We start from the raw sequence: 112,317 nt of genomic DNA on the forward strand, positions 1-112,317 counted from the left end.
TACTCGCCGAGGAGGTCGAAGGCCTCCTTCATCCGGTCCAGCGCGACGCGCACGTCCTTGGCGGCGCCGGACTCGGCACCCTCGCGGCCGCCCCAGGCGACGTACGTGGTGGCGCCCAGCTCGACGGCCAGGTCGATGTTGCGGATCGTCTTGCGGAGCGCGTAACGGCGCACGTCACGGTCGTTCGCGGTGAACGCGCCGTCCTTGAAGACCGGGTGCGTGAAGAGGTTGGTCGTGGCCATCGGCACCTTCATGCCGGTGGTGTCGAGCGCCTGGCGGAAGCGCTTGATGATCGCCTCGCGCTCGGTGTCGGTGGACCCGAACGGGATCAGGTCGTCGTCGTGGAAGGTCACACCGTACGCGCCGAGCTCGGCCAGGCGCTGGACGGTCTCGACCGGGTCCAGGGCCGGCCGGGTGGCGTCACCGAAGGGGTCCCTGCCCTGCCAGCCGACGGTCCACAGACCGAAGGTGAACCTGTCCTCAGGGGTGGGCTGGTAGCTCATGCCGCGGCTCCTTGCTCGCTCCGACTATTTCGTCATGGCACTTTACAAATTAGTATGCGAACGCATCTCTGGGAAGACGGGTGTGACAAGACCGGCGGTTTCGGTCGGGAAACGGGAACCCCGAGACCTGTCAGGGATGCGCAGAGCCCCAGAAACAGCGTGGGCCCACGACGGGCCCGGCGCGAGCCGCAGAAACGGAGAGCCCGATGTCAGCAGCCGAGGGACCCCTTGTCGTCGGCGTGGACAGCTCCACGCAGTCCACCAAGGCCCTGGTCGTGGACACCGCCACCGGGCAGATCGTGGCGAGCGGCCAGGCGCCGCACACCGTCACGTCCGGCGCCGGGCGCGAGAGCGACCCCGAGCAGTGGTGGAGCGCCCTGTGCGAGGCGCTGCGCCAGTGCGGAGACGCCGCCCACGAGGCCGCGGCCGTGTCGATCGGCGGCCAGCAGCACGGGCTCGTCACGCTCGACGCGCAGGGCAGGCCGGTGCGCCCCGCGATGCTGTGGAACGACGTGCGGTCGGCGCCGCAGGCCCAGCGGCTGATCGAGGAGCTGGGCGGGCCCAAGGTGTGGGCCGACCGTTTCGGCAGCGTGCCGGGGGCGTCCTTCACGGTCACCAAGTGGGCGTGGCTCGCCGAGCACGAGCCGGAGGCGGTCCGCGCCACGGCCGCCGTCCGTCTGCCGCACGACTACCTCACCGAGCGCCTGACCGGAACCGGCACCACCGACCGCGGCGACGCCTCGGGCACGGGCTGGTGGTCGTCGGCCGGCGAGTCGTACGACGAGGAGATCCTCGGCCGCGTCGGTCTCGACCCGGCCCTGCTGCCCACCGTCGTACGCCCCGGAGAGGTCGCCGGAACCGTGCGCGGCGGTGACCTGCCCTTCGCCAAGGGCACGCTGGTCGCCCCGGGCACCGGCGACAACGCGGCAGCCGCCCTCGGCCTCGGCCTGCGTCCCGGCACACCCGTGCTCAGCCTGGGCACGTCCGGCACCGTGTACGCGGTGTCGCAGCGGCGGCCCGCCGACCCGTCCGGCACCGTGGCGGGCTTCGCCGACGCCCGCGGCGACTGGCTGCCCCTGGCCTGCACCCTCAACTGCACCCTCGCCGTCGACCGGGTGGCCGCGCTGCTCGGCATCGACCGGCAGGCCGTGGAGCCCGGCGGCAGCGTCACGCTCCTGCCCTACCTGGACGGCGAGCGCACGCCGAACCTGCCGAACGCCTCCGGCCTGCTGCACGGGCTGCGCCACGACACGACGCCCGGCCAGCTCCTGCAGGCGGCGTACGACGGTGCGGTGCACTCGCTGCTCGGCGCCCTCGAGCTGGTGCTGGACGAGGACGCGGACCCGACCGCTCCGCTGCTGCTCATCGGCGGCGGCGCCCGCGGCACGGCCTGGCAGCAGACCGTACGGCGGCTGTCCGGCCGGGCGGTGCAGATCCCAGAGGCCAAGGAGCTGGTCGCGCTGGGTGCGGCCGCGCAGGCCGCCGGGCTTCTCACCGGCGAGGACCCGGCTGCTGTCGCACGGCGCTGGGGCACCGCACAGGGCCCTGTCCTGGAGCCGGTGGAACGCGACGAGGCGGCACTCGGCAGAATCTCCGGAGTGCTGTCCGACGCCGCCGCGCTGCTGGACAGGCGCCCGGACGCATCCTGAACCCGGACTGCGCGCCCGGCTCCCGGGCGCGCACCGCCCAACCCCGGATGCGAACCGACGAGGACTGAGGGAGGCATGACCGCACCGCTGCACGACGCCCGCCGGGGCACGCCCGACACCCAGCAGGGCATGCGCCGCCGCAACCTGTCCCGCGTGATGCACACCGTCGCCGCGGACGGGCCGCTGTCGCGCGCCGCGGTCGCCTCCCGGATCGGCCTGACACGCGCCGCGGTGTCGACGCTGGTCGACGAGCTGATCCGGGCGGGGCTGCTCGACGAGCTGGGACCCGAGCGCCCCGGCCGGGTGGGACGGGGCCGCCCAGGCTCGGCGCTCGCGGTGAGCGGCCGCGGCCCGGCCGGCATCGGCGCCGAGGTGGGCGTCGACCACCTCGCGGTGTGTGCGGTCGATCTGCGCGGCGAGGTACGCGCGCGTGCCGTGCACTGGAGCGACAACCGCGGCCGGGCCCCGAAACCGGTGACCGAGGAGCTGGTCGCGCTCGTGGATCAGGTGGCCGGCGAAGCGCAGAAGGCCGGCCTGCGCCCCGCGGGGCTGGCGGTCGCCGTCCCCGGTCTGGTGGAGCGCGGCACCGGGATGGTCGTCCGCGCACCGAACCTCGACTGGCGCGACACCGACCTCAGGCAGCTCCTCGCCGGGGACCTGCCCGTGACGGTGGACAACGAGGCGAACTTCGGCGCCCTGGCGGAACTGTGGCTCGGCGACGCCACACCGCCCGACTTCGTACACGTGTCCGCGGAGATCGGCATCGGCGCGGCGGTGGTCGTCGACGGCCGCCTGCTGCGCGGCACCCGCGGGTTCGCCGGCGAGCTCGGCCACGTCCCGGTACGCCCCGAGGGCCCGAAGTGCCGGTGCGGCGGACGTGGTTGTCTCGAGCAGTACGCGGGCGTGGAGGCCGTGCTGCGGGCAGCGGGCCTCGGCCCGGGCGAAGGCCGCGTCGGGCTGCTCGCCGACCGCGCCGCCGAGGGCGACAAGGACGTACGGCGGGCCCTGCGCGGCGCCGGCACGGCGCTCGGCATCGCACTCACCGGTGCCGTCAATCTCCTCGACCCGCACACCGTGGTCCTGGGCGGGGCGCTGTCCCGGCTCGCACCCTGGCTACTCCCCGCGCTGGAACGCGAGCTCGGGAGCCGCACCGCGCGCCTGGCCTGCGGCGTCGCCGTATCCCGCCTCGGCCCGGAGGGCCCTCTGCTCGGCGCGGCACACTCGGTCGTACGGGCCGTGCTGGACGATCCGGCGATGGTGGCCAACGGGGTGTGAGGGGCAGGCGCTCACGGCCCGCCCATGGCTCATGAACCCGCGGCTCATAGCAACGGAGCAGGCGACAGCTGTGGTCGCCTGTGCGTAAGTCGCGTAAGTCGATCAGGCCGGGGCCAGCCGCGGGTACTACGGATGGCGTGCCCCGGCCCGCTCACGGATTGAGGTGGCTGACGATCTCCGCCGTCGCCGAGAGGCCCTCGTGGATGGTCGGCGCCATGCTCGTGCTCGCGAGATAGAACCCGAGCAGTATGCACACCAAGGCGTGCGAGACCTTCAGGGAGCCGTTACGCATGAACACCACTGCCAGGATGAGCAGCAGCAGCACCGCAGAAATTGAAACAGCCATCGCCCCGGTCTCCTCCGCCACGTCGACACCCGTGGCCTTCGGCCGCAAGTGTGGCGTAGCGGAGGGACGGTCCCGGTGACTGGCGTGTCCCCCGAAAGTGTTTTGACTCGCTGTGATGGCAATGCCCCGAAGGGGGAACCGAACTGAGGGCCGTTCACCTACGCCTTGCCGTGAGCGTCCAGGAACACCTCGAGCCCTGCCAGGTCGTCCGTGTTCACGTGGTCGACGTCGGCGGCGAGCAGCTCGCTCCACACCGCGTCGCGTGCGGGCCCTGCCACGTCGGGAGTGGCCCAGAAGCGCACGCGCTGCCCGCGCGCGTGGGCGGCCGAGACGATGCCGTGGAGCTTGTCGCGCTCGGCCGCGGGGAATGGGCCGACTCCCTGCCAGGTGAAGTTGTTGGTCCAGTTGTCGCTGATCAGCGGGATGGAAGAGGCGGGCGCCGACGATCCGAGGTCGGCCAGCCGGCCGTCGTAGAACGCGCGGCGCACCTGCTGCGCCTCCATCGGGGCGCGCGCACCCCGGTCTCCGGAGATCACCGCGGTGACCGCCCTCTGATGCACTGTGCCGTGCGCGTACGTGGTGAAGATCTGCCGGTAGCGCTGCAGGTGCCGGTCGAGTTCGAGGTACGTCGAGGCGCCCTCGGTCTTGATGTCGATGAGGAGTTGCAGGGGCGTGCGGTAACCGCCGTACACGGAGCCCTGATTGGCCCGGATGCGGGCCAGCAGCGGGTCCAGGTACAGCGATTCGAGCGTGCGGGACGGGTCGAGGTCCACGGGGTCGTGCGCGACGAGCAGCTGGTCTCCGACGAGGTAGATGTCGGCCTCCACGCTCGTGAAACGGTGGTCCAGCGCGTCGAACAGGGGCCGGGGGTGCTCGTAGTCGTTGTGCGCGTGGGCGCGCAGGAGCGGTCGCGGCCCGCGCTGCCGCTCGCTCGCCCCGGCGTACGCAGCGGGGGCGACGACGCTGCCCGCGAGGGCGGCGCCGAAGGTGGTGAGGGCTCTGCGACGGGTGGTAAGGGCCATGCTCAGCCTCCCGGGAAGTGCCGTATGGGACACCGGCGAGTATGGGGGCCCGGGATGTTCAACTGGTGGGGTTCATGGAGGGAGTTGGCTGGACCGCCGCCCTGTGTTCACTTCGCGGCGGAACCGCACCTCGCGTTCACCCGGCGACCACGGCGGGCGGCAAGGTGCGGGCAGGCCGAGGCGGCGGCCACCGGGTCGGCGGCCGCCGCCGGAGTTCGGCTGAGGCCGGAGTGCGGAGCGTCAGGGCACCTGAAGGACTCGGGCGTTGACGGTCGCCGGCAGCGTGGTCACCCGCCTCACCAAGGAGGCTTAAAACCGGGTTCAGTCGGCGTCGCCGGAGTGGGGCAGGGCCTCCCCCTGGGCGATTTCGATGCCTGTGTGCAGATCGGTGGCCGCGTCGATCGCCGCGGCCGCCGACAGGGCCACACAGAGCATCAGGAGGCAGGCCAGGGCGCGAGTGAGCAGGCGGCCGGCCCGGGTCGAGGGTGGGGCGGCGTTGAGCAGGGCGGTGACGCGGCGTGGGACGGGGCCTGCGGTGGCCGTGAGTGACATGCGGGGGCGCGGGGCGGGGCCCGCGGTGTGGGCGGCGAGTGCTGCGCGTCCGATGGCGCGGGCGGTGAGGGCGCGGTCGCCCGTCACTGCGGCAGCGGATTCGTCGGCCCAGCGTTCGAGGGCGTAGGAGAGCGGTGCGCGCAGGCCGCGGAGCACAGGGTGGAGGGCGAGGGCGAACTCGGTGGCCGCGAGGAAGAGGTGGTGGCGGCCGGTGAGATGGGCGCGCTCGTGGGCGAAGAGCACCTCGCGTTCCCGGGCGCTGAGGGCGCGCAGCATTCCGGTTGTCACCACGATGCGGCCCGGCCGCCCGGGCAGGGCGTAGGCGTCGGGTTGGTCGTCGTGCCGTACGGACAAATCTCCGGCGGTTGCCGGGCTCGTGAACTGCCTGTGGGCGGCGCGTAGTTCGCGTACGTGACGGCTGGTGCGGCGCAGCACCAGGGCGCCGAGGGCCCCCAGCGCGAGGGCGGCCAGGATCGCGGCCGGTGCGGTCACGGGCCAGTCGCCGCCAAGCAGAGGCGGGGAGAGGTGGCCGAGCGCAGCGACGAACGGCAGGTGCAGGGCGCCGGAGAGGGCGAGCAGGCCCAGTGCCGCCGTGCTGGAGACGGCGAGGGTGAGGGCGAGTGCGGTCAGCATCCAGACGGCCGTCCGGTGCGGCAGGTGCTCGGCGCCACGCCGGGCGGCGGGCACGGCGAGCAGGGGGACGAGCAGCGGGATCCACACGGCGTAGATCACGGGGTACCTCCGGGGTCCGCCGGGCCGCCGTCGAGCAGAGCCCGCAGCAGCTGCTCGTCCTCGGGGCTCAGGTCGGACACGAAGCGGGCGAGGACGGTGCCGCGGTCCTCGTCCTTGTCGAGTTCCGCGTGCATCCGGCGGGCGGTGAGACCTGGCGAGTCCTGAACGGGGGCGTAGGCGTAGCCGCGGCCCGAGCGGGCGCGGGTGACCGCGCCCTTGCCATGCAGGCGGGTCAGGATCGTGGTCACGGTGGTGCGGGCCAGGCCGCCGCCGAGCGCCCGCTGGACGGCGCCGGGCGTGAGCGGACCGTCGGCGGCCCACAGCGCGGCCAGGACGCTCGCCTCCAGCTCGCCCGCCGGGCGGCGGTCCATCCGCCCATCGGCCGACCGATCTGTGTGCCCCTCGGGCATGGGAACGCTCCTCGACTCTTCTTCGTCTACAGTGCAGTAGACCGTCTACGTGACTGTAGTCGCTCAGTGCGGGCGCGTGCCCGCCATCTGGTCCTCGTCCCAGTATGAGAGGGGTCACCGCCATGTCCGCTGCCCAGTTCGCCGTCGCGCAGGCGGTGAACGTCCTGGACGCGGGATCACTGCTGTCCGCCTTCGGGGCGCTCGGCATCGCCGTCGTGCTCTTCGCCGAGACGGGTCTGCTGGTGGGGTTCTTCCTGCCCGGCGACTCCCTGCTGTTCACGGCCGGGTTGCTGTGCGCGGGCGGCACCCACGGGTCCGTGCACCTCGCGCTTCCCCAGGTGCTGGCCGCCGCGGTGGCGGGTGCACTCGTCGGGGCGCAGACCGGGTACTGGATCGGGCGGCGCGGCGGCCGTGCGCTGCTGGCCCACAGCCGGGCGAGACGCCTGCACGAGGGGGCGGCGCGGGCCGAGGGACTGCTGGCCCGGTACGGGCACGCGAAGGCAGTGGTCCTGGCCCGCTTCGTCCCCGTCGTCCGCACCGTCCTCAATCCGCTCGCCGGAGCGCTCGACGTCCCGGTTCGGGTCTTCACGGTGTGGCAGGTGACCGGCGGGCTGGTGTGGACGGTCGGCCTGGTGCTGGCGGGCTACGCACTGGGCTCATCGGTACCGAACGTCGACCGCTATCTGCTGCCGCTGGTCGCGCTCGTGGTGCTCGTCTCCCTGATCCCGCTCGCACTCGAGGTGCGGCGCTCGCGTGCCCGCCGCGCCTCGGAAGGGAGGGCGTCGTGACCGTCCTCGCCTTCGGCGGTGCGTCAGTCGACGGCGCCCTCTACTCCTGGGTCACCGGCCTCGCCCGGCACACCCCGCACCCCGTGAACACCGTGATCGCCGCCTGGTCCGACTACGGCCTCGCCCTGTTCGCCGTGCTGATGGTCGCCGCCTGGTGGCGGGCAAGGCGCGCGGGTGGGGTCCCGAGGAGCGCGGGCGAGCCCTTGATGGTCCGGGCGCTCGCGGCACCCGTGGTCGTCGTGGTCTGCTATGCCGTCAACTCACTGGTCAAATCGGTCTTCGACGAGCAGCGGCCCTGCCGGACGCTGCACACCGTGACCGTCGCGGCGTGCCCGGCGGTCGGCGACTGGTCGTTCCCCAGCAACCATGCGGTGATCGCGGCGGCCGCCGCCGTCGCGCTGGTGCTCGCCGACCGCCGCCTCGGCCTGGTCGCGGCGCCGACCGCCGTGCTGATGGGCGTTTCCCGGGTCTGGATCGGAGTGCACTATCCGCATGACGTGGCCGTGGGCCTGGCGCTCGGGGCGGCCCTCGCCTGGGTCCTCACGCTGCTCGCGGACCGGGCCGCCCCGCTCGTGGACCGGGTGGCGGCCACGCGACTGCGTCCTTTGGTGACGGCCTCGTGACGGGAGCGACGGTGGCCAGGTGGGTGGGACGCGGGCCGCTGCTGCTCGTCTCGTCCTGTGTACTGCTGTTCGCCGCCCTCGCGGCCGTGGTGTGCATACGCCATGGTGCGCCACTGTCAGGTGACCAGGCTGCCCACTCCTGGGCCCTCGGGCACGAGCCGCCGATCGTCGTGGCGTTGGCGCGCGGCATCACCGACACGGGAACGGGGGTCTGGCCCTATCTGTTTGCCGTGGCGGCCGGGGCGATCGCTGGGCGTACCACCCGAGAACGGCTGCGGGCCGTTGCGGCTGCCTTTCCTGGCCACGGGCAGCTGGTCCGCACCGGCCTGATGGAACTGTTCGCGCGTGCCCGCCCGGCCCGCACCGACTGGGCGGCGCACGCCTCCGGTTTCGCCTTCCCCTCTGGCCACTCCACGACCTCGGCACTGGTCGCCGGACTGCTGTGCTGGGCGGCGACCCGCCGCGCGGGACCGGCCCTCGCCCGTACGGCATGCGCGCTCGCCGTGTACTGGGCGGCCGCCGTCGGACTGACCCGGGTGTATCTCGGCGTGCACTGGGCCAGCGACGTCGCCGGCGGCTGGCTGTTCGGCGCCGGCTGGCTGGGGCTGTGCCTGTGTGCCGTGGCCCGGTGGCTGCCCGGGGAGTTCAGCGGACGTACGGCAACACCCACGCAACGCACCGAGCGCATGGCGCGTGCGACACATGGCGCAGGCACAGCTCCAGAGACGATGGAGGACCATGAGCCACAAGATCCTGGTCGTCGAGGACGATCACGCCCTGCGTGACGTGCTGCTGCGCGGCCTGCGTGACGAGGGCTTCGCCACGGTGCCCGCCGCGGACGGTGCCACCGCGCTGCGGCTGTCCGGCGGCGCGGTCACCGCGGCCGTGCACCATCTGCGACACCCTGCCGAACAACGCCCGTGACGACGTATCCGCCGCCCCCGGCACGACCGCGGTCCTACCCACACTGCACCGCATCGCCGAACAGGTGGGCGTCCCCGACCACGTGACCGTCGCCATCGGCAGCGAGGACGGGCATCTGGAGGCCGGAGTCCAGGCGGCCCTCCTCGAACGCATCGTCAGCCCGCTGATGACCAACGCCCTGCGATACGCCCGGTCGCGCGTCACCCTTCGTACGGGCCGCGAACCCGGCGGCGTACGGGGCGTACGGATCGACATCACGGACGACGGCCCCGGCGTGCCGCCGGCGTTCGCCGGGCAGCTCTTCCAGCCCGGCAGGCGGGCCGACCCGGACGACGGACACGGCGGAGCGGGCCTGGGGCTGCCGCTGGCGCGACGCCTGGCCCGCTCCGTCGGCGGTGAGGTGTCCTACGATCCCGGACACTCCCCCGGCGCGAGATTCGTGATCACCCTGCCCGCTGGATGACGCAGCCCTCGGTGTCAGGACCGCGGCAGGAACGCCGACCAGGTGGTGCCCGGGAGGCGGTGTGGGGTCCAGCCGCGGGTATAGCGCGGGCGGCGGGTGCTGCGGCGGATGAGGAGGGCGTCCGCATGCCGGCCCAGGGTCTGTGGCGAACCGCACCCTGCGTCATACGCCGGGGCCAGCGCGAACGTGCCTGCGACCAGGCACGGCGGGTGGACACCGAGGCCGCGCAGATCCTTGCCCACCGTCTCGTAGAGAGCGGCGACCCGCGCGGTCTGCGCTGTGGTGTGCTGCAGGACCAGTCCCTGGCCGACGAGTTGCAAGGCGACGGCGGCGGCGATGAGGCCTCCGACCAGGGCCGGCGTGCGGGCGCTGCGTACCGCCTGGCAGGCGAGAACGGCGACCGGGAGCGACAGCAGCGCATAGGCCGGGAGGAGGAAGCGGGGAGCGGAGTACGTGATGAGCAGGAGGTAGGGGAAGGCGGTTGCGGCCGCGCAGGCGATGGGTACGGCGGCCGCCTCGCCACGTCCGCGGCGGACTTCGACGACAAGCGAGACCGCCACGAGCAGGGGCAACGCCAGCCACCACAGGCCGAGTTCGGAGTGTCCCAGATGGGCGTGGCAGGGGCGGCACAACTGCGGGCCGTCCAGACTGCGCCAGGCGTTGCCGAAGTTGAGGTGCAGGCCGATTCCGCCCTCGTTGGCGGACGACTGCTGCAGCCGCCCGCCGATGCCGCCGAAGCGTGCGTACGCCTCAGCGGTCCACTCCGCGGCGCCCGATGCCACGCCGCCGATGATCCACGGCAGCGTCCGCCGTCGGCGACGTACCAGCGCGGCGGCCGTCAGCAGTGGCAGCGCGAGCCAAACGCCGTCGGAGAAGCGGAAGAGCATGGCGGCGGCAAGGCAGCCGGCCAGCCACCAGCGGGCCCGGCGCTCGGCGGGAGCGCGCAGGAACCATCCGGCGGCGCCGACCGCGCTGAACGCCACCCACAGGTTGGGCATGGCTTGCGGTCCATTGGCCAGGGTCACCCACAGCCCGGCGAAAAGCAGTGCGGCGAGAGCCGCGGCCCGCCGCCCCGTCAGCGGACCCCACACCCGGTAGGCCGCCCAGAGCCCGATGGAGGAGAAGAGCGCGAGTACCACCCGCATCGCGGCGACGGAGCCGGTGACCGCGACGACCGGGGCTAGGAGGAGGCTGGTGCCGCGCGAGCGGGGAGCGCTGAAGTACGCGGCCGGGTGGCGGGGGTCGACCTGCGAGACGTAGACAGCCTCGTCCCAGCCGAGGGCGTGTCCGAGACGCGGGACGACGAACAGCACCTGGGCGGCGAAGTAGCCGACGGCGACCAGGGCCAGCCAGGGGGCGGGGTGGGCGGTCCAGCGTGGCGCGGGTGGGGGCGCGTTCGGTGCGATGGCGGTCATGGTGTCGGGTCCTACGCTTAAGGGCCGAGGCGGCAAGGTGGGCACGGGTACCGGCCGTCAGGGCTGCAGCACCATCGAGCCGTCCGCGTCCTCACTGCGGGGCCCGTCCGCGTCCTCACCACGGGACCCGAAGGGCGGATTCCCTGTCTCGGCGGGCCGGGGTGCGGGCACCCGGGGGTGGCCGTCGGTCGGCCGTAGCGGCGGCGTGATCTCCTGCCCGAGCAGTACTCGGCGTACCACCCGCTCGGCGGCGTGCCCGTCGTCGTAGTGGCAGAACCGCCGGCGGAACGCGGCGCGCAGCTCGGTCGTGCGCTCGTTGTCCCAGGATCCGTCGCGCAGCAGCTCGATCAGCTGGTCCTCGGTGGTGGCGACGGCGCCCGGCGTCTCGCCGGGCTTGCCGGAGAGCAGGTCGAAGGTGACACCGCGGGACCTGACGTACGTCTCCCAGTCGTCGGCGTAGGTGATGATCGGCCGGTCGAGGCAGGCGTAGTCGAACTGGATCGAGGAGTAGTCGGTGATCAGGGCGTCCGAGGCCAGGCAGAGTTCCTCGACGCTCGGGTGCCGGGAGACGTCCAGCACCACGCCCTGCTCCTGGAGTCGGGCGAGCCGCGGGTCCTGGGCGTAGAAGTAGTGCGTACGGACCATGAGGAGGAAGCCGGGGCCGAGGGCGCGTGCGACCTTCGCGAGGTCCATCGCCGCCACGTATCCGGTCTGGTAGTCACGGACGGTGGGCGCGTAGAGCAGCGCCGTCGTGCCGGGGGCTATGCCGAGCCGTTCGCGGGCCCGGGCGACGTCCTGCGACGTCGACGTGAAGTACACGTCGTTGCGCGGATAGCCGGAGTCGAGCGAGGTGAAGGCGCACGGGTAGACGCGCTCCCAGTGCTCCGTGGACAACTGGTTGGAAGACAGGCTGCAGTCCCAGCGGTCCGCGCGCTCCAGGAGCCGGCGGAAGTTCATCCCCTTCGCGGCCGCGGGAAAGCGCTGCTGGTCCAGGCCCATACGCTTGAGGGGGGTGCCGTGATGGGTCATCAGGTGTGTCTGGCCGGGCCGCTTGACGATGTCGTCGGGGAAGTTGACGTTGTTGATGAGGAACCTGGCCCGGGCCATCAGGCGCCAGTAGCGGCGGCTGCCCAGGACGACGTGGTCCATGCCCTCAGGCACCTCCCCCACCGCATCGGCCCGGACGACCCACACCCCGTTCACACCCGGCGCGATGTCCTGCGCCTTGAGGTAGATGGCGAGCGGATTGCAGGCGGGCCCCCGGCTCCAGTACGCCGTGTAGACGGCGAGGTGCTCGTCGATGGGCAGCCGCCGTTGAAGCCGGTAGTAAGCCGCCTGAAGGCGTTTTCCGACCGTACGCCTGGCCTTTTTGATCGCCTTCCGCGCCTTCACCCGCGTGTAATTGACCGCCTTGGCGCTCTGGAAAGCGGCGTACGACCCAAGGTTCAGCGCCCTGAACTTGCCTCCGAGCAGCCCGTCGGGCACCTGGAAACCGGCGGGCAGATGAGCCCTGTACATCGCCGAGGCGAGTTTGAAGTACTCCCTGCGGTCCGAGGGCAGGACACGGGAGGAGCGGGCGAGGGTGTAGAGGAAGTGGCTGACCATCCGCTGGAAGAGAACGGGCCGCAGAGCGTCCAGCTCGCGGTGGGCGTCCAGGAAGTCGAACAACCGCTGGTACTGCTCGAAGATGGTGAAGTGCTCGCGGCCGGGCGTCTTCATCGAATTGCCCTGCCTGCGTTGCCGGTATTCCACGCAGACCCGGTCCAGGCAGGCGGCGGTCCGAGCGGTGAGCATCGCCAGGTAGACGACCAGGGCGTCCTCGTACAGCCCGTCGGTGAAGGTGAGGCCACTGCCGGTGAAGAACTCCCGGCGGAACAGCCGGTTCCACACCACCGCGAAGAGGTTGAACAGCTCGGGCCGGTCTGCGGGCCGGAACACCTCGTCGCGCGACTCCTCGAGCAGCTGCGCGGTGGCGCTCGGCTGCACCATGTTCCACCAGTAGGTGCGCACGTGGTCGAACAGGAGGATGTCCGGATCACCGGACTCCGCCAGCCGCTGCTCCATGAAGTGCAGGGCGTCCGCGGTCAGGGTGTCGTCGCTGTCGAGGAAGAGCAGGTAGTCGCCCCGGGCGAGCTCGACGCCGAGATTGCGGGCGTTGCCGATGCCGCCGTTGCGGTCCAGATGGACGGCCACCACGCGCGGGTCACGGGCCGCGTACTCGTCGAGGATCGCGCCGGAGGCGTCAGGGGAGCAGTCATCGACGACGATCACCTCGAAGTCGGTGAGGCCTTGAGTCAGCACGGAGTCCAGGCATTCGCGCAGATAGCCCTGCACCTTGTAGACGGGTATCACGATGCTGAATCGCGGCTTGCCGGGGGCGCTGTTCCGGGCCATACGTGGTTCTCTCTCCAGGTGGTTTCGTTGCTTTTGCCCGCCAGAGGTACGGGGCGGGTCACTCGAAATAGCCGCGCAGCGTCTCGCGAAGGGAGGCCGCGTCGTCGGCCTCCTCGAAGTCCTCCACAAGACGCCCCGTGTACTCGCCCTCGTTCTCGTCGTCGTTATCGGGCAGGGCGTCGGTGAGATCGCTCAGAGCGTCGTCGGAGGCGTCTCCGTCGTCGTGGAGCCGGCGAACCGAGGTCATGGGGCGGCGACGGCGCTGGCCTCGAGGTTTGTCCTGGTCATGGTGTCCCCTTCGTCTGTTCACGAGCGCGTGTGTGGCACATCGACGGCAGCCGCGAACGCCCGGACGGCGCCGCACGACGGGACGCTTCAACCACGCGGTACACGCTGGTCCAACGAGGTAAGCCGTCGGCGAGATGGCGGTAAAAGCGGAGTGAGGAGCGCTGGCCGGGCACAATTCGGCGTGCCGGCCGCGGCGGTGGTGCTTGGGAATCCGCAGGACGCGGGGGCAGTGCGCCCGAGCGAAGGAGCGCGCGGCAGTCAGGATGCGTTCAGGTAACCGCTGACACGGTCGGGCCTCATGACCTACGAGATCTCTGAGACTCCCGAAGCCGCACAGGGCGGCAATGCCCCCGCCCGGCACGCACATCGCCTCCGCTGGAACAAGGTGCCCGAAGTCACCGTCTACTTCTGGATCATCAAGGTGCTGTGCACCACGGTCGGCGAGACCGCGGCCGACCTGCTCAACGAGAAGGCCAGCCTCGGCCTGACGGGTGTGTCGGTGCTGATGAGCGCCCTGCTCGCCATCGTCTTGGTCGTCCAGTGCCGTACGACCGCCTACCGCGCTGGTGTGTACTGGCTCGCTGTCGCTCTGATCGGCGTGGTCGGCACCCTGATCAGCGACAACCTCACCGACAACATGGGCGTACCGCTGGAGGACAGCACCACGGTGTTCGCGATCGTCCTCGCGGTCGTCTTCGTCGTCTGGTACCGGCGCGAGCGGACTCTGTCCATCCACAGCATCGACACCACAAGCCGCGAGTCGTTCTACTGGCTGGCGGTGCTGTTCACCTTCGCTCTCGGCACGGCAGCAGGCGACCTGGTCGCGGAACGCATGTCGCTGGGCTACTGGGTCTCCGCGCTACTGTTCGCCCTGGCCAAGGTCGCGATCAGGAGGACCACGCAGGTGGGTTGAGGCGTGCGAAGCCTTCCTGACGTTGGTAGGGGAAGTACGGGTAGGGCGCTGTCGTGCTGCTTGCCGCGTCGAGTTTTGCCATCTGGTCGGGAGTGAGTGTCCAGCCGACGGCACCGAGGTTCTGGCGAAGCTGCTCCTCGTCGCGGGCGCCGATGATGACGGAGGAGACGGTCGGGCGCTGCAGCAGCCAGTTGATGGCGATTTGCGGAATGCTTTTGCCGGTCTCCTGTGCGATCTCATCGAGGGCGTCGACCACGCGATAGAGGTGTTCGTCCTCGACTGGCGGACCGTATTCGGCAGTGTGGTGCAGTCGGCTGTCGGCCGGTAGCGGCCGACCGCGGCGGATCTTGCCGGTGAGCCGTCCCCAGCCGAGCGGACTCCAGACCATTGCCCCGAGACCCTGATCGAGCCCCAGGGGCATGAGTTCCCATTCGTAGTCGCGGCCGATGAGCGAGTAGTAGACCTGATGTGCCACGTAGCGCGGGCGGCCGTACCGCTCTGCGATCGCGAGGGACTTCATCGCCTGCCAGCCGGAGAAGTTGGAGATGCCCAGGTAGCGGACCTTTCCTGCGCGTTGGAGATCATCGAGAGTGGACAGGACTTCCTCGATCGGCGTGCCGGCGTCGAATGCATGCAACTGGAACACGTCGATGTAGTCGGTGCCGAGCCGACGCAGGGCGTTCTCGCAGGCCGTGATCAGGCGCGAACGGGAGGAACCTGCATCGCCTGGGCCATCGCCCATCGGCAGGCTGGTCTTGGTGGACACGATCACCCGGTCCCTGCGGCCGTGGATCGCCTTGCCCAGCACTTCCTCGGACGCGCCGCTGGAGTAGACGTCGGCGGAGTCGAACATCGTGATCCCGGCGTCGATGCAGATGTCCACGAGGCGGCGTGCCTGGTGGGCATCGGTGTTGCCCCAGGCGCCGAAGAGCGGTCCCTGGCCGCCGAAGGTGCCGGTGCCGAAGCTCAGTGCGGGGACCTTGAGGCCGGATGCACCCAGCCGCCTGAATTCCATGGCTGTTCCCTTCACTTTTCACCCGTCTAACTAACGGTTCTGGAGTTCCGTTAGCTTGTACTATCAACGTAGCAGGAACGAGCGACTAACGAAACTGGAGTCCCGTTATGGGGATCGAGGGTGCGGATCCGGGAACCGTCCGTCCCGGCGGACGCACGGCGCGGGTGCGGGCGGCGGTGCTGCAGGCGGCCGGGGACGCCCTGGCGGAGCAGGGCTTCGCCCACCTGGACCTCGCCGACATCGCACGCCGCGCCGAGGTGGGCAAGACGACCGTCTACCGCCGCTGGGGGACGGTGACCGGCCTGGTGGGTGATCTCCTGATCGACATGGCCGAACAGTCACTGCCACATACCGACACCGGTTCGCTGCTTGGCGACCTCAAGGCCAACGCCCGGCTCGTGCAGCGCACCCTGGCCGACCCGCGGCAGGGGGCGCTGTTCAAAGCGGTGATCGCGGCCGCCACCTGCGACGCGAAGACAGCCGAGGCCCTGCGCCGCTTCTACGACATCCGCATCAACGAGTGGGCACCCTGCGTCGAGCAGGCCATCGACCGGGGTGAGGTGCCCGAGGGCACCGACCCGCACGAGGTGATCCGTGCCGTCTCCGCCCCCCTCTACTACCGCCTGTTGACCAGCGGAGACAGCCCCGACGAAGCCGCCGCAGACCAGGCTGCCGAAGCCGCCGAGGCCGCGGCACGCGCGGGAGCGTATCTGCGCCGCAAGGCGAGCGACTAGCAGGCTGGGCCCAGACGTCGGGGGCCGGCGTGAGCGCTGGCGCAGCCACCGAGGTGAGCTGTTCGCCGACAACTCCAACCGCCTCGCGCCGCACGGCTACCCGGCCTGCACGGCTACCCGGCCTGGGCAGCGGGCGGGTAGTCCTTGAGCCGGACCGTCTCCCCTGACGCTTCGGGTGCGTTGGCGGCAATGATGTCGAGCATCTCCTGGGTTGGTGCACCCATAAAGAAGTGCTCAGCGCCTTGCCGGCCTACCTGCTGGTGTTCCGTGACGGACCCGGCAGATCGCTCAGCGATGGGGCGTGGCCATCGCCACGGTCACGAAGGTTCTGGCGGCACTGCGGCAGGACGGACTTGTGTGCGCCGTACCAGGCGTCGGGACGGTGGTCGCCTCGCCCCCAGCCGGGCGACGCGAGCAGCCCGACTGAGCCTGTCCGGCCTCACCCCGTGCGCCGCGGGAGGACACCTCGGACGAGCCGGCCCGCGCACGCATCGTGCGGACGGCGATCCGGATCGCCGACGCCGAGGGACTGGCCGCGCTGACCATGCGGCGCATCGCCACCGAGCTCGACGTGGCCACGATGTCCCTCAACCGGCACGTGCGGAACAAGGACGAGCTCATCACGCTGATGGCCGACGCCGCCGTCGCGGAAGAGCCCCTGCCCGAACTGGGCGAGGACTAGCGGGCACAGCTCGAACTCTCCACCCGGACCCAATGGAAGCTGCACCGCACCCATCGCAGCCAGCGAGCCGAGGAAGGCGCCGACCTCGCGCAGCACGGCCGCGTCCGCTTCGGAGACGCGCAGCCGATCCCGGATGGCCACACCCGCAGGCCCCGGCACCACGAAGGGTGCCGCCAGCGCCCGGACTCCGCCCACCCCTTCACCACCCCCAGCTCGACGATCCCGTCACGGCACTCAACGACCGCCACCCGCAAAGGTCACCCATTCGACCTAAGAAACTCTGTTCGCCTCCAGGGGCCCCAGGGCACGCACCGCGGAAGCAAGCCTCCAGCGCATGGCCAGACGACCAGCCCCGACCCACACCCGCTTGCCCGGCGCTCACCCGTACTCACCAACACTCACTACTCCTCAGCACACCGCCAGCAGTTCCCAACCCCTGCCGGCCCTGGGCGGCATGCGACACATCGACTGGGCACTCCGCGCCCTCGACGGACACGGACTCGACGACAACACCAGGCTCCACACCGCCATCAGCCTGTTCGGCTACGTCCGCGGCACAGCGGCCGACCTGGAGAGCGAGGAGCAGGCTGCCCGGGACACCGGCATGAGCGGCGAGGAATGGCTGGACAGCCAAGAAGGTGCGATGACCGCCCTCCTGGCCGGCGGCGCGCTCCCCGCCTTCGCCGCCGTCAGGCACCGGCCCGACGTCGACGTCAGCGTGCAGTCGCTGTTCGAGTACGGCCTGGGGTGTCTCCTCGACGGCGTGGCACTCCTCATGGCGAACAATCAGTCCGCCGGAATCGAAAGTGCTTCGTAGGTTTGGAGATCGCGTAACCGGGCGGGTCCTGACCTGGCAAGACGCTGACCACTAGCGCACTGCCCGCGGACGTTCCCCGGGTTCGGTTGCTGCCCAGGCTGCGGCGATGAGGGGGCGGTGCACATCGGCCCGTCGGATGCAGACCCCGATGGCGAGCCGACCGGGGCTGGACGGGGTGGTCACCACTCGAAGTCTGGCACGGACGCCACTGTGTTGCAGGACGAGGTCGGGGATGATGCCGGTGCCGTAGCCAAGGGCGACCAGGGTGAGCAGGGCTTCGTGACCGTCGGCTTCGGCAGCGATGTGCGGATGGATGCCCAGGTTTCGGAACCACTGGTCGGCGGCGGCGCGGACGAGCCCCTGCCGGGGCAGGACGAAGGGCTCATCGGTGGTGGAGAATTCCTCGTTTGCCGGGGCGGTGCCGGCCTGGACGAGGACGAGCGGGGTGTGCGTGATCTGCCGGGCGAGCAGCGTGGCGGGAATGCGGTCGGGGAGGGCTGCGACGGCGAGGTCGGCCTCGCCCTGGTCGAGGAGGGCAAGGGCGGATGCGGCGTCACCGGTGCGTAAGGAAAGTCGCACGCGCGGGTGTGCGGTGCGCAGCGGGGTGAGCAGGTCGGGCAGCAGGCTGTGGCATGCGGTGACGGAGGCGAACACGCGCAGGTGCCCGGTGAGTTCGTCGCCCGTTGTGTCGTCGTTGTTGTAGCGGGCCCACAGGTCCAGGGCTTCGGCCGCGTACCGGCGGAAGGCGCGGCCGTGCGTGGTCAGGGACACTCCGTGGGGGCCGCGGTCTAGGAGCCGGTGTCCGGTGGCGGCCTCGAGCCGCTGCACGGTCCGGGACAGCGTGGCGGGGCTGACGTGGCAGTCAGCCGCGGTGCGGGTGAAGCTGAGCGTCTCCGCGAGGTGGAGGAAGAGCCGGTACTGGTCGTGGTCCTGCACCTTTCACCTTCCGCAACGCCGCGGTGCGTAAGTTACCGTTGCCGCATGGCCTGTTGGGAGCCTACAAACAGGGCATGCCACGGAGCGACACGACACATCCCCGTCCAGCCTGGTACTTCCCCGAATACGCGCCGGTAGGCGTCGACTTGGGCAGCAAGGCCGCGGTCGCCGTCTACGACCGCAATCAGGGCACCGATCCCCACGCTGACGACGCGCTGCTGGACCGCCTGGGCGTCACCGAAGACACCCACTTGGTCGACCTGGCGTGCGGTACCGGCTCGCTGGTCGTCCAGGCCGCGCGGCGCGGGGCCGTCGCGCACGGCGTGGACGTCTCCGAGGAAATGCTGGCCTTCGCTCAGGCCCGGGCCGACCGGTTCGGTGTGGCGCCGCACTGGCACCGCACCGGCTTCCTCGACTACGCCCACCGCGGCCCGCTCGCCGACGTGGTCACCACCAAGTCGGCCCTGCACCAACTCCCGGACTTCTGGAAACAGCAGGCGCTTCTCAACGCGGCCGGGATGCTCCGTCCTGGCGGGGCCTTCTATTTGTGGGATGTGATCTTCAGTTTCGAGCCGGCCGGCGCGGAGACGCACCTGCGGCAATGGATCGACGCCGCAAGCCGCCCCGACGGCGAGGGTTTCACCAGGGCCGACTTCGAAGCCCATGTCCGCGACGAGTTCTCCACCTACAACTGGATCATCGAGGGCATGCTGCAGCGAGCCGGGTTCGACATCGTCTCCTGTGCCTTTCCCCGCCCCACTCATGCAGAGTTCCACTGTCGCCGCCGGTAGCCGCTCCCGCGCCCTGCATGGCGCGGGCTGTGCCGTCGCGCAGGGGTCCTGTGCGCGACGGTGCAGTCCGGCTGCGTCCGTCAGGCGATCGCACCGTCCTCAAGCCCCGGGACCACGGCGATACGACCGGTCGTGACACCGTCGGCGACGCGCTGCACGGCCTCGGCCGCGGCCGTCAACGGCACACGGTCGCTGACGAGGGGCTTGATCGCGCCCTTCGCGGCGAGTTCGGTGAGCTGCTCGTGGCAGTGGAGCACCGCCTGCGGGTCCTTCGTGTTGTACAGGCCCCAGTGCAGGCCGAGGATCGAATAGTTCTTCACGAGTGCGTGGTTGAGCGCGGGCGTCGGAATCGTGCCGCTCGTGAAGCCGACGATGATGATGCGGCCCTCGAAGGCCACGCACTTCGCGGACTGCGCGTAGGCGTTGCCGCCCACCGGGTCGTAGATCACGTCCGCGCCCCGGCCGCCGGTTGCCTCCTTGACGGCGGCGACGACGTCGTCCGTGTGCCGGTCGAGCACGAGGTCGCAGCCGAGCTCGCGGGCCACCTTCACCTTCTCCGGGCCGCCCGCGACACCGATGACAGTGGCGCCCGCCGCCTTCCCGAGCTGCACGGCCGCGCTGCCGACGCCACCCGCGGCCGCGTGCACGAGCAGCGTCTCGCCCGCCTGGATGCGGGCGCGTCGGTGCAGGCCGAACCAGCCCGTCTGGTAGCCGATGTGCAGCCCCGCCGCCTCGGCGTCGTCCAGCGCGTCGGGCGCGGGCAGCACGGCGGCCGCCTCGGCGACGGCGTACTCGGCGAAACCGCCGTACGGCAGGACGGGGTTCGCGATGACGCGGCGGCCGTCCTCGGTCTCGCCGCAGATCTCCACGCCGGGTGTGAACGGCAGCGCGGGCCGGATCTGGTACTGCCCGCGGCACAGCAGGGCGTCGGGGAAGTTGACGTTCGCGGCCCGCACCCTGAGGAGCACCTGCCCTTCCCCGGGTACCGGCTCGGCCGTCTCCTCGAGGCGCATCGCCTCCCTCGGCTCGCCGTTCTCGTGCACGTGCCATGCCTGCATGCGGGCCCTCCACGGGACTGTTCGTAGAACCGAGCTGAGAGTCGCATACTAAGCAGTTGCTTGGGTGTGTGGGAACAGTCGCGTCCGTCACGCGTCGCGTGAGGTGCGGGAACCGAGAAGGCCGCTGGCAGCACGAGCGCCGCCCGCCGCGACCTCAGCGGGTGCAAAGGGGCTGAAAAGGCCTCAGCGGCTGAACAGCTCGAACGCCACCGCGGGCTTCCCGCCGAACCGCCGGCCCGTGGCCTCGGCGTTGCCGAGGAGGAAGGTGCGGCAGTACGTCTCCGGGTCCTCGTTCGTGAGCGCCTCGATGTAGGTGCGGTGCTCGAGCAGGGAGCGTACGGACCGCTCAAGGCCCGGCGTGGCGTCCACGGCGTGGGTGGGCTGGGCGGATCCGGCGACGGCGACCCAGCGCACCCCGTTCCACGGCTCGAGGCCCTGGTCGGCGAGCTCGGGGAAGATCCAGCGGTTGCCGGCGTCGGACGCGGCGTCGAGCGTGGCGCGCCCGACGGCGACATGATCGGGCGTGTTCCAGGCGACGCCGCCCCAGGTGTCGCGGTGGTTGAGGGTGATCACCAGCTCGGGCCGGTGGCGTCTGATGGCCGCAGCGATGTCCCGGCGCAGCCGGAGCCCGTACTCGATCACGCCGTCCTTGTGGTCGAGGAACTCCACACTCGACACCCCGACGACGGCGGCACTCGCCCGCTGCTCCTGTTCTCGCAGCGGGCCGCACTCGGCGGGCTCCAACGTGTCGATGCCCGCCTCACCGCGGGTGGCCAGGACGTACGCGACCTCACGGCCGACGTCGGTCCATCCGGCGACCGCTGCCGCACAGCCGTACTCGAGATCGTCGGGGTGGGCCACGACGGCGAGGGCGCGCTGCCAGTCGGTGGGCATGGGTTCGAGCTGCGGTTCGGTGGTTGGGGCGCCCTGCGGTTCGGTGGTCGGGGCGGGCTGCGGTTCGGTAGTCGGGGCGGGCTGCGGTTCGGCCATGATCGGGAGCCTATGCGTGCGCCCTGGTCGAAGCACCCCCCGGACTCCCGGTAACATCCGCCTCCGCGCAGGCTGTACTTGCTGTACTTGGGAGGAAATCGGTGGCGCCCCAATCGGAACCCGGCGTGCTCGCCCGGATGGCCGATCTGCTCGATGAGACGCCCGCGGAGCGGGGCGGCGCCGTGTGGCGGCTGGCTGCCGCGGGACGGCAGTTGGACGCGAACGTGGTGCGTCTGGCGCCCGGGGCCGAAGTCGGCGCGCATGCCGAGCCGGATCTCGACGTCCTGCTGTACGTGGCCGCCGGCGGCGGGCAACTCGACGCCGAGGGCGAACGGCAGGCGCTGGGACCGGGGAGCGTGACGTGGTTGCCGCGCGGCACCCGCCGGGCGCTGTCGGCGGGTCCGGACGGCATGGCCTATCTCACCGTGCACCGCCGCAGGCCCGGCCTCACCATCCGCTCGGCCGCACCGGGGCGCGAGCCCGAGCCGCAGCAGGAGCCGGAGTCGCGGCCGGAGTCCGAGGCACGGCCAGAGCCCGAGCCGAAGCCGGAGGGCGGCGAGGCCACCTGCCTGCTGCACCGTGTCTGCCCCGAATGCGGGCGCCTCGCGTCGGAGCGCGACGCCCTGTACTGCAGCCGATGCGGCACCCGCCTGCCGTCGGAGTGAGCGCCCTGCCCGACGTCAGCGTTTGGAAGTGACCGCCAGCGCGTGGAAGTGACCGCCCTGTCCGACGTCAGCGCGTGGACAGGCTGGAGCGGCGCACCACGAGCTCCGGCTGGAGCACGACCCGTTTGTGCTCGTGCGGCGCCGACGCGGTCTCTGCCTCCGTCTCCTCCAGCAGGAGTTCGGCGGCGAGCGCGCCCATGGTCACCGCGGGCTGGCGCACGGAGGTGAGCGGTACGGCCGCGGCGGCCGCGAACTCGATGTCGTCGTAGCCGACGATCGCCAGATCGTCCGGCACGCTCACTCCGGCCGCGAACATGGCCTGCAGTACGCCGAGAGCGAGCAGGTCGTTGGCGCAGAACACGGCCGTCGGGCGCTCGGCGAGCCCGAGCAGCCGGGCTCCGGCATCCCGGCCCGCGGCCACGTCGAGCCGCTCGGTCGGCAGTTCGCGCAGCGCATCGGGCCCGAGACCGGCCTCGGCGAGCGCGTTGAGGGCGCCGGTCCGGCGGTCCCTGACCTGGTTCAGTCCGGGCGGCCCGCTCACATACGCGATGGAGCGGTGCCCCGCGTCGATGAGATGCCGTACGGCCAGCGCGCCGCCCACCACGTCGTCGACCGACACCGAGCACTCGGTGGTGCCCTCGGCGACCCGGTCGACGAGCACGAACGGGATGCCGTGGCGGCGGAACGTCTCGATGTTGCGCCCGGTCGCGTCGGCGGGCGTCAGCAGCACGCCGCGCACCCGCTGCTCGGCGAAGAGCGACAGATAGTCGGCCTCCTCGCCCGCGCTCTGCGCGCTGTTGCAGACCATGACGCCAAGACCGGCGTCCCGCGCGGCGCGCTCGGCGCCGCGCGCGACGTCTACGAAGAAGGGGTTGCCCATATCCAGGACGAGCAGGCCCATGATCCGGCTGCGGCCGGCCCGCAGCTGGCGGGCCGACTCGCTGCGCACGTAGCCGAGCCGGTCTATCGCGGACAGCACCCGTGCCCGGGTCTCGGATGCGACGGTGTCCGGACGGTTGATGACGTTCGAGACCGTGCCCACGGAGACTCCGGCGGCGCGGGCGACGTCCTTGATACCCACCGACTGGGCCATCAGGCTGGGACCTCCCGGGGGACGAGGAGCGGCGGGCATGCCCTCACATTACCTGCGCGAAGATTACTCGCGCCCCCGGTGAAAGCGCCGGTCATGACGGCAGCCGGAAGTCGACGACATGGAGCGGCGAGGGTGTCGTACCGCTGGACTTCTCCTGGTACATGAACGACAGGACCCCGTCCTGCGAGACCCGCATCTCGTCGATCACGACCTCGCCGAAGGCGTTCAGTCCGCTGCCGTCGTACAGGAGCTTCCAGTCGGTGTACCCGGAGGACTTGGAAGCGCCGGCGATCCGGCCGAACGGGAAGATCGCGTATGCGTTGTCGTACTTGTCGAGGATCAGCTTGGTGCGCTGGCTGGAGTTCAGCGCGACCGGGATCTCGGTCTTCTGCCAGGTGCCGGATGAGTTCTTGCGGACGTGGAAGACGCGGCCGTTGGTCGTCCGGTCGGTGACGTAGTTGGTGGTGCACTGGCCGAAGCGGCCGGGCACATAGCTGATGATCGCGTGCGGCAGGCCGGCCGAGTCGGTGAACTGGCTCTCCTGGTTCATCAGCGAGTGGTCGGGGTTGAGGGGGTCGACGACGAGTCCGGCGTCGGTGACGGCGACCTTGTCGGAGCCGCCGGTGGTGCCGACGACGGTGCCCGCGTTGTTGCGCCAGGTGCGGCCGCGGTCGTCCGAGTAGACGTAGCCGGTGTCGTGGTTGGTGATGCCGCCGCTGTTGCACATCACCGCGCCGTTCTGCTCGCGCCAGGTGAAGAAGGAGTGCAGCCGGCCGTTCTTGTCGTAGTCGATGCCGTGCAGGTACATGTTGCGGGCGGTGCTGGAGCCGTGCTCGCTGGTGTACGTGCCGGTGGAGCTGGTCCACTCGCCGAGGTTGGTCCACGAGGTGCCGTTGTACTCGGCGAGCGCGTTGCGGCCGTTGCCGGAGATGCCGACGCGGTAGCTGAGCTGGAGCCTGCCCTCGGGCGTCGAGATGAACTGCGGGTACGTGAACTGCGAGGTGAGGGCGAGTCCGTCGAGGGTGGACTGCGGTGCGCCGAAGCGGCTGGCGGTCCAGCTCAGCCCGGAGGGGTTGTCGAGGAGGCCGGCCACGGACTTGACGTAGGTGAAGCCGTCGCTGTGGGAGTCCATGTTGAGGTGCAGCCGGCCGTCGGTCTTGGAGACGCCCATGGAGATGACGTTGTGGGAGTCGTTGTAGCGGAGCGTGTGGCCGACCTTGACGGTCGACCAGGTGCTCGCGCCGAGCACGCGGCGACCGACGACGGCGTTGCGGTCGGCCGTGTACCAGGCGGCGTACTGGTAGCCCTTGTACGTGAACAGGCCGTTCTTCTGGAACGAGTTGTTGTTGACCAGGCCGTCGTAGGAGACGAAGAAGATCGCCTGGGAGTCGAGGGTGGCGTTGCCGGTCAGGGTGACCGAGGGGCCGGGATCGGCGGCGCGTGCCGTGCTAGTGACTGCCACGGTGCCCAGTCCCGAGGCGAGGGCGGTGGCCAGCAAGGTTCGTCTTCTCATGTCCGCATGCTCCTGAGGTGGGGGGCGTGTCAGGCAAGATGGAACACTTCGGTGAGGGGTTTCATGGCCTCGTCGGGCCGGGCGCCGTCCAACGATTCGAAGAACGGCGCCATCTCCGCCTGCCAGCGGGCGTTGACGTCGGTGGCCTCCATACCGGCCTGGGCGGCCGCGAAGTCCTCGGTCTCCAGATAGCCGACCAGCAGGCCGTCCTCGCGCAGGAACAGCGTGTAGTTGTGCCAGCCGGTGGCCGAGAGGGCTTCCAGCATCTCGGGCCACACGGCGGCGTGCCGCTCGCGGTACTCGTCGAGGCGGTCCGCCCGGACCTTCAGCAGAAAGCACACGCGCTGCATCAACGACCCTCCGGGTCCTAGAAGTCGGTACTGGAAGCCGGCCCTGGAAGCTGGTCCTAGAAGTTGAACTGGTCGATGTTCTTCTTGTCGAACACGGTCGGCTTGCCCAGGCTGATCACACCGTCCTTGCCGATGGTGTAGGTGCCCATGTCGCCGGCCTTGAAGGTCTCACCCTCCTTGCCGGTGATCTGCCCGGACACCAGGGCGACGGAGGTGCGGGCGGCGAGCTCGCCGAGCTTGGCCGGGTCCCACAGCTCGAACCCCTCGACGGTGCCGTTCTTGACGTACTTGCGCATGTCGTTGGGGGTGCCGAGGCCGGTCAGCTTGACCTTGCCCTTGTACTTGGAGCCGGACAGGTACTGGGCCGCGGCCTTGATGCCGACGGTGGTCGGGGAGATGATCCCCTTCAGGTTCGGGTACTCCTGGAGCAGGCCCTGGGTCTGCTGGAAGGACTGCTGGGCGTCGTCGTTGCCGTACGCCACCTTCACCAGCTTCATGTCCTTGTACTTGGGGTCCTTCAGCTCGTCCTTCATGTAGTCGATCCAGGTGTTCTGGTTCGTCGCGGTCTGCGCCGCGGACAGGATCGCTATCTCGCCCTTGTAGCCGATCTGCTCGGCGAGCAGCTGCACCTCGGTGCGGCCCAGGTCCTCGGCGCTGGCCTGCGACACGAAGGCGTTGCGGCAGTCGGCCTTGGTGTCGGAGTCGTACGTGACGACCTTGATGCCGTTCTTCATGGCCTGCTTGAGGGCGGTGCACAGGGCGCCCGGGTCCTGCGCGGAGACGGCCATCGCGTCGACCTGCTGCTGGGTGAGCGTGTTGACGTAGGAGACCTGGCCGGAGGTGTCGGTGGCGCTGCTCGGGCCGACCTCCTTGTAGCTGGAGCCGAGCTCCTTGAGGGCGGCCTCGCCGCCCTTGTCGGCGGAGGTAAAGTAGGGGTTGTTGACCTGCTTGGGCAGGAAGCCGACGGTCAGGCCCTTCTTCAGGGCCGCGTTCGGGTCGGCCTTGCCGGCGCTGGCGGTGGATCCGCCGTCGTCCTTGACGTCGTTCTTGGTGGTGCCGCCGCAGGCGGTGGCGGCCAGGGCGAGCGAGGTGACGGCGGCGAGGGCCGCACAGGTACGGCGGATCGAAGACTTGCGCATGGCGGAGGTCCTTTACGGGGTGAGCGGAGCGGTTACGAGGTCGGAGTCGAGGCGGCTCTGCGGCCCGCCCTCGCTACGGAGATCTGCCGTGTGACCCGCGGGCCGAGCACGGAGACGACGAGCAGAACGCCGGTGACGACGATCTGGGACTGCGCGGAGACGTTCACGAGGCTCATCACGTTCTGCAGCGCGCCGAGCAGGAAGACTCCCGCGATCGCGCCGCCGAGCGTGCCCTTGCCGCCGTCGAAGTCGATGCCGCCGAGCAGCACGGCCGCCACGACGGAGAGTTCGAGTCCGGTGGCGTTGTCGTAGCGGGCGCTGGCGTAGTGCAGCGCCCAGAAGATGCCGGTGAGCGAGGCCATCAGCCCGGTCACGGTGAACAGGATCAGCTTCTGCCGCTTGACGCGGATGCCCGCGAAGCGTGCGGCCTCCTCGCTGGCACCGATGGCGAACAGCGAGCGCCCGAACGGGGTGGCGTGCAGGGCGACCACGGCGATCGCCAGCAGGGCCAGGAAGGGCAGGAACGCGTACGGAATGAACGTGTCGCCGATGCGTCCGGCCGCGAAGTCCAGGTACTGCGTGGGGAAGTCGGTGACGGCGTCCGAGCCGAGCACGATCTGCGCGATGCCCCGGTAGGCGGCGAGCGTGCCGATGGTGACGGCGAGGGACGGCAGCCCGAGCCGGGTGACGAGCAGGCCGTTGACGAGGCCGCACACCGCGCCGAGCAGCAGGCACAGCGGGATGATCGTCTCGATCGACATCCCTTGGTTCCACAGCGCGCCCATCACTGCACCGGACAGACCGGCCGTGGAGGCGACCGACAGGTCGATCTCGCCGGAGACCACGAGCAGGGTCATGGGCAGGGCGATGAGCGCGATCGGCAGGGTGTTGCCGATCAGGAACGACAGGTTGAGAGCGTTCCCGAAGCCGTCGACGAAGCCGAAGGACAGCAGCAGTACGACGATGAGGAGGGCGCCGACGACCGTGTCCCAGCGGACGGCGCGCGCGAGGGGCGAGTCAGCCATGGCGGGCGTTCCTCTTCTTCAGGGCGGACGCCACCCGCAGTGCGACCACACGGTCCACGGCAATGGCGAGGATGAGCAGGATGCCGTTGATGGCGAGCACCCACACGGAGCTGACGCCGAGGGCGGGCAGCACGCTGTTGATGGAGGTCAGGAGCAGCGCGCCGAGGGCGGCTCCGTAGACGCTGCCGGAGCCGCCGGTGAAGACGACGCCGCCGACCACGACCGCGCTGACCACGGTGAGTTCGTAGCCGTTGCCCGTGCCGGAGTCCACGTTCCCGAACCGCGCCAGATACAGCGCGCCCGCGAGGCCGGCCAGGCCCCCGCAGAACGTGTACGCGGCCAGGATCCGCTTGCGGACGGGGATGCCGGCGAGCCGCGCGGCCTCCGGGTTGGAGCCGAGCGCGTACAGCTCGCGTCCGCTGCCGAAGTGCTTGAGGTAGTACGCGGTGGCGACGAGCACCGCCAGCGCGATGAGCGCCAGCCACGGCACGGCAGAGATGCCGCCGGAGCCGAAGTCGACGAATCCGCCGGGGAGATCGGCCGCGGTGATCTGCCGTGAGCCGACCCAGATCGAGTCGATGCCGCGGATGATGTAGAGCGTGCCGAGGGTGACGACGAGCGCGGGCACCTGACCGAGGCTGACGAGCAGGCCGTTGACCAGGCCGAAGACCACGCCCAGCAGCACCGCCAGGACGATCGCCACGACGGAGTTCCCGCCGCCCTGCAGATAGGTACCGGCCGCGAAGGCGCTGATGCCGAGCGTCGAGCCGACCGACAGGTCGACGTTCCGGGTGATCACGACCAGCGACTGGCCCGTGGCGACCAGCACCAGGATGGTCGCGTTCAGCAGCAGGTCCTTGATGCCCTGCTCGGACAGGAACTCGCTGTTGCCCGCCTGGGTGATGGCGATCATCACCAGGAAGACGACCAGGATGGCGAGTTCGCGCATCTTGAAGACGCGGTCGACCAGGCGGGTGCCGCTGGACTTGGGTATTTCTGCTGCGGGCGCGGGGTTGGGGGCGGTCACCGTCATGCGGCGGCCCTCCCGGTTGCTGCGGCCATCACGGATTCCTCGGTGGCTTCGGAGCGTGGGATCTCGGCGGTGAGCCTGCCCTCGTGCATCACGAGCACGCGGTCGGCCATGCCGAGGATCTCGGGCAGGTCGGAGGAGATCATCAGGACGGCTACGCCGTCGGCGGCCAGCCGGCTGAGCAGCCGGTGCACCTCGGCCTTCGTACCGACGTCGATGCCGCGGGTCGGCTCGTCCACAATCAGCACCTTGGGGTCGGTGGCGAGCCACTTGGCGAGGACGACCTTCTGCTGGTTGCCGCCGGACAGGGTGGAGACGGTGTCGGCGATGCGCGCGTACTTCACCTGGAGCTTGACCGCCCAGTCGAGGGAGCGGCTGCGCTCGGCGCCCCGGTCCATCAGGCCGGCCTTCACGGTCGTACGCAGGCCGGTGAGGCCGATGTTGCGCTCGATGGACATGTCCATCACCAGGCCCTGAGCGCGCCGGTCCTCCGGGACCAGGGCGAGCCCGGCGGCCATGGCGGTGGACGGTGCGCCGTTCGTCAGCGCCTTGCCGTCGACCTCCACCTCGCCGGCGTCCCAGCGGTCGACGCCGAAGACGGCACGGGCGACCTCGGTGCGGCCGGCGCCGACGAGTCCGGCGAGGCCGACGATCTCGCCGCGCCGCACCTCGAAGGAGACGTCGGTGAACACGCCCTCGCGGGTCAGGCGGCGCACACTCAGCGCCACCTCCCCCGCCTGCACCTCCTGCTTGGGGTACAGCTCGTCGAGATCGCGCCCGACCATCCGTCGTACGAGGTCGTCCTCGTTCATGCCGTCCAGCGGCTCGCTGGAGATCCAGGCGCCGTCCCGCAGGGTCGTGACCCGCTGGCAGATCTGGAAGATCTCCTCGAGCCGGTGCGATATGAACAGCACCGCGGCGCCCTGCTCGCGCAGGGTGCGGACGACGCCGAACAGGCGGGCCACCTCGCTGCCGGTGAGGGCGGCGGTCGGCTCGTCCATGATCAGGACACGGGCGTCGAAGGAGAGCGCCTTGGCGATCTCGACGATCTGCTGGTCGGCGATGGACAGGCCGCGCGCCGGGCGCTCGGGGTCGAGTTCCACGCCGAGGCGCTGCATCAGGGCCAGGGTCGCGGCGTTCGTGGCCTTGTGGTCGATGCGGCCGAGGGCGCGCCGGGGCTGGCGGCCCATGAAGATGTTCTCGGCGATCGACAGGTCGGGGAAGAGCGTGGGCTCCTGGTAGATGACGGCGATGCCCGCGTCCCGGGCGTCGGCCGGACCGTGGAAGACGGTGGGCTCGCCGTCCAGCAGCACCTGACCTGCGTCCGGTCGGTGCACCCCGGCGAGCGTCTTGATGAGGGTCGACTTGCCCGCGCCGTTCTCGCCGGCGAGTGCGTGCACCTCGCCGGGGAACAGTTCCAGGGACACGTCCCGCAGAGCGCGCACGGCGCCGAAGGACTTGGAGACGTCCTTGAGCGCCAGCACGGGGGCCGGATCCGTGTCGGACCGTTGGGTCATGGGGGGCTCCTCAACGACGCGGGCGGAGCGGCCTCACGACGTCGTGAAAGGTTTCAACTGGGTTGCCGGGACGTTAGGCATGCCACGTAGGTCGCGTCAATGGGTCCGTGTCGAAATTTTCGACGCCATAAGGTCACAAGGGGGTCACGGAGACCGGTCTTTGTGAGAAGGGTTGACAGCTCTTCGGGAGGCTCATAGCTTCCCTCTCTGAATCGATTCAGAATATTCAGATTGCGTCTTCCAGACCCGAAGTCACCAGGAGCCCCGAAGTGACCGAGCTCGCCGCGGTGAAGGCCGCGCTCAAGACCCAGGCCATCGAGACACCGTCGTGGGCGTACGGGAACTCAGGGACCCGCTTCAAGGTGTTCGCGCAGCCCGGGGTCCCGCGGAATCCCCGCGAGAAGCTGGACGACGCGGCGAAGGTGCACGAGTTCACCGGGGCCGCGCCGACCGTCGCCCTGCACATCCCGTGGGACAAGGTCGACGACTACGCGGCTCTTGCGAAGCACGCCGAGGAGCGCGGCCTGAAGCTGGGCGCGATCAACTCCAACACCTTCCAGGACGACGACTACAAGCTCGGCAGCATCTGCCACCCCGACGCGGCCGTGCGCCGCAAGGCCCTCGACCACCTCTTCGAGTGCGTCGACATCATGGACGCGACAGGTTCGAAGGACCTGAAGCTGTGGTTCGCCGACGGCACGAACTACCCCGGCCAGGACGACGTCCGCGAGCGCCAGGACCGCCTCGCGGAGGGCCTTGCCAAGGTCTACGAGCGGCTAGGCGACGACCAGCGGATGCTGCTCGAGTACAAGTTCTTCGAGCCGGCCTTCTACACGACGGACGTCCCGGACTGGGGCACGGCGTACGCGCACTGCCTCAAGCTCGGCCCGAAGGCGCAGGTCGTGGTCGACACCGGGCACCACGCACCGGGCACCAACATCGAGTTCATCGTCGCCACGCTGCTGCGCGAGGGGAAGCTCGGCGGCTTCGACTTCAACTCGCGCTTCTACGCGGACGACGACCTGATGGTGGGCGCCGCCGACCCGTTCCAGCTGTTCCGGATCATGTACGAGGTGGTGCGGGGCGGCGGCTTCACGCCTGATGTGGCCTTCATGCTCGACCAGTGCCACAACATCGAGGCGAAGATCCCGGCGATCATCCGGTCGGTGATGAACGTGCAGGAGGCTACGGCGAAGGCTCTGCTCGTCGATCGCGAAGCGCTCGCCGCGGCTCAGCGGGCCGGTGACGTGCTCGGTGCGAACGCCGTCCTCATGGACGCGTACAACACCGATGTCCGGCCGCTCCTCGCCGAAGTTCGCGAGGAGCTCGGCCTGGACGCCGACCCGGTCGCCGCGTATCACCGGTCCGGGTGGGCCGCGAAGATCGCCGAGGAGCGGGTGGGTGGACAGCAGGCGGGCTGGGGAGCCTGATCTTCGTCTGCCGGGTCCGACCGGCTGCAGTCTGCGGGCCGTGTCCGGCTGGTCGCGCCCACGCGGCGGAGCCGCATGATGTCGCAGCCCCGCGCCCCTAATGGGGCGCCCGAGCACCCGTACGCCCTTCGGGCGCCTGAGCCTCCGTACACACTCTTCATCTAAGGACTGAGAACACCATGGCACCCCACCCCGAAGCCGCCGCCCTCCTGGCGCGCTCTCACCGGCTCGGCGCCGATCCGCGCAACACCAACTACGCGGGTGGCAACGCCTCCGCGAAGGGCACCGACACCGATCCCGTGACCGGCGGCGACGTCGAGTTGATGTGGGTCAAGGGGTCGGGCGGTGACCTTGGAACGCTCACCGAGTCGGGCCTGGCCGTCCTGCGCCTCGACCGGCTGCGGGCGCTGCAGGACGTCTACCCGGGCGTGGAGCGCGAGGACGAGATGGTCGCCGCGTTCGACTACTGCCTGCACGGCAAGGGCGGTGCGGCGCCGTCCATCGACACCGCGATGCACGGCCTGGTGGACGCGCCGCACGTCGACCACCTCCACCCCGACTCCGGCATCGCGCTCGCGTGCGCGGCCGACGGCGAGAAGCTGACCGCCGAGTGCTTCGGCGACAGTGTGGTGTGGGTGCCGTGGCGCCGGCCCGGTTTCCAGCTGGGCCTGGACATCGCGGCGGTCAAGGAGGCCAACCCGCAGGCGATCGGCTGCATCCTCGGCGGGCACGGCATCACGGCGTGGGGCGCCACGGCCGAGGAGTGCGAGCGGAACTCGCTGCACATCATCCGCACCGCCGAGGCGTTCCTCGCCGAGCGCGGCAAGGCCGAGCCGTTCGGGCCGGTCATCGAGGGGTACGAGGCGCTGCCCGAGAGCGAGCGCCGTGAGCGGGCGGCGGCCCTCGCGCCGTACGTCCGGGCCGTCGCATCGCAGGATCGCCCGCAGGTCGGCCACTTCACCGACTCCGACGTCGTCCTCGACTTCCTCGCGAGCGCCGAGCACCCGCGCCTTGCGGCCCTCGGCACCTCCTGCCCGGACCACTTCCTGCGGACGAAGGTCAGGCCTCTGGTCCTGGACCTGCCGCCCACGGCTCCGCTGGACGAGGCGGTCGCGCGTCTGAAGGAACTGCACGCCGAGTACCGCGAGGAGTACGCGGCCTACTACGAGCGGCACGCCGAGGCCGACTCGCCCGCGATGCGCGGCGCCGACCCGGCGATCGTGCTGGTCCCGGGCGTGGGCATGTTCTCGTTCGGCAAGGACAAGCAGACGGCCCGCGTGGCCGGCGAGTTCTACGTCAACGCGATCAACGTGATGCGGGGCGCCGAGGCCGTCTCGACGTACGCGCCGATCGAGGAGTCGGAGAAGTTCCGCATCGAGTACTGGGCGCTGGAGGAGGCCAAGCTCCAGCGGATGCCGAAGCCCAAGCCGCTCGCCACGCGCGTGGCGCTGGTGACGGGGGCGGGCAGCGGTATCGGCAAGGCGATCGCGCACCGGCTGATCGCGGAGGGCGCGTGCGTGGTGGTCGCCGACCTGAACGCGGAGAACGCGGCAGCCGTGGCCGAGGAGCTGGGCGGTCCCGACAAGGCCGTCGCCGTCACCGTCGACGTGACCAGCGAGGAGCAGATCGCCGGGGCCTTCAAGGCCGCGCTGCTCGCCTTCGGCGGCGTCGACCTCGTCGTCAACAACGCCGGCATCTCCATCTCCAAGCCGCTCCTCGAGACCACGGCCAAGGACTGGGACCTCCAGCACGACATCATGGCGCGCGGTTCGTTCCTCGTCTCCCGCGAGGCGGCGCGCGTCATGCGGGACCAGGGCCTCGGCGGCGACATCGTCTACATCGCCTCCAAGAACGCCGTGTTCGCCGGGCCGAACAACATCGCCTACTCCGCGACCAAGGCCGACCAGGCCCACCAGGTGCGCCTCCTTGCGGCCGAGCTGGGCGAGCACGGCATCCGCGTCAACGGCGTCAACCCCGACGGTGTGGTGCGCGGCTCCGGCATCTTCGCCGGCGGCTGGGGTGCGCAGCGCGCGGCGACGTACGGCATCGAGGAGGAGAAGCTCGGCGAGTTCTACGCCCAGCGCACCATCCTCAAGCGCGAGGTGCTGCCGGAGCATGTCGCGAACGCGGTGTTCGCGCTGACCGGCGGGGATCTGACGCACACGACCGGGCTGCACGTTCCCGTGGACGCGGGTGTCGCGGCCGCCTTCCTCCGATGAGCGCGGGGACGGCCGGCTCGTTCGCCGCGGTCGACCTCGGCGCGTCCAGCGGACGCGTCATGGTCGGCCGCGTCGGCCCCGGCACCCTGGACCTGACGGAGGTCCACCGCTTCCCCAACCGGCCGGTGCGCATGACCGAGGGGCTGCGGTGGGACATCGTCGCCCTGTACGCGGGCGTGCTCGACGGTCTTCGGGCGGCCGGGCAGGTCGACTCGGTCGGTATCGACAGCTGGGCCGTCGACTACGGTCTGCTGGACGCGGACGGCGCGCTGCTCGGGAACCCGGTGCACTACCGCGACTCCCGTACCGAGGGCGTCGCGGAGAAGGTGTGGGCGACTGTCCCGGCGGACGAGCTGTACGCGGCGACCGGGCTTCAGTACGCGCCCTTCAACACGCTGTACCAGCTGGTGGCGGCTCGCGACAGCGCCCAACTGGCCGCTGCGGAGCGCCTGTTGCTGATTCCCGATCTGATCGCGTACTGGCTGACCGGCGAGGCGGGCACGGAGCTCACCAACGCCTCCACCACGCAGCTGATCGATCCACGCACGCGTGCCTGGTCGTACGACACCGCGGCCCGGCTCGGCATCGACCTCAGCCTCTTCGCCCCGCTCCGAAACCCCGGCGACCCGGCGGGCCACCTGCTGCCGCACGTCCTGGAGGAGACGGGGCTCACCGGCCCGGTGCCGGTGACCGCGGTCGGCTCGCACGACACCGCCTCCGCCGTCGCCGCGGTGCCCGCGACGAGCGAGCGGTTCGCCTACATCTGCACCGGCACCTGGTCGCTGGCCGGCCTGGAACTCGACGCTCCGGTGCTGAGCGAGGCGAGCCGCACGGCCAACTTCACCAACGAGCTGGGCCTCGACGGCACGGTCCGCTATCTGCGCAACATCATGGGCCTGTGGCTGCTGCAGGAGTGCCTGCGGTCGTGGGGCGACCCGGATCTGGCCGCGCTGTTGCGGGATGCGGCCGACGTGGAGCCGCTGCGGGCGGTCGTGGACGCGGGCGACGCCGCGTTCCTCGCCCCCGGCCGGATGCCGGAGCGCATCGCCGACGCCTGCCGGGCGACCGGCCAGCCGGTGCCCGCCTCCCCCGCCGAGACAACCCGCTGCATCCTCGACTCGCTCGCCCTCGCCCACCGCCGGGCGATAGCCGAGGCCCAGCAGCTCGCCGACCGGTCCGTCGACGTCGTGCACATCGTCGGCGGCGGCGCGCACAACGAGCTGCTGTGCCAGTTGACGGCCGACGCGTGCGGGCTGCCGGCGGTGGCGGGACCGGCAGAGGCCGCAGCACTCGGGAACGTGCTGGTCCAGGCGCGTGCCCGGGGCCTCGTCGGCGACCGTGCGTCGATGCGTGAGCTCCTCGCTCGTACGCAGCCGTTGCGGCGTTACGAGCCCGTGGGCGACGCTGCCGCATGGCGTGCCGCGGAGGCCAGGATCGCCGCGCGGTGACTTCCGGAACAGGAGGGGACGGCGGGAGGGTGTCGCAAGGGGCTGTCTGCCGCGACGCCCTCCCGCCGCGTAATCTGCACTCATCCGATGATCGAATACGAAGGAACACGAAGGAGCCGCGATGCGTGTCGCACTGTTCCTGACCTGTGTCAACGACACGCTCTATCCGGATACCGGCCGCGCCGTGGTGAAACTGCTGGCCAGGCTGGGAGTCGAGGTCGACTTCCCGATGGCGCAGACGTGCTGCGGGCAGGCGCACTACAACACCGGATACCGGCATGAGGCAGAGCCGCTCGCCCGGCATTTCTCCGATGTCTTCCGTGAGTACGACGCGATCGTGACGCCGTCCGGCTCGTGCGGGGCGATGGTGCGTGAGCTGTATCCGCGGATGGGTGAGCGGGCGCGGGCGGAGGGCCGCGGCGACGGGCTCGCGACCGCACTGGCGCCCGTGGTCCCCAAGACGTACGAGCTCACCGAGTTCCTGGTGGACGTGCTGAAGGTGACGGACGTCGGCGCGTACTACCCGCACAAGGTGACGTACCACCCGACCTGCCACGGCCTGCGCGGTCTCGGCCTGGGCGACCGGCCACGTCGGCTCCTTCAAGCCGTCAAGGGGCTCGAACTGGTGGAGCTGCCGGGCGCCGAGGAGTGCTGCGGCTTCGGCGGCACCTTCGCGATCAAGAACCCCGACGTCTCGGCGGCCATGGGCGCCGACAAGGTGCGCAACGCCGAATCGACGGGTGCCGAGGTGCTGTGCGCGGCCGACAACTCGTGCCTGATGCACATCGGCGGCACGATGGGACGGCTGCGTACGGCCATGCGTCCCGTCCACATCGCGGAGATCCTGGCGAGCACGGAAGAGGAGCCCCTGGCATGAGCGGGACGTTCGTGGGCATGCCCTCGTTTCCGAAAGCCGCGCACGACGCCGTGCGCAACAAGACCCTGCGCGGCAATCTGCGGCACGCGACGCACACCATCCGCGACAAGCGTGCCCGCGCCGTCACCGAACTCGACGACTGGGCGCGGCTGCGCGAGGCCGGCAAGCAGATCAAGGACCATACGCTGCGCCATCTCGACCGCTATCTCCTGCAGTTGGAGGAGGCGGTCACCGCGGCGGGCGGCATCGTCCACTGGGCGGCCGACGCCGACGAGGCCAACCGCATCGTCACCTACCTGGTGAAGGCCACCGGCGAGACCGAGGTCGTCAAGGTCAAGTCGATGGCCACCCAGGAGATCGGACTGAACGAGGCCCTCGAGGCCGAGGGCATCCACGCCTACGAGACCGACCTGGCCGAACTCATCGTGCAGCTCGGCAAGGACCGCCCCTCGCACATCCTCGTCCCCGCCATCCACCGCAACCGGGGCGAGATCCGCGACATCTTCAAGCGCGAGATGGGCGAGTGGGGCCGCCCGGCCCCCGACGGCCTCACCGACACGCCCGCCGAACTCGCCGAAGCGGCCCGCCTGCACCTGCGGGAGAAGTTCCTGCGCGCGAAGGTCGGTATCTCGGGCGCGAACTTCATGGTCGCCGAGACCGGCACCCTGGTCGTCGTCGAGTCGGAGGGCAACGGCCGCATGTGCCTGACCCTCCCCGAGACCCTGATCTCGGTCGTCGGCATCGAGAAGATCGTGCCCACCTGGCAGGACCTGGAGGTCTTCCTCCAGACACTCCCCCGCTCCTCGACGGCCGAGCGCATGAACCCGTACACGTCGATGTGGACCGGCACCACAGACGAGGACGGCCCACAGACCTTCCACCTGGTCCTGATCGACAACGGCCGCACCGACACGCTCGCCGACGAGGTCGGCCGCCAGGCGCTGCGCTGCATCCGCTGCTCGGCGTGCCTCAACGTGTGCCCGGTGTACGAGCGGGCGGGTGGCCACGCGTACGGCTCGGTGTATCCCGGCCCGATCGGCGCGATCCTGAGCCCCCAACTACGCGGCACGGAGAGCGAGATCGACGCCTCGCTGCCGTACGCCTCGTCCCTGTGCGGCGCCTGCTACGAGGTGTGCCCGGTGGCGATCGACATCCCGGAGGTGCTGGTGCATCTGCGGGAGCGCATCGTCGAGGGCGGCATGGTCACGCGTCAGGGCGCGAAGGTCGTTCTGAAGCCCGCGAAGGGGCACGCCGCCGAGCGGGCGGCGATGCGGGCGGCACGCTGGGCGTTCAGCCACCCGGGTGCGCTGCGCACGGGCCAGCGGCTGGCGTCGCGGACCCGCCGGCTCCATCCGCGGTCGCTGCCGGGCCCCGGCCAGGCATGGACCGCGAGCCGGGACATTCCGGCGGTACCGGCGGAACCGTTCCGCGACTGGTGGCAGCGCACGCACGGTGGAAAGGACGCCCGGTGAGCAGCAGCAGGGACCTGATTCTGGGCCGGGTGCGTCGCGCGCTGGCCGACGTGCCGAAGGACGACACGCCGTACGAGCAGGCCGTGGACCGCACGTATCTGCGCGAGCACGGCGACCGTACGACGGAACAGACCGTCGACCTGCTCGCCGAGAACCTGGCGGACTACCGGGCGATCGTGCACCGCACGGACGTCGGCGGCCTGCCCGCTCTGATCGCGCGGCTACTCGCCGAGCGCGGTTCGCGGACGGTGCTGGTGCCTTCCGGCCTGCCCTCGGAGTGGCTGGCCGAGGCGGCCGAGGCGACGCGTGTCCCCGACAGCGCGGCAAGCACTCCGCACGAGCTGGACGAGCTCGACAGCGTCGTCACCGGCTGCGCGGTGGCCGTAGCGGAGACCGGCACGATCGTCCTCGACGGAGGCCCCGACCAGGGCCGCCGCCGCATCACCCTGGTCCCCGACCACCACATCTGCGTCGTACGCGTCCCCGGCCAGGTCGTCTCCTCGGTCCCCCAGGCCCTGGAACGGCTGGACCCGACGCGCCCGCTCACCTGGATCTCCGGTCCGTCCGCGACCAGCGACATCGAGCTGGACCGCGTGGAGGGCGTGCACGGCCCGCGGGCACTGGAGGTCGTGCTGGTCAACGGGGAGTGACGACGCCGCCCACCGCGACGTCCCGGCAGCCGGCGGTGATGTCGCCCCGCGACCACTTCCGCGAGGGGCAGTGCGGCGCCGGCCCGCTTCGCGGTCGACGTACACGCCCTGCTAGACCCGGCAGGGTCTGTACGCAATACCGGCGCGACCGAATGTGCCACTCTGGTGTGTAGGTGCCCTACCAGTCTGGACGGCTAGTCCACCAGCGCAGGATTCGGCGCCCTCACCGTCACCGTGTGTGTCCGGCTCTAGCTGCCGATACTTACGGCATCGGACGGGAGGCAGATGGGATGTGTCCAACCCCCTCTCTCACCGCGGACCCACAGCGAGTCGCCGTGAGCGTCATCTCGGCGTGCGCCTGCCCGGTCGCTGAGCGATGCGGGGGTCCCTGACATGAGGACCCGCAGATTGAACGCCATCGCCGTCGTGACCGCGGGACTCATGGTCACAGCCCTGGCAGGCTGCGGTGGGAACGGTGAGGCGGGCGGTGACAGCCTCACGATCGGCCTGCTGCTTCCGAGCTCCGGGCGCCCTCGTTTCGATCACTTCGACAAGCCCCTGATCGAGAAGAGGCTGAAGGAACTGTGCGCCCAATGCAAGGTCGAGTACGCCAACGCCGGTGACGATGCGGCGGTCCAGCGGCGCCAGCTCGACACCATGATCACCAAAGGGGCGAGCGTCCTGATCCTTGACGTCGTCGACCCGAAGGCGCTCCGCTCCTCGGTCGAGGCGGCCCGCAAGTCGGGGATCCCGGTCGTCGCCTATGACCGGCTCGCCCAAGGCCCCATCTCGGGCTTTGTCACCTTCGACGGTGCGCAGGTCGGCAGGCTGCAGGGTGAGGCTCTGCTCAAGGCCCTCGGTGACAAGGCCGACCGCAGCCAGATCGTCATGATGAACGGCGATCCGAGCGGCCCCAACGCGGAGTGGTTCAAGAGGAGCGCACTGTCCGTCCTCCAGGGCAAGGTGAAGATCGGCAAGTCCTACGACACAGTCGACTGGCAGGCGGAGAACGCCCACGCAAACATGTCCGCCGCCATCGCATCCCTGGGCCCGGGCGGGATCGACGGCGTCCTGGCGGCCAACGACTCCATCGCCACCGGCGTCATCTCCGCGCTCAAGGCCGCCCGCCTCACACCGATGCCGCCCGTCACCGGTCAGGACGCCGACCTGGACGCTGTGCGGCGCCTCGTCAGCGGTGAGCAGTACATGACGGTCTACAAGCCGTTCAGGGACCAGGCCGGCACCGCTGCCGCCATGGCCGTGGCCCTGGGGCGCGGGGAGGACGTGGGCAGCATCGCCACAGGCACCATCGACAACGCCACCACCAAGGGCATCCCGACCGTACTGCTCACTCCCGTCTCCGTGACCGTTCGCAACATCAAGGACACCCTCGTCAAGGACGGCGTGTACACGATCGACCAGATCTGCATCCCGAAGCTCCGCTCCGCCTGTGACAAGGCCGGGCTCACCTGACGCCGGGCTCATCCACGTGAGGCCGGGCTTTGCGAAGGAGGCGGCCGATGCCGGTGCTGCTCCTGCCGACGCTGTGCGGTGTCTTTTCGCTTCCGGGCACGCCCAAGCTCCAGCTGCCTGTGGCCACTACGACGTCCCAGGGACAGGTCCTCGCCTCGGCCAGCGGTGCGTCGGACAATGCCGCGACCCACCGCACGACGAGCCGGGGGCAATGGCCGTGAACAGGCAGGGGACATCCCGGGGTGCGCGAGCCGCCAGATCGGTCGGCGCCGACGCAGTGTCCTCCGCGGCCGACAGGACCGGCGGCACGTCCTGGCGGAACATACACGTCAGCAGGTTCACCGACGCTGTCCGGCACGGACTGCACGGGAGTGAACGCGGCCCGCTCTGGGTCACCCTCGGCCTCGTCGCGCTCTGGCTCGTCTTCCAGGGCCTCGACGACAGCTTCCTCTCGCCGCGTAACCTGTCCAACCTCAGCGTGGATATCGTCGGTACCGGTCTCGTCGCCATCGGCGTCGTCTTCGTGCTGATGATCGGCGAGATCGACCTGTCGGTCGGCTCCGTCAGCGGTCTCGCGGGGGCCGTGTTCGCCGTGCTGAGCGTGAACCTCGGTATGACGGAATGGCTCGCCGTCATCCTGGCGGTGGTCACGGGAACGGCTGTGGGAGCAGTCCACGGGACCTTCTTTTCCAGGATCGGCGTGCCTGCCTTCGTCATCACCCTCGGGGGGCTTCTGGCATGGAACGGCCTGACGCTGCTCCTCCTGGGCGCAAGCGGTGCCATCAACATCAACGACGAGGGCCTGGTCGCCGCTCTGACCAGCTACTACTTCAGCGCCATCGGCGCCGCGTACGGCCTGGCGGCGCTCGGCACGACCGGCTACCTCCTGGCCTCACACCAGCTCAGCAAGCGCCGCAAGGCCGCCGGGATGCCGCACCGGCCGCTGCGTGAGATCTGGGTGCGCACCGCTGTCCTGGCGTTGGTCGCGTTCGCCGCCGCCCATGTGCTCAACCAGTTCCAGGGCCTGCCGCTCGCCCTCCTGATCTTCCTCGTCTTCCTCGCCGGCTCGGACTACGTCCTGCACCGCACGCGCTACGGACGGATGATCGTCGCGATCGGCGGCGGCGCCGAGTCTGCGCGCCGCGCCGGCATCGACGTGGTACGGGTTCGGATCTCGGCGTTCATGCTGTCGAGCACGCTGGCTGCGATCGGCGGCTTGTTCGTGGCCTCGGGGCTCACCGCGGCGAGCCCGACGACGGCTCGCGCCGCGGGCTCCGGCATGCTGCTGATCAACGCCATCGCCGCGGCCGTCATCGGCGGCACCAGCCTGTTCGGTGGCCGGGGCTCGACGTGGTCAGCTCTGCTCGGCGTGCTGGTCATCCAGTCGATCGCCTCAGGCATGGCGCTTCTGGGCGCCCAGGACGCCGTCCAATTCCTGATCACCGGTGGTGTGCTGGTCGCCGCCGTGACCGTCGACACGCTTTCCCGGCGCTCCCACGAGGCGCGCGGTCGGCCCTGAGTAATCGCCATCCGTCTGCGCCTCGGACCATGCACACCGTGCCTCCGCAGGCCTGCCGAGATGCATGCACAGCACAACGGTCCGGGTCCACTGACTTCGTTATGCTCGGACACATCGCAAAGGATCCGCAGACATGGCTCGGCAGAGACGGGATCCCATGAAGCGTTCCCCCCTCTCCCATCTGACTGTGACATTTGCGGTTACCGCAGGTCTGGCCCTCTCCGGCTGCGGCGGAGGGGATCCGCCCTCCGGCGGGTCGAAGGAGAGCATCAATGTGCTCTCCATGAACGCGCCGCAGATGCAGAATCTGAAGAAGCTCACGAAGAGGTACTTCACCGCGGAGACCGGTATCACGGTCAATTACACGCTGCTGCCGGAGAACGAAGCGCGGGCCAGGATGGACCGCGAGTTCTCGAGCCAGGCCGGGCATTACGACGTCGCCAGCGTCAGTGCGTACGAAGTGCCGATCTATTCGAAGAACGGCTGGCTCGTCCCTCTGGACTCCTACGCGAAAGCGGACGAGTCCTTCGACCAAGGCGACATCTTCCCCAATCTGATCACGGCCCTGACCGGGAGCGACGGCAAGCTCTATGCCGAGCCCTTCTACGGCGAAGGCTCCTTCACGATGTACCGGAAGGACCTGTTCAGGAAAGCCGGGCTGACCATGCCTCAGAACCCGACCTGGCAGCAGATCGCCTCGCTCGCGGCCAGGATCGACGGCACCGAGGGCGCGAAGGGCATCTGCCTGCGCGGACTGCCCGGATGGGGCCAGAATCTCGCACCGATAAACACCGTCGTCAACACCTTCGGCGGCACCTGGTACGACATGGACTGGAACGCCCGGCTCACCTCGCCGGAGTTCAAGAAGGCCGTTCAGTTCTACGTCGACCTGGTCCACAGACACGGTGAGACCGACGCCGCGCGGAGCGGCGTACTGGAAATCCTCGACGCCTTCAGGGAAGGCAAGTGCGCTATGATGTACGACGCCACGTCCCTGGCACAGTCGGTCGAGTCCGATGGCTCAGCGGTCAAGGGCAAGGTCGGCTACGTCGCGGCACCGCACGACAAGACCCAGAAAGCCGGCTGGTTGTGGACCTGGGCATGGGGAATCCAGAGCGCCAGCAAGAACCGGGACGCCGCGTGGGAGTTCATCTCCTGGGCCTCCTCCAAGGAATACCAGGAGCAGATCGGCAAGGAAGCGGGCTGGACAGCGGCGCCCGCCGGAAGCCGGGAGTCGCTCTACGCCAACCCTGACTACCAGAGGGCGGCTGCCGCCTGGTACCAGCAGGAATACACGGCGGAGAAGAACTCCGCCGACCCGAAGAACCCGGGTGTCGGCCCGCGCCCCTACACCGGAATCAGCTTCGTCGGCATCCCTGAGTTCGCCGACATCGGCACCAAGGTCTCCCAGGAGATCAGCTATGCCATCGCGGGAAGGCAATCGGTAGAAACAGCTCTGCAGAAATCGCAGAAGATCGCCCAGGCGGCAGCGGCGAAGTACCGCGCCGGCTGACGGGAGGCCGCAGACGTTGGCAGGCAGGCGGAATCACGACGCCGTGCCGGCCGGGGTCAGACGCCGGAGTTCAGGCGGCTCCTTGCCAGCCGAGTGCCGGGCCGAGCTTGATGGCGATGTCGGTGAGGATCTGCACGTAGTCGTCGTGCTCGAACGTGAACGGCAGGGCGAACGCGACCTCGTCGACCTCCCGGAACGCGGCATGGGCGTAGAGCCGCTCGGCGATCTCCGCGGACGTTCCGACGAGATCGGGCGCGAACATCATGCGCGCCGGGCCCTGGGGCGCGGCGGTGCGCGGCAGCCGCTTCTCGGCGTAGGCCTCGTACTTCGCGCGCTGCTCCGGCGTGGCGGAGTCGGTGGGGATGACGACGAGTCCCTGGGAGACGCGGGCCCGGTCGCCGTCTGGGTGGTGGGCGCGGAAGGTACGGATGTGCGACAGCTGGGTCTCGGCGAAGTCCTCGGACTCCTCCGCCTTCACGACACTGCTGGTCAGGAGGTTCATGCCGTGCTCACCGGCCCACTGGGCCGACCGGAGACTGCCGCCGCCGTACCACATACGGCGGCCCAAGCCGGCGGCGTGGGGCTGGACGCGGTCCGAGAACACCTCGAAGCCCTCGACACCGCTGAAGTCGGTGGCCGACTTGCCGCGCACGAAGTCCAGCAGCCGCTGCACACGGTCGTAGCTGAAGTCCTCGGCCTCGGCGGTGTCGGGGTAGAGCGCGTGCTTGACCTGGTCGTAGTGCATCGGCGGGCCCACGCTGACGCCCGGATTGAGGCGGCCCCCGGACAGGATGTCGACCGTCGCCAGGTCCTCGGCAAGGCGCAGCGGGTTCTCCCAGCCCAGCGGGATGACCGCTGTGCCGAGCTCGATGCGGCTGGTGCGCTGTGAGGCGGCCGCCAGGACGGCGACGGGCGAGGAGATGCCGTACTGCAGGTGACGGTGGCGCAGCCAGGCGCTGTCGAAGCCCAGCCGCTCACCCAGTTCGATGATCTCGAGCGTCGACTCGTGGCCGCGGCGAGGGCCTCGTCGAACAGCCCGATCGTCAAGAAGCCCAGCTTTCGCAATGGTTCCGAGGTCAGCGGCACGGGCTCCTCCATCGTCCGCGGCATGTTCTGCCGTACACCAGTGCTGGCCCGATTCTCCCAGGCCGTCCCCGCGGGGCCCCGCGCGGGATGCCCCAAGCACCTGTTCTATTTCATGCAATGCATGGTTATGCGTGTCGCGGTGGTGCATCTCCGGGCGCGGTCGTAGCGTCGACACAGGAGCCAAGCTGTGGAGGGGAGCCGACATGCAGAGACAGAAGCTGAGGACAGCGCTCACGGTCTGTGCCGCTGCAGCGCTCGCAGCAGTGGTACCGGCATCCACCTCCGCAGGGGCGGCGTCACCGCCGCCCGAGCCCGATCCCGTCGTCGTCGACTGCTTCTTCGACCCGCAGGTCCGCCCCGACGACTTCATCCTGGCCTGCGGCGACGGGAACAACCGGCTCGTCGATCTCCGGTGGACCTCCTGGGGACCGACGTTCGCCGAGGCCCGCGGGACCGATCTCGTGAACGACTGCCAGCCCTACTGCGCCGTGGGCAAGTTCCACGCCTACCCGGTCACCGTGAAGCTCGACCGCCCCAAGCCCTGGAAGAAGGATCCGAACCAGGAGCACTACACCCGGATGCGCCTCGTCTACAGCCACGACAAGCCTGCGCAGGCGAAGCAGGAAGAGTCGTTCAAACTCTGGGACTGACGCACGTCTGGGACTGACGCGGTACAAGGACGGGCGGTCAGGGTGAGCCCGGGGTCGAGACTGCGCGCTGTGCGGCCGCGGCACGGTGGCGGAAGACATGGCGGTACGCCTGCGGCGAGATGGTCGTGAGGCGCCCGAAGTGGTGCCGCAGGTTGGCGGCCGTGCCGAAGCCGGTGCGCCGTGCGATGTTCTCCACCGGGTCGTCCGTGGTCTCAAGGAGCTCCTGGGCCAGCCGTACCCGCTCCTGCAGGATCCACTGCAGCGGGGTGGTGCCGAGCGCCTCGCGGAAGCGGCGGGCGAAAGTGCGCTCGCTGAGATGGGCGGCGCGGGCGAGCAGGGCGACAGTCAGCGGCTCGTGCAGGCGCTCGCGTGCCCATTCCAGTACGGGGGCGAGGGTGTCGTTCTTCCGTTCGCGTGCCGGCGGTTTGGCGTACTGGGTCTGCCCTCCCTCGCGGTGCGGTGGCACGACCATGCGGCGGGCGACCTCGTTGGCGACCGCGGAGCCATGGTCGAGCCGGACCAGATGGAGGCAGAGGTCGATGACGGCGCCGGTGCCTGCCGAGGTGTAGACGGTGCCGTCCTCGATGTAGAGCGCGGTCGGGTCGTACTGGACGTCGGGGAAGCGGTGGCCGAAGTCGACGGCGTTCATCCAGTGGGTGGTCGCCCGTCGGCCCGTGAGCAGCCCGGCGGCGGCGAGCACGTAGGCGCCGCTGCACAGGGACACGATGCGCCGGCCCCGCTCGTGGGCCGTGCGGACCGCGTCCACCAGCGGCTGCGGCGGGGCCGTCTGTACGCGGCGGGAGCAGGCGGCCACGACGACGGTGTCGGCTTCCACAAGGTCGTCGAGGCTGTACGGGGTGTCCAGGCTCAGTCCGGCCGTGGTGCGCAGCGGGCCCGGTTCTGCGGCGCACAGCCGCAGGTCGTACCACGGGTCGGTGATGTCGCTGCGGTCGACGCCGAAGACCTCGTAGGGCACGGCGAGTTCGAAGGTGGGGGCGGCGTCGGTCACCGCGACGGCCACGACGTGCCGGTCGGCGCTCACGGCAGGGACGTTCATGGCAGGCGCGTTCATGGCAGGAATTTAGCGCATGTGGGCGTTTCTGCCGATGGCGGGTGGGGGCGGCGCCCGCGAGGCTGATCGGCATGCAGAACAAAACGATCAGTGCCGCGCGGGGGCGGCTCACCGCGGTCCAGGGCACCGCGCTCTACGTCGGCGCGGTGCTCGGGACCGGTGTCATCGCCCTGCCCGCGCTCGCCGCCGAGGTCGCCGGTCCGGCCTCGCTGCTGGCCTGGCTCGGCCTCGTCGTCCTCTCCGCGCCGCTTGCTGCGGCCTTCGCCGCCCTGGGGGCGCGCCATCCGGACGCTGGAGGCGTGTCGACGTACGCCCGGCTGGCGTTCGGCGAGCGGACCGCCGCAGTGGTCGGCTGGTGCTTCTACCTGGCGATACCTCCGGGCGCGACGGCCGCCGCTCTCTTCGGCGGGTCATACGTCGCCGCGGCCCTCGGCGGCGGGGCGGCGACCACGGCGGTCACGGCCGGGGCGCTGATGACCACGGTGACCATGGTGAACATGACGGGGCTACGGCTGACCGGCCGCCTGCAGTCCGTGCTCTTCGGACTGCTGGTCACCCTCCTCGCGGCCGCCGTCGTACTGTCCCTGCCGCACGCGAAGGCGGAGAACCTCCAGCCGTTCGCGCCGCACGGCTGGGCGGCCGTCGGGCCCGCCGCGGTCCTGCTGGTGTTCAGCTTCGCGGGATGGGAGGCGATCACGCATCTGGCCGGGGAGTTCCGCGACCCGGCCCGCGATCTGCCGCGTGCCACGGCCTTCGCGGTCGTGATCGTGGGCGTGCTGTATCTGGCCGTGGCGTTCGCCGTGATCGCGGTGCTCGGCAGCGGCGCTGCCCGGTCCGACGCACCGCTCGGGGACCTCATGGCCGGTGGCCTGGGCGGCGGCGCCCGTCCGCTCGCCGCTCTGGCCGCCGTGCTGCTCACCCTCGGCACCATGAACGCCTACTACGCCAGTGCCGCCAAACTCGGCGCGGCCCTCGGCCGGGACGGCGTGCTGCCCGGCTGGTTCGCGCGCGGCAGCACGGCGGGCGAGACGCCGCGCCGCAGCCTCGGCTTCATCTCCACCCTCGCCATGCTTGCCCTGCTCACGGTGACGGCGACGGGTGTGGGCGCCAGGCCGGTGGTGCTGCTTTCGACGGGGTCCTTCGTCGCGGTGTACGCGATCGGCGTGGCCGCCGCGATCCGCCTGCTGCCACGGGGCAGTGCGGGGCGCGCGGCGGCCTGGGCCGCTCTCGCCGCCGTGGCTCTGCTGCTGGCCCTGTCGGGCGTCTATCTGATCTGGCCGCTGCTGGTGACGGTCGCCGCCCTGCTGTCCCTGCGCCTGAACCGCAGCAGGCGACGCCCGCTTGTCGACGCCGGCGCCGACGTCCTGCCCTGCGCCGACGGAACGGTGGGCAGCGGTCCGCCGGAGAGCGTCAGGCCTTTTGGTAGAGATTGACGATGTTGCCGTCGGGATCACGCAGCCAGACCGATCGGCGTCCCCAAGGCTGGGTTGTCGGCGGCTTCAGGATCTCAACTCCCCGTCCCCGCAGTTCTTCGTGGCGCTCGTCGACGTCAGTGACCTCGAATTCCACGGTGAAGTTCCCGCTCGCAGCGGTGGACATCGCTCCCGGCACCATCGACTCCATTGCTCGGGCCGAGAAGAACGACAGGACGGCGCCAGGAACGGACACCGTGGCGAAGGGGTCTGCGCCCTGGACCTCTGCGTCCAGGACAGCAGCGTAGAAGGCGGCGAGTGATGGAACGTCGTCGCTGAGCAGGCAGGTGCCGGTGAAGTGTGGCTGCATCCCGGCATCGTAGGCAGGGTCCGAGAGCCTGGGCTCACCGTTCGCCGGGCTGAGCCCACGCTTCTTCCGCAAGCTGGTGACCGCGCTTCAGCGGCACGATGCCGACGACGTGCGCCGGGGGGAGCCCGTGGAGCCTGCGACTAGAGGACCGGGTGCTGCGGTTGCCGCGTATTGGCGCACAGCGCGGCAGCCGGCGTTGGGCGTCGCTTTCGGCGGCGTCCTTGCGGAACTGCGCGGCCAGGTCGGCGGCGACAGTGAGGGCTTCGGCATCGTCGCCGATCACGGCCGCGGTGGGGCGCGCGGTGGCGGTCCCACCCGTGGGTTCGGCGCTCACCCGGCGGCCGCCAGCAGGGGCGTACGCGACGGGCGGCCGCCGAGGACGACAGAGAAGCGGTCCACGACCTGCTCCAGGGCGTCGGCCGACCCCGGGGCGATGGCCAGGGAACCGTCGTCGCCGACCGTGATGTCCTTGTCGAGCGTGAACCAGCCCTGGACGATGTGCCCGGCGCCCATGGAGTTGAGCACGGGCCGCAGCGCGTAGTCGATGGCCAGGACGTGGGCCGTCGTACCGCCGGTGGCCAGCGGCAGGACGGTCTTGCCCTCCAGGGCGTACTGCGGGAGTAGGTCAAGGAGGGACTTCAGCAGGCCGGAGTAGGCGGCCTTGTAGACAGGGGTGCCGACCACCACGCCGTCCGCCTGCGCGAACAGGTTCGTGGCCTCGACGATCGCGGGGTGCTTGAAGTCGGCGCCCAGCAGCGCCTCGGCAGGCAGCGTGCGGACGTCCAGCGGGATCACCTCATGTCCCTGGGCTGTGAGCCGGGCGTCCAGGTGGCGCAGCAGGCGGGCCGTACGGGAGGTCGCGGAGGGGCTTCCGGAGACGGAGAGGATGGTGGCCATGAGGGTTTCCTTCGGGTTGAGACGTGTATGCCGACGCTGTGTGTGACCAGCCGTCAGGTAGTCACCAGCACGGACTCGCGGGCCGCATCGGACTCGCTGGCCGTATCGCGGCCGTGCAACGTGATCTGAATTCCCGTACGTCGGCGAAACGACCGGTCGATCCGGGTGATCGACATCGATGGATCGCAAGAATTCAGATGCGCCGCACTACGGCAGTGAGCGGAGGAATCGAAGAATCACGGCAACGGAATTCGACCGCGACCGGATTTCATGAAGGTGGACGACCTGCGGCCCGTACGATCGACGGCTCGGGAGGCGTCCGGCGTATGCAGCGAGTTGGAGGGTTTCCCTCAAGTCCGCTCAGGCGCGACAGCAACAGAAGGCGCTGGAAACACGCGCAAGGTCGACGTGCCGTCGCCGCGTGAGGTCCTGTCGCTTCATGTCACCGATCCAACCAGTGGGAAGTCCAGCCGGTCAAGAAGGCCTTGATGTGATTCCACATCCCGGACACGGGTTGTGCTGCGGAAATACCGTGCACCCATAGGCGGATTACCGGCGATGTCTGCCGGGCGACGAGTCGGTATTCGCGAGGTCGTGATAGCTGCCCTTGAACACGGCCGACGCCCGACCCTGTCGGCCGCTCGGCTTGCAAACTGAGGTGGGATCAGGCAGGCAGGCGCGGCACGCTCTCCACCAGACGACGGGTGTACGAATGGGCAGGAGCGCCCAGCACCTGTGCGGTGTCGCCCTGTTCGACGATGCGGCCGCTCTCGAGGACCGCGGTGTGTTCGCACAGCGAGGCGACCACCGACAGGTCGTGGGAGACCATGACGAGGGTCAGGCCGCGCTCTTCCTTCAACTCGCTCAGCAGATCGACGACTTTGACGCGGGTCGTGACGTCGAGGGCGCTGACGGGTTCGTCGGCGAGCAGGACCCGCGGGTCGCAGACGGTCGCGCGGGCGATCGCGATGCGCTGGCGCTGGCCGCCGGAGAACTCGTGCGGATAGCGCTCGGCGGCGTCGGCGGGCAGTCCGACCCGCTCCAGGGCCTCGGCCACCTTGGGCATGGCCGTCCGCCGGCTGTCGATGCCGAGGGAGCGCAGTGGTTCGGACACGATGCTGCCGACGCGCTGGCGCGGGTCGAGCGACGAGTACGGATCCTGGAAGACGCACTGCACACTGCGCCTGAATCGGCGCATCTGCTCGCGGTCGCGCAGGTTCAGCGGGTCGCCGTCGAAGCGGACGGCGCCCGAGGTGGGCCGGGCGAGCCCGAGCAGCAGCCGCAACAGGGTCGTCTTGCCGGCGCCCGACTCGCCGACGAGGGCAAGGCTGCGCCCGGCCTCGACGTCGAGGGAGATGTCCTCGACGACGGGCGAGGCGCTTCCCCGATATGCGAAGGAGGCAGCGCTCAGCTCCAGTACGGGCGTCATCGCGCGCTCCTCAGGTCCAGGGCCGATTCCAGCTGCCGCGCGCTGGCCACCAGCGCCCGGGTGTACTCCTCACGCGGGGTCCGTACGATCTCGCGCACGTCGCCCTCCTCCACGGCGCGTCCGTCCTTCATCACCAGGACGCGATCGGTGACCTTCGAGACGACCGCGAGGTCGTGGCTGACGAAGAGGACCGCCATGTCCCGTTCCCGTACGAGGGTGTCGAGCAGGTCGAGCATCTCGGACTGCACCGTGACGTCGAGCGCGGTGGTGGGCTCGTCCGCGATCAGCAGCTTCGGGTCGCAGGCCAGCGCCATGGCGAGCGCGACGCGCTGCCGCTGGCCGCCGGAGATCTCGTGCGGGAAGGCGCGGGCGATGCGGTCGGGCTCGGGCAGCCGCACCTGCTCCAGCGCTTCTGCCACAGCCCGCTTCAGCGCGGCGCCCTTCAGCCCCCGCCTCCTGGCCAGCGGTTCGGCGATCTGCTTGCCGACGCGCATCAGGGGGTCGAGTGCGGTGAGCGGCTCCTGGAAGACGATGGCGGCGTCCCGGCCGCGTACGCCCGTGAGCTGCTTCTCGCTCGCGCCCACGATCTGCGTGCCGGCGAGCTCGACGCTGCCGGTGGCCGTCATCCCCTCGGGCCGCAGGCCGAGCACGGCGAGAGTGGTGAGCGACTTGCCGGAACCGGACTCGCCGATGAGGCCGAGTCGTTCGCCGGGGGCGATGGTCAGCGCGAGCCGGTCGACGAGGGTGCGCCCGTCGGGCGCCCGGATGGTCAGTTCGCGTACGTCGAGGATGTTCACGCGCGCCTCCGCCGGGCCGCCGGGTCGAGGGTGTCGCGCAGACCGTCGGCGATCATGTTCACGCCGATGACGAGGACGACGAGCAGGATGCCGGGGGCCAGCGCGCCCGCCGGGGCCGTGGTGAAGGTGGCCTGCGCCTCCTGGAGCATGCGGCCCCACGAGGCGTTGGGCGGCGGCGCTCCGAGGCCCAGGTACGACAGACCGGCCTCGGCCAGCACCGCGAGCCCGAACTGGAGGGCGAGGTTCACCACGAGTGTCGGCCAGATGTTGGGCAGCACGTGCCCGGCCACGATCCGCGGCCACGACGTGCCCGATGTCCGGGCGGCTGTGATGTAGTCCTGCGCGAGGACCCGCTTGACCAGGATGCGCACCAGCCGCGCGACGACCGCGCTCTGCGCGAGGCCGATCGCCAGCACGGCGGAGCCCAGCGAGGCCGAGCGGGCGGCGACGATGAGCATCGCCAGCAGGAGCGTCGGGAAGGCGATCAGGATGTCGAGGAACGCGGAGAGCGTGTCGTCGAGCCAGCCCTGCGCGAACGCGGCCAGCACGCCCAGCGTGACGCCGACGGCGGCCGCGATGAGCACCGATCCCAGGCCCGCTTCGAAGGCGATCCGGGAGCCGGTCATCAGCTGGGTGAACAGATCGCGGCCGAGCTTGTCCGTGCCCAGGAGATGTTCTCCGGCAGGGCCCGTGAGCCGTCCGCCGGACGTGTCGTCGGGGGTGTACGGCAGCCACACGAGCGAGATCAGCGCGAGCAGGGCGATCAGGCCGACGAGCACGCAGCCGACGATCAGGGTGTACGAGCGCTTTGCCGACCGCTTCGGCTCCGGCGTCTGCTTTGTCTGCGCTATCAGTTCCGTCTGTGTCATCGGGCGCCTCCCGACAGCCTGCCCCGCAGCCGTGGGTCGATGATCCGCTGGACGAGGTCGGCGGCGAATCCGATGATCAGCACCGCGAACGTGGACACGAACAACACGCCCTGGATGACGGGATAGTCGTGCTGCGCGATGCCGGTCGCGAGCATGGAGCCGAGGCCGGGCAGCGCGTACACGGACTCCACGACGACCGCGCCGAGCAGCGTGGACGCCAGCTCGATGCCGAGGATGGAGATGACCGGCACCGATGCGTTGCGCAGCCCGTGCCGCCACATGGCGCGCCCGAACGACGAGCCCAGCGCGCGGGCGGTGCGCAGATAGTCGCTGTCCAGGACGTCGAGCGTGGCCGACCGCACGTAGCGGATGAGTGAGGCGCTCATCACGAGCGCGATCGTGACGACGGGCAGGACGAGGGAGCGGACGGCTTCGGCGGGCTGCGCCCAGCCGTCCGGCGGGAAGCCGCCTGCCGGGAGCCAGCCCGCGTTCAGCGCGAACACGGCGATGAGGATCATGCCGAGCCAGAACACCGGTACGGCGATGCCCAGCTGGGAGACCCCGCTGAGCAGCGCGCCGTACCAGGTGCGTCGCTTGTACGCGGCTACGAAACCGGCAGGGACGGCGATGAGGACGGCCAGCACGAACGCGGCGAGCGTGAGCGGGACCGTGACATTCAGCCGCGAGCCGACCTCGGGCGCGACCGGTAGCGAGCTGACGAACGACGTGCCGAGGTCACCGGTCGCCAGCTGCCCGATCCAGTGCGTGAACTGCTCGGGCAGCGGCTTGTCGGAGCCGATGGAGTGCCGTGCCGCCGCGATCTGCTCGGGGCTCGCGCCCACCGACGTCAGCGCGTTGGCGGGGTCGCCCGGCAGCATGCGCAGCAGCACGAACAGCACGACGCTCGCGAGCGCCAGCGACACCAGCAGGAAGGCGAGGCGGCGCAGGAGATACCGCGCCATCAGCCCTTCTTCTTGATGTCGTAGGCGAAGAACTGCGAGTTGAGGCCGTTGACCGGGTAGCCGGACAGCTTGCTGCCGGCGACGACGATCTGCGGGTACAGGTACAGCCAGTCGCTGGCCGCGTCCTCGGCGGTCTGGCGGTTGACCTTCTTCAGCAGCTCGGTCTGCTCGGCCGTGGAGGACGCCTCCTCGGCCTGCTCGACCCACTTCTGGACCTGCTTGTTGTCGTAGCCCCAGTAGAAGTCGGGGTTGCCGTACCAGACCAGGTCGCGGTCGTTGACGTGCTCCTGGAGCGTGGCCGTGAAGTCGTGGTTCTTGTAGACCTTCGTGTACCACTCGTCGGGCGTGATCGTGTTGATCTTGACGGTGATGCCGACCTTGGCGAGCTGGGACTTGATGAAGGTCGCGGCGGTCGGGTGCGGGTCGTAGTTCGGGGTGTCGAGCGTGAAGCTGAAGCCGTCCTCGTAACCGGCCTCCGCGAGCAGCTTCTTGGCCTTCGCGGTGTCGTACGCGTCGACCTTCGTGAGGTCCTCGTACCACGGGTCGGTGGGCGGCACCATGGAGCCGATGAGCTTGCCGTAGCCGCCCCAGACGGACTCGAGCAGCTTCTTGTCGTCGATGGCGGCGGAGACGGCCTGGCGGACCTTGACGTCCGTGAACGGCTTGGCCTTGTCGTTGAAGGCCAGGAGCAGCTTCGTCGTCGAGTTGCCGTCGTTGACCTTGTAGTTCTGGTTGTTCTTGAACTGATCGAGGGCGTCAGGGGACTGCTCGCTCGTGACGACGTCGACGGCGTTGGTCAGCAGCGCGTTGTTCAGCGCCGTGGCGTCCTTGTAGTAGTGGAAGACGACCTGCTTGTTGGCGGCCGCGTCACCCCAGTAACCGGAGAACCGGTCGAGGCTGAGGGCGGAGCCGCGGGTCCACTTGTTCAGCTTGTACGGGCCGGTTCCGTCCTCGGTCGTCTTGAGGTTCTTCGCCTCGGAGTTGATGATCCAGACGTAGGAGAGGTTGTAGACGAAGGAGATCGACTTCTGCGACAGCGTGACCTTCACGGTCTTCGCGTCGGGGGTGGCGACGTCCTTGATGACCTCGAGGTTGCTCTTGCGCGCGGACTGCGAGTCCTCCGCGATCACCTTCTCCAGGCTGTACTTGACGTCCTGGCTGGTGAGCGCCTTGCCGCTGTGGAACTTCACACCGTCGCGCAGGGTGAAGGTGTACGTGAGTCCGTCGCCGCTGACCTTGTAGTCCTGGGCGAGCAGCTTCTCGACCTTGCCCTCGTCCGTGAGCTTGAACAGCCCCTCGTAGACGTTGCCGTTGAGGGCCTCGGTGACGCCTTGGCCGCCGCCCGCGGTGTTGTCGAGGTTCTGCGGCTCGTAGAGGGAGCCGATGTTGACGGTGGCGTTCTTGTCGTACGTGCCGCCGGAGGCGTCGCCGGCGCTGGAGCCCCCGCCGCAGGCGGTGAGGGTCAGGGCGAGGGTGGCGGCGGTGGCGGTGCCGTACAGAGAGGTCTTCTTGATGCTCATGAAGGAACGCACGCTTTCGTACTGCGAGGAAGTGAAGAGCCTGGGTGATCAGTGCTGCGCGAGGAAGCCGTCGCGGAAGACGGGGCGCTTCTCGCCGGCCTCGACGGGCAGGTGGAAGCGGTTCTGCCGCGGCGGCATCGGACAGTTGTACTGATCGGAGAATCCGCAGGGCGGCACGAAGGCACGGTTGAAGTCGAGGAGGGCGCGGCCCTCGCCGGTGTGCGTGACGAAGAGGAAGCGTCCGGCACCGTAGGTGCTGTCACCGTTGGTGGGGTCTCCGAAGACGAGCAGCAGGGTGCCGTCGTCGTCGAAGGCGCTCAGCGTGTAATCGCGGCCGTCGACGGTGAGGGAGATATCGCCGGGCACGACGAGGTCGCGGGTGCCGCCGTTGTCCCGGATGTGCTCGAAGGCGACGCGCCGGGCGCCCGGCACCGGGGTGTAGTCGGCTTCCAGGACCCACGCCGGGTCGTACGGGAAGGCGTCGACGCGCTCGAAGTTCTCGATCGCCGGGGACTGGGCGTCCCAGAAGCGCAGGCCGTACTCGGCCTCGCCGGTGACGAGGTCGGTGCGCTCGACTGTGGTGACCGTCACGGTCTCCGGCTGTCCGGCACGGGCCGCGTCGAGGTCGGGGCGCTCACCGGCCGGGAGCCAGCGGGTCTCGACGAGGGCGAGGTTCCCGGTGGGCGAAGTGACCGAGCGCCGCCGCTCGGCGCGCCACGTCTCCCACTGCCCTGCGGGCTCGTTCTGCAGGTCGGGGGCGGCGGCAGGGGACACGATTTCACTCATTCACGTAGGCGGTCATCGGCGGTCACGCCACGACTGTCACGCTGCGTGAATTAATGCCCAAAGCATGTTCTTTATCTTTCATAAGGGCACCTAATGTCAAATTGCTGCGCGGTGAGCCGGCTCACCGCCGTCGCCATTCCTGAGCAAGCAGCTCGTACGACCGCACCCGATCGGCGTGGCCGTGCGTGATGGTGGTGATCAGCAGTTCGTCGGCGCCGGTGGCCTCCTGGAGGCGCTCCAGGTGGTCGGCGACGCGTGCAGGGGATCCGACGAACTGGGTGTCGATGCGGTCCTGGACGAGGGCCCGGTCCGCGTCGGTCCAGGCGTGGGCGCGGGCCTCTTCCGGCGTGGGGAACTCGATGGCGCCCTCGGCGGTGCGGATGCTGCGGACCCAGGGGCCGTAGCCGGTGGCGAGTTCTCGGGCGGTCTCGTCGTCCTCGGCGACGACGACGTCGGCGGAGACGCTGACGTACGGCTTGTCGAGGACGTCGGACGGCTGGAACGCGGCGCGGTAGCCCTCCACCGCTTCGAGGACCGTGGCCGGGCTGACGTGGTAGTTCGCGGCGAAGCGCAGGCCGTTGCGGCCCGCGACCTGCGCGCTCTCACCGCCGCTGCTGCCCAGGATCCAGACCTCTACGTCGGCGCCCTCGCCCGGCACTGCGCGCGCCTCGATGCCGTCGCGCGACCGGTAGGTGCCCGCCAGCAGCGCGAGGATGTCGTCGATCTGCTCGCCGTACTCCTGCGACTCGGCGCCCGGCAGCTGGAGCAGCTTGCGCTGGAGGGCGATCCGGGGTGAGCCGAGCAGGTGCTCGAAGGAGAACTTCGGCGGGATCCGCAGCCCGTTGGGGGCGCGCCCGTCGACGACCGGGGTCGTGGTCGGCAGCGGGGTGGCCGACTGCCCGGGCGGACGGCCGCCGGAGCGGCCGAGGCCCAGGTCGAGACGGCCGGGGTGCAGGGCGTCGATCAGGCCGAACTCCTCGACGGTGGACAGGGCGGTGCGGTGACCGAGTTGCACGGCCCCCGAGCCGAGCCTGATCGTCGAGGTCGCGGAGGCGGTCAGGGCCAGGACGACGGCGGGCGAGGTGCCGGCCACGCCCGGGTTGAGGTGGTGTTCGGCGAACCAGTAGCGCGCGTACCCGAACCGCTCCGTCTGCTGGGCCAGATCGATGGAGTTGCGCAGCGCCTCGGTGGCGGTGGAGCCGGACGAGATCGGGACGAGATCGAGGACCCCGAGGGGGATGCTGGACATGGTCGGGGTTCTCCTCAGTGGGCGGTAGGGAGGGAGGCGGGCTCCCGGTCCGGTTGCGGCTCGGCGAACACCGGTCCCCAGGCGAACGGCGGGTCGGGAATCTCGCGTCGCAGGACGGGGGCGACGTCGGACTGGAAGAGCTCCAGCGAGGCCCGGTGCTGGGCGTCGGTGAGCCCGCCCGCGTCCGCGTGGAGGTGCAGCACGGTGTGCCCGAACTGCTCGTGGTAGCGGTGCACCTTCTCGATCACTTGCTGAGGGCTGCCGATCAGCGCGGAGCTGCGCTCGACGAAGTCCTCCAGGGTCGGGAACACCGGCTCGACGCCGAGCCGCTTCTGGAAGGCGAGATAGCCCTCGAACACCGGCTGGTATGCGGCAATCGCCTCCTGCGAGGTTCGGGCCACATGGAGCCCCGCCGTTCCCGCGCCCACCGCGATGTCGGCCGGGTCGTGGCCGTAGTGCTCCCACCGCTCCCGGTAGTAGCGGATCAGTTCGGCGTACGGCTCGATGGGGTTGGTGACGTTCGCCGAGAAGAGCGGGTCGCCGTAGCGAGCGGCCAGGTCGACGGACTCCCGGCTCGTCGCGCTGCCGTGCCACACCCGGATGGGCTGCTGGAACGGCCGGGGCCACACCTCGGCATCGGCCAGCTCGGGGCGGAAGCGCGGCGAGGCGGTCACCTTGTCCTCGCGCCAGATGCGGCGGAACAGCTCATAGCTCTCGGCGTTGCGGTCCCACTGGTCCTCGGGTGTGACATGGAACAGCTCGCGCTGGGCTTCGCCGTTGCCCTTGCCGATGATCAACTCGAGCCGCCCGCCGGACAGATGGTCCAGGGTCGCGTAATCCTCGTACGCACGCACCGGATCGAGCAGGCTGAGCGTGGTGACGGCGGTGAACAGCCGTATGCGGGAGGTGAGCGCGGCGATATGGCTGAGCACGACCGGCGGCGAGGAGGAGATGAACGGCCGCTCGTGCCGCTCCCCCACGCCGAACCCGTCGAAGCCCAGTTCCTCGGCGAGCAGAGCGTTGTCGATCACCTCGCGGAAGCGCTCGTTGGTCGGCTTCTGGACGCCGGTCACCGGGTGCGGGGCGTGGATGATGAGGGTGATCGCGAGGAACTTCACAACGCCGCCCGCTCGCCCGGCGCGTCGGCGTCGATGGGGGTCCCCCCGCTCGAGCGAAGCCGAGAGTGGGGGAGGGCCAGGCCGAGATGGTCGCGCAGGGTCGTGCCCTCGTACTCGGTGCGGAACACGCCGCGCTCCTGCAGCAGCGGGACGACGGTGTCGGCGAAGACGTCGAGGCCGCCCGGGGTGATGTGCGGGACGAGGATGAAGCCGTCGCTGGCGTCGGCCTGCACGAAGTCGTTGATGGTCTCGGCGACCGTGGCCGGGGAGCCGATGAACGCCTGGCGGTTGCCGGTCTCGATGACCAGGTCGCGGATCGACCACTTGTTGGCGGCCGCGAGCTCCCGCCATTCGCGGGCGATGGCCAGCGGGTCGCGGTACATGCGCACCTGGGCGCGGCCGCGGGCGATGGTGTGCTCGCCGAGGTCGGGGTCGATGTCGGGAAGGGGGCCGTCCGGGTCGTACGCGGACAGGTCGCGGTTCCAGACGAACTCCAGGTGCTTGATCGCGGTGGCGCCGCTGACCTGCTGGCGGCGTACCTCACGGGCCAGCTCCGCGGCATCGGCGTCGGTGTCACCGAGGACGAAGGTCGCCGCGGGCAGGATCAGCAACTGGTCGTGGGTGCGGCCGTACTTCGCGAGGCGGCCCTTAACGTCCGCGTAGAACTCCTGGCCGGCATCGAGGGTGCTGTACCGACTGAAGATCGCGTCGGCGCCGGCCGCGGCGAATTCCCGCCCCTCGTCTGAATCGCCCGCCTGGAAGATCACCGGGCGGCCCTGCGGGCTCCGCGGGACGTTGAACTGGCCCTCGATGTCGAAGTGCTGCCCCTGGTGCACGAAGGCTCCGGCCTTCGCGTCGCGCAGGAAGATTCCGGTCCCCTGGTCGGCGATGATCTCGTCACCGTGCCAGGAGTCGAAGAGTTCGTTCGCCGTGCTGAGGAACTCCTTGGCCCTCGAGTACCGCTCCTCCTGCGGCAGGAAGCCGCCGCGGCGGAAGTTCTCGCCGGTGAACGCGTCCCACGAGGTGACGACGTTCCAGGCGGCGCGGCCGCCCGAGAGGTGGTCGAGGCTGGCGAACTGGCGGGCAACCTCGTAGGGCTCGTTGAAGGTGGAGTTGATGGTGCCGGTCAGGCCGAGGTGTTCGGTGACCGCGGCGAGGGCGGACAGGACGGTGAAGGTGTCGGGGCGACCCACCACGTCCAGGTCGTAGATCTTCCCGCCCTGTTCGCGCAGGCGCAGCCCCTCGGCGAGGAACAGGAAGTCGAACTTGGCGCGTTCGGCGGTCCGCGCGAAGTGCGCGAACGAGCTGAACTCGATGTGGCTGCCGGCCTCGGGGTCGCTCCACACGGTGGTGTTGTTGACGCCGGGGAAGTGGGCGGCCAGATGGATCTGCTTCAGCGGCTTGCTCATGGTCGTACGGTCCCTCCGGCTCAGGCGGTGGCGGCAGCGGTGGCAGCTGGGGGTGCCCCCTGCTCGAGCGAAGCCGAGAGCTTGGGGGAGTAGCGGTTGGCGGGGCGGGAGAGTCCGAGCAGCCCGCGCAGGGTGTCGGCCTCGTAGGAACGCCGGAAGGCGCCGCGGCGCTGCAGTTCGGGCACCAGGCCGCGGGTGATCGCCTCGAGGTCGTGGCCGATCACGGCGGGGCGCAGCCGGAAGCCGGTCAGTTCGGCCTGCTGCCACTGGAGGAGCAGGTCCGCGAGCTGTGCTGGCGTGCCCGTGAACACCTTCGCGTCGCTGGTGTACTCATATCCGGCGAGGCCGTCGAGGCGGTCCCGGCGGGCTGCCGCCGCTGTGGGGTCGTCGTCGAGAAACACCACGAGGTCGCCGAAGATGTGCAGGGGTTCCTCCGCGCGCCCGGCCGCGGCCTGTTCCGTGCGGATCTCGTCGACGATGGCACGGGCCTGGTCGGTGTCGTGCGGGGTGACGTACCCGATGTCGGCGGAACGGGCAACGAGTTGGAAGGGCACGGTCTGGTGCGCCAGGGCGCTGACGACCGGCTGTCCCTGCGGTGGCCGCGGGGTGATGGAGGGGCCCTTGACGCTGAAGTGCCTGCCCTCGAAGTCGATGTAGTGCAGCTTGTCGCGGTCGATGAAGCGGCCGGTGGCGACGTCCCGGATTTCGGCGTCGTCCTCCCAGCTGTCCCACAGCCGACGGACCGCCTCGACATAGTCGGCGGCCTCGTCGAAGAGTTCGGCCACCAACTCCCTTACGCCCGGGTTGTCCAGGTCCCCGATGCCGAACCGCGGGAACTCACGGCGGCCGAAGTGGGCCGCCTCGTTCTGTCGCGCCGACACCTGGATGCGCAGGCCTGCGCGACCGGTGCTGACGTAGTCGAGGGTGGCTATGGCCTTGGAGATGTGAAACGGCTCCGTGTGGGTGGCCACCACGGTCGGTATGAGTCCTATGTTGCGGGTCAGCGGGGCCACGCGGGCGGCGATGAGCACCGCGTCGAGCCGCCCGCGCACCTGGTCGGTACGGCCGTCCGGCTCCGCGAAGTGCGAGGACTGGAGCCCTAGGCCGTCCTCGAACGTCACGAAGTCGAGCAGGCCGCGCTCGGCCTCCTCGACGAGGTCGGCCCAGTACTTGGCGGTGAACAGATCCCGGGGGCGGGCCACCGGCTCGCGCCATGCGGCCGGATGCCAGCCCGCGCCGTCGAGCGCGACGGCGAGATGCAGCGGAGTGGAAGAAACGGGTGAAGAAAGTGAGGAAGCAGGCAGCGCAGAAGATGAGGACACGGGGAGGTGCCTTCCTGATCGACCGTATGAGAGAGCCGAACCTCACCGGACGGGTGGTCGGCTTCGGGACAACAGGTCAGGAGCAACAGAGCGCGCCGGCCACGCGCTGCAGGTCGATGTGGGGCCGGGAGTAGAGGCGGACACGGCGGCGCGGGGCGAGGACCATGACACGCGGGCGGGACTGGGGTGCCATGACTGTCACCTCCACCCCTCCGACTCGTGTGCTTGAGGCGCGGATGCGCCGACATCGCCCTCGGGCAGCCGGCGACCGCAAGACCGGCCGCCGACCTCGGAAACCATGTTGCCGTGACCCACAACGCTTCTGCTACGCCGCCTATTCCGCCGGCCAGAGTCGGAGGCGCCAGAGTTACTCGTGCGAGGCAGCACGGCCGCCTTCCGCGTCGGCCGGGCGGCCGCCCGGGGCACGGACCAGGAGGAAATCGGTGTGGCGGCGCAGCGTGAAGCCGATCGACTCGTAGAGCCGGATCGCCCCGGTGTTCGCGGCCGAAGCGTGGAGGAACGGGGTGTCTCCGCGTTCCCTGATGCCCGCCGCGACCGCGCGGACCAGTCGGGTGGCCAGGCCCCGGCCGCGGTGCGCCGGGTCGGTGCAGACCGCGCTGATCTCCGTCCAGCCCGGCGGGCGCAGCCGCTCGCCGGCCATGGCGATCAGCCGGCCCTCGTGCCGGATGCCGAGGTACGTGCCCAGTTCGACGGTGCGGGGCAGAAAGGGCCCCGGGTCGGTCAGGGCGATCAGCTCCAGGATCTCCGGTACGTCGGTCGGACCGAGCCGCACCGCTTCCGGTGCGGGCTCGGCACGCAGCGACGTGTCGACCAGCTGCACGCCCTTGATGGCCGCCACGAGCTCCCACCCGTCGGGCGGCGTCGTCACTCCCGGGACAGCCGTCTCGCCTCCCGGCCCCACCAGCGCGGCGAGGTCCTCCCAGGCACGGGGGTCCGCCGGATCGGCGAGGGCCGTGAACGGGGAGACGTCCGCGGGATAGCGGGCGGCGCGGCCGACGCGCTCGGCAAACCGGGCGTGCGGGCCGGTCAGCGCGGCCCAGGCCGGGTTGTCCAGGATGTGCGGCGCGCCTTGGCTCTGTGGCTGCGGCGCGTGCAGGCTGGTCGACATGGCGGTTTCGGGTCTCCGTCCGTGATCAGGAGTTGTTCTCCGGCAGACCGGGCGGGTTGACCTCCGCGGTGCTGACGGCCTCGTTGGACAAGTTCCAGGCGGCCAGCCACTTCGCGTACTGACCGTTCTTGATCAGGTAGTTGATAGCGTCCGCGACCGGCTTGGCTATTCCGCTGTCCTTCTTCGAGGTCGCCGCGATCAGGCCCTGGAGCGAGGTGCCCGCGCCGGAGAAGGTGCCCGCGCTACGCGTCGCGTTGGGCGACTTGGCGGTCTGCGTGATGTGGTACGCGACACCCGGGTTGGCGGCGAAGTAGGCGTCGATCTTCCCGCCGGTCAGCGCCAGGTAGGTGCTGTTCTTGCTCGCGAAATGCTTGACGGTGAGCTTCTTGCCCTCCTTCTTCAGCTTGGACTGCCACTCGAGGAGGATCTTCTCCTGGTTGGTGCCGTTGTCGACGGCGACGGTCTTCCCCGCGAGGTTCTCGTAGTCGCCCTCGAAGTTCCACGTGCTTTTCTTCAGCACCTCGAAGCCGAGGTTGTCCTTGCGGTAGGAGGCGAAGTCGTACTTCTTCTTGCGCTCCTCAGTGTCGGTGATGTTGGAGAACGCCACGTCGACCTTGCCGCTGTCGATGCCGACGAACATGTTCTCCCACGTCGAGTTCTTCAGCTCCGGCTGCAGGCCGAGGACCGCGGCGACCAGGCGGCCGAAGTCGGGCTCGGCGCCGGTGAGGGTCTTCTGGTCCGAGCCGACGTACGCGAGGGGCGGGAAGCCGTCGGGCAGGGCACCGACACCGATCACCAGCTTGCCGCTCTTACGGACGGAATCGGGCAGCTCGGCGCTGATCGACTTCACCTCGGAGACCTTCAACTCGGTCTGCTTGGCGGCTCCGTTGGACAGCTGGCCCACGGTGACGGTGCCCGCGGCGTCGGCCTTGGTGGTGGCGGCGTCGCTGTCGCCCCCGCAGGCGGCGAGCCCGGCGGCGAGCGTGGCGACGGCGGTGCCTGCCGTAAGGCTGCGGATGAGTCTGCTACGGAAGCGGAGGGTGCGCATGGCTGTCCTTGTTCTTGGTGTTCGGCGGTGGTGGTTTTCTGGGGGAGTCTGGAGGCGGAGGTCAGAGCACCTTGCTCAGGAACTCCCTGGTCCGCTCGTGTTTCGGGTTGTCCAGCACCTCGGACGGCGGCCCCTGCTCGACGATCCGGCCGCCGTCGAGGAAGACGATCCGGTCGGCGACCTCACGGGCGAAGCCGATCTCGTGGGTGACGATGACCAGGGTGGTGCCGCTGGTGGCCAGGTCCTTGATGACGGCCAGCACCTCGCCGACCAGTTCCGGGTCAAGCGCGGAGGTGGGTTCGTCGAAGAGGATGACCCCGGGGCGCAGCGCGAGGGCGCGGGCGATGGCCACCCGCTGCTGCTGGCCGCCGGACAACTGCCGCGGGTAGGCCGCGGTCTTGTCGCCGAGGCCGACCCGGCTGAGCAGGGAGCGCGCCAGTTCCTGGGCCTCGGGCTTGCGCAGCAGGCCTGTCGCCACGGGCGCGGCTGCCACGTTGTCCAGCACGGTCAGGTGCGGGAAGAGGTTGAAGTTCTGGAAAACGAAGCCGATCCGGCTGCGCTGCGTGAGGATCGCGCGTTCGCTCAGCTCCTTGAGCCGCTCACCGTGCCGGCGTACGCCGATCAGCTCCCCGTTCAGGCTGACGTAGCCGATCTCGGGCTTCTCCAGGTGGTTGATCACCCGGAGCAGGGTCGACTTGCCGGAGCCGGACGGTCCGAGGATCACCGTGACCTCGCCGGGCCGTACGGTCAGGTCCACGCCGTCCAGGACCCGGTGGGTGCCGTACCACTTGTGCACGTCATGGACCTCGACCGCGGCGGGGACTGCCTCGGAGGCGGTCTTGGAAGCGCGCTCGGTGGCCTTGGAAGCGCGCTCCGTCGTCTTGGAAGCGCTCTTGATCGTGTCCTCTGTGGTGCTCTTCGTGGTGGTCATATCGCCGCCTCCCTCTGGATACGGGCCCGCAGGTCGCGCACGCCGGCCCGCAGCTTCTGCAACGGAGTCGGCGGGAGGGTGCGCACTGCACCACGCGAGTAGTACCGCTCGACGTAGAACTGGATGACGGAGACGACGCTGGTGAGGATCAAGTACCAGATGGTGGCGACCAGCAGCAGCGGCACGATGTCACCCGGATAGGTGCTGCCCATCGTCTGCACCGAGCCGAACAGGTCGAGGAGCGACACGTAGAAGACCAGCGAGGTGCTCTTGATGAGGCCTATCAGCTGGTTGACATAGTTGGGCGTGATGGCCCGCAGTGCCTGCGGGAAGACGATCCGGACGAACTGGTAGCGCTTGGGCAGACCGAGCGCCGATGCCGCCTCGTGCTGGCCCTGGTCGACCGAAAGGATGCCGCCGCGGACCACCTCGGCGGCGTAGGCCGCCTCATTGAGGCTGAGACCGACGACCGCCACGACGATGTCGGTGGCGAGACGCGACTCGTCGAAGCTGAAGAAGGCGGGCCCGAACGGCACACCGATGCTCAACGTCTTGTACAGCGCACTGAAGTTGTAGAGGAACAGCAGCACGACGATCAGCGGCACCGAGCGGAACAGCCAGATGTAGACCCAGCTGACCGCCCGCAGCACCGGGCTCCTGGAGAGCCTGCCCAGGGCGAGCAGGATGCCGCCGAGCAGGCCCAGCAAGGCGCTGTACGCAGCGACTTGAAGGGTGATCAGCAGGCCGTCGACGATCACCGGGCGCACGAACCAGTACCCGAATCGGTCCCACTGGTAGAAGGGGTTGGTGACCAGCCCGTGGCCGATCTGGACGACCAGGACGAGGACGACGGCGGTGGCGATCCATCGGCCGGGGCGGCGGAGCGGAAGCACCCGTTGCGCCGAGAGCGGCCGCTGCGCGGAGTCGCGGTCGGATCGCTTGGGCCCTTCGTCGGGGGCTTCGGTCGGCTCCGGAGAACGTACGGAAACCGGCACGGCCGGGGAGGCCGGAGATGGTTCGGGGCGGGGGATCGCCTGGGCAGGGGGTGCTGAGCCGGAGGACACAGCAGAGCCTGGGGGTTCACTCATGGAGGACTCCAGCAGATTCGGACACACGGCCACGCAGGCGACGACGGCGCAGCAGAGCGGGAACAGCTCTGCGGGACGAAGCGCACTGGAGCGGGCGGAGCGGGGGTGGGTCGGAAAGAGAACGCTGCGACGGCGGCAAACGTCAGTGATGCAGCAAGCCGTCAGCCGTGACGGGATTCAGAAAAGCCGTCAGCCCTGACAGAGAACGCGACAGGAGACGCAACACAGTGCACTGTTGACCCGGAGCAGATCGACGGGACGGTTCGCGCACGTCGTGACGCGGCCGTGGCGCCGCCATGCGGCCATCCCCGGAGCTGCGTACATCGCCGTCACCGTCACCGTTCCGCCCCCGCGGGGCCTCGCGCTTACCGAAAACCAAGATCCGGTCCGGTCGTCACCTGGGGCACCCCACCGCGACGCGAGGGTTGCCGGCCAGCAAGCCAGGGCTTGTCGCTGACACTCATGACCGTTCTGCGCCGTAAGGTAGACAGCCGCTGGAAGGAATGTCAATGCGCGTCTTCCGGCTTCGTAGAGCCCCGGCGTGGTCGCCGCCCCGGGACACATCCGGCTTGGTGATCGTCCGATGCGGTAGGCGCAGCGGCACACGGCATAAATGGCCAACTCCCAAGTAAATGCCGTGATTCGAGGCTGAAACATCCCCCTCGCACCAGCCGTCCGATTCGTCATGGAATAGCACCCGCGCCCGCTGCTTGACAGGGACACGTATCTCTTGGTTTTCTTCCCGGCATGTATCCGGGACTCTTTCTGACGGCGCGGCGCCATGTCGACCTGGTTCGCCTGTCCGCCAGCCTGTGTCGACCCCGGATGGCCTGCGCCGATGCCGCGCACACGTCCATGTGACGCGCCTGACCAGACCCTTCCCGCCGCATGGCTGCCCGCGCGACTGTCCAGGAATTCTCAGTCGTGGGCCGATCATTTCCTTTTGGCCGCCGCATCGAATCATGGTGCGTAATTCGCCGGGCATTTCCAGGGTTCTTCTCTCCTTGCCGATATGTGCTGTGCGGCAGTCGATCGGGACGCGCCCGGAGCCGGCCATATTCCGACTTCCCTTCCCCAGGAGACCCGATTGTCCTCCGCCCTTCATGCCCGTTCGCGGCTGCGCACAGCGCTGGCCACCGCCTTCACCGCGGCGGTGGTCTCCGTCGCCGTGTCGGCGGCCCCCGCGAGCGCCGCCGGCTCGGTGTTCACCCCTGCGCCGCCGCACAACCCGTACACCGGCCCGGACGGCACGGCCACCATGCACGGGGACACCGGGTCCTCGGACACCACCCCGCTGCCCGGGCCGGGAACCGGCACCCTCACCTCGACCCGGGCGGCGCTGGCGTCGGCCTGCCCGACCGTGCTGGTCGGGTCCGACGGCTACCCCGTGGCGCTGTGCACGCCCATCTTCGGACAGGTCCCCACGGTCCATCTCCTCGACCCTGACGACGGCAGCTCCATTGCCGAACTCGCCCTCACCAAGGGGTCGTTGCTGGGTGGCGTGTACGCCTACATCGATCAGGACGACCGGCTGGTCGTGATCGACGGCAGCAGGTCACTGCTTCGGGTCGGCCATCACCTGGACGCGGACGGCGACTGGACCCTGACGATCGACAAGAGTCTGTCGCTGACCGCAGCGATCCCCGAGGACGACGCGGTGACCGGACTGTCCCCGGACTGGCAGGGACGCGTGTGGTTCGCGACCGGGAACGGGTTGGTGGGCACCGCCGACGACCGCACCGGCACCGTACGCACCCTGCAACTGCCCAACGGCGAGAAAGTGGCGAACAGCATCTCCACCGCGCCCCAGGGCACCCTCGTCACCACCACGCAGGCCACCTACCTGCTGACCGCGACCGCGGACGGCACCCCGCGCATCTCCTGGCGCCAGGAGTACGACCGCGGCTCCGCTCGCAAGCCGGGTCAACTCAGCTGGGGCAGCGGCTCCACGCCCACCTTCTTCGGGCCGGGTGACGGCACCGACTACGTGGCCATCGTGGACAACGCGGACAGCCAGGTGAAGCTCCAGGTGTACGAGACGGCGACCGGCCGCCGGATCTGCTCGACACCGGTGCTCCTGTCCGGTGGCGCGGGCAGCGAGAACTCCCCCATCGGCGCGGGCCGCAGCGTCTTCGTCGCCAGTACGTACGGCTACCCGTATCCGGCGGTGCCGGCCGACGCCGGGGACAGTGTGCCCGCCTCGGCGGACTTCAAGGGCGGTCTGACCCGGGTGGACGTGCGGGCCGACGGCTCCGGCTGCGATCTGGCGTGGGACAACACACTGCGGTCGGCGGCAGTGCCCAAGCTGTCCCTGGCGGACGGCAAGCTGCACACCGTCCTGCGCGATCCCCTGATTCCGGGCACGTCCGGCACCAGCCTCCTCGACCCGTACCGCTACGCCGAGATCGACCCGGACACCGGGAAGGTCACCCGCAGCTTCCAGGTCGGCGTCGGCTCCCTCTACGACTCGCTCCAGATGGCGGGTACGGCGGCGCCGGGCGGGGTCTATTACCAGGGGACGGTGACCGGCGTTCTGCGCATCACCGCCAAGTGACGGAATTCTGAGGGCCCGGCGGCTGCGCACCGCCGGGCCCTCTGCGCGGCGGTCAGAGGGCTGCGTATGTCACAGGACCTTGGAGAGGAAGGCGCGGGTGCGCTCATGCCGGGGAGCGTCCAGGACGTCCGAGGGCGGCCCCTGCTCCACCACCACTCCCCCGTCCATGAACACCACGGTGTCGGCGACCTCGCGGGCGAAGCCGATCTCATGGGTCACCACGATCATGGTGGTCCCGATGCGGGCCAAGTCCTTGATGACGTCCAGGACTTCGCCGACCAGTTCCGGGTCGAGCGCGGAGGTCGGCTCGTCGAACAGCAGCACCTTCGGTTCGAGGGCGAGCGCGCGGGCGATGGCCACGCGCTGCTGCTGCCCGCCGGACAGCTGACGCGGGTAGGCGCCCGCCTTGTCGGCGAGACCGACCCGCTCCAGCAGCCGCCCGGCCGCCGCCACGGCGTCCTTACGCGGACGTCGCAACGCTGACACCGGCGCCTCGACGAGGTTCTCCAGCACGGTGAGGTGCGGGAAGAGATTGAAGTTCTGGAAGACGAACCCGATGTGGGTGCGCTGCTTCAGCACCTCCTTCTCCTTGAGTTCGTGCAGTTTGCCGCCGGACCGGCGGTAGCCGATCAGCTCCCCGTCGATGCTGATCCAACCGCGGTTCAGCTTCTCCAGATGGTTGATGGTGCGCAGCAGCGTGGACTTCCCGGATCCGGACGGGCCGAGGATCACGGTGACCTCGCCCGCCCGGACCTGCAGGTCGACGCCGCGCAGCACCTCGAGCGGCCCGAAGCTCTTGTGAACGCCGTGCACGTCCACCATGACGTCGCTCATCGGCCGCCTCTACTTCTGCTCGGGCGGGTTGATACGCGACTCCTCGATCGCGGAGGCGCTGGTGCCCCACTTCTTGAGGATCCGGGCGTACGTGCCGTCCTTGATCAGCTGGTTGACGGCGGCCTGGAAGGCGGGGGTGAGCTTGGAGCCCTTCTTGAAGGCGAAGCCGACGTCGAGCCGGTGGAACTCGCCCAGGAAGGTGGTCCCCGCGGCGGGCTGGGCGGCCTGGTAGCGCAGGCCGTTGATGGTGGACATGATCACGTCGATCCGGCCCTGCTGGAGCGCAGTGAGGGTCGCGCCGTTCTCCGAGAAGACCTTCACGTCGTACGGCTTCTTGCCCACCTTGGCGCACACGCCCTTCTGCGCCTCGAGGGTCGCCTCGAACGTGGTGCCGGCGCCGGTGCCGATGGTCAGCCCGCACAGCTGGGTCAGTTCGGTGACCTTCGTCCCGAGCTTCGTGTTGCCCTTCTTCACGGCGAAGCCCTGGCCGTCGTTGATGTAGGTGACGAAGTCGATGGTCTTCAGGCGTTCGGTGGTGACGCCGAAGTTGCCGGTCCCGAAGTCGTACTTGCCGCTGCCGAGGGCGGGCAGGATCGTCTCGAAGGAGGCGTCCTGGCGTTCCAGCTTGACGCCGAGGACCTTGGCCACGGCGTCCGCGAGGTCGATGTCCTGGCCGGCGGGCGGCTTGCCGGTCCCGTTCGGGTAGTACGCCCCGGGCGGGAACCCGATGGAGCTGCCGACGCGCAGGGTGCCCGCCTTGCGTACGTCGGCGGGCAGCAGGGCGGCGACGGAGTCCACCTTCTGTACGGAGGCGACCGGGTTGTCGCTCGGCGCGGGTGAAGCCTTGGCGCCTGCGGGAGCGCTCGCGTCGGCTGTGCCGGAGCCGCACGCGGTCAGTGCCAGCAGGGGCAGCAGCGCGACGGAGGCGGCAGCGAGACGCAGACGGGTTCTGGTTCCTGGGAGGTTCACGGGGCCGAGGCCTTTCAGGTGCGTATGTCGGTGGAGACGTGGGTGGAGAGGTGCTTCTCGAAGGGCAGCGGGCCGATGGTTTCCGGGTCGGCGCCCGTGTCGAAGAGGGGGGTGTAGCCGGTGTCCAGATAGAGGCCGCGGGCCTCGGGCTGGCGGGGCCCGGTGGTCAGGTAGATCCGCCGGTAGCCCCGGGCGCGGGCCTCCCGCTCCAGCTCGGCCACGACCCGGCGGGCGAGGCCGCGCCGGCGGTGCGCGGAGTGCGTCCAGATCCTCTTCAGCTCGGCGGTGGTCTCGTCGTACCGGCGGAAGGCGCCGCCCGCGACCGGCTCGCCGCGCTCCAGCAGCAGGAGCAGCACGCCGCCGTGCGCCGGGGTGAACTCCCCGTCGGGGTAGCGGGCGAGCTCGGCGTGGGCGTCCTTGCCGTACCTGCTCGAGTACTCGTCGCCGAGTTCGCGCAACAGCGGCTTCACGAGAGGGTCCGACACAGGTACCTGAATAACCGTCAGCTCCGCTGAGGACGGTGGCTGTGCGACGGAGGTCATGCACGCACCGCCGCAAGGGCCCCCGGGCCCCGCGCCGCGCGCTCGGCGTCGCGCTTGGCGACCTCCTCGCGGACGATCGGGATCACGTACCGTCCGAAGTCGATGGCGTCCCCGAGCAGGTCGTAGCCGCGGGCGGAGAGGATGTCGACGCCCAGGTCGTAGTAGTCGAGGAGCGCCTGGGCGACCGTCTCCGGGGTGCCGACCAGGGCGTTGGAGTTGCCCGCGCCGCCGGTGGCGGCCGCGGTCGGCGTCCACAGTGCGCGGTCATAGCGCTCCCCCGCCTCGGCGATGGCGATCAGCCGCTGCGAGCCGGTGTTTTGCGGGGCACCGGTGCGGTGGCGCCGCTTGAGTCCCGCCTCACCCCGTTCCCTGATGGCGCCGACCGTGCGGTGGGCCTTCTCCCAGGCCAGTTCCTCGGTCGGGGCGATGATCGGCCGGAAGGCGACCTGGATGCGCGGGACGTCGGTGCGGCCCGCGGCTGCCGCGGCGGCCTTCACCTGCGCGATCTGCTCGGCGGTCTTCTCCAGGGGTTCGCCCCACAGGCAGTAGATGTCGGCCTCGGCGCCCCCGGCCGCGTACGCCGCCGGTGAGGAGCCGCCGAAGGAGACCCCGGGCCTGGGCTGCTGGACGGGGAAGACGTCGCTGACGAAGTCGTGGAAGCGGTAGTGCTCGCCCTCGTGGTCGAAGGGCTCATGGGTGGTCCAGATCTTCTTGACGATCTGGATGTACTCGCGGGTGCGGGTGTAGCGCTGGTCCTTGGTAAGGGTGTCGCCCTCGCGGCCCTGCTCGTGGTCGTTGCCGCCGGTGATGAAGTGGACGGTCAGCCGCCCCTCGCTGATCTGGTCGAGGGTGGCGAAGGTCTTGGCGGCGAAGGTGGGGTACGAGACGTTCGGCCGGTGGGCGAGCAGGATCTGCAGGGTGTCCAGACGGCTCGCGATGAACGCGGCGGCCGGCGCGGGATCCGGCGACCCGGAGCCGTACGCAAACAGCACCCGGTCCCAGCCGTGGTCCTCGTGCGCCCGGGCGAGCCGCAGCGTGTACTCCTTGTCGAATGCGGCGCCGGAGCGCGGGGTCGTCTCGGACCCGTCGTTGGTGGCGGCGATGCCGAGGAACTCCACGGGCATGGGAGATGGCCTTTCCTCAAGTCCTCAAGGGTGGTGAGCCGCACGCGGGCAGGACGAAGCAGCCCTTGTCGCGTTCATATGTGACGGTGATTCAGGAAGGCGAGATGAACGCGAGGGTGCGGCGTGAAGCAGGAGCGATGAGTGATGACGCCGGGGGCATGGGCCTCGGGCGTAAGTGGAGCGGCGGCAGCGTGCGTCCGGGCTCGCAGAACCGCCGGTACGCCTGTCAGCGCATGTGTACGGCGATGGTGCGAAGGTGGGACTCGGCCCGCGACGGGTTCACCGAGGGAGGGAAGGGCCGGTCAGACAGCCCGCTGCCGAGTCAGGCGCAACACGCTGCGGACCACACCCGACCGAAGTCGATGTGATCGCGCGTGACCAGACGCTGATCGGCATTCATGCGGTCAATTGAGCAGTACATTCTGTGTTCCGTCAACCACCGCCCGCATACCGGACGGGCGTTGACCGGTCCCCGGGCCCTGTTGACACATCCGGGCCGGTGGCACATACGATCGACGGCGGACCGGCTCCGTCTCGCGCGGAGCCTCTCCGGCCGCGTTGAGGGACGCGGCGAACGTGATGACGCCAGGCCCCGGCCGCACACCGTACGCGGGCAGTGCCGCCCGCACCGTGTCCGCGCAGTGTCCGCCTGCTCCGATGCCTGCTCTGTATCCGCGCGATGTCTGCGTACGTGTGCCACCGAATGGTCTCCCACGCCCGCAACTCCCTCTCCCGGAGAGCCCCCGATGGTCTCGCCTTCCGAAGTCACCACTACCCAGGCCGGATCCATTCCGGCCGACAAAGACCTGGTCGCCAAAGACCCGGCCGACAAGGACCTTGTCACCAAAGACCTGCCGGCCGTCAGTTCCGACCGCGACGACCTGCCGCGCATCGTGCCGCGCCGCCGTGTCGGCCGCTGGCTGGCGGCCACCGCGGCGCTTCTGGTCTTCGCGATGGTGCTGAATTCCGTCGTCCGCAACCCCGCGTTCCAATGGGGCGTGGTGGGCCGGTACTTCACCACGGCCGCCGTGCTCGACGGGCTGCTGCTGACTCTGTGGCTGACCGGCGCGGTGATGGTGCTCGGCTTTCTGCTCGGCACCCCGCTGGCAGTGATGCGGCTGTCCGGCAACCCGGTGCTACGCACGCTGAGTTGGGGCTACGTGTGGATCTTCCGCTCCACCCCGCTGCTGGTGCAGCTGCTGTTCTGGTTCAACATCGGCGCCCTCTACCCGACGCTCGGCTTGGGCATCCCCTTCGGCCCGGAGTTCGTCACCGTCAAGACGGTCAATCTGTTCGGCCCCACCCTCACCGCCGTGATCGGGCTGACACTGCACGAGGCCGCATACGCCGCCGAGGTGGTGCGCGGCGGCATCCTCTCCGTGGAATCCGGCCAGACGGAGGCCGCCCAGGCACTCGGTCTCAGCAGATCGCGCACCCTGCGCCGGATCGTCATTCCGCAGGCGATGCGGTCCATCGTGCCGACCGCCGGGAACATGCTGATCGGCACACTCAAGGGCACCAGCATCGTCAGCGTGCTGGCCGTGCACGACCTGCTGTACTCGGTGCAGCTGGTCTACAACCAGACGTACCAGGTCATCCCGCTGCTCATGGTCGCCACACTCTGGTACATAGCCGTCACCACCGTGCTCAGCGCCGGGCAGTTCTACGTCGAGCGGTACTACGCGCGCGGCAACGCCCGAGAGCTGCCGCCCACCCCGCTGCAACGGCTGCGCGGACAGCTAGCCGCCATACCTACCCGCCTGCGCGCGGCGACCGCCGCCGACGCCCGGCCCGCGACCGGCGGTGACCGGTGACCGACGCACCGGTGATCACCGCACCGACGACCACCGGACCCGCCGCCGTCCTGGCCGTCGTCGGCGCGGGCCCGCGCGCCACGGGCGTACTGGAACGCATCGCCGCCAACGCGCCCGAGCTGTGGAACGGCTCGCCCCTGCACATCCATCTGATCGACCCGCATCCACCGGGGCCCGGCAGGGTGTGGCGGCACGAGCAGTCGCCGCTGCTGCGCATGAACTCCATGGCCGAGGACGTGACCATGTTCACGGACGAGTCCTCGCTCATCGACGGTCCGGTACGGCTCGGGCCCACGCTGGCCGAGTGGGCCGCGCAGTTCTCCGGTGGGGACGTGCGTTTCGCGCCGTACGCGGAGCCCGCCGACCCGGACGTCCTGGACGAGCTGCGCGGGCTCGCCGGGAGCGACTTCGCCACCCGGCGCGCCCAAAGCGCCTACCTGGACTGGGTGTTCCGCCGGACGCTCACCGAACTCCCGCCGCACGTCACGGTCGAGTGGCACCGCACCACGGCGACCGCCGTGACGGGCCCGCCGGACGGGCCCCAGCAGCTGCACCTGGCCGACCGGGCGACGCCGCTCCCGGCCGACCTGGTCCTCCTCACGCAGGGCCATTTGGACGCCGTGCCTGAGTCCGGGCACCGCGAACTGTCCCGGTTCGCCCGCCGCCACGGGCGCTTCCACCTCCCGCCGGCGTTCTCGTCCGACGTCGAGCTGTCGGCGCTGCGGCCGGGCGAGCACGTCATCCTGCGCGGTTTCGGGCTGGCCTTCGTCGATCTGCTGGTGCTGCTGACCGAGGGACGAGGCGGCACCTACCGCACGGAGGCCGACGGCAGCCTCACGTATCTGCCGTCGGGCCGCGAGCCCGTCGTGTACGTCGGGTCGCGCCGCGGCGTCCCATACCACTCCAAGACCCGCTACCAGCTCCAGGGCCCGCGGCCGCCGCTGCCGCGCCACTTCGGGCCCGACGCGGTGGACGCCCTGCTCACCGAGGGACGGCCGCTCGACCTGCGGCGCGACGTGTGGCCGCTGATGGCCAAGGAGATCGGCTTCGCGCACTACCACGAGCTGTTCCACGCCCACCCCGAGCGCACCGCCCTGCCGTGGCCGGAGTTCCTCGCGGCCTACGACCGCCTCGACTGGTACTCCGACGAGATGACCGCACTCGTCGCGGGGGCTGTGCCCGATCCGGCGGACCGTCTGAACTTCGAGACGCTGGACCGCCCGCTGGACGGCCTGACCTTCCCGACCCCTGACGCCTTCCAGGAACACCTGCGCACCTACATCGCCCAGGACGTCGCACGCCGCGAGGATCGCGCACACAGTGCCGACCTCGGCGCGTTCCTCGCCCTGCTCTCCGTCTACGGGCAACTGCCGCGCCTGGTCGCGTCGGGACGGCTGACCGCCCGGTCCATCGCCGAAGAGCTCGACGGCTGGTGGCAGGGCTTCTTCAGCTTCCTGGCCTCCGGTCCGCCCGGCTTCCGGCTGCGCGAGCTGCTCGCCCTGTCCCGGGCGGGTGTCGTCCGCTTCCTCGGCGCAGGCCTGCGGGTCGGTACCGACGAGGACAGCGGCACCTTCACCGCATCCAGCCCCACGGTCCCCGGGCACACCGTGACGGCGACCGCGCTGATAGAGGCGTACCTTCCGGGGGCCTCCCTGGGCCGTACCGAGGACCCGCTGCTGCGGGGCCTGCACGGCGCGGGTGCCCTCAGCGAGGAGGTCATCAGCGACCCCACGCACACTCACCGTTCCGGTCTGCTGACGGTGACGACGGACGGCGCGAGCCACGTCATCGACCCGTCGCTCGGCGGCCCTCACCCCCGCCGGATCGCACTCGGCGCCCCGACGAACGTCCGCGGCGTCGCCGCCTTCGCCCGTCCCCGCACCAACGCCCCGGCGTTCCGGCAGAACGACGCCGTGGCCCGGGCCCTATTGAGGGCGCTGTCCGCGGGCCGCGGTGAGGACCACGGCCCGGTCGGCGGAGGACGGACGGCCTCGCGCCCTACCACGGGACGCGTGGGGAGCGGCCGCTGATACGGCGTGTGCCACATCAGGGACCTGGTGTTCGTCAGTGGTGGATCAGGGCTGGATCAGTGGTGGAAGAGTCTCAGGCCGGTGCGCGCGAGCGTGATCCGGTGTTCGCGGCAGGCGGCCTCGACCTCGTCCGACCTGACGGATCCACCCGGCTCGGCAATGTACTCGACGCCGTGACGGTGGGCATGGTCGACGTTGTCGCGGAACGGCAGTGCGCCGTCGGAGGCAAACGCGACGCCGGTGAGACGCCGCCTCCACTTCTCGCGCTGGTCGACGGTCAACTCCTCGGCGGGCGTGGACAGTGCCTGAGCGAGGCGCCCGGTCTCGTCCGGGGTGAGATCGCCCTCGATGAACCGGATCTGCCAGTTGATACGGTCCTGGCGCCGGATCCCCGGCCGGAAGGCGAGGCCACGGACGGCCGGGTGGCGCCGCAGCCACCAGGTGTCGACCTTGGCCCCGGCAAGACGGGTGCAGTCGACACGGGACTGCTGGCCGGCGCCGATTCCGAGCGTCATCCCGCCGCGCACATAGCAGACCGAATTGGACTGGGTGTAGCGCAGTACCGCGAGCCCCAGCATCAGATCGTCCGCGGCGGTCTGCGGCAGTGAACCGCCCACGGTGTGGCCGAGTAGGGCGGCGGAGAGTTGCACCTCGTCGCGTGCCTGGGTCAGGCGCAGACCGAAGACCTCTCGCTCCTCGAACGGTGGGGGCACGAACGTCGCGTCTGCTTCCACGACCAGGAAGCGGCCGTTCTTCTTCTTGCTGAGCGTTGCGACCGTGCCGGGCGCGTACCCGGGGGCGATGACGCCGTCGCAGACCACGCCGGCCAACAGCTCTGCGAGTTCGGTGTCGACAGGGTGCGAGAGGGCGGCAAAGTCGCCGTAGGAGGATTTCGGATCAGCATCTCGAGCACGCAGATAGGCGCTGGTCAGGTCGCCCACGCGGTCGCCGGCGAGTCCGTAGAGCTCTGCCGTGACATCGTCGACGGGTCCGGAGAGGGCCGCGCCGGCAGGTGAGACGTGCTTGAACGAGGCGGCTGCGGGCCTGCCCAGCGACTGGCTGGCCTCACGCACGAGCTGCCACCCGTTGAGCGCGTCCAGCATGTTGATGAAGGACGGTTGTCCGTGCAGCACCCGAACCGGCCATCTGCCGTGCGTCACCGGTGCGACGTGTGCCGCTGCTTGTTGAGGGTTGGTTCCGTAGCGCAGTTCCATGTCCTGGCCTCCTCAGCGGGACATCGCTGACGGAGGCGCCCAGGCGGTCGACGCTCACATCGCATCGGGGTCGGCCGCTCCCCGGTGGTGGTCCACCCTCGCCAGTCGCGGCCGGGCACAACTCTATCGGCAGTAAGGGTCTACGCCACCGGCGCGGCCCGGATCGCGGAGATGTCGAACTGCAGCCGGATCTTCTCGCTGACCATGGCCCCGCCCGCCTCCAGCCTCTGGTTGTACACCAGGCCCCAGTCGGTGCGGTCGATGGTGGTCGTACCGTCGAAACCGGCGCGTTCGAAGCCGAACGGGTCCACGACCGAGCCGAGGTAGGTGAGGTCCAGCTCGACGGGACGGGTGATGCCGCGGATGGTCAGGTCCCCGGTCATGCGGTAGCTGTCATCGCCGACGTGCACCGTGGAGGTGCTGCGGAAGGCCATCTCCGGGTGCCTGTTCGCGTCGAAGAAGTCGGGGCCGACCAGATGCGCGTCACGCTGTTCCACACCGGTGTCGACGCTGGCGACCTGGATCACCATCTCGGCTCGGGACCGGGAAGGCTGCTCACCGTCGAAGTACAGATCGCTCCGGTAGTCGGAGAATGCCCCGCGCACGGTGGTGACCATGGCATGGCGCACGGAGAAACCGATCCTGCTGTGCGGGCGGTCGATGGTCCAGTGGCCGGTCAGAGCCACGAGTGAGGGGTCCAGGACGGCGGTGGCCGTGCCGGAAGCCGCGGGAGAGGTACGGGGGCCGACAGCCGGCGAAGACTCGATAGTGGGGGCATGGCGACGGCTGAAGAAACCCATGATGACGTCGTCTCCTTCTTATGTGATCACTACCGTGCTATCACGCCCTCGCGCCCACCCTCGGTGCGGGATGGGGCCGTCGTCCGGATTCCAGGGGTCCGCCCGCAAAGATCCACAGGATCAACACGAATTCCGCTGAGGCGAATTCCTTGCTCAACGGAGTTGTCCGATCACCCCGAGAAACCTCTTCCGGAATTCGATCAACGACTTGTACTTTCATGTACACCGCATCTTTCGGCGAGTTGGCACCACGGCCGCCGACCGCTCCCCGCGCCGCGAGCCGCCGACGCGTTGATTCCGTATCTCAGAAAGCCGCCCCATGCTCGAAAGCGCCCCATCAACCCCGCAGCCCTCGCCCACTCCCGTCTCGCCTTCCATCGCCGCGAGCGCCGCGGCACGGCTTGACCGGCTTCCGGCCGGCAGATGGCATCGCCGGATCACGTTCATCGTCGGCATCGGCGCGTTCTTCGACCTCTACGAGATCTTCCTCGGCGGAGTCCTCGCCGCGGCGCTCGCCGAACCGTGGTCGCTGACCTCGACGCAGAAGTCCATGGTGATCGCCTCGGCGTTCCTGGGCATGTTCGTCGGCGCGAACGTACTGTCGGTGCTCGCGGACCGCTTCGGACGGCGCCTGATGTTCCTGGTGAACCTCGGCGGATACTCGCTGTTCTCCCTGCTGGCGGCCACCGCGCCCAACCTGGAGTGGCTGCTTGTGCTGCGCCTCCTGTCCGGGATCGGGCTGGGCGCGGAGCTGGTGCTGGTCGACACCTACCTGGCCGAGTTTCTGCCGCGCGCCGTGCGCGGCCGGTACATCGCGTACGCCTACACCTTCGGGTTCGTCGGCGTGCCGGTGGCGGCGCTGTTCGGGGCGCGGGTGGTGGCGTCCCGGGAGCTGCTGGGCATCGAGGGGTGGCGCTGGCTGCTGATCGCCGGTGCGCTGGGTGCGGCGTTCATCCAGCTGATGCGGACCCGGCTGCCCGAGTCGCCGCGCTGGCTGAGCGTGCACGGGCGGCAGGAGGAGGCGCAGTGCATCGTCACCGACATCGAGAACCGGGTGCGTGAGGAGCGGGGCGGAACCGAGCTGCCTCCGGTGCCGCTTGCCGATGAGCAGCCCGAACGCCGTATTCCGTTGCGGGAGATGTTCCGCGGGGAGTTCCGTCGGCGCACGGTGATGTGGTGGATCTTCCAGGTCCTGCAGACCGTCAGCTATTACGGGTTCGGCTCCCTGGCCCCGATCGTGCTGGCATCGAAGGGCTTCACCGTGACCACGTCGCTGGGTTACGCCGCCCTGAGCTTCCTCGGCTATCCGATCGGCTCGGCGCTGTCGATCCCGCTGATCGACCGGATCGAACGCAGGACACTGATCGTCGCTTCGGCGTTGGGGATCGGGGTGTGCGGCCTGGTGTTCGGCTTCGCCGAGTCCTCAGCGGTGATCGTCGTTGCGGGCTTCCTGCTCACCGTGTGCAGCAACGTATTCTCCAACGCCTTCCACGTCTACCAGACCGAGATCTTCCCAACAGGCCTGCGCAGCAGCGCGATCGGCATCGCGTACTCCCTGTCCCGGCTGACGTCGGTGATCCTGCCGTTCGTCGCGCTGACCGTCCTGGAGGACCTCGGCGCCGCGGCCGTGTTCACCGGCTCCGCGGTGCTGGTCGTCCTGTTGTGCCTGGACGTGGCGCTGCTGGGCCCGCGCAGCACGGGCCGCAGCCTCGATCACGTCTGATCCGCGCAGCACCCCGGGTTCGAACCCGCCGCCGACGACCCGGCCGTTGGCACGGGACTCACCCCGCCGTCAGAACGGCGGCGAGGGTGACGGCGGCGGGCAGGGCCTGGGCGAACAGGATGCGCATCGTATCCCCTGCTGAGGGCCGTCGTGGGTTCTCGGCAGGCGGCAGAACGGAGCGCTCAGGCGCCCGGAACGCGGTCCAAGTCGATGTCGGTGCTGGTCACCCAACCCGGTTCGGCGGCCAGCAGGCTGAGTTCCTCCTGCCCGAGGTCGACGTCGACGACGTAACGGAAACCGGCGGACTCCGCGGCAGCGATCCTGCCCAACTCGCCGACGTGCACGGCATGCACGACGCGTCGGCAGTCCGCGTCGGCTCGCTGCACGGTGTCCACGAGGGTCCGCAACAGGTCGGGCAGTACACCGTCCGGGCACCCGTCGCCGATCCACACCTCGACGTCATGGGCGCTTACGGGGTAGGTGTCGCGCAGGCGTCCCGCGGCGCAGCGTTCCAGACGCACGTCCACGGTCACGTCGTTGCGGCGCACGCGGAGGTCGGCCGCAGAGCGCCGGACGGATTCCTCGAACGTCTCCCATCCGGGGCCCAGGACGAACCGTACGGGGAGAGCGGGTGCCGTGATCACGTCAGTTCTCCTCGGTCGCCAGGCGCCGGACGGCGACCTTCTCCAGCTTGCCCGAGGCGTTGCGCGGCACCGCCTGGACGAGCTTCAGGCGTCGGGGCAGCTTGTAGCGGGCCAGGTGGCGGGCGGCGTACTCGCGTACGTCGTCCAGGGTGATCACCGTGTCGTCGGCAACGGTCAGCACGGCAGCGACGGCCTCGCCCCACTGCTCATCAGGGACACCCACCACGGCCACGTCCACGACGCCCGGCATGGAGGCCAGGACGCGCTCGACTTCGGCCGGGTAGACGTTCTCACCACCGCTGATGATCATGTCCTTGAGGCGGTCGACGATGTAGAGGTAGCCGTCCTCGTCGAGGTAGCCGATGTCCCCGGAGTGGAACCAGCCCTCGTCGTCGAAGGCGGCCGCCGTGGCCTCCGGATTGTTCCAGTAGCCGGCGGTGACGTTGGGTCCGCGGACGACGACCTCCCCCGGCACGTGCGGTTTCACCGGCTCGTTGGTGGCGGCGTCGACGACGCGTACCTCCGTGTAGGGCATGGCGATTCCGGCGGATCCGGCCTTGTCCAGGGTGTGTTCGGCCGGCAGGTGCGTGGCGAAGGGCGCGGTCTCGCTCAGGCCCCACGCCTGCTGCAGGAGTACGCCGTGTCTGGCGTAGAGCTGGACGAGGGACGGGGGTACCGGTGCGCCCGCGACGACGATCGACCGCAGATGGCTCAGGTCCTGGTCGAAGACTCCGGGAACGCGGGCGAGAGCGGCGAACATCTGCGGGACGCCGAACATAGAGTTCACCCGGTGGGTCATCAGGTCGTCGAGACACGCCTGCGGGTCGAACGAGCGGCGCACGACGACGGTGCCGCCGCGTACGAGGGTGCGCAGCACGAAGCTGTTGAGGGCTCCGATGTGGAACAGCGGGGCGGCGGCGTACGTGACGTCGCCGCGGCGCGTGTCCATCCGCAGCTCGACGTTGACGGAGTTCCACCAGGCGTTGCCGTGGCTGAGCACGACTCCCTTGGGCGTGCCGGTGGTGCCCGAGGTGAACATCAGGATGGCCGGGTCGTCGGCGTACTTCGCCACGAGGGAGGTGCTCGGCGTCGCCGCCGTGATCAGCGGCGACCAGTGCTCCCAGCCTTCTGCATCGGTGGCCGGCACCTCCGGGTCGTCGTCCACGAGGAGGAATCGCTGCAGCGCCGTGTCCGCGCGCACCGCTTCGACGGCCGGGCGGTGTCCCTCCTCGCAGACGATCGCCTTTGCACCGCTTCCCGGGAGGACGCGCCGCAGTTCGGGTTCGGCGAGACGGAAGTTGACCGGGACGAACACGGCGCCGAGCCGGAACGCGGCGAGCATCGTCACCACGAACGCCGAACTGTTGAGGCCCAGGTAGGCGACCCGGTCACCGTCGGCGACACCGCCCGCCGCCAGGACGCTCGACAGCCGGGCGGCCTTGTCGTCGAGCTGGGCGTACGTGAGGTCACCTCCCGCATAGCGGATGACGACGCTGTCGCCCTGGTGTCCTGCGTTGCGTGCGACCGCGGCGGCCGGGTTGAGGTCGACCCGGAGGCCGGAGTTGCGCGGGTGGGGTCTCGTCACGGTCAGCTCCTCGTTGAGCGTCGTCAGTCGTCAGAGTTCGTCTCCGCCGGCCGCGCGCGCGAATCCGCGTACGCCGATGCCGCCGTCGACGGAGATCGCGTGTCCGGTGATGGGGCCGCTCTGTTCGCGGGCCGCGAGCAGCACGTATGGGCCGGTGAAGTCGCGCGGGTCCGTGCTGGAGTCGTGCAGGGGGATGGGCGGGGGCGGGGTGTCGGCAGTGCGCTTGGCGAAGGACGCCCCGATCGAACGGCCGCCCAGGGCCAGCGTTTCCGGGCCGCGCAGGTCGGTGTTCATGCCGCCGCAGGCGACGCCGTTGACGCGGACCTTGGGCGCGAGTTCGTAGGCGAGTTCGCGCATGAGGCCCAGGCAGGCGTGCTTGCTGGCGGTGTAGAGGGGGCCGCCGCCGTTGACGTAGAAGGAGGCGTTGGAGAGCGTCATGACGATGCTGCCGCGGCTCTTCACCAGATCCGGCCAGGCCGCCTGCGCCGCCAGCAGATAGCCCTTGACGTTGATGGAGAAGATCTCGTCGAAGGCGGTGTCGAGTTCCTCGGCTCCGAGCCGGGTGAGCTGGCGCTGGTAGTCCCATACGCCGGCGTTGGTGACGAGCGTGTCGAGCTTGCCGAACCGCTCCACGGTCTCGGCGACGGCGGCGTGCAGCCGGTCGGAGTCGCGCACGTCGGCGGTCACGGTGTGGACGCGGCTCGGGTCGGCGGCGGAGCGTACGACGTCGTCGAGCTGGTCCGCGTCGCGGCCGAGGACGGTGACCGCCGCGCCCTCGGCGAGGAAGCGCTCGGCCACCGCGCGGCCGATGCCCGACCCGCCGCCGGTGATCAGCGCGGCGTACCCTTCGAGCCAGCCGCCGCTCATGACTGCTCCGCCAGGAAGCCGTTGACGAGCTCTTCGAACTCGCGCTGCCGCTCCAGCTGGACCCAGTGGCCGCACCGGCCGAACACGTGCAGCTGGACGTCGCGGATCTGCTTGAGCATCAGCTGGGCGCCGTCGAGGGTGATCGTGCGGTCGTCGCGGCCCCAGAGCAGCAGCGTGGGCGCCTTGATCTTGTGCAGGTCGCGCCACAGCGGGTCCATGCCGCCGCGCTTGGCGAACGCCGCATTGTAGCGGTGGTAGAAGGCGATGTGGCTCTCGTCGAGCGACGCCTCGTAGCGTGCCTTGACGACGTCCTCGCCGAACTGCTTGTGATTGAAGACCATGGTGCGGATGAACGCCGCCATCTTCTTCTCGGTCGGGCCGCCGCCGTTGTAGTAGCGGAACATCTCCTTCTGGCCCTCGGTGGGGGTGGGGCCGAAGGGCAGCCAGCCGCCGCCGGGAGCCATCAGGACCAGCCGGGTGACGCGTTCCGGGCGCGCTTGCGCCATGGCGATGGCGGCCGCGCCGCCGAGGCTGTTGCCGAGCAGGTGGAAGGTGTCGATTCCCAGGGAGTCGAGCGCCTGGAAGAGGGCGTCCACCGTGATCTCGGTGATGGACCGCTTGTCCAGGTCCTCCTCGGTGGGGCGGTAGCTGCCGCCGAAGCCGGGCTGGTCGGGAAGGACGACCCGGAAGTGCCGCGCCAGAGCCGGAAGGTTCTGGTGGTAGTTGCTGACGCCGGAGGCGCCCGGTCCGCCGCCGTGCAGCATCACCAGCACGGGCCCTTCGCCGGTTTCGGCCACGGCGATCTCGCCCAGCGAGGTGGGCACGCGGTGGTGCTTGAGTTCGAGGTCGGTCACGACAGTTCCCATCGGAAAGAAAGCTTGAAGCGAGGCGAGATCAGAAGAAGTGAGGCGAGATCAGAAGAAGGTCGAGATGTTCTTCGCCTGCAGGATGTTCTGGTCGAGGAGGATGGTCCGCCGTGCGACGCGAAGGCCGTCGCCGACGCGGCGCAGGACGTCCGTGCGGCTGCCCGCGAACACGTTCTCCTCGCGCTCGAGGCGGTTGCGGTAGACCAGGAACGCGGAGCGCACCTGGAGGTCGTCCTCGGTGAACTCGGGGTGCTCGGCCGGGTCCATGTGTCGCACCATCACGTTCGTCACCAGGTGGCGGGTCCTGGACGGCGGGTCCTCGGCCCAGGCCATGCCCGAGTCGAAGCGGCGGATGCGCCAGGCCAGGCTCTCCTTGGTCTCGTCGTAGAACGCGGCCTCGCCGCGTGCCGCGATGGACAGTGCCTGCTGGCGGCGGAGCCGGTTGGTGCGGGTCGGCATCCAGTAGTCCAGGTCGTCGGCCAGCAGGTCGAGCCAGTCGGCGTAGCGGCCGTCGTCGAGGAGGGCGGCCTCCTCGTAGTAGAACTGCTCGACTTCGAAGTGCGTGTCGCGGTCGGCGCGCGTCCCTGCGCGTGACCGGGTCGGCTCGGTGGCAGTGCTCACGGTGTCATTCGATCCCTTCTCCGCGGTCAGGCGGTACTCGGTGTGCCGTAGGGCGGCACGTCACCCGCGCAACAGGCTGCGCAGGTTCACGGAGGGGTCGGAAAGCCTCCCGACATCGGCCGCGATGCGCCGGTCGATCATCCGGCGGGCCGCCCTGACGGCGGAGGAGTCGTCGACCGCGGCGGCCGCGACGACCAGCCCGTCGCGCAGACCGAAGACGGAGAAGGCCGTGTCGTCGAAGGAGCCGCGCAGCACGGTCTGCTCGGCGGCATCCATGTGCCCGACGGCCTCGACGTGGCGTCCGTGCCGGTCCGTCCAGAACCAGGATGCCGCCGGCGCGGGTGCGGGGGTGCCGAGGATCGTCGCGGCCGCCCGCGCCCCGTCGTGCTGGGCCGCCTCCCAGTGTTCGGTACGCGGAAGGAGGACGCCGCCGTCGCGGGTCCGGGCGGGGTCGCCCACCGCGAGTACGGCCGGGTTGGACGTGACCTGGCCGGTGTCGACGACGATGCCGCGGTCCACCTCGAGGCCGGCCAGGGCGGCGAGCTCGGTGTTCGGCACCATGCCGACGCCTAGTACGACCACGTCGAAGACCTGCGGCTCGGTCGCTCCGGCCAGGCGGACCTCGATGGCGTCACCGCGATCGGTGAACGACTCCACGGCGGCCTGCGCGGTCGTGACACCGTGCCGCTGGTGCAGCTCATGCAGCCAGGTGGCCAGTTCCGGACCGAGCGCCACCGCGAGAGGCGTGGCCACCGGGTCGACCAGGGTGACCTCGCAGCCGAGGTGGACGGCCGTGGAGGCGACTTCGGCCCCGATCAGGCCGGCGCCGACGACCAGGACGCGGGCGCCGGCGACGAGTGCCGGGCGCAGCCGGTCGGCGTCGTCGGCGCTGCGCAGCACATGGACGCGTTCGCTGTCGATGCCGGGGATGGGCGGGCGCGCCGCGCCTCCTCCGGTGGCGAGTACCACGCGGTCGGCGGGCAGCAGGGTGCCGTCCGCGAGCTCGACCTTGCCGTCCCGTGGCCGGAGCGCTCCGACGGCGGTCCGGTTGACGAGGCGGATGCACTGGTCGTCGTACCACTGCGGGGACTGCAGGGCGATCTGCTTGATGTCCTTGGTGCCGGCCAGGAATTCCTTCGACAGCGGCGGCCGGTCGTACGGGAACTCGCCGGCGTCGACGAGGGTGAGGTCGCCGTTGAACCCGCCGGCCCGCAGCGCGCCGGCCGTGCTCACGCCCGCGATGCCGCCGCCCACGATCACCACACGTTCGGTCACGGGGTCACTCCCGGGAAGAGGTAGACGTCGCCGTCGCGGACCTCGACGCGGTGCGGACAGGCGTTCTTCGTGGCGGGCAGGCCCTGGACCTCGCCGTTCTTCAGGCAGAACTTGCTCGAGTGCAGCGGGCACTCGACGAACCCGTCCTCCACCCAGCCCTCGGCGAGCGAGGCGTCCTCGTGCGTGCAGGTGTCGTCCAACGCCCACACGGTGTCGTCGGTGTCGCGCAGCAGGGCGATGTTGTCGTCGGTGCCGGTGATCGCCTTGTCGATGGCGATGCCCTCGCCCTGGGGGATGTCGTCCAGGGCCGCGACGCGGATGCCGTCACTCATTTGTTCTCCTCGTGCCGGGCAGCCTCGTGCCGGTTCTCATGCCCGGGCTCCTGCCGGTTCTCTTGCCGGGCCTCGTGCCGGTTTTCGTGCCGGGCCTCGTGCCAGGCGGGGGTGTTCATCAGTTCGCGCCAGCGTCCGTAGAAGGCCCGGCCTGCCGCGTCGCTGTACAGCTCACTGGTCTTGCCGGGGTGGCGGCCGTCCTCACGTTCGGTGCCCATGCCCATCTGGTAGTTGAGGGCGACGCCGTTGGTGATGAAACCGTTCGAGATCGCCTGGACCTCGCTCCAGTTCTCGCCGTCGTCCTGCTCGAAGATCCCGCTGGGTCCGAACGTCCGCAGGTTGTACAGGCGCTGTGCCTCGCGGACCTCCTCGGGCATCGACCTGTCGACGATGGTCCAGGCCCACACCTCCATCTTGTCCGGGCCCTTGGGGTGCCAGATACGGATGGAGCCGTTGACCGGCAGATAGGAGAAGTTGGGGAAGACGGTGGCGTGCCCGTTCGTCAGGGGCCCTTCAACCCGGGCCTCGCCGAGCCGTGCGCGCAGGGCGTCGTAGTCCATCCACTTGTGCACGGTCTGGGCGTCGAAGCGGTTCTTCGGGTGTACGGGGAACCCGGCGCCGTTGCCGTTCGCGTCGGAGTACTGGCGGCCGGTGCGGTGCACGACCTCGTCCTTCGGCTTCTTGCCTGACGGCGAGAGCACCATGAGCGCCGAGGCGTGGCTCATGTTCACGTGGTACCAGTCGGTGGCGAACTGCTCCGCCGCCAGCTTCCAGTTGCCCTCAAGGACCCACTTGTGGACGCCGCCGACGACGACGGTGCCCTCCTCGTCGTGGTCCAGCATCGCGTCCATGTACCAGGCCATGTCGCCGAGCGACTCGCGCAGCGGCACCGGCTCCGGGTTCCAGGTGCCGAAGATCAGCCCGTGGTAGGTCTCCACGTGCGGCACCTCGACCAGGCCCCACTGCCCCGCCTCGAAGGAGTCCGGGTAGCCGTCCTTGTTGGGCACGCTCACCAGCGAGCCGTCGAGGTTGTAGGACCAGCCGTGGTAGGTGCACGTGAAGTTGCGCGTGGTGCCGAAGTCGGCACGGCAGACGCGGGCGCCCCGGTGCCGGCAGGAGTTGAGGTACGCGCGGATCCGCCGTTCGCGGTCGAGGGTGACGATGACCGGGTCCTCACCCATGTACGTGGTGAAGAAGTCGCCCGGCTTGTGGAACTGGTCGGTGTGCGCGAGGAAGAGCCAGCTCGGCGCGAACACACGACGGAGTTCCTGCCGGTAGAGATCGTCGTCGGTGAAGATGACGCGATCCAGCAGCCCGCCCTCGGTGTCGACGAGCCCGGAGACGTCGATGTTCCGTGCCAAGTCTGCCGGGCGCCGCAGGGCCCCGCGTGGGGCCGTGGTGGCCACGCCCTGGGGTTCGATCGTCGAGGTCATGGCCTCAGGAAACAGCTGCAGGTCAGCGGCTTCCAGCCATCGTTCCGCAGGGCGGCACACGGGCTGTCGGATGCCGGGTTTCGCGGGACAGCGTGGGCGCATGCTTGCTGCCACTGCCGTCTCCCAGAGCGCGACCGACCCGCTGGCGGGGCTCGTCCTGAGCGACGTGCCCCCGCCCGAACCCCGGCCCGGATGGTCGGTCGTCCGTGTCGCCTCGTCCTCGCTCAACATGCACGACGTATGGACGCTGCGTGGCGTCGGCCATCCGCCCGAGCGGCTGCCCATCATCCTGGGCTGCGACGCCGCGGGCTACGACGAGGACGGCAACGAGGTCCTCGTCCATCCGGTCATCGCCGACGCGGACGCCGGCATGGGCGACGAGACGCTCGACCCGAACCGCGCCCTGCTGTCGGAGCAGCACAACGGCGCCTTCGCCGAGTACCTGTCCGTCCCCACCCGCAACCTCATCCCCAAGCCGTCGTGGCTCTCCTTCGACGAGGCCGCGTGCCTGCCCGTCGCGTGGGGCACCGCGTACCGCATGCTCTTCACGCAGGCAAAGATCCAGGCGGGCGACCGGGTGCTCGTCCAGGGGGCGGGCGGCGGCGTCGCCTCGGCCGCCATCAAGCTGGCCGCGGCCGCGGGAGCGATCGTCTACGCCACCAGCCGCAGCGAGGAGAAGCGGGCACAGGCCGAGTCCTGGGGGGCGCGCAAGGCGGTGCCGAGCGGTGAGCGGCTGCCCGAGCGGGTGGACGTGGTCATCGAGACCGTCGGCGAGGCGACCTGGTCGCACTCGCTGAAGTCACTGCGCCCCGGCGGCACGGTCGTGATCGCGGGCGCCACCAGCGGCATGAACCCGCCCGCCGACCTGGGCCGTATCTTCTACCGCCAGCAGCGTGTCATCGGCTCGACCGGCTGCACCCGCAGCGAGCTGGTCTCGCTGCTCAGCCTGATGGACGCCACCGGTGTGCGTCCGGTGATCGACCGCACCCTGCCGCTGGCCGAGATCCACAAGGGCTTCCAGCTCATGATCGACGGACGGCTCACCGGCAAGCTCGTCATCCATCCGTCCGCCCCGGACTCGCTCGACGACGTGTCGCACGCGTCCTCCGTTCACCCGTCTCACCTGTCCCACTCGGATCAGTGAGGAGCACCGCCATGACCGCTGCCGCAGTGGGCCTGTCCCACTCCCCCCTCATCGGCAAGAACGACCCGGCCCCCGAGGTCCTCGCGGCTGTCGAGAACGCCGTCGACAACGCGCGCGCCTTCATCCGCGCCTTCGACCCTGAGCTCGTCGTCCTCTATGCCCCCGACCACTACAACGGCTTCTTCTACAAGGAGATGCCGCCGTTCTGCCTGGCCACCGAAGCGAACGCCGTCGGCGACTTCGGCTCGGCCGCCGGCCCCCTGTCGGTCGACACGAAGGCAGCCAACGCCATCGCCCGAGGGGTGCTCGACCGTGGCATCGACCTGACCGTGTCGGCCCGGATGACCGTGGACCACGGCTTCGTGCAGCCGCTCGAAGTGCTGTTCGACGGGATCGGCAACGTCCCGGTGGTGCCCGTCTTCATCAACGGTGTCGCCACGCCGCTCGGACCGATGAGCCGTATCCGCGCGCTGGGCACCGCGATCGGCGAGGCCGCAGCCGAACTGGACCGGCGGGTGCTGTTCCTGGGCTCCGGCGGCCTGTCCCACGACCCGCCCGTGCCCGTACTCGACGGTGCCCCTCCGCGCGTCGCCGACGCGCTGATCGAAGGGCATCCGCCCACGCCCGAGCAGCGGGCCAGGGGCGAGGAGCGCGTGGTCCAGGCCGGCCGCGACTACGCGGCGGGCTCGGCCAGGATGATCCCCATCAACCCGGTCTGGGACAACCAGGTCCTGGACACGCTGGAAAGCGGCCGTCTGCCGGAGGTGGACGACTGGGGCGTGGAGTGGATGGGCGCCGAGGGCGGCGGCTCGGCACACGAGGTACGCACCTGGATCGCGGCGTTCGCGTCACTGGCGGCGTCCGGCCCTTACCGGATGACCTCTCGCTTCTACGAGCCGATTCCCGAGTGGATCGCGGGCTTCGCCGTGGCGACGGCGGAACAGACGGCAGAGCAGAAGACGAACGGCTGACCTCGCGCGAACGGGAGCAGGCCATCGAACGGGCCGTGGACCGGTCGATGGCCTGCTCCCGTTCGCGCCCTCTTCGGCTCCGTTGATGTCGACGCCGAGACCTCACCTCCCCGCAGTGCGGCAGCAACTCCGCGTCGACGGGCCCGACTTCGGAGGGCTCGTGCGTTCCACTCGGCGACTTCGAACCGCGCGATGCGGCGATGCGCCTGTACGCCGACGGCGAGTGCCTCTCGGGCGGCGATGGCGCGGCATGCCTCGGACATCCCTGAACGCCCTGCCGCGGCCGGCGCGCACCGCGCGGGAGCTCGGCGGCCCGCTGCGCGTCGGCATCGCACTTGATCGGCTGGGCTCGGCCCCCGATTCGTTCTGATCGCTGCTCCGCTCCGCAGTCGCGGCCACCGAAACGCTTTGTTGGAACGTCCTGACAAACCTGTTGACATCCCCTGCGGGCGGCTCCATAGTACGTGCCACTAGAGCGCGCTAATAAAGCGCTCTAGTGACGGAAACAGGCGGTCCGCACCCATGACCACCTCACACAGCGCTCGCCGCACCAGGCACCCCGAAGCACCGCTCGCCCACGTCGCTCGTCCAGGCCGCCAGGCTGGGCGCGCGCCCTCGTCATGGTCGATGGCCTTCAAAGCCGGCCTCCGCCATGGCGCTCCGTATCGACCCACCCGCCCGCCGCTGACCCAGCGGGCTGCAGCCCGGCCGCAACATCCGAAGACCTGTCCTACCTGCTCCGACTTTGCCCCTACCTGTCACCCACTCCGACCAGCACAGCGAGGTTCAAGGGACATGCACAGACACCACCGAGCCGCCACCCTGACCGCCACCGCCCTCGTCGGCACCCTGCTTGCCGCCGGCTGCTCCAGCAGCTCTGGTGGGAAGAAGTCCGAAGAAGGCGGCACGGACGCCTCGGCGGGTAAGGCCAACACGCCCCGCATGACCGTGGCCATGGTCACCCACGCGGCCCCCGGCGACACCTTCTGGGACCTCATCCGCAAGGGTGCCCAGGCCGCCGCCGCCAAGGACAACATCAAGCTCGTCTACTCCAGCGACCCCAGCGCCGGCAATCAGGCCAACCTGGTGCAGAACGCCATCGACCAGAAGGTCGACGGCATCGCGCTCACCGCGGCCAAGCCGGACGCCATGAAGGGAGTGGTGGCCAAGGCCAAGGCAGCCGGCATCCCGGTCGTCGGCTTCAACTCCGGCCTGGACGACTGGAAGCAGCTCGGCATGCTCGAATACTTCGGCCAGGACGAGAACATCGCAGGCCAGGCCTTCGGCCAGCGGCTCAACAAGCTCGGGGCCAAGCACGCCCTCTGTGTCGTCCAGGAGCAGGGTCAGGTCGCACTCGAGGCCCGCTGCGCAGGCCTGAAGAAGGGCTTCGACGGCAAGACGGACACCCTCTACGTCAACGGCACCGACATGCCGTCCGTGAAGTCGACGATCACCGCCAAGCTCAGGCAGGACAGCTCCATCGACCAGGTGGTCACCCTCGGCGCGCCGTTCGCGCTCACCGCCGTCCAGTCGGTGTCCGACGCGGGCAGCAAGGCCAAGGTCGCGACCTTCGACCTCAACAAGGACCTGGTGAAGGCCGTCCAGGACGGCCAGGTCGAGTTCGCGGTCGACCAGCAGCCCTACCTTCAGGGCTACCTCGCCGTCGACGCCCTGTGGCTGTACAAGACCAACGGGAACTTCAGCGGCGGCGGCACGGCGCCCGTCCTCACCGGACCGGCCTTCGTCACCAAGGACAACGTCGACGACATCGCCAAGTTCGCCGCGAAGGGGACGCGCTGACCGCCTGGAACGGCGTCTCTGACCGTCAGGAAGGGCGTCGCTGACCGCCAGGTAACGGCGTCATCGACATCCGTGTGAGCGGCCGGCATCGCATCCGCGGTGCCGGCTTACTCACGCTCGCATCCGCGGTGCCGGCTCACATCGCTCACATCCGCGCTGCCGGCCTGCCCCTGTGGCCTCAGGCCGACGCCTCCGGCACCGGCCCGCTGGTCCCCCGTACCACCAGCTTCGGATCCAGCACCGCCTCCCGCGGCTCCAGCCCCTCGTTCTCCAGCCGCTCCACGGCGAACCGCACCGCGTGCTCCGCCAAGAGGACCGCGTCCTGGCGGACGGTGGTCAGGCCGATCGGCATCAGGTGGGAGAGGTGGCTGTCGTCGTATCCGATGACGGACATGTCGCGCGGGACGTCGACGCCCGCCCGGGTCAGGGCCATCAGCAGGCCCCACGCACACCGGTCGTTGCCCGCGAGGACCGCCGTCGGCAGAGGGTGCCCCTGATCGCGCTCCGCCAGGAGCAGACGGCCCGTGTCGATGCCCGACTCCTCGGTGTGGTCGCCGGGGATCACCCGCATCTCGGCCTCAAGTCCGTGGCGGCGCATCGCGGCCCGGTAGGCGCGCCGCCGCTCGGCCGAGCCGGGGCCCCGGCCGCCGTCGATGTGCACGATCCGGCGGTGCCCGAGTTCGACGAGGTGCTCCATGGCCTGCCGTACGCCCTTGCCCTCGGCCGAGTGCACGAAGTCGACGTGGGCGTGGGGCACCCGGCGGCTGACCGAGACGGTGACCGTGCGGCGTCCGAGCTCGTCGAGGTAGCCGGGCTCAGCGTCCGGGCCCAGCAGGATCACCGCCTCGCAGCGATGGCTGAGCAGCGCCTCGACGGCCTTGCCCTCGCTGCGCCCCTGGGCGGCCGCGGAGAGCAGGACGTCGTAGCCGAGCCGTTCAGCCTCGGGGTAGATGCACGCGATGAGGTCCGTGTGGAAGGTCTGGTGCACGGTGAACATCACGCCCAGCGTGCGGCTGTGGCCGCGGGCCAGCAGCCGGGCCGCGCCGTCGGGACGGTAGCCGATCTCGTCGGCGACGCGCAGGACCCGCTCGCGGGTCCCCTTACTCGCCCCCGGCTGGCCGCGGAAGATGATCGAGACGAGTGCCCTGGACACGCCCGCCTTCGCAGCGACGTCCGCCATCGTGGGCCGCTGCCTGCCCGATGCATCCACCTGTGAACCACCCTTCGACGCGCCCACCTTACGGGCAGTCTCGAAATCTCCCGGCAACAAGCTATTGACATGACATTTGGACAGGACCATCGTACTCGCCTAGAGCGCTCTAGTAGAGCGCGCCAGTCAGGTGCTGAACCCCGCCCTCCCATCCAGGCCTCCTGAAGGGATCGACCATGACCGTACGCGTAGGTGTCATCGGCGCCGGAATGATCGGCCAGGATCACATACGCCGTCTCACCGACGTCATCACGGGGGCGCGGGTCACCGCCGTGACGGACATAGACGAGGCCCGCGCGTCCGAGGTGGCCGCCCGCGTCGACGCCACCGCGCTGCCGACCGGCACCGACCTGATCAACTCGCCCGAGGTGGACGCCGTCCTCGTCACCTCCTGGGGCCCCACCCACGCCGAGCACGTCCTCAATGCCATCGCGGCCGGTAAGCCGGTCTTCTGCGAGAAGCCCCTCGCCACCACCGCCGCGGACTGCCTGCGCATCGTCGAGGCCGAGCGCGCCCACGGCCGCCGTCTCGTCCAGGTCGGCTTCATGCGCCGCTTCGACGCCGGCTACCGCCAGATGAAGGAGGTCCTCACCTCCGGCTCCATCGGCACCCCGCTGATCGTGCACTGCGCCCACCGCAACCCCACCGTCCCGCACTCCTACACCTCCCAGATGGCCGCGCAGGACACGGCCGTGCACGAGATCGACGTACTGCGCTGGCTGCTCGACGACGAGATCGTCTCCGCCCAGGTGCTCACCCCGCGCGCCACCAGCAAGCGATTCGACCACCTCAAGGACCCGCAGATCATGCTCTTCGAGACCGCGAACGGCATCCGCATCGACCTCGAGGTCTTCGTCAACTGCCAGTACGGCTACGACATCCAGTGCGAGACCGTCGGCGAAGACGGCCTGATCCGACTGCCCGACCCCGCGGCCGTCGGCGTCCGCACCGCGGGGCGGCACGCCACCGCCGTCCTGCAGGACTGGAAGGGCCGCTTCGCAGACGCCTTCGACACCGAGTTCCGCGAGTGGATCGCCTCCGTCGAGGCCGGCGCCGAGCCCACCGGCCCGTCCGCCTGGGACGGCTACGCCGCCACCGTCATCACCGACGCCACCGTCCGCTCCCTGGACTCCGACGGCACCCTCGTCACCGTCGACATGAAACCCCGACCCGCCTTCTACGGAGGCACCGCGTGAAGATCGCCCTCGACCCGTACATGTTCCGCGCACTGCCCATCGACGACATGGTGCGCACCGTCGCCGAACTCGGCTACGACTACATCGAGTTGTCCCCCCGCGACGACTTCATGCCGTTCTTCCTCCACCCGCGCGCGGACGACGAGCGCATCACACAGCTGAAGAAGTCCCTGCGCACACACGGCGTCCAGCTGTCCTCCGTCCTGCCCCTCTACAAATGGTCCTCGCCCGACGAGACCGAGCGGCAGGCCGCCGTCCGCTACTGGAAGCGGATGATCCAGATCACCGCCGACCTCGAATGCCCCCTGATGAACTCGGAGTTCAACGGCCGCCCCGAGCGCGCCGCCGAGAGCGAGGCCGCCTTCTGGCGCTCGCTGGAGGAACTACTGCCCGTCTTCGAGCGGGAGAGCATCGCGCTCAACCTGGAGGCCCACCCCGACGACTTCTGCGAGGAGAACACCCCGGCCGTCGATCTCGTCCGCGCGATCAACAAGCCCTGGGTGAACTACCTCTACTGCGCCCCGCACACCTTCCACCTCTCCGGGGCCAATCCGACAGCCGATATCGCCGCGATGATGCGCTACGCCGGCGACAAGCTCCACCACGTGCACATCGCGGACTCCTTCAACCACAAGGGCTCCTCCGGTCTGCGTTACATCCTCAACCCGCCCGGCACCACCGCCCGTATCCACCAGCACCTGGACATCGGCCAGGGCGAGGTCAACTGGAACGCCTTCTTCGGCACACTGCGCGAGCTGAACTTCGACGGCATCGCCACCGCCTGCGTCTTCGCCTGGGAGGAACGAGCCCGCGAATCCTCGGCGTTCATGCTCGACCGCATCACCAAGGAGCTCACCGGGTAAGGCACCGTGACACTGCCCAGGCGAGTGTGTAACCGAATCCGTTGACGGCCCAGTGCAGCGCCGCGGGAGCCAGGAGGCTGCCGGTGCGGCGCCGCAGCTCGCACAGGACCACCCCGGCGGCGGCCGTGGTGGCGATGGCCGCCGCAACTGTCGGCGCCACACTCGCCGACCCGCTTCCCAGGGCGGACTGAACTGCGGTGTTGGAGCGGTTGAGTCCCTGGGAGGGCAGCAGATGCCAGAGCCCGAAGAGCAGTGACGACACCGTGGTGGCCCATGTGGTTCCGCGGCGACGCCGGATCATGGCCCACAGGACGCCCCGGAAGGCGGTTTCCTCCAGCAGGACGGTGCCCAGCGGCACACGTACCAGCACGCTCCACAGCAGTTGCTGCACCGATAGACCTGCGGCCCTGGCATCCCGGAAGGCCTCCCTGCCGGCCGGAACGGCCAGGACGAGGAGGAAGACGACGAGGACGGAACCGACCAGCACGGGCGCCCACCGCAGTCCCCGGCGCAGCCCCACCGCGCCGAGCCCCAGATCGGCCGGGGTGAGGCCGTCCCGGCGGGCGATGAGGAGCAGCACGGCAGTGGAGGTCACGCACGTGAGCACGTAGGCGCCCGGCGCGAGCCGGTTGTTGAGCAGGTTCGCGGCAACGAGCACGACGACGACAGACAGACACCGCATCCTGTTTCAAGGATGCTCCGTCACGGCCCCAGGCGGTCGGGCCGCGCAACCGGGGCAACAAGATCGTCGGCAACCTGCCGCTGCTGCCCTGAGCCGGGGGCCGTGTGTCGCGGATCCGTACGGCGCGGGTCCGAACGGCGCGAGTCCGTCCGGCGCGAGTCCGAACGGCGCAAGTCCGTCCGGCGCGGGTCCGTCCGGCGCGAGTCCGAACGGCGCAAGTCCGTCCGGCGCGGGTCCGTCCGGTGTTTGTCCAGCACCTCGGCCCCAAGTCTTGGTGGGCAAGCGCAAGATTGATATATGTCCGGATTCCGTATCCGATCTGGGTCTTTTCTGGACGCTCGGCTCTTGGACAGTTCCGCTCGCATCCGGCGCAAGGGCCCGCCCTCGGTACTGAGTGTCCGTAGCGTCGTCGGCCAGATGTTCCTGCTGCAGGTGGCGGTCGTGGTTCTGCTTGCCATCGGCGCCGTTGTGATGCTGGTGTTCTCGGCCCAGAGCGAGAGTACCCACGGTGCCAGCAATCGTTCACTCGCTGTCGCGCAGGGCTTCGCCAGCTCCCCGGGGCTCGCTGACATCCTGGTGTCCCCTGATCCCAGTGCGGTGCTGCAGCCCCGGGTCGAGGAGGCCAAGAAGGGCTCAGGCGTCGACTTCATGGGCGTGATGAACCGGGACGGCATCTACTACGCCCTTTCACCGGGTGGCCCCGGCACTCGCACCACTTCGGACATAGCTCCCTTGCTGGCCGGGCGGACACTGAGGGAGGAGGCTGTGGGCTCCCTCGGCCCGCAACTGCGTGCCTTCGTCCCCGTCAAGGAACCGGATGGCTCGGTGGTCGGCGCGGTGGGCGCCGGGGTCACGCTTGAGCACGTCAGCGACAGGGTCGCAGAGCAGCTGCCGGCCGTACTGGGCGCCGCCGCCGGCGCGGTGGCCCTCACCACGGGAGGAGCGGCGTTGCTCAGCCGACGGCTGCTGCGCCAGACCCACGGCCTCGGCCCGGCCGAGATCACGCGGATGTACGAGCACCACAATGCGGTCCTGCACTCGGTGCGGGAGGGGGTGGTGATCGTCGACGGCGACGGGCGGCTGCTGCTGGCCAACGACGAGGCGCGGCGGCTGCTCAACCTGCCCGACGCCGCGGAGGGACGCCCGGTCTCGGACCTCGGCCTGGACCCGCGGATGGCCGAATTGCTGACCTCCGAGCGGGGGGCGACCGACGCGGTGCACATGGCGGGCGACCGCCTGCTGGCGGTGAATGCACGCCCGACCGCGCCCTACGGTGGGCCTGCCGGGACTGCTGTGACTCTGCGGGACACCACCGAGCTGCGGGCCCTGGCGGGCACGGCGGAGATGGCCCGCGAGCGGCTGCAGCTGCTGTACGAGGCGGGGATGAGGATCGGCACCACGCTGGATGTGGTGCGCACGGCCGAGGAACTGGCTGAGGCGGTGGTCCCCCGGTTCGCCGACGTCGTCAGCGTCGAGTTGGCGGAGCCGGTGGTGAGTGGCGGGGAGCCGGGTGAGGAGAGCACCGAGATGCGGCGCATCGTCGTGCACGGGGCCCGGGACGCGTCCGCCTATTTCCCGGTGGGCGAGCTGATCCGGTGGCGTCCCGGCACCCCGATGGCGACGAGCCTGGAGCGCGGCCGGGCGGTGCTGGAGGCGGACTTGAGCACCGCGGACGGCTGGCGCGCCCAGGACCCCGAGCGAGCCCGGAGGGTCCTGGAGTTCGGCGTCCACTCGCTGATCACCATGCCGTTGCGGGCCCGCGGCGTGGTGCTGGGGCTGGCGCACTTCTGGCGCGCAGAGGCCTCCGAGGCCTTCGGGGAAGAGGATCTGTCCCTCGCCGAGGAGCTCGCCGCCCGGGCGGCGGTGGCCATCGACAACGCCCGCCGCTACACCCGCGAACACGCCATGGCCGTCGCCCTGCAGCGGAGCCTGCTCCCCCGCGACCTGCCCGAGCAGTCCGCCCTGGAGGTCGCGCACCGCTATCTGCCCGCGCAGGCCGGCGTCGGCGGGGACTGGTTCGACGTCATCCCGCTGCCCGGCACCCGCGTGGCCCTGGTGGTCGGCGACGTGGTCGGGCACGGAGTACACGCGGCGGCCACCATGGGCCGGCTGCGCACCGCCGTACACAACTTCTCCGCCCTGGACCTCTCCCCCGACGAGCTACTGGCCCACCTCGACGAGCTGGTCGCGGACATCGACACCGATGAGGACATCGACACCGACAAGGCCGTCGGCGAAAGCGAAGGCGTCACCGGCGCCACCTGCCTGTACGCGATCTACGACCCGGCCTCCGGGAGATGCACCATCGCCCGAGCCGGCCACCCGGGCCCCGCCCTGGTCCACCCCGACGGCTCTGTCATCTTCCCCGACACGCCCGTCTCACCACCCCTCGGCCTGGGTGGCAGCCTCCCGTTCGAAACCGCCACACTGCAGTTGCCGGAAGGGAGCCTGCTGGCCCTGTTCACCGACGGGCTGGTCGAGAACCGCCACCGCGACCTGGACACCGGCCTGGGCCTCCTGCGAGACGCCCTGTGCCACCCCAACCGCTCCCCGGAACAGACCTGCCAGGCGGTCTTCGACGCCCTGCTGCCCGAGCACCCCAGCGACGACATCGCCCTGCTCATCGCCCGCACACGGCTGCTCGACCCCGACCATGTCGCCGACTGGGACGTAACCTCCGACCCGGCGGTCGTCTCCCGCGTCCGCGCCGACGTCACCTGCCGGCTGGAGACCTGGGGCCTGGACCAGGTGGCCTTCACCACCGAGCTGATCACCAGCGAGCTGGTCACCAATGCCATCCGGTACGGCACCCAACCCATCCGGCTCCGCCTGCTGCACGACCGCAACCACCTGATCTGCGAGGTCGCCGACGGCTCCAGCACCTCCCCGCACCTGCGCCGGGCGGCCACCACCGACGAGGGCGGCCGCGGCCTGTTCCTGGTCGCCCAGTTCGCTCAGCGCTGGGGCACCCGCTACACCGCCCGAGGAAAGATCATCTGGACCGAACAGGCCCTCCACGACGGAGTCACAGAACCAGGCACCGACCTGGCCGACGTCCTCCTTGACCAATGGGACGAATGACCAACGGGACGCACGACCAACGGGACGAATGAAGACCCGTTGAGTAGACCGAGCGTGCGACGCCGCTCAGCCGAGGCACCGCTCCGTGCCGCGCTCGGCTTCCGGGAGGTGCTTCTCCGCCCAGGCGGCCAGTTCCTTCAAGGCCGGGTCGAGTGCCGCACCGGCCTCCGTCAAGCGGTACGAGACCCGCAGCGGCGGCCCCTCGTCCACCTCGCGTACGACAAGTCCTGCCGCGCCCAGCTCGGTCAGCCGGTCCGAGAGCATGCGCTCACTGATGCCCGGGATGGCGCGGCGCAGGTCAGCGAAGTGCACCGGGCGCTCCATCAGTACCGCCACGATCAGGCCGGTCCAGCGCTTTCCGAGCAGCGCGAAGACGCGCGTGATGCCGCCGTCGACCTGCTTGCAGGGCTCTGTTACCGGTTCCCTCATGACGTCAGTGTACTGTGACCACCTTCGCAGGTGAAAAAAAGTAAGTACCTGTGTTATCAATAGGTGCGAAAGGAAAGGCAGCCCGCCAGCGCCCTTCCGACCGCTCATTTCGCATACGGTTCTTTGGAGACCTCTCATGGCAACGCTGCTGCACCTGGACTCATCCCTCTGGCCCGAGGCCGCTTCCGCCTCCCGTTCCGTCACGGCCGCCTTCCGCAAGGCATGGGAGGAGCAGCACCCCGACGGCACCGTGATCTACCGGGACCTCGGCACCGACCCGGTACCGCACCTGGACGCCCTGACCGCGGCCGCCGGTTTCACCGACCCCGCCGACCGCACCCCGGAGCAGGCGGCGGCCTTCGCCGCGCGGCTCGAGCTGATAGAGGAGCTGGAGAACGCGGACGCCGTGCTCATCGGCGCCCCGATGTACAACTTCACGATCCCGTCCACGCTGAAGGCGTGGCTCGACCAGGTGGTGCTCATGGGCCGCACCGCGGGCGTCGAGGAGTCCCCGATCAAGGGCACCCCGGTGTACATCGTCGCCAGCCGCGGCGGTTCCTACGCCCCCGGCACCCCGCGCGAGGGCTACGAGTACGTACAGAACTTCCTGCAGGCGCTGTTCGCCGACATGCTGGGCATGAAGGTCGACTTCATCGTCCCCGAGCTCACCATGGCGCACTCCAACCCGGCCATGGCCGAGCTGATCCCGCTTGCCGACGCCTCCAAGGCGAAGGCCCACGAGGACGCCGTCACCAAGGGCAAGGCTGCCGCCCTTAACGCCGCCGCCTGACACCCATCGCTTCGCGCCTACGCTCACCCGGAGGCTCCGGCGGAGGTTCCGCCGGAGCCTCCGGGCGGCCCGGCATGACTGTGGGTCCGACGGGCTAGGCGGGTGAGCATTTTCCTGTCACGCCTGCGAGGTGCGCCGCCCGGCCGCCCGAGATGTGATGTTGCAACTCACACGAGGGCATCGAGGCGGCTCGACAGGAACCCCGCCATCGCGCGAACACCGACCCCGATCGCGCGCTCGTCCGCCCCGAAGTCCGGGGAGTGCGGGAGCCCATGGATGCCCGCTTCCGGGTTGGCGACGCCGAGGTAGAACATCGCTCCGGGCACCTGCTGCAGGAAGTCCGCGAAGTCATCGCCGTTGAACGGATACGCCGCGTGCAGCGTCATGACCGCGTCCGCGCCCAGGGCGCCTCGCAGGTACGTGGCTGCCGTCGCGTTCAGCTCCGGTGAGCACACCATGGCGGGAAATGGCTGCTCGGTGAACTCCACCCGCGCGCCGGGGAGCGCACCCACCGAGCGCCGCACCTCGTCACGGATCTCCGCGTACCGACTGTCGGGCCAGGCCCGCAGCCAGGCGTGCACGCGCGCGCCATCATCGCCCGAGCTCACGTGGGACAGGGCGAAGACGAAGCGCGCCAGCGGGCCATCAGGGATCTGCATGTCGTCCATGAGCCGCTGGACCTGTTCGGGCGCATGCGGGCGCCCGACGGTCGACAACCCGTCGATCATGGCGGCGAACCGCTTCGCGTCGTCGGCGGCGTCCGACCCCGCCAGCTCGATCCGGAAGCCGTCCTGCCCCGCCTGACCGGGCCCGACCGCGAGCATGCCGACCGGAAGAGGGGCGCAGTGCAGCGCGTAGATCTCCCGCGGCGCAGTCCGCTCCAGGACCCCGTCCTCGATCATCGCCCGGGCGCCCTCACAGGTCTCCTCGGCCGGCTGGAAGACGAAGACGACCCGGCCGTTCAGCTGCTCCCGCAGCCGCGCAAGGACCAGGGCGGTACCCACCCCGATCGCCGTATGCAGATCGTGCCCGCACAGGTGAGCCGCACCCGGAACCTGTGAGGAAAAGGCACAGTCGAACAGTTCGTCGTCGTCAACCGCGTCCATGTCGGCCCGGTAGGCGACGGTCGGACCATCACCCGCACCGTCAACCACCGCCACCACACCATGGCCGCCCACGCCGGTTACGACGGCCAGACCCGCGGCACGAAGCCGCTCGGCGACCAGTGCCGAAGTGCGCCGCTCCTCCCCGGCAAGCTCAGGATGCCGGTGGATGTCGCGGCGCATCCCGATCAGTTCGTCGTCGATCGAGGCCGCAACCTCGTCGATCGTCGCGTGGTCCAGCGCGGAGGACATGCGCCGGACGCTACAGGAACCGACCTCCAACTCGGGCTTGAAGTTGAAAGGAACTCAATCTCCGCTGCTGGTCAGGTGTCAGGGCCCAACCCAGCGCATAACCCCAGCACTTGAAGCTCTCTAGGACGGGACCCTGGAGCCACCAGACCAACTCAAGGGCCGCTGCCGGAACCCGAACTGCAGCCGGGTGGATTCGGCGTGGTAGAGGACCTGCTGCAGCGTCCACCGACACCCCCATGCTGCTTGGGGCGCCGAACCCGCCAGCGGTCGGCAACGACAGGGCAGCGTTCACGGCGCTCGCCGCGACCTGCCCGCACATCCGGGCCGGTGGCCTGGGATCAGCCACTCCCCGCCTGGAGAGAGACCTGTAGCAGCCGCCGTTCAGCGGTCGCGGTTCCACCAAGCGACGCCGTCGAGCTTCAGGAGCCTCTTCTCGAAGGCGACGGCATCCTCGGGGCCGGCTGTGACGGCCAGCTGGCGTGAAGGTCGGCCCAGCCAGCGCGAACTTTCCGCACCCGGTCGCCTGCGTCGGCCGACTGCTTTCGACCTCCGCAAGCCGCTCACGCAACCAGTTTCGGTCGGCCGGCGCCCGGCCCAAGACCGCCTCGCCGAGAAGCAGGTGCCCAGTTCGACTACCTCGCCAGGGTCTCGATCCCGCCGGAACTCAGTTGGGAGCGGCAACGAGTGCATGCTCTGCAGCAGGGCCCTCGGAGCTGCGAGGTGTCTGAGTGCGGTAGGAATGGCCGAGTTCGGGGCCGAGTCCGAAGTAGTGGCGGAAGTTGTAGATAAGGGGACTCCAGGCGGCGGGGTCGATTTGGTCGGTGCCGGGAACGACGATGCGAGAGTCGGCGTGGACCTTGTGTACGACGGCCTCGATGATGACGAACTCCCCGGAGGCGTCCGGCCGCACCCGCTCGGCGTGGGCCTCAAGCTGGATGGGGCATTCGGCGACGCGAGGCGGCCGGACCAGGTGGGACGGTTCGCCGGTCAGGCCGGCTGCGGCGAACTTGTCCGGCTCGAAGCGGCATCCCTTGGCCTTGGTCGCGGGCACTGGATTACGGCCGGTCAGTGGCGCCAGCCGCTCTACCGCCGGCCACTGGGCGGGGGCCGGCAGGTTGATCACCAGGTCGGGTCGGCTGCCGAGGTTGTGCGCGGTCTGTCCGTCGCGGCCCAGTCCGATCACGACGGTCTGTCCGAGTGCCCATGCGGAGGATATCGGGGCGAGATTGAAGGAGCCGTCCTGATTCTCCGTCGACAGGAGGACCACGGGCGTCCCGAAGTACAGGATGCTCGGCTCGATCTCCAGGTGGGGGACGAGGGTCTCTGCGGGCGAGGCGCTGGAAGGTGCGGTGTTCACGGTGGGGAGCCTAAGATCCGGTCGTTTCGGCAGAGGCCGAAGTGTTCCGGGAGACGTCCTGCCTGCCTGACCCGCTCGGCGCTGTATTCCCGCTCTCGCCGTAAGCCGTCAGCATCAGTCGCGGACGGACAGACGAGGGATCACCGTCTTGACCAAACACCCGTGGCGGGAAAAAAAACACTCTTCGATCCGGAACAGGCGGCCCGGTCGGCATCGGCGAAGCCGCCTATGAAGCCGGCACGTCGCCCTGCCTCAGCAAAGGCAGCACGTGGTCGTCGGGCGCAGCCTGTTTGCTCACCACCAGGAGGCGCCCGTTCGTCGCCGAGGTCCACCTCCGTGGAATCGAGGGCCGGGGGCGGCGCCCCCGGCCCAGCCGGTGGCGCTACGGCAGTGTCTTCTCGTAGGTCTTGTCCTGGTCGGAGTCGTAGACCAGCTTGCCCTCGGCGTCGTACCCCTTGATGTGCGGGGCCGCGGTGACCTGCTGGTTCAGGATGCCGGAGGCGACGAACCAGCCGTGGTCCAGGGCGGCCTGGCTGGTGGCCTTGCCGTAGGAGACGGTCACCCGGGCCACCGACGGATCTACCCTGCCGATGACGCCCCAGCGGAACGGGAGTTTCCAGTTGCCGCGGTCGAGGACCGACTGCTGGTAGAGCTTGCCTCCGTTGATGTCGGCCCTCACAGGACCGGCGTCCGGTGGATCGTCGGTGCCTGCGCTGATGTTGCGGCCCTGGGCCTTGTCGTCCTTGATGTTGCAGATCAGCCGGATCTGCTGCGGCTGCTCCTTCACCGCGACAACGTACATGCCGTCATCGGGCGTGTTGGAGTCGCCGGTGCTGTTCATCGCGAGGATGATCCGGTAGTCGTCTGCCGCGCCCAGGTCGGTGTCGAACACTCCGGCCGAGCCGGGTGTGTGCGACTTGTCGAAGGCGAGGCACTTCTCCAGCCCGTCGGCGGCCTCCTCGAAAGTGATCCCGTCGAGCAGCTGGCCCTCCGTGGCCGGCCGCGCGGGCCCCGCAGGCGACGCGGACGGTGTCGGTGTCGGTGTTGGCGTCGCCGGCGTCTGCTGCGTGGCGCTGACCGACGGTGTCGGCGCCGCCGTTTCCCCGCTCGTACCCGCGCCGGTCAGCGCGTACGCCCCCACGGGTACCGCCGCCAGCGTCACCAGGGCCGCCCCGGCCGCCGCCACCCGGCGCCGCCGCTCGACCGTGCCCCGGCGGCGGATCGCCGGATACGGCGCCGGCTTCGGCCGGATCGTGTACGCGTCCTCGGCGAGCAGCCCGCGCAGCTGCTCCTCGAAGTCCTCGCCGCTTCCCGCGCCTTGCTGCTTCTGCTCCTCGTTCACCTGCTGCCTCCCTGCCTGGACGAGGCCCGGCTGCGGTCAGGTCCGTCCATGCCCTGCGCGAGCCCCGGATACGTACGCAACTTCGCCAGTCCCTTGGACGCCTGGCTCTTGACCGTGCCGGGGGAGCAGCCGAGTACCTCGGCGACCTCCGCCTCGGACAGGTCCTCCCAGTAGCGCATGACGACCACCGCCCGTTGTCTGGGCGGCAGTTGGGCCAGCGCCGCGAGCAGGGCGCTGCGCTCGTCCGCCCGCGAGACGGCCTCGTCGCGCCCCGCCACCTCCGGCGGCGCCGCGGTCAGCGCCTCCGTCACGCGCCTCTTGCGGAACCGATCGCTGTTGCAGCTGACCAGCATCCGGCGGACATACGCCTCCGGGCTGCTGCTGCGCGAGACGCGCCGCCATGAGCGGTACGCCTTTGCCAGCGCCGTCTGCGTGAGGTCCTCGGCGTGGTGCACGTCGCCCGTGAGCAGATACGCGGTCCGCACGAGATGGGACCATCGCGCTCTGACGAATTCCTGGAACTGGGCCTCTTGTTCGGCCTTCATCAAGCACCCTCCTCGCCCTCCAGACCACCGTTTCGGCGGATTCGGTTGCCTGCCCGGGATCACGGACCGAGGTGCCCCGCCGCACCCCTCGCCCTTGCGGCGCCGACCCTGCCGTACAGCGTCCGCCTCCTTGGCTGGCGGCCCCCTCACCCGCGCCACCCGTCACCCGTTCAGCCGCATAAGGCAGGTGGCCCTCGGTGATATGGCACCAGAGTGTTGAGCACGCACTCAGGTACCTGCGCGGAGCGGCGAGACCGCCGACTGTGCAGGTGGCGAAGGAGTCCATACCATGGCCGAGCGTGCCGCCGACATCGTGAGCCCGATCACGGATGGTGTCCTGCCTCTGAAGACCACGCCCGAGGACGCACGTGCCGCCGGGCAGGTCGGCTACGACAAGCCCACGCCGCAGAACGCGGTGCTGCTGCTGATCGACCATCAGATCGGGCTGATCAACAGCACCAGGGACTACTCCTCGCTGGCGGAGTTCCGGGCGAACGCGGTCGGACTCGCGAAGATCGCCAAGGCGCTGGAGATCCCGGTGATGCTCAGCACATCCAATGCGCAGTGGCAGAACGGCGACACCATTCCCGAGATCAAGAACCTCTTCCCTGAGGTGCCGATCCACCGTCGCACCGGCATCATCAACTGCTACGAGGATCCGACCTTCCGCTCAGCCTTCGAGGCCCTGCTGTCCGGCACCGGGCGCACGCACATCCTCATTGCCGGCGTCACCATCGGCACCTGCACCACAATGCCGACGCTGGCCATGCTCAACGACGGCTACCGGGTGTTCCCCGTGGTCGACGCCTGCGGCGCCTGGAACCACTACGAGGCCGACGCCGCCATGTCCAGGATGGCCCGCGCCGGTGCCGAGCTGGTCACCACCTACGCACTGGCCTGCGAACTCCAGGCGGACTGGAAGCTGCCGAGCGGTGGCCCGCTGTTCACACCGTTCAACGAGGACCTGCCCGAGTACGGCTATGTGATCCAGAACTTCTGGAACAACGCAGGCGGCCATACCGTCCCCGACCCCTTTGGCCAGGTCAAGTAAGCACACCATGGCTGAGCAGATCCCCGTCATCGGACGCAGCTTCCTGTACGACTTCGGCGAGAGCGCCAAGTACAAGCTGCACTTCCTCGCCGAAGACAAGCTCGATGTCACCGTCGTTGCCGATACCTCCTACGCTTCCGGCACGGTCAACCGATTCGACATCGCCCGCACCGAACTGCGTTCCAATCTGTGGATGGTCACCTGGACGGAGCCCGCCACCGGCAATACCGTCACCCACGTCCAGGACTACGAGAACGGGATCGCCTACACCAATATCACCGACCTTGCGTCCCGGGGCTTCTGGAACCTCAAGGGCCACATCACCCCCGTCGAAGAGCCCTGACCCGCCGGCCAAGCCTGCGGGAGAGCGGCATGGCGTCCGTCCCGGTACGGCTCAGTGATCAGTGATCCGTCGGCTCCGCCGGTGCGAACAGGCGCAGCACGTCCGACCTCTGGGCCACGAACACGGGAATGTGCTCGATCGGCGCCTCGGCGGTGACGGTACGGCCCCCTGCGTACTCGCGGCCGGTCCAGGCGTCCGTCCAGGTCAGGCCCTCGGGAAGGTAGACCTGTCGCTCGGTCGCGCCGGCGGTGGTGACGGGTGCGACGAGGATGTCGGGGCCGAACAGGAACTGGTCATCGACGGTCCAGGCGGTCTCGTCGTCCGGGAAGTCGACGAAGAGCGGCCGCATCGGCGGAGTGCCGTGCGCGGACGCCGTGCGCATCTGGTCGTGGATGTAGGGCCGCAGCCGCTCCCGAAGGTGGAGGTGGGCGGCGAGGATCTCGTACGCCTGCTCGCCGTACGACCACACCTCGTTGGGGCCACCGGTCTGTGCGTGGCCCCACGGCATGCGCGGTTCGCGGTCGCCGTGCAGCCGGAAGAGCGGGCAGAAGGCGCCGTACTGGAACCAGCGGATCATCAGCTCCCGGTAGCCGGGGTCGTCCGGGTCGCCGCCTTGGAAGCCGCCGATGTCGGTGGTCCACCAGGGGATGCCCGCGATGGCGATGGACAGTCCGGCCCGCACCTGCCGGGACAGGGAGTCCCAGGTCGCGGGGATGTCCCCGGACCAGACCGCGGCCCCGTACTTCTGCGAGCCGGCCCACGCGGAGCGGGACAGCAGCACCGTGCCCGGCTGCCCGGCGGCGGCCATGCCGTCCGCGAAGATACGGGCGTTGTCACGGGGGAAGACGTTCGTGGCCTGCGCCCCCGGACCGGCGTACAGCGTGAGGTTGGCCGGGTGGGCGGGGACGAGTTCGGGCTCGCAGGCGTCGAGCCAGAACACCCGGATGCCCAGCTCGAGGTAGTTGCGGCGGACCAGATCCCACACGAACGAGCGGGTGTCAGGGTTGGTCGGGTCGTAGACGGCGACGGGCATCTGCGTGGCCATGCCCTTGTCCTGTACGAGGTGGTGGAACTCGGCGCCCTGGTCGGAGCCGAGGAGCAGGCCCCGGTCCCGGAAGGCGCCGTAGTTCTCCGACAGCGGTGAGACGGTGGGCCAGATCGAGACCATCAGCTCCACACCGAGGTCGGCCAGTTCGTCGACCATGGCCTTCGGGTCGGGCCACTCCGCCTCGTCGAAGCGGTAGTCGCCCATGGCCGACCAGTGGAAGTAGTCGGTGACGATCACGGACATCGGCAGGCCCCGGCGCTTGTGCTCGCGGGCGACGGCCATGAGTTCGTCCTGTGTGCGGTAGCGCAGCTTGCACTGCCAGAAGCCGCTGGCCCACTCCGGCAGTTCCGGGGCGTGCCCGGTGACGTCGGCGTACCGGGCCAGGATCTCCTTCGGGGTACGGGCGGCGGTGATCCAGTAGTCGATCTCGCGGGTCTGGTCGGCCGTCCAGGAGGTGCCGTTATCGGCGAACTCCACGGAGCCCAGAGCCGGCACGTTCCACAGGAAGCCGTAGCCACGGCTGGACAGCACGAACGGGATGCTGACCTCGCAGTTGCGCTGTACGAGGCCCAGGCGCAGGCCCTTGTGGTCGAGCCGGCCGTGGGTGTGCTGGCCGAGACCGTACAGCCGCTCGCCCGGGTACGCGGCGAAGCACTGCTCGGCCTGGTAGACGCCCGAGCGGTTGCCCTGCCAGGAGCGGGCGCCGTGTGCCCATGGCGGGGCGGCCTCGGCGAGCAGTTCCTCGCCGGTGCTGGTGCGCGTGAAGCTCAGCCGGAACCCGTCCCAGTGGTACACGGCCGAGACGGTGAGTTCTCCGTTGACGAGCACACCGGAGGACTCATCGGCGCTCACGGACACCGGGGCAGCGTCGGCCGATGGCGGGGTGTCGTCCAGGGCCCCGATGCTGTCGGCGGGGATGCGGTACCGGGCGGCTCGCACCCGGGCGCTGTCGGCGCCCCACGGTTCGACACGGATGACTTCGTGCCCGTGTTGGACCTCGAGAGCGCTTTCAACGACGCGGAATACAGGCATGGGTTGTTGCTCCTCGATGTGGCGCTGCTGGGCGGGGTGCCCAGGTGGTTACTTCATCGGCCGGGGTGTGCGGCGGGTACGGCGTGCCGGAGTTCGTGGGCTTCGGCGAGGAGGAGGTAGCTGCTCGCCGTCCAGGTGTAGGCGCGGTCGCGCAGACCCTTGCCCGTGAGGGCGTCGAAGTTCTCCGCGAATCCGTGGCTTTCGCACAGCGCCCGGAAGCGAGCGCTGATCTCGTCCGCGAGGCGGTGGTGGCCGCTGCGGCGCAGGCCGTCCTCGATGAGGACGGTGGCGGGCGCCCAGATCGGCCCGCGCCAGTAGCCGTCGGGGCGGTAGTGGGGTGAGGCGGGCAGTTCGGTGGCCAGTCCGTGCGGGGTCAGGTGGGCCTCGATACGGGCGGCCAGCGCGGCGGCGACGCTCACGGGCAGGTGCTCGCCCAGCACCACCGGCATCAGGTCCAGCAGGCTGGAGCTGCTCCACGTCTCCGCGCTGTCGACTCCACGGGCCACGAACCGCTCCCCCGTCCACAGCTCGTCGAGCATCGCGGCCTGGGTCGCCTCGGCGGTACGGGTCCACCGGTGGGCCTCCTCAGGAAGGCCCAGATCGGTTGCCAGGTCGGCGAGTTCGCGGAGCTGGAGGGCGAGGAACGCGGCCAGGTCGGCGGTGACGACCATGCGCTCGGGGTCGAAGGTCGTGGCGTTGTCCCAGCCGCTGTCGTTGCCGTGCTGGTAGTGGGGCAGGGCGGCACCCGGTGCGCGGCGCGCGGTGAGCCAAAAGTCCGTCCAGCGTCGCAACCTGCGGTAGGTCTCGGTGAGTTCCATCCGGTCGAGGGGTTCGGAGAGCCGTCGGCGCAGGTGGGCCAGGGTCCAGCCGTGGATGGGTGGCTTGACGAAGTTGTGGAGGACCTCCGAGTGGGTCACCGAGTCGGGCAGGGCCCCGCTCTCGTCCTGGTGGTCGAACGGCAGCGAGAACTGGTCCCAGGCCAGCGTGGGTGCTCCGGGTGCGAGGGCGAGGGCGTTGAAGCAGTGGTCCCAGCTCCAGACCTTGTCCATCCAGTGCTTGGACATCAGCACCGCGGGCCGGGTGACGAGGGCTGTCGGGCGGACCGTCGCCGACCACAGGACGTACGCGGCGAGTTCGGCGGCCGGGGTGCCCGACGAGCGCCAGGCGGCCACCGCGTCGGCGAAGGCGCTGAAGGCGCGCTCCGCGGCTGCCACGATCTGGCCGAACGTCGCAAACGTGCCCGAGGAGGTGTAGGGCCGACGTGCACTGTTCAGCTCCTCGACCGCCGCTTCCCAGACTCCGCCGGCGTCCGCGGTGACCGTGAGACCGCGTTCGCCACTGCCCAGCGCCTGGCTGCCGGACACCTCGGCGACGGCACCGGACAGCACGGTGATCCGGTGACGGCGCCCGGTCTCGTACGAGGTGAACACGTACGCGCCGTCCACCGGGTCGCGGTAGAAGTAGGTGCCCGTGAAGGGGGTCAGGGCCTCCGCCGCCGCGGTGATGCGCAGCCCCAGCCCCTCACCTCGCAGGCGTACGGTGTCCGGCGATTCGTAGGCGCAACCAATGCGCCCGCCTCGGTGGATCCAGCTGAGCAGGCTCGGCGTCGCCTCGACACGGGTCTCGGCCCGGTCGCCCGTCGCCGCGTCGAGGGGCACGAAGCGCAGGACGGCATGCATGCCGTTCTGATGGGAGACCAGGTGGAGGTCATCGGCGTACGTCTTCTCCGCCACCACGGGTGAGATGTCGAACCAGGAGCCGTGGGTGCTGAACGGGATGTCGTGGACGGAGAAGGCCGGGCCGGGTCGGGCGGCGGTCATCAGTGGTTACTCGTTTCTTCAACGGTGATGGTCGACTCTTCAGCGGTGGTGGCCTCGGCAGTCTGCCGGGACGCGGCCCGGCGGGAGGAGACCTGCCAGGACGTGGCCTGGTGGGAGGAGGTCAGTCCTTGACGGCTCCGGCGGTCACGCCGGCGGCGACGTAACGCTGGGCGAGGACGAGGATCACCGTGGCGGGCAGCGAGGCCACGACGGCCGTGGCCATGATGGCGTTCCACTCCTGGTTGTTGTTGCCGATGTACTGGTAGATGCCGAGGGTGATCGGCTCGTGGGCGCCGCCGTTCGCGAGGGTGCTGGCGAAGACGAAGTCGGACCACGACCACAGGAACGCGAACAACGACACCGTGACGACGGCGTTGCGGCTCATGGGCAGGACGACGGACCAGAAGGTGCGCAGGGCCCCGGCTCCGTCCGTCCTCGCCGCCTGGAGCAGCTCACCGGGGATTCCGGACATGAACGCGGTGAAGATGAGCACCCCGAAGGGGACGGCCAGCGTGGAGTCCGCGACGATGAGGCCGGGAACCGACTGGAGCAGACCGAGGCTCAGGTAGATGGCGTAGAAGCCCATCGCCATGATGATGCCGGGGATCATCTGCGCGACGAGGAAGAGGAAGCTGAGCACGCCGCCGCCGCGTGGCCGCAGTTTGGCCAGTGCGTAGCCGGCGGGCGCGCTCAGCGCCACCGTCAGCACGACCGTGCCCAGACCGATGACCAGGCTCGTGGCGAGGTAGGGCAGCTGCTGGTCGAGGACGGCGCGGTAGCCGTCCAGCGTGCCGTGCACGGGGAACCAGTCGGGCGGCGTCTTGCGCATGTCCTGGTCGCGGGTGAAGGACACGTTGAGCATCCAGTAGACCGGGAAGAGCATGATCGCGGTGAGCAGGAGGCCCGTGGCGGTCTTCCACCAGGTGGTCCGTCCGCGGTGCGGCCGGGGTCGCGGTCGTGGTGTGGTCACGGTGGTCATGAGGCGTACTGCTTTCGCTGGACCTTCAGGTACACCAGGCCGAAGACCAGGGCGGCGACGACGAGCAGGTTCCCGACGGCCGCACCGGGGCCGAAGGCGGGGAGCAGGTTGCCGAAGCCGAGCCGGTAGGACCAGGTGGCGAAGGTGGTGGACGAGTCCGCCGGGCCGCCCTTGGTGATGATCCAGATGATGTCGAAGACCTTGAGCGTGTAGACCAGGCCCAGCAGGAGGGTGATGGCGGACACCGGGCGCAGCAACGGAAGGGTGATGTGCCGGAAGCGCTGCCAGGCGCCCGCGCCGTCGAGGGCGGCCGCCTCGTACAGGCTGCGGGGGATCGCCTGGAGGCCGCTGTAGAGCACGACCAGGTTGAACGGGACGCCGATCCAGATGTTGGCGATGATCACCGAGGTCAGCGACCACGATGGTGAGGTCAGCCAGTTCACCGGTCCGATGCCGACGGCGTGCAGGGCCGCGTTGACGACGCCCGAGTCGCTGTTGAGCATCCACGACCAGGTGGAGGCCGAGACGATGAGCGGCAGCAGCCAGGGCACCAGGAACAGGGCGCGCAGGGTCGCGGAGAGCCGGAAGTGCTGGCTGAAGAAGACCGCGAGGGCCAGGCCGATGGCGTACTGGAAGACCAGGGACACGGCGGTGAACACCACCGTGTGGGTGAGCGCCGGGCCGAAGGTCGGGTCGTCGAAGACGGTCCGGTAGTTCGCGAGGCCCGTGAACGGCGCGTCGCCCTGGACGAAGGAGCGGACCGTGTAGTGACGCAGGCTCAGGTCGAGGTTGCGGTAGAGCGGATAGGCGTAGAAGAGGGCGAGGTAGAGGGTCACCGGGGCGAGGAAGCCCCAGGCGGCCCACTGCTGGGAGGTGGGACGGCGCCGGATCGCGATACGTGCCGGTGGCGGAGCGGCGGTGGCTGTTCCGTTCCGGACGCGCGCCGGCCGCCGGTCCGGCAGGTGTGTAGTGCGGTTCATCAAGAGGCCTCGGAAGTCCGGTTACTTGAGGGCGTCCTGCGCCGCGGTGAGCGCGTCCTTCGGTGACTGCGACCCGCTGAGGGCGACCTGGACCGCCTTCCACAACTGCTCTGAGATCTTGGGGTACTTGGCGCCGAGGTCGTCACTGGTGCGGCCCTTGGCCGCCTTGACCGCCTCGACCCAGGGCTTCAGCTTGGCGTCGGCCGCCACCTGCTTGTCCTGCACCTCGCTGGTGGGGGCCACGTAGGACAGGGTGGTGTCGGTGTCGGAGAGGTTCTCGGTGCTGGTCAGGCAGGACACCAGCTTCCGCGAGGTGGCGTAGCGGCCGGTGTCGCCCTGGACCGGGACGGTGACGAACTCGCCGCCGGTCGGGGCCGCTGCGGTCCCTCCGTCGGCGCCGGGGATGGGGAGGACGCCGTAGTCGAAACCGGCCTTCTCGGCGTTGGCGAGCTGCCAGGTGCCGTTCTCGGCGAACGCGTAGTCGCCGCTGGCGAACTCCTGCCAGCTGGTGGTCTGGGTGCTGTTGATCACCGAGTTGGGGGCGTAGCCCTTCTTCAGCCAGTCGGTCCACAGGGACAGGGCCGAGACGCCCTGGGAGGAGTCGAGTTCGGTCAGCTGCGCGCCCGACCCCCAGAACCACGGCAGGAACTGGAAGCTGCCCTCCTCCGTGCCGATCGCGGAGAAGGTGATGCCCTTCTTGCCCGCCTTCTTGACCTTCGCCAGGGCCGCCGTCAGCGACTTCCAGTCCTTGACCGAGGCGATGTCCACGCCCGCGGCCTTGAGGACGTCCTTGTTGTAGTACAGGGCGAGGGTGTTGGCGCCGATGGGGGTTCCGTAGGTCTTGCCGCCCGCCTGACCGGCCGCGAGCAGGTTGGGGTCCACCTTCGAGGTGTCCACCTTGTTCTCGTCGGTCGTGGTGAGCACCCCTGCGTCGGCGAGGGTCGACACCACCGGGTTGTCGAGGATGAGTACGTCAGGGGAGTTGTCCTGCTGCGCGGCCAGCAACGCCTTGTTCGTCAGGTCGCTGGTGTCGAAGGCCGTCCGCTTGATCTTGACTCCGGCCTTGCTGCCGCAGCTGTCCAGCAGCTTCGCCCAGGCCGAGTCCTTGGCGAACTGGGGGTACGGGTCCCAGATGGTGTAACTGCCGCTGTCCGCGGCCTTGTCTGAAGTGGTGCCTCCGCCGGAGGAGCATGCGGTGGTGCCGGTGGTGAGGGCGACGACGGTCAGGGCTACGGCGGTGAGACGGCGCCTGGTGGATCTGTCCATGGGGCGTTCCTCTGGGTTTTTGGCATGGGTGTGCCGAGGAGGGGCTTCGGGGGTGCTTGTCCGGCCGAAATGGGGTCGTCGTACGGGCCATTGACCGGTGAAGGAGCGACGAGTGAACGGGTGAAGCCGGGTGTGCAGGCAGTGCAGGTAAGAGGGGCGTGGGTGTGCGATCAGAGGTTGGGGTCGGAGCCGGAGTCCCGATGCTCGTCGGCGGGCGACGCGGCAGCGGCGGGTCCCGTGCTGGCACGGAGTGAGATCGGCGGGGCTAGCAGGTGGTGGCGGGGCGGCGCGTCGGGGTGGTCGAGGCGCTCGACGAGCAGTTCGACGGCCAGACGCCCCAGCTGCGCCGCCGGCACGTCGGCCGCCGTGAGCTGCGGAGTCACCGTCTCTGCCCAACGGGTGGCCACGACGCCGGTGACGGAGAAGTCGCGTGGCACATGGCGGCCCGCCTTGGCCAGGCCCCGGTAGATGCCGCCCAGCGCGGCCTCGTTCAGCGTGACGAGGGCCGTGGTGGCGGGATCGTCGTGCAGTATCCGCTCCAGGCAGGCCTGACCCGACGAGGCGTCGTCCCCACAGCAGTACGTGCGGACGGTGAGCCCGCGCTCCGCCGCGGCCTTGGTGAAACCGTCGAGCCCCCGGTGCGCGGACTCGTATCCGCCGCGCAGGAGCCGCTCGGGGCGGTTCACCAAGGCGATCCTGCGGTGGCCCAGGTCCGCGAGGTGGTGGACACAGGCCGCTGCCAGGGCGGTGTGGTCCAGGCCGACCCACCAGTCGCCGTCCGGCTGCGCGGTGCGGCCGATGCAGACGGCTGGGAAATTCTCGGCGGTGAGGTGGTCGACCCGGTCGTCCTGGAGCCTGATCTCCATCAGGATCGCGCCGTCGACGCGTCGCTCGCCCAGCAGCCGCTGGAACGAGCGGTCGCGGTCCACACCGCTCGGGGAGAGCAGCACGTCGTAGTCGTAGGCCGCCGCGCCCTCCACGACGCTGCCGATGAAGTCGAGCTGCATTCCGGTGTAGTGGTCGCCGGCCGGCGGGAACACCAGACCGATGGTGCTGGTCCGGCCGTTGGCCAGGGCGCGTGCGCTCGCGTTGGGCCGGTAGCCCAGCTCGTCGATGACCCGCTGGATCTTCTCGCGGGTGTCGTCCGACACCGGGCGCTTGCCGCTCAGGGCGTACGACACGGTGCTCCGCGAGACGCCGGCCCGCTTGGCGATCTCACCGATATTCACGGGACTCCTCACCGAAGTTCACGGGACTCCTTTGTCGAACCGGTTCGCTTCTTCCGACAGGTGGATTTACCGGTCGGGCGCTGAGGGATCGGAGGGGTGGCGGCCCGGTTATCGAACCGGTTCGCGTGAAGGGAAGTTAGGAGCCGACCGTGCGCAGTGTCAATGCCTGGGAGACATCAAGTCGGAACTATTGTCGAACCGGTTCGCCGATGCTAGTTTCCCGGCGAACCGGTTCGACAAATGCGCCGGAACCAGGCCCATCGTTGAGGAATTCCCCCACGAGCGTGGACGGCCGGCGTAGCGGCCGGCCACGAGCGGGGCCACGCCGGCCGCGCCTACATCCGCGACGCCCTGCTCGGCGACCCGGACGGCAGCAACGCCGGCCAGTGCTCGGCCTACGCGGCCGAGCAGATCGACGTCATCCTCGCCCGCGCAGCCACAGGTGCCGGGGGCCCCGGAGCGTGGCGCTGGTCCGGTACGGGGGCGGGTCCTCGGTCAGTCGAGGGCTGTCGAGGCGGCGGATCAGCGCGGCCAGCGCGATCTGCGCCTCCACCCGCGCGAGCGCGGCGCCGTAGCAGATGTGGACGCCGCCGCCGAAGCCCAGGTGCGCGCTGTCCTCCCTGGCCGGGTCGAACCGGTCGGGGTCGCTGAAGCGCCTGGGGTCGCGGTTCCCGGATGCCAGCGCCAGCACCAGACGTACGCCCTTCGGGACCGTGGTGCCCGCGACGTCCACGTCGACGAGCGGCGTGCGGATCGGTACGAGGTGCACCGGGGGCTCGTAGCGGAGGAGTTCCTCCACCACCTTCGGCATCAGCGCGGGGTCGCGGCGCAGCCGTTCCAGCTGGTCGGGGTGGCGCAGGAGGGTGAGCACCCCGTTGCTGATCAGATTGACGGTGGTCTCGTGCCCCGCGAGGAGCAGGATCGCCGCGTTGACCGCCAGCTCTTCACGGGTGAGACGCTGGGCCGGATCCGGCTCGTTGACGAACGCGGACAGCATGTCGTCGGCCGGCTTGCCGCGGCGCTGCTCGGCGAGATCGGCAAGGTAATCGCCCATCGCCTCGCGGGCCTCCTTGGACGCCTGCACGCGTGCGGTGCGGTCCTCGCCGGGAACCACGTCGGCGCCCTCGATCATCCTGGTCGACCATTCGCGGAAGAGCGGCTCGTCGTCGCGCGGCACGCC

The 112,317-nt window shown here is 69.9% G+C and carries 104 protein-coding genes, 5 pseudogenes and 2 riboswitches (2 of these 111 running past the window's edge); of the genes and pseudogenes, 42 read left to right on the top strand and 67 right to left on the bottom strand.

Annotation, left to right across the window (positions count from 1 at the left end):
• Positions 1-503: the 5' end (the start) of a xylose isomerase gene (gene xylA, locus ABT009_RS07310; protein WP_351290560.1), read on the bottom strand. Its footprint begins 664 nt before the window's first position; the window shows 503 of its 1,167 coding nt (coding positions 1-503); the start codon lies at positions 501-503; its stop codon lies off the left edge, out of view.
• 206 nt (positions 504-709) lie between these two features.
• On the opposite strand from xylA, the gene xylB reads away from it, so the two are divergent.
• Together xylB and ABT009_RS07320 are read left to right on the top strand one after the other, a co-directional pair.
• Positions 710-2,152 (top strand): xylulokinase, encoded by a 1,443-nt coding sequence (gene xylB, locus ABT009_RS07315; protein ID WP_351290562.1) that lies wholly within the window; start codon positions 710-712, stop codon positions 2,150-2,152.
• Between the two features lie 75 nt (positions 2,153-2,227).
• Positions 2,228-3,427: an ROK family protein gene (locus tag ABT009_RS07320; protein ID WP_351290564.1), complete on the top strand. Its 1,200-nt coding sequence runs from the start codon at positions 2,228-2,230 to the stop codon at positions 3,425-3,427.
• Positions 3,428-3,578: 151 nt separating this feature from the next.
• On the opposite strand, the gene ABT009_RS07325 is transcribed toward ABT009_RS07320, so the two are convergent.
• From ABT009_RS07325 to ABT009_RS07340, 4 genes are all read right to left on the bottom strand, one after another.
• Positions 3,579-3,773 (bottom strand): hypothetical protein, encoded by a 195-nt coding sequence (locus ABT009_RS07325; RefSeq protein WP_067284266.1) that lies wholly within the window; start codon positions 3,771-3,773, stop codon positions 3,579-3,581.
• Between the two features lie 158 nt (positions 3,774-3,931).
• Complete coding sequence (locus tag ABT009_RS07330) at positions 3,932-4,795, bottom strand: phosphatidylinositol-specific phospholipase C/glycerophosphodiester phosphodiesterase family protein (RefSeq protein WP_351290567.1); 864 nt, start codon at positions 4,793-4,795, stop codon at positions 3,932-3,934.
• 321 nt (positions 4,796-5,116) lie between these two features.
• A complete protein-coding gene (locus tag ABT009_RS07335) occupies positions 5,117-6,079 on the bottom strand; it encodes a M56 family metallopeptidase (RefSeq protein ID WP_351290569.1) in 963 nt (320 codons plus the stop codon).
• Positions 6,076-6,489, bottom strand: coding sequence for a BlaI/MecI/CopY family transcriptional regulator (locus tag ABT009_RS07340; RefSeq protein WP_351290572.1), 414 nt, complete (start codon positions 6,487-6,489; stop codon positions 6,076-6,078). Before ABT009_RS07340 ends, ABT009_RS07335 begins: the two co-directional genes overlap by 4 nt.
• Before the next feature lie 122 nt (positions 6,490-6,611).
• On the opposite strand from ABT009_RS07340, the gene ABT009_RS07345 reads away from it, so the two are divergent.
• The 5 genes and pseudogenes from ABT009_RS07345 (at position 6,612) to ABT009_RS07365 (ending at position 9,287) form a co-directional block, all read left to right on the top strand.
• Positions 6,612-7,277 carry a DedA family protein gene (locus tag ABT009_RS07345; RefSeq protein WP_351290574.1) on the top strand — a complete coding sequence of 222 codons (666 nt, stop codon included), beginning with the start codon at positions 6,612-6,614 and terminating at the stop codon, positions 7,275-7,277.
• On the top strand, positions 7,274-7,900 hold the full coding sequence (locus tag ABT009_RS07350; protein ID WP_351290576.1) for a phosphatase PAP2 family protein: 627 nt from the start codon (positions 7,274-7,276) through the stop codon (positions 7,898-7,900). Before ABT009_RS07345 ends, ABT009_RS07350 begins: the two co-directional genes overlap by 4 nt.
• An 11-nt stretch (positions 7,901-7,911) precedes the next feature.
• Complete coding sequence (locus ABT009_RS07355; RefSeq protein WP_351290578.1) at positions 7,912-8,685, top strand: phosphatase PAP2 family protein; 774 nt, start codon at positions 7,912-7,914, stop codon at positions 8,683-8,685.
• Positions 8,639-8,788: pseudogene (locus tag ABT009_RS07360) on the top strand (DNA-binding response regulator); the annotation flags it as partial. The gene ABT009_RS07355 and the pseudogene ABT009_RS07360, both read left to right, overlap by 47 nt.
• A 100-nt stretch (positions 8,789-8,888) precedes the next feature.
• A complete protein-coding gene (locus ABT009_RS07365; protein WP_502989829.1) occupies positions 8,889-9,287 on the top strand; it encodes a sensor histidine kinase in 399 nt (132 codons plus the stop codon).
• A gap of 14 nt (positions 9,288-9,301) precedes the next feature.
• Here the strand turns inward: ABT009_RS07365 and ABT009_RS07370 are convergent, their stop codons facing one another.
• The 3 genes from ABT009_RS07370 to ABT009_RS07380 are packed head-to-tail and all read right to left on the bottom strand — an operon-like array spanning position 9,302 to position 13,343.
• Entirely contained in the window at positions 9,302-10,702 is a 1,401-nt protein-coding gene (locus ABT009_RS07370) for a glycosyltransferase family 39 protein (RefSeq protein ID WP_351290580.1), read from the bottom strand.
• Between the two features lie 57 nt (positions 10,703-10,759).
• Positions 10,760-13,096, bottom strand: a complete 2,337-nt coding sequence (locus ABT009_RS07375) for a bifunctional glycosyltransferase/CDP-glycerol:glycerophosphate glycerophosphotransferase (RefSeq protein WP_351290582.1) — start codon at positions 13,094-13,096, stop codon at positions 10,760-10,762.
• 58 nt (positions 13,097-13,154) lie between these two features.
• Positions 13,155-13,343 carry a hypothetical protein gene (locus ABT009_RS07380; protein ID WP_351290584.1) on the bottom strand — a complete coding sequence of 63 codons (189 nt, stop codon included), beginning with the start codon at positions 13,341-13,343 and terminating at the stop codon, positions 13,155-13,157.
• A gap of 339 nt (positions 13,344-13,682) precedes the next feature.
• Here ABT009_RS07380 and ABT009_RS07385 point away from each other — a divergent pair.
• Positions 13,683-14,273, top strand: a pseudogene (locus ABT009_RS07385) (COG4705 family protein); the annotation flags it as partial.
• Here the strand turns inward: ABT009_RS07385 and ABT009_RS07390 are convergent.
• On the bottom strand, positions 14,272-15,312 hold the full coding sequence (locus ABT009_RS07390) for an aldo/keto reductase (RefSeq protein WP_351291300.1): 1,041 nt from the start codon (positions 15,310-15,312) through the stop codon (positions 14,272-14,274). The pseudogene ABT009_RS07385 and the gene ABT009_RS07390 sit on opposite strands and share 2 nt — an antisense overlap.
• 107 nt (positions 15,313-15,419) lie before the next feature.
• Here ABT009_RS07390 and ABT009_RS07395 point away from each other — a divergent pair, with 107 nt between their 5' ends.
• The 4 genes from ABT009_RS07395 to ABT009_RS07410 all read left to right on the top strand — a co-directional run bounded on the left by ABT009_RS07395 (position 15,420) and on the right by ABT009_RS07410 (position 17,545).
• Positions 15,420-16,046 carry a TetR/AcrR family transcriptional regulator gene (locus tag ABT009_RS07395; RefSeq protein ID WP_351290586.1) on the top strand — a complete coding sequence of 209 codons (627 nt, stop codon included), beginning with the start codon at positions 15,420-15,422 and terminating at the stop codon, positions 16,044-16,046.
• Between the two features lie 301 nt (positions 16,047-16,347).
• Positions 16,348-16,473: a hypothetical protein gene (locus ABT009_RS07400; protein WP_502989830.1), complete on the top strand. Its 126-nt coding sequence runs from the start codon at positions 16,348-16,350 to the stop codon at positions 16,471-16,473.
• A gap of 66 nt (positions 16,474-16,539) precedes the next feature.
• Positions 16,540-16,728, top strand: a complete 189-nt coding sequence (locus tag ABT009_RS07405; RefSeq protein WP_351290588.1) for a TetR family transcriptional regulator — start codon at positions 16,540-16,542, stop codon at positions 16,726-16,728.
• A 454-nt stretch (positions 16,729-17,182) separates the two neighbouring features.
• A complete protein-coding gene (locus tag ABT009_RS07410) occupies positions 17,183-17,545 on the top strand; it encodes a TetR/AcrR family transcriptional regulator C-terminal domain-containing protein (protein WP_502989831.1) in 363 nt (120 codons plus the stop codon).
• A 51-nt stretch (positions 17,546-17,596) separates the two neighbouring features.
• On the opposite strand, the gene ilvY is transcribed toward ABT009_RS07410, so the two are convergent.
• Positions 17,597-18,481 (bottom strand): HTH-type transcriptional activator IlvY, encoded by an 885-nt coding sequence (gene ilvY, locus ABT009_RS07415; RefSeq protein ID WP_351290592.1) that lies wholly within the window; start codon positions 18,479-18,481, stop codon positions 17,597-17,599.
• Positions 18,482-18,555: 74 nt separating this feature from the next.
• Between ilvY and ABT009_RS07420 the strand changes: the two genes are divergently transcribed.
• Positions 18,556-19,272 carry a class I SAM-dependent methyltransferase gene (locus ABT009_RS07420; protein ID WP_351290594.1) on the top strand — a complete coding sequence of 239 codons (717 nt, stop codon included), beginning with the start codon at positions 18,556-18,558 and terminating at the stop codon, positions 19,270-19,272.
• A gap of 80 nt (positions 19,273-19,352) precedes the next feature.
• Here ABT009_RS07420 and ABT009_RS07425 read toward each other — a convergent pair whose 3' ends face one another.
• Positions 19,353-20,330 carry an NADPH:quinone oxidoreductase family protein gene (locus ABT009_RS07425; RefSeq protein WP_351290596.1) on the bottom strand — a complete coding sequence of 326 codons (978 nt, stop codon included), beginning with the start codon at positions 20,328-20,330 and terminating at the stop codon, positions 19,353-19,355.
• A 183-nt stretch (positions 20,331-20,513) separates the two neighbouring features.
• Positions 20,514-21,224 (bottom strand): PIG-L deacetylase family protein, encoded by a 711-nt coding sequence (locus tag ABT009_RS07430; protein ID WP_351291304.1) that lies wholly within the window; start codon positions 21,222-21,224, stop codon positions 20,514-20,516.
• Between the two features lie 197 nt (positions 21,225-21,421).
• Here ABT009_RS07430 and ABT009_RS07435 point away from each other — a divergent pair, with 197 nt between their 5' ends.
• A complete protein-coding gene (locus ABT009_RS07435) occupies positions 21,422-21,985 on the top strand; it encodes a cupin domain-containing protein (protein ID WP_351290598.1) in 564 nt (187 codons plus the stop codon).
• 67 nt (positions 21,986-22,052) lie between these two features.
• Here the strand turns inward: ABT009_RS07435 and ABT009_RS07440 are convergent, their stop codons facing one another.
• The 7 genes from ABT009_RS07440 to ABT009_RS07470 all read right to left on the bottom strand — a co-directional run bounded on the left by ABT009_RS07440 (position 22,053) and on the right by ABT009_RS07470 (position 29,652).
• Positions 22,053-23,078 (bottom strand): LacI family DNA-binding transcriptional regulator, encoded by a 1,026-nt coding sequence (locus ABT009_RS07440; protein WP_351290599.1) that lies wholly within the window; start codon positions 23,076-23,078, stop codon positions 22,053-22,055.
• Between the two features lie 91 nt (positions 23,079-23,169).
• Positions 23,170-24,591 (bottom strand): BNR repeat-containing protein, encoded by a 1,422-nt coding sequence (locus tag ABT009_RS07445; protein ID WP_351290601.1) that lies wholly within the window; start codon positions 24,589-24,591, stop codon positions 23,170-23,172.
• A 29-nt stretch (positions 24,592-24,620) separates the two neighbouring features.
• Entirely contained in the window at positions 24,621-24,941 is a 321-nt protein-coding gene (locus ABT009_RS07450) for an L-rhamnose mutarotase (RefSeq protein ID WP_351290603.1), read from the bottom strand.
• Positions 24,942-24,997: 56 nt separating this feature from the next.
• A complete protein-coding gene (gene rhaS, locus ABT009_RS07455) occupies positions 24,998-26,080 on the bottom strand; it encodes a rhamnose ABC transporter substrate-binding protein (protein WP_351290605.1) in 1,083 nt (360 codons plus the stop codon).
• 32 nt (positions 26,081-26,112) lie between these two features.
• Positions 26,113-27,105 (bottom strand): ABC transporter permease, encoded by a 993-nt coding sequence (locus tag ABT009_RS07460; protein ID WP_351290607.1) that lies wholly within the window; start codon positions 27,103-27,105, stop codon positions 26,113-26,115.
• Positions 27,098-28,138: an ABC transporter permease gene (locus ABT009_RS07465; RefSeq protein WP_351290609.1), complete on the bottom strand. Its 1,041-nt coding sequence runs from the start codon at positions 28,136-28,138 to the stop codon at positions 27,098-27,100. The genes ABT009_RS07460 and ABT009_RS07465 overlap by 8 nt, the downstream gene beginning before the upstream one ends.
• A complete protein-coding gene (locus ABT009_RS07470; protein ID WP_351290611.1) occupies positions 28,135-29,652 on the bottom strand; it encodes a sugar ABC transporter ATP-binding protein in 1,518 nt (505 codons plus the stop codon). The genes ABT009_RS07465 and ABT009_RS07470 overlap by 4 nt, the downstream gene beginning before the upstream one ends.
• A gap of 269 nt (positions 29,653-29,921) precedes the next feature.
• Between ABT009_RS07470 and rhaI the strand changes: the two genes are divergently transcribed.
• From rhaI to ABT009_RS07520, 10 genes are all read left to right on the top strand, one after another.
• Complete coding sequence (rhaI, locus tag ABT009_RS07475) at positions 29,922-31,082, top strand: L-rhamnose isomerase (RefSeq protein ID WP_351290613.1); 1,161 nt, start codon at positions 29,922-29,924, stop codon at positions 31,080-31,082.
• Positions 31,083-31,261: 179 nt separating this feature from the next.
• Complete coding sequence (locus ABT009_RS07480; RefSeq protein ID WP_351290615.1) at positions 31,262-33,301, top strand: bifunctional aldolase/short-chain dehydrogenase; 2,040 nt, start codon at positions 31,262-31,264, stop codon at positions 33,299-33,301.
• Positions 33,298-34,749 carry a rhamnulokinase gene (locus ABT009_RS07485; protein ID WP_351290617.1) on the top strand — a complete coding sequence of 484 codons (1,452 nt, stop codon included), beginning with the start codon at positions 33,298-33,300 and terminating at the stop codon, positions 34,747-34,749. The genes ABT009_RS07480 and ABT009_RS07485 overlap by 4 nt, the downstream gene beginning before the upstream one ends.
• A 121-nt stretch (positions 34,750-34,870) precedes the next feature.
• Positions 34,871-35,626: a (Fe-S)-binding protein gene (locus ABT009_RS07490; protein ID WP_351290619.1), complete on the top strand. Its 756-nt coding sequence runs from the start codon at positions 34,871-34,873 to the stop codon at positions 35,624-35,626.
• On the top strand, positions 35,623-37,098 hold the full coding sequence (locus tag ABT009_RS07495) for a LutB/LldF family L-lactate oxidation iron-sulfur protein (RefSeq protein ID WP_351290621.1): 1,476 nt from the start codon (positions 35,623-35,625) through the stop codon (positions 37,096-37,098). Before ABT009_RS07490 ends, ABT009_RS07495 begins: the two co-directional genes overlap by 4 nt.
• Positions 37,062-37,748: a LutC/YkgG family protein gene (locus ABT009_RS07500; RefSeq protein WP_351290623.1), complete on the top strand. Its 687-nt coding sequence runs from the start codon at positions 37,062-37,064 to the stop codon at positions 37,746-37,748. Before ABT009_RS07495 ends, ABT009_RS07500 begins: the two co-directional genes overlap by 37 nt.
• A gap of 393 nt (positions 37,749-38,141) precedes the next feature.
• Positions 38,142-39,221, top strand: a complete 1,080-nt coding sequence (locus tag ABT009_RS07505; protein WP_351290625.1) for a sugar ABC transporter substrate-binding protein — start codon at positions 38,142-38,144, stop codon at positions 39,219-39,221.
• A gap of 47 nt (positions 39,222-39,268) precedes the next feature.
• Positions 39,269-39,442: a hypothetical protein gene (locus tag ABT009_RS07510; RefSeq protein WP_351291353.1), complete on the top strand. Its 174-nt coding sequence runs from the start codon at positions 39,269-39,271 to the stop codon at positions 39,440-39,442.
• Entirely contained in the window at positions 39,433-40,740 is a 1,308-nt protein-coding gene (locus tag ABT009_RS07515; RefSeq protein ID WP_351290627.1) for a sugar ABC transporter permease, read from the top strand. Before ABT009_RS07510 ends, ABT009_RS07515 begins: the two co-directional genes overlap by 10 nt.
• A 157-nt stretch (positions 40,741-40,897) precedes the next feature.
• Complete coding sequence (locus ABT009_RS07520) at positions 40,898-42,253, top strand: ABC transporter substrate-binding protein (RefSeq protein ID WP_351290629.1); 1,356 nt, start codon at positions 40,898-40,900, stop codon at positions 42,251-42,253.
• 70 nt (positions 42,254-42,323) lie between these two features.
• Here ABT009_RS07520 and ABT009_RS07525 read toward each other — a convergent pair.
• Positions 42,324-43,339, bottom strand: a pseudogene (locus tag ABT009_RS07525) (LLM class flavin-dependent oxidoreductase).
• 203 nt (positions 43,340-43,542) lie between these two features.
• Between ABT009_RS07525 and ABT009_RS07530 the strand changes: the two are divergent.
• The gene (locus tag ABT009_RS07530; protein ID WP_351290631.1) at positions 43,543-43,989 is read left to right on the top strand and encodes a hypothetical protein; all 447 of its coding nucleotides are present in this window, start codon (positions 43,543-43,545) and stop codon (positions 43,987-43,989) included.
• Positions 43,990-44,026: 37 nt separating this feature from the next.
• Here ABT009_RS07530 and ABT009_RS07535 read toward each other — a convergent pair whose 3' ends face one another.
• The gene (locus tag ABT009_RS07535) at positions 44,027-45,061 is read right to left on the bottom strand and encodes a helix-turn-helix domain-containing protein (protein ID WP_351290633.1); all 1,035 of its coding nucleotides are present in this window, start codon (positions 45,059-45,061) and stop codon (positions 44,027-44,029) included.
• Positions 45,062-45,132: 71 nt separating this feature from the next.
• On the opposite strand from ABT009_RS07535, the gene ABT009_RS07540 reads away from it, so the two are divergent.
• Positions 45,133-46,494, top strand: a complete 1,362-nt coding sequence (locus tag ABT009_RS07540; RefSeq protein WP_351290635.1) for an APC family permease — start codon at positions 45,133-45,135, stop codon at positions 46,492-46,494.
• Here the strand turns inward: ABT009_RS07540 and ABT009_RS07545 are convergent.
• Positions 46,472-46,843: a VOC family protein gene (locus tag ABT009_RS07545; protein ID WP_351290637.1), complete on the bottom strand. Its 372-nt coding sequence runs from the start codon at positions 46,841-46,843 to the stop codon at positions 46,472-46,474. The genes ABT009_RS07540 and ABT009_RS07545 overlap by 23 nt on opposite strands.
• 28 nt (positions 46,844-46,871) lie before the next feature.
• On the opposite strand from ABT009_RS07545, the pseudogene ABT009_RS47405 reads away from it, so the two are divergent.
• Positions 46,872-47,024: pseudogene (locus ABT009_RS47405) on the top strand (IS5/IS1182 family transposase); the annotation flags it as partial.
• Between the two features lie 149 nt (positions 47,025-47,173).
• Here ABT009_RS47405 and ssuE read toward each other — a convergent pair.
• The 17 genes from ssuE to ABT009_RS07635 all read right to left on the bottom strand — a co-directional run bounded on the left by ssuE (position 47,174) and on the right by ABT009_RS07635 (position 63,397).
• Positions 47,174-47,740, bottom strand: coding sequence for an NADPH-dependent FMN reductase (ssuE, locus tag ABT009_RS07555; protein ID WP_351290639.1), 567 nt, complete (start codon positions 47,738-47,740; stop codon positions 47,174-47,176).
• Positions 47,741-48,100: 360 nt separating this feature from the next.
• The gene (locus ABT009_RS07560; RefSeq protein ID WP_351291306.1) at positions 48,101-48,181 is read right to left on the bottom strand and encodes a putative leader peptide; all 81 of its coding nucleotides are present in this window, start codon (positions 48,179-48,181) and stop codon (positions 48,101-48,103) included.
• Positions 48,182-48,404: 223 nt separating this feature from the next.
• Positions 48,405-49,169, bottom strand: coding sequence for an ABC transporter ATP-binding protein (locus ABT009_RS07565; RefSeq protein ID WP_351290641.1), 765 nt, complete (start codon positions 49,167-49,169; stop codon positions 48,405-48,407).
• Positions 49,166-49,966 (bottom strand): ATP-binding cassette domain-containing protein, encoded by an 801-nt coding sequence (locus ABT009_RS07570; RefSeq protein WP_351290643.1) that lies wholly within the window; start codon positions 49,964-49,966, stop codon positions 49,166-49,168. Before ABT009_RS07570 ends, ABT009_RS07565 begins: the two co-directional genes overlap by 4 nt.
• On the bottom strand, positions 49,963-50,835 hold the full coding sequence (locus tag ABT009_RS07575) for an ABC transporter permease (RefSeq protein WP_351290645.1): 873 nt from the start codon (positions 50,833-50,835) through the stop codon (positions 49,963-49,965). Before ABT009_RS07575 ends, ABT009_RS07570 begins: the two co-directional genes overlap by 4 nt.
• Positions 50,832-51,797: an ABC transporter permease gene (locus tag ABT009_RS07580; protein WP_181864193.1), complete on the bottom strand. Its 966-nt coding sequence runs from the start codon at positions 51,795-51,797 to the stop codon at positions 50,832-50,834. The genes ABT009_RS07575 and ABT009_RS07580 overlap by 4 nt, the downstream gene beginning before the upstream one ends.
• Positions 51,797-53,317, bottom strand: coding sequence for an ABC transporter substrate-binding protein (locus ABT009_RS07585; protein WP_351290647.1), 1,521 nt, complete (start codon positions 53,315-53,317; stop codon positions 51,797-51,799). Before ABT009_RS07585 ends, ABT009_RS07580 begins: the two co-directional genes overlap by 1 nt.
• A gap of 48 nt (positions 53,318-53,365) precedes the next feature.
• Positions 53,366-54,103, bottom strand: coding sequence for a DUF1684 domain-containing protein (locus ABT009_RS07590; protein WP_351290649.1), 738 nt, complete (start codon positions 54,101-54,103; stop codon positions 53,366-53,368).
• Between the two features lie 121 nt (positions 54,104-54,224).
• Positions 54,225-55,352 carry an MsnO8 family LLM class oxidoreductase gene (locus ABT009_RS07595; protein ID WP_351290651.1) on the bottom strand — a complete coding sequence of 376 codons (1,128 nt, stop codon included), beginning with the start codon at positions 55,350-55,352 and terminating at the stop codon, positions 54,225-54,227.
• A 14-nt stretch (positions 55,353-55,366) separates the two neighbouring features.
• Complete coding sequence (locus tag ABT009_RS07600) at positions 55,367-56,470, bottom strand: LLM class flavin-dependent oxidoreductase (protein ID WP_351290652.1); 1,104 nt, start codon at positions 56,468-56,470, stop codon at positions 55,367-55,369.
• Complete coding sequence (locus tag ABT009_RS07605) at positions 56,467-57,879, bottom strand: NtaA/DmoA family FMN-dependent monooxygenase (protein ID WP_351290654.1); 1,413 nt, start codon at positions 57,877-57,879, stop codon at positions 56,467-56,469. Before ABT009_RS07605 ends, ABT009_RS07600 begins: the two co-directional genes overlap by 4 nt.
• A gap of 20 nt (positions 57,880-57,899) precedes the next feature.
• On the bottom strand, positions 57,900-59,201 hold the full coding sequence (locus tag ABT009_RS07610) for an LLM class flavin-dependent oxidoreductase (protein ID WP_351290656.1): 1,302 nt from the start codon (positions 59,199-59,201) through the stop codon (positions 57,900-57,902).
• A 76-nt stretch (positions 59,202-59,277) separates the two neighbouring features.
• A complete protein-coding gene (locus ABT009_RS07615; RefSeq protein ID WP_351290658.1) occupies positions 59,278-59,394 on the bottom strand; it encodes a putative leader peptide in 117 nt (38 codons plus the stop codon).
• 174 nt (positions 59,395-59,568) lie between these two features.
• Positions 59,569-60,330 (bottom strand): GNAT family N-acetyltransferase, encoded by a 762-nt coding sequence (locus ABT009_RS07620; RefSeq protein ID WP_351290660.1) that lies wholly within the window; start codon positions 60,328-60,330, stop codon positions 59,569-59,571.
• Positions 60,331-60,355: 25 nt separating this feature from the next.
• The gene (locus ABT009_RS07625) at positions 60,356-61,378 is read right to left on the bottom strand and encodes an ABC transporter substrate-binding protein (RefSeq protein WP_351290662.1); all 1,023 of its coding nucleotides are present in this window, start codon (positions 61,376-61,378) and stop codon (positions 60,356-60,358) included.
• Positions 61,379-61,439: 61 nt separating this feature from the next.
• Positions 61,440-62,309 (bottom strand): amino acid ABC transporter ATP-binding protein, encoded by an 870-nt coding sequence (locus ABT009_RS07630; protein ID WP_351290664.1) that lies wholly within the window; start codon positions 62,307-62,309, stop codon positions 61,440-61,442.
• Complete coding sequence (locus ABT009_RS07635) at positions 62,306-63,397, bottom strand: amino acid ABC transporter permease (protein WP_351290666.1); 1,092 nt, start codon at positions 63,395-63,397, stop codon at positions 62,306-62,308. The genes ABT009_RS07630 and ABT009_RS07635 overlap by 4 nt, the downstream gene beginning before the upstream one ends.
• Before the next feature lie 356 nt (positions 63,398-63,753).
• Positions 63,754-63,865, bottom strand: a riboswitch (SAM riboswitch).
• 279 nt (positions 63,866-64,144) lie between these two features.
• Between ABT009_RS07635 and ABT009_RS07640 the strand changes: the two genes are divergently transcribed.
• Together ABT009_RS07640 and ABT009_RS07645 are read left to right on the top strand one after the other, a co-directional pair.
• Positions 64,145-64,258, top strand: coding sequence for a putative leader peptide (locus tag ABT009_RS07640; protein ID WP_351290668.1), 114 nt, complete (start codon positions 64,145-64,147; stop codon positions 64,256-64,258).
• 196 nt (positions 64,259-64,454) lie between these two features.
• A complete protein-coding gene (locus tag ABT009_RS07645) occupies positions 64,455-65,951 on the top strand; it encodes an NHL repeat-containing protein (protein ID WP_502989840.1) in 1,497 nt (498 codons plus the stop codon).
• A 69-nt stretch (positions 65,952-66,020) separates the two neighbouring features.
• Here the strand turns inward: ABT009_RS07645 and ABT009_RS07650 are convergent, their stop codons facing one another.
• From ABT009_RS07650 to ABT009_RS07665, 4 genes are read right to left on the bottom strand one after another with little or no spacing between them, the layout of a single operon-like run.
• Entirely contained in the window at positions 66,021-66,785 is a 765-nt protein-coding gene (locus ABT009_RS07650; protein ID WP_351290671.1) for an amino acid ABC transporter ATP-binding protein, read from the bottom strand.
• A gap of 9 nt (positions 66,786-66,794) precedes the next feature.
• Entirely contained in the window at positions 66,795-67,754 is a 960-nt protein-coding gene (locus ABT009_RS07655; RefSeq protein ID WP_351290673.1) for an ABC transporter substrate-binding protein, read from the bottom strand.
• 14 nt (positions 67,755-67,768) lie between these two features.
• Positions 67,769-68,296 (bottom strand): GNAT family N-acetyltransferase, encoded by a 528-nt coding sequence (locus ABT009_RS07660; RefSeq protein WP_351290675.1) that lies wholly within the window; start codon positions 68,294-68,296, stop codon positions 67,769-67,771.
• Positions 68,293-69,420, bottom strand: coding sequence for an LLM class flavin-dependent oxidoreductase (locus ABT009_RS07665; protein ID WP_351290677.1), 1,128 nt, complete (start codon positions 69,418-69,420; stop codon positions 68,293-68,295). The genes ABT009_RS07660 and ABT009_RS07665 overlap by 4 nt, the downstream gene beginning before the upstream one ends.
• A 746-nt stretch (positions 69,421-70,166) precedes the next feature.
• On the opposite strand from ABT009_RS07665, the gene ABT009_RS07670 reads away from it, so the two are divergent.
• Both ABT009_RS07670 and ABT009_RS07675 read left to right on the top strand, forming a co-directional pair.
• Positions 70,167-71,234 (top strand): amino acid ABC transporter permease, encoded by a 1,068-nt coding sequence (locus tag ABT009_RS07670; RefSeq protein ID WP_351290679.1) that lies wholly within the window; start codon positions 70,167-70,169, stop codon positions 71,232-71,234.
• Positions 71,231-73,264 (top strand): FAD/NAD(P)-binding protein, encoded by a 2,034-nt coding sequence (locus ABT009_RS07675; protein WP_351290681.1) that lies wholly within the window; start codon positions 71,231-71,233, stop codon positions 73,262-73,264. Before ABT009_RS07670 ends, ABT009_RS07675 begins: the two co-directional genes overlap by 4 nt.
• 56 nt (positions 73,265-73,320) lie before the next feature.
• On the opposite strand, the gene ABT009_RS07680 is transcribed toward ABT009_RS07675, so the two are convergent.
• Positions 73,321-74,478 carry a phosphoribosylaminoimidazolecarboxamide formyltransferase gene (locus ABT009_RS07680; protein WP_351290683.1) on the bottom strand — a complete coding sequence of 386 codons (1,158 nt, stop codon included), beginning with the start codon at positions 74,476-74,478 and terminating at the stop codon, positions 73,321-73,323.
• Between the two features lie 30 nt (positions 74,479-74,508).
• A riboswitch (ZMP/ZTP riboswitch) is annotated at positions 74,509-74,597 on the bottom strand.
• A gap of 21 nt (positions 74,598-74,618) precedes the next feature.
• Positions 74,619-75,278 carry a YceI family protein gene (locus ABT009_RS07685; protein ID WP_351290685.1) on the bottom strand — a complete coding sequence of 220 codons (660 nt, stop codon included), beginning with the start codon at positions 75,276-75,278 and terminating at the stop codon, positions 74,619-74,621.
• A gap of 319 nt (positions 75,279-75,597) precedes the next feature.
• Between ABT009_RS07685 and ABT009_RS07690 the strand changes: the two genes are divergently transcribed.
• Positions 75,598-77,001 carry an MFS transporter gene (locus ABT009_RS07690; protein WP_351290687.1) on the top strand — a complete coding sequence of 468 codons (1,404 nt, stop codon included), beginning with the start codon at positions 75,598-75,600 and terminating at the stop codon, positions 76,999-77,001.
• 182 nt (positions 77,002-77,183) lie between these two features.
• On the opposite strand, the gene ABT009_RS07695 is transcribed toward ABT009_RS07690, so the two are convergent.
• The 8 genes from ABT009_RS07695 to ABT009_RS07730 are packed head-to-tail and all read right to left on the bottom strand — an operon-like array spanning position 77,184 to position 84,624.
• Entirely contained in the window at positions 77,184-77,645 is a 462-nt protein-coding gene (locus ABT009_RS07695; RefSeq protein WP_351290689.1) for a hypothetical protein, read from the bottom strand.
• Position 77,646: 1 nt separating this feature from the next.
• Positions 77,647-79,230 (bottom strand): long-chain-fatty-acid--CoA ligase, encoded by a 1,584-nt coding sequence (locus ABT009_RS07700; protein WP_351290691.1) that lies wholly within the window; start codon positions 79,228-79,230, stop codon positions 77,647-77,649.
• 30 nt (positions 79,231-79,260) lie between these two features.
• A complete protein-coding gene (gene hcaB, locus ABT009_RS07705) occupies positions 79,261-80,097 on the bottom strand; it encodes a 3-(cis-5,6-dihydroxycyclohexa-1,3-dien-1-yl)propanoate dehydrogenase (protein WP_351290693.1) in 837 nt (278 codons plus the stop codon).
• A complete protein-coding gene (locus tag ABT009_RS07710; RefSeq protein ID WP_351290695.1) occupies positions 80,094-80,963 on the bottom strand; it encodes an alpha/beta fold hydrolase in 870 nt (289 codons plus the stop codon). The genes hcaB and ABT009_RS07710 overlap by 4 nt, the downstream gene beginning before the upstream one ends.
• Before the next feature lie 48 nt (positions 80,964-81,011).
• Positions 81,012-81,584 carry a 3-phenylpropionate/cinnamic acid dioxygenase subunit beta gene (locus tag ABT009_RS07715; RefSeq protein WP_351290697.1) on the bottom strand — a complete coding sequence of 191 codons (573 nt, stop codon included), beginning with the start codon at positions 81,582-81,584 and terminating at the stop codon, positions 81,012-81,014.
• A gap of 60 nt (positions 81,585-81,644) precedes the next feature.
• A complete protein-coding gene (locus ABT009_RS07720) occupies positions 81,645-82,859 on the bottom strand; it encodes an NAD(P)/FAD-dependent oxidoreductase (protein WP_351290699.1) in 1,215 nt (404 codons plus the stop codon).
• Positions 82,856-83,191, bottom strand: a complete 336-nt coding sequence (locus ABT009_RS07725) for a non-heme iron oxygenase ferredoxin subunit (RefSeq protein ID WP_351290701.1) — start codon at positions 83,189-83,191, stop codon at positions 82,856-82,858. The genes ABT009_RS07720 and ABT009_RS07725 overlap by 4 nt, the downstream gene beginning before the upstream one ends.
• Positions 83,188-84,624 (bottom strand): aromatic ring-hydroxylating dioxygenase subunit alpha, encoded by a 1,437-nt coding sequence (locus ABT009_RS07730; RefSeq protein WP_351290703.1) that lies wholly within the window; start codon positions 84,622-84,624, stop codon positions 83,188-83,190. Before ABT009_RS07730 ends, ABT009_RS07725 begins: the two co-directional genes overlap by 4 nt.
• Before the next feature lie 100 nt (positions 84,625-84,724).
• On the opposite strand from ABT009_RS07730, the gene ABT009_RS07735 reads away from it, so the two are divergent.
• From ABT009_RS07735 to ABT009_RS07745, 3 genes are all read left to right on the top strand, one after another.
• A complete protein-coding gene (locus ABT009_RS07735) occupies positions 84,725-85,768 on the top strand; it encodes a zinc-binding dehydrogenase (protein ID WP_351290705.1) in 1,044 nt (347 codons plus the stop codon).
• 11 nt (positions 85,769-85,779) lie between these two features.
• Entirely contained in the window at positions 85,780-86,739 is a 960-nt protein-coding gene (locus tag ABT009_RS07740; RefSeq protein WP_351290707.1) for a 3-carboxyethylcatechol 2,3-dioxygenase, read from the top strand.
• Positions 86,740-87,534: 795 nt separating this feature from the next.
• A complete protein-coding gene (locus tag ABT009_RS07745) occupies positions 87,535-88,539 on the top strand; it encodes a sugar ABC transporter substrate-binding protein (protein ID WP_351290709.1) in 1,005 nt (334 codons plus the stop codon).
• A 178-nt stretch (positions 88,540-88,717) separates the two neighbouring features.
• On the opposite strand, the gene ABT009_RS07750 is transcribed toward ABT009_RS07745, so the two are convergent.
• Entirely contained in the window at positions 88,718-89,719 is a 1,002-nt protein-coding gene (locus tag ABT009_RS07750) for a LacI family DNA-binding transcriptional regulator (RefSeq protein ID WP_351290711.1), read from the bottom strand.
• Positions 89,720-89,925: 206 nt separating this feature from the next.
• Here ABT009_RS07750 and ABT009_RS07755 point away from each other — a divergent pair, with 206 nt between their 5' ends.
• On the top strand, positions 89,926-90,945 hold the full coding sequence (locus ABT009_RS07755) for a Gfo/Idh/MocA family protein (RefSeq protein WP_351290713.1): 1,020 nt from the start codon (positions 89,926-89,928) through the stop codon (positions 90,943-90,945).
• Entirely contained in the window at positions 90,942-91,808 is an 867-nt protein-coding gene (locus ABT009_RS07760) for a sugar phosphate isomerase/epimerase family protein (protein WP_351290714.1), read from the top strand. The genes ABT009_RS07755 and ABT009_RS07760 overlap by 4 nt, the downstream gene beginning before the upstream one ends.
• Here ABT009_RS07760 and ABT009_RS07765 read toward each other — a convergent pair.
• A complete protein-coding gene (locus ABT009_RS07765) occupies positions 91,798-92,490 on the bottom strand; it encodes a CPBP family intramembrane glutamic endopeptidase (protein ID WP_351290716.1) in 693 nt (230 codons plus the stop codon). The two genes, ABT009_RS07760 and ABT009_RS07765, sit on opposite strands and share 11 nt — an antisense overlap.
• 417 nt (positions 92,491-92,907) lie before the next feature.
• On the opposite strand from ABT009_RS07765, the gene ABT009_RS07770 reads away from it, so the two are divergent.
• Positions 92,908-95,571 carry a SpoIIE family protein phosphatase gene (locus tag ABT009_RS07770; protein ID WP_351291308.1) on the top strand — a complete coding sequence of 888 codons (2,664 nt, stop codon included), beginning with the start codon at positions 92,908-92,910 and terminating at the stop codon, positions 95,569-95,571.
• 66 nt (positions 95,572-95,637) lie between these two features.
• Here the strand turns inward: ABT009_RS07770 and ABT009_RS07775 are convergent, their stop codons facing one another.
• Positions 95,638-96,000, bottom strand: coding sequence for a winged helix-turn-helix transcriptional regulator (locus ABT009_RS07775; protein WP_351290718.1), 363 nt, complete (start codon positions 95,998-96,000; stop codon positions 95,638-95,640).
• A gap of 136 nt (positions 96,001-96,136) precedes the next feature.
• Here ABT009_RS07775 and ABT009_RS07780 point away from each other — a divergent pair, with 136 nt between their 5' ends.
• Positions 96,137-96,790: an FMN-dependent NADH-azoreductase gene (locus ABT009_RS07780; RefSeq protein WP_351290720.1), complete on the top strand. Its 654-nt coding sequence runs from the start codon at positions 96,137-96,139 to the stop codon at positions 96,788-96,790.
• Positions 96,791-96,957: 167 nt separating this feature from the next.
• Here the strand turns inward: ABT009_RS07780 and ABT009_RS07785 are convergent, their stop codons facing one another.
• The 4 genes from ABT009_RS07785 to ABT009_RS07800 all read right to left on the bottom strand — a co-directional run bounded on the left by ABT009_RS07785 (position 96,958) and on the right by ABT009_RS07800 (position 101,389).
• The gene (locus ABT009_RS07785) at positions 96,958-98,145 is read right to left on the bottom strand and encodes a M20 metallopeptidase family protein (RefSeq protein ID WP_351290722.1); all 1,188 of its coding nucleotides are present in this window, start codon (positions 98,143-98,145) and stop codon (positions 96,958-96,960) included.
• 664 nt (positions 98,146-98,809) lie between these two features.
• Positions 98,810-99,502, bottom strand: a complete 693-nt coding sequence (locus ABT009_RS07790; protein ID WP_351290724.1) for a flavin reductase family protein — start codon at positions 99,500-99,502, stop codon at positions 98,810-98,812.
• Positions 99,503-99,884: 382 nt separating this feature from the next.
• Positions 99,885-100,844, bottom strand: a complete 960-nt coding sequence (locus ABT009_RS07795; protein WP_351290726.1) for a hypothetical protein — start codon at positions 100,842-100,844, stop codon at positions 99,885-99,887.
• Positions 100,841-101,389, bottom strand: a complete 549-nt coding sequence (locus ABT009_RS07800; RefSeq protein ID WP_351290728.1) for a SigE family RNA polymerase sigma factor — start codon at positions 101,387-101,389, stop codon at positions 100,841-100,843. The genes ABT009_RS07795 and ABT009_RS07800 overlap by 4 nt, the downstream gene beginning before the upstream one ends.
• Positions 101,390-101,678: 289 nt before the next feature.
• Between ABT009_RS07800 and ABT009_RS07805 the strand changes: the two genes are divergently transcribed.
• Together ABT009_RS07805 and ABT009_RS07810 are read left to right on the top strand one after the other, a co-directional pair.
• Positions 101,679-102,440 carry an isochorismatase family protein gene (locus ABT009_RS07805; RefSeq protein ID WP_351290730.1) on the top strand — a complete coding sequence of 254 codons (762 nt, stop codon included), beginning with the start codon at positions 101,679-101,681 and terminating at the stop codon, positions 102,438-102,440.
• Positions 102,441-102,447: 7 nt separating this feature from the next.
• A complete protein-coding gene (locus ABT009_RS07810; protein WP_351290732.1) occupies positions 102,448-102,783 on the top strand; it encodes a MoaF-related domain-containing protein in 336 nt (111 codons plus the stop codon).
• Positions 102,784-102,841: 58 nt separating this feature from the next.
• Here ABT009_RS07810 and ABT009_RS07815 read toward each other — a convergent pair whose 3' ends face one another.
• From ABT009_RS07815 to ABT009_RS07840, 6 genes are all read right to left on the bottom strand, one after another.
• The gene (locus ABT009_RS07815; RefSeq protein ID WP_351290734.1) at positions 102,842-104,863 is read right to left on the bottom strand and encodes a glycoside hydrolase family 31 protein; all 2,022 of its coding nucleotides are present in this window, start codon (positions 104,861-104,863) and stop codon (positions 102,842-102,844) included.
• Positions 104,864-104,916: 53 nt separating this feature from the next.
• Positions 104,917-106,683 (bottom strand): amylo-alpha-1,6-glucosidase, encoded by a 1,767-nt coding sequence (locus ABT009_RS07820; protein ID WP_351290736.1) that lies wholly within the window; start codon positions 106,681-106,683, stop codon positions 104,917-104,919.
• Positions 106,684-106,804: 121 nt separating this feature from the next.
• On the bottom strand, positions 106,805-107,662 hold the full coding sequence (locus ABT009_RS07825) for a carbohydrate ABC transporter permease (protein WP_351290738.1): 858 nt from the start codon (positions 107,660-107,662) through the stop codon (positions 106,805-106,807).
• Positions 107,659-108,642, bottom strand: a complete 984-nt coding sequence (locus ABT009_RS07830; RefSeq protein WP_351290740.1) for a carbohydrate ABC transporter permease — start codon at positions 108,640-108,642, stop codon at positions 107,659-107,661. Before ABT009_RS07830 ends, ABT009_RS07825 begins: the two co-directional genes overlap by 4 nt.
• A 21-nt stretch (positions 108,643-108,663) precedes the next feature.
• Positions 108,664-109,908, bottom strand: coding sequence for a sugar ABC transporter substrate-binding protein (locus tag ABT009_RS07835; RefSeq protein WP_351290742.1), 1,245 nt, complete (start codon positions 109,906-109,908; stop codon positions 108,664-108,666).
• Between the two features lie 170 nt (positions 109,909-110,078).
• Entirely contained in the window at positions 110,079-111,137 is a 1,059-nt protein-coding gene (locus ABT009_RS07840) for a LacI family DNA-binding transcriptional regulator (RefSeq protein WP_351290744.1), read from the bottom strand.
• A gap of 324 nt (positions 111,138-111,461) precedes the next feature.
• On the opposite strand from ABT009_RS07840, the pseudogene ABT009_RS07845 reads away from it, so the two are divergent.
• Positions 111,462-111,575: pseudogene (locus tag ABT009_RS07845) on the top strand (TetR family transcriptional regulator); the annotation flags it as partial.
• Here ABT009_RS07845 and ABT009_RS07850 read toward each other — a convergent pair.
• On the bottom strand, positions 111,556-112,317 hold the 3' portion of the coding sequence (locus tag ABT009_RS07850) for a cytochrome P450 (protein WP_351290746.1). 453 nt of this gene lie beyond the right edge of the window; the window shows 762 of its 1,215 coding nt (coding positions 454-1,215); the start codon falls outside the window, past its right edge; the stop codon is at positions 111,556-111,558. The pseudogene ABT009_RS07845 and the gene ABT009_RS07850 sit on opposite strands and share 20 nt — an antisense overlap.

Origin of the sequence: Streptomyces sp. NPDC002896 (assembly GCF_040295225.1) — a bacterium.
Taxonomy (GTDB): Bacteria; Actinomycetota; Actinomycetes; order Streptomycetales; family Streptomycetaceae; genus Streptomyces.

Bases quoted from the DNA above. Each gene is read 5' to 3' on its own strand.
- xylB (WP_351290562.1), top strand. From the start codon at position 710: ATGTCAGCAGCCGAGGGACCCCTTGTCGTCGGCGTGGACAGCTCCACG.
- ABT009_RS07320 (WP_351290564.1), top strand. From the start codon at position 2,228: ATGACCGCACCGCTGCACGACGCCCGCCGGGGCACGCCCGACACCCAG.
- ABT009_RS07325 (WP_067284266.1), bottom strand. From the start codon at position 3,773: ATGGCTGTTTCAATTTCTGCGGTGCTGCTGCTGCTCATCCTGGCAGTG.
- ABT009_RS07330 (WP_351290567.1), bottom strand. From the start codon at position 4,795: ATGGCCCTTACCACCCGTCGCAGAGCCCTCACCACCTTCGGCGCCGCC.
- ABT009_RS07340 (WP_351290572.1), bottom strand. From the start codon at position 6,489: ATGCCCGAGGGGCACACAGATCGGTCGGCCGATGGGCGGATGGACCGC.
- ABT009_RS07345 (WP_351290574.1), top strand. From the start codon at position 6,612: ATGTCCGCTGCCCAGTTCGCCGTCGCGCAGGCGGTGAACGTCCTGGAC.
- ABT009_RS07370 (WP_351290580.1), bottom strand. From the start codon at position 10,702: ATGACCGCCATCGCACCGAACGCGCCCCCACCCGCGCCACGCTGGACC.
- ABT009_RS07375 (WP_351290582.1), bottom strand. From the start codon at position 13,096: ATGGCCCGGAACAGCGCCCCCGGCAAGCCGCGATTCAGCATCGTGATA.
- ABT009_RS07380 (WP_351290584.1), bottom strand. From the start codon at position 13,343: ATGACCTCGGTTCGCCGGCTCCACGACGACGGAGACGCCTCCGACGAC.
- ABT009_RS07390 (WP_351291300.1), bottom strand. From the start codon at position 15,312: ATGGAATTCAGGCGGCTGGGTGCATCCGGCCTCAAGGTCCCCGCACTG.
- ABT009_RS07395 (WP_351290586.1), top strand. From the start codon at position 15,420: ATGGGGATCGAGGGTGCGGATCCGGGAACCGTCCGTCCCGGCGGACGC.
- ABT009_RS07410 (WP_502989831.1), top strand. From the start codon at position 17,183: ATGCGACACATCGACTGGGCACTCCGCGCCCTCGACGGACACGGACTC.
- ABT009_RS07420 (WP_351290594.1), top strand. From the start codon at position 18,556: ATGCCACGGAGCGACACGACACATCCCCGTCCAGCCTGGTACTTCCCC.
- ABT009_RS07425 (WP_351290596.1), bottom strand. From the start codon at position 20,330: ATGCAGGCATGGCACGTGCACGAGAACGGCGAGCCGAGGGAGGCGATG.
- ABT009_RS07430 (WP_351291304.1), bottom strand. From the start codon at position 21,224: ATGCCCACCGACTGGCAGCGCGCCCTCGCCGTCGTGGCCCACCCCGAC.
- ABT009_RS07440 (WP_351290599.1), bottom strand. From the start codon at position 23,078: ATGGCCCAGTCGGTGGGTATCAAGGACGTCGCCCGCGCCGCCGGAGTC.
- ABT009_RS07445 (WP_351290601.1), bottom strand. From the start codon at position 24,591: ATGAGAAGACGAACCTTGCTGGCCACCGCCCTCGCCTCGGGACTGGGC.
- ABT009_RS07450 (WP_351290603.1), bottom strand. From the start codon at position 24,941: ATGCAGCGCGTGTGCTTTCTGCTGAAGGTCCGGGCGGACCGCCTCGAC.
- rhaS (WP_351290605.1), bottom strand. From the start codon at position 26,080: ATGCGCAAGTCTTCGATCCGCCGTACCTGTGCGGCCCTCGCCGCCGTC.
- ABT009_RS07460 (WP_351290607.1), bottom strand. From the start codon at position 27,105: ATGGCTGACTCGCCCCTCGCGCGCGCCGTCCGCTGGGACACGGTCGTC.
- ABT009_RS07465 (WP_351290609.1), bottom strand. From the start codon at position 28,138: ATGACGGTGACCGCCCCCAACCCCGCGCCCGCAGCAGAAATACCCAAG.
- ABT009_RS07470 (WP_351290611.1), bottom strand. From the start codon at position 29,652: ATGACCCAACGGTCCGACACGGATCCGGCCCCCGTGCTGGCGCTCAAG.
- ABT009_RS07480 (WP_351290615.1), top strand. From the start codon at position 31,262: ATGGCACCCCACCCCGAAGCCGCCGCCCTCCTGGCGCGCTCTCACCGG.
- ABT009_RS07485 (WP_351290617.1), top strand. From the start codon at position 33,298: ATGAGCGCGGGGACGGCCGGCTCGTTCGCCGCGGTCGACCTCGGCGCG.
- ABT009_RS07490 (WP_351290619.1), top strand. From the start codon at position 34,871: ATGCGTGTCGCACTGTTCCTGACCTGTGTCAACGACACGCTCTATCCG.
- ABT009_RS07495 (WP_351290621.1), top strand. From the start codon at position 35,623: ATGAGCGGGACGTTCGTGGGCATGCCCTCGTTTCCGAAAGCCGCGCAC.
- ABT009_RS07505 (WP_351290625.1), top strand. From the start codon at position 38,142: ATGAGGACCCGCAGATTGAACGCCATCGCCGTCGTGACCGCGGGACTC.
- ABT009_RS07510 (WP_351291353.1), top strand. From the start codon at position 39,269: ATGCCGGTGCTGCTCCTGCCGACGCTGTGCGGTGTCTTTTCGCTTCCG.
- ABT009_RS07515 (WP_351290627.1), top strand. From the start codon at position 39,433: ATGGCCGTGAACAGGCAGGGGACATCCCGGGGTGCGCGAGCCGCCAGA.
- ABT009_RS07520 (WP_351290629.1), top strand. From the start codon at position 40,898: ATGAAGCGTTCCCCCCTCTCCCATCTGACTGTGACATTTGCGGTTACC.
- ABT009_RS07530 (WP_351290631.1), top strand. From the start codon at position 43,543: ATGCAGAGACAGAAGCTGAGGACAGCGCTCACGGTCTGTGCCGCTGCA.
- ABT009_RS07535 (WP_351290633.1), bottom strand. From the start codon at position 45,061: ATGAACGCGCCTGCCATGAACGTCCCTGCCGTGAGCGCCGACCGGCAC.
- ABT009_RS07540 (WP_351290635.1), top strand. From the start codon at position 45,133: ATGCAGAACAAAACGATCAGTGCCGCGCGGGGGCGGCTCACCGCGGTC.
- ABT009_RS07545 (WP_351290637.1), bottom strand. From the start codon at position 46,843: ATGCAGCCACACTTCACCGGCACCTGCCTGCTCAGCGACGACGTTCCA.
- ssuE (WP_351290639.1), bottom strand. From the start codon at position 47,740: ATGGCCACCATCCTCTCCGTCTCCGGAAGCCCCTCCGCGACCTCCCGT.
- ABT009_RS07560 (WP_351291306.1), bottom strand. From the start codon at position 48,181: ATGAAGCGACAGGACCTCACGCGGCGACGGCACGTCGACCTTGCGCGT.
- ABT009_RS07565 (WP_351290641.1), bottom strand. From the start codon at position 49,169: ATGACGCCCGTACTGGAGCTGAGCGCTGCCTCCTTCGCATATCGGGGA.
- ABT009_RS07575 (WP_351290645.1), bottom strand. From the start codon at position 50,835: ATGACACAGACGGAACTGATAGCGCAGACAAAGCAGACGCCGGAGCCG.
- ABT009_RS07580 (WP_181864193.1), bottom strand. From the start codon at position 51,797: ATGGCGCGGTATCTCCTGCGCCGCCTCGCCTTCCTGCTGGTGTCGCTG.
- ABT009_RS07585 (WP_351290647.1), bottom strand. From the start codon at position 53,317: ATGAGCATCAAGAAGACCTCTCTGTACGGCACCGCCACCGCCGCCACC.
- ABT009_RS07590 (WP_351290649.1), bottom strand. From the start codon at position 54,103: ATGAGTGAAATCGTGTCCCCTGCCGCCGCCCCCGACCTGCAGAACGAG.
- ABT009_RS07595 (WP_351290651.1), bottom strand. From the start codon at position 55,352: ATGTCCAGCATCCCCCTCGGGGTCCTCGATCTCGTCCCGATCTCGTCC.
- ABT009_RS07605 (WP_351290654.1), bottom strand. From the start codon at position 57,879: ATGAGCAAGCCGCTGAAGCAGATCCATCTGGCCGCCCACTTCCCCGGC.
- ABT009_RS07615 (WP_351290658.1), bottom strand. From the start codon at position 59,394: ATGGCACCCCAGTCCCGCCCGCGTGTCATGGTCCTCGCCCCGCGCCGC.
- ABT009_RS07620 (WP_351290660.1), bottom strand. From the start codon at position 60,330: ATGTCGACCAGCCTGCACGCGCCGCAGCCACAGAGCCAAGGCGCGCCG.
- ABT009_RS07625 (WP_351290662.1), bottom strand. From the start codon at position 61,378: ATGCGCACCCTCCGCTTCCGTAGCAGACTCATCCGCAGCCTTACGGCA.
- ABT009_RS07630 (WP_351290664.1), bottom strand. From the start codon at position 62,309: ATGACCACCACGAAGAGCACCACAGAGGACACGATCAAGAGCGCTTCC.
- ABT009_RS07635 (WP_351290666.1), bottom strand. From the start codon at position 63,397: ATGAGTGAACCCCCAGGCTCTGCTGTGTCCTCCGGCTCAGCACCCCCT.
- ABT009_RS07640 (WP_351290668.1), top strand. From the start codon at position 64,145: ATGTATCCGGGACTCTTTCTGACGGCGCGGCGCCATGTCGACCTGGTT.
- ABT009_RS07650 (WP_351290671.1), bottom strand. From the start codon at position 66,785: ATGAGCGACGTCATGGTGGACGTGCACGGCGTTCACAAGAGCTTCGGG.
- ABT009_RS07660 (WP_351290675.1), bottom strand. From the start codon at position 68,296: ATGACCTCCGTCGCACAGCCACCGTCCTCAGCGGAGCTGACGGTTATT.
- ABT009_RS07665 (WP_351290677.1), bottom strand. From the start codon at position 69,420: ATGCCCGTGGAGTTCCTCGGCATCGCCGCCACCAACGACGGGTCCGAG.
- ABT009_RS07670 (WP_351290679.1), top strand. From the start codon at position 70,167: ATGGTCTCGCCTTCCGAAGTCACCACTACCCAGGCCGGATCCATTCCG.
- ABT009_RS07680 (WP_351290683.1), bottom strand. From the start codon at position 74,478: ATGGAACTGCGCTACGGAACCAACCCTCAACAAGCAGCGGCACACGTC.
- ABT009_RS07685 (WP_351290685.1), bottom strand. From the start codon at position 75,278: ATGGGTTTCTTCAGCCGTCGCCATGCCCCCACTATCGAGTCTTCGCCG.
- ABT009_RS07690 (WP_351290687.1), top strand. From the start codon at position 75,598: ATGCTCGAAAGCGCCCCATCAACCCCGCAGCCCTCGCCCACTCCCGTC.
- hcaB (WP_351290693.1), bottom strand. From the start codon at position 80,097: ATGAGCGGCGGCTGGCTCGAAGGGTACGCCGCGCTGATCACCGGCGGC.
- ABT009_RS07710 (WP_351290695.1), bottom strand. From the start codon at position 80,963: ATGGGAACTGTCGTGACCGACCTCGAACTCAAGCACCACCGCGTGCCC.
- ABT009_RS07725 (WP_351290701.1), bottom strand. From the start codon at position 83,191: ATGAGTGACGGCATCCGCGTCGCGGCCCTGGACGACATCCCCCAGGGC.
- ABT009_RS07730 (WP_351290703.1), bottom strand. From the start codon at position 84,624: ATGACCTCGACGATCGAACCCCAGGGCGTGGCCACCACGGCCCCACGC.
- ABT009_RS07735 (WP_351290705.1), top strand. From the start codon at position 84,725: ATGCTTGCTGCCACTGCCGTCTCCCAGAGCGCGACCGACCCGCTGGCG.
- ABT009_RS07740 (WP_351290707.1), top strand. From the start codon at position 85,780: ATGACCGCTGCCGCAGTGGGCCTGTCCCACTCCCCCCTCATCGGCAAG.
- ABT009_RS07745 (WP_351290709.1), top strand. From the start codon at position 87,535: ATGCACAGACACCACCGAGCCGCCACCCTGACCGCCACCGCCCTCGTC.
- ABT009_RS07750 (WP_351290711.1), bottom strand. From the start codon at position 89,719: ATGGCGGACGTCGCTGCGAAGGCGGGCGTGTCCAGGGCACTCGTCTCG.
- ABT009_RS07755 (WP_351290713.1), top strand. From the start codon at position 89,926: ATGACCGTACGCGTAGGTGTCATCGGCGCCGGAATGATCGGCCAGGAT.
- ABT009_RS07765 (WP_351290716.1), bottom strand. From the start codon at position 92,490: ATGCGGTGTCTGTCTGTCGTCGTCGTGCTCGTTGCCGCGAACCTGCTC.
- ABT009_RS07770 (WP_351291308.1), top strand. From the start codon at position 92,908: ATGTTCCTGCTGCAGGTGGCGGTCGTGGTTCTGCTTGCCATCGGCGCC.
- ABT009_RS07775 (WP_351290718.1), bottom strand. From the start codon at position 96,000: ATGAGGGAACCGGTAACAGAGCCCTGCAAGCAGGTCGACGGCGGCATC.
- ABT009_RS07780 (WP_351290720.1), top strand. From the start codon at position 96,137: ATGGCAACGCTGCTGCACCTGGACTCATCCCTCTGGCCCGAGGCCGCT.
- ABT009_RS07785 (WP_351290722.1), bottom strand. From the start codon at position 98,145: ATGTCCTCCGCGCTGGACCACGCGACGATCGACGAGGTTGCGGCCTCG.
- ABT009_RS07800 (WP_351290728.1), bottom strand. From the start codon at position 101,389: ATGAAGGCCGAACAAGAGGCCCAGTTCCAGGAATTCGTCAGAGCGCGA.
- ABT009_RS07805 (WP_351290730.1), top strand. From the start codon at position 101,679: ATGGCCGAGCGTGCCGCCGACATCGTGAGCCCGATCACGGATGGTGTC.
- ABT009_RS07810 (WP_351290732.1), top strand. From the start codon at position 102,448: ATGGCTGAGCAGATCCCCGTCATCGGACGCAGCTTCCTGTACGACTTC.
- ABT009_RS07815 (WP_351290734.1), bottom strand. From the start codon at position 104,863: ATGCCTGTATTCCGCGTCGTTGAAAGCGCTCTCGAGGTCCAACACGGG.
- ABT009_RS07820 (WP_351290736.1), bottom strand. From the start codon at position 106,683: ATGACCGCCGCCCGACCCGGCCCGGCCTTCTCCGTCCACGACATCCCG.
- ABT009_RS07825 (WP_351290738.1), bottom strand. From the start codon at position 107,662: ATGACCACCGTGACCACACCACGACCGCGACCCCGGCCGCACCGCGGA.
- ABT009_RS07830 (WP_351290740.1), bottom strand. From the start codon at position 108,642: ATGAACCGCACTACACACCTGCCGGACCGGCGGCCGGCGCGCGTCCGG.
- ABT009_RS07835 (WP_351290742.1), bottom strand. From the start codon at position 109,908: ATGGACAGATCCACCAGGCGCCGTCTCACCGCCGTAGCCCTGACCGTC.